At 42.2% G+C, this 115343-nt stretch carries 68 protein-coding genes and 4 pseudogenes (2 of these 72 running past the window's edge); 31 read left to right on the top strand and 41 right to left on the bottom strand.

Features of this window, described 5'->3' with window-relative positions; all coding sequences use genetic code 11:
- The 5 genes from ACGHVY_RS23485 to ACGHVY_RS23465 all read left to right on the top strand — a co-directional run.
- A protein-coding gene (locus tag ACGHVY_RS23485; protein WP_390601929.1) for an alpha/beta hydrolase crosses the window boundary here: on the top strand, positions 1-640 show its 3' portion. The gene continues 350 nt to the left of window position 1, outside the view; only the last 640 of its 990 coding nucleotides appear in the window; its start codon lies beyond the left edge, outside the window; it ends in the stop codon at positions 638-640.
- A gap of 6 nt (positions 641-646) precedes the next feature.
- Positions 647-1540 (top strand): hypothetical protein, encoded by an 894-nt coding sequence (locus ACGHVY_RS23480; protein WP_390601928.1) that lies wholly within the window; start codon positions 647-649, stop codon positions 1538-1540.
- Positions 1541-1920: 380 nt separating this feature from the next.
- Positions 1921-2868 carry a cysteine synthase A gene (cysK, locus tag ACGHVY_RS23475; RefSeq protein ID WP_390601927.1) on the top strand — a complete coding sequence of 316 codons (948 nt, stop codon included), beginning with the start codon at positions 1921-1923 and terminating at the stop codon, positions 2866-2868.
- A gap of 89 nt (positions 2869-2957) precedes the next feature.
- Complete coding sequence (locus ACGHVY_RS23470) at positions 2958-4724, top strand: CotH kinase family protein (protein WP_390601926.1); 1767 nt, start codon at positions 2958-2960, stop codon at positions 4722-4724.
- 53 nt (positions 4725-4777) lie between these two features.
- On the top strand, positions 4778-5827 hold the full coding sequence (locus tag ACGHVY_RS23465) for a hypothetical protein (RefSeq protein WP_390601925.1): 1050 nt from the start codon (positions 4778-4780) through the stop codon (positions 5825-5827).
- Between the two features lie 212 nt (positions 5828-6039).
- On the opposite strand, the gene ACGHVY_RS23460 is transcribed toward ACGHVY_RS23465, so the two are convergent.
- The 17 genes from ACGHVY_RS23460 to ACGHVY_RS23380 form a co-directional block, all read right to left on the bottom strand.
- Positions 6040-8430, bottom strand: a complete 2391-nt coding sequence (locus ACGHVY_RS23460) for a glycoside hydrolase family 3 N-terminal domain-containing protein (protein ID WP_390601924.1) — start codon at positions 8428-8430, stop codon at positions 6040-6042.
- Between the two features lie 8 nt (positions 8431-8438).
- On the bottom strand, positions 8439-10751 hold the full coding sequence (locus tag ACGHVY_RS23455) for a glycoside hydrolase family 3 N-terminal domain-containing protein (RefSeq protein ID WP_390601923.1): 2313 nt from the start codon (positions 10749-10751) through the stop codon (positions 8439-8441).
- Positions 10752-10797: 46 nt separating this feature from the next.
- Positions 10798-12438: a cellulase family glycosylhydrolase gene (locus ACGHVY_RS23450; protein WP_390601922.1), complete on the bottom strand. Its 1641-nt coding sequence runs from the start codon at positions 12436-12438 to the stop codon at positions 10798-10800.
- A gap of 21 nt (positions 12439-12459) precedes the next feature.
- A complete protein-coding gene (locus ACGHVY_RS23445; RefSeq protein WP_308744172.1) occupies positions 12460-12849 on the bottom strand; it encodes a hypothetical protein in 390 nt (129 codons plus the stop codon).
- Positions 12850-12885: 36 nt separating this feature from the next.
- Complete coding sequence (locus ACGHVY_RS23440) at positions 12886-14508, bottom strand: SusD/RagB family nutrient-binding outer membrane lipoprotein (protein ID WP_390601921.1); 1623 nt, start codon at positions 14506-14508, stop codon at positions 12886-12888.
- Positions 14509-14520: 12 nt separating this feature from the next.
- Positions 14521-17700: a SusC/RagA family TonB-linked outer membrane protein gene (locus ACGHVY_RS23435; protein ID WP_390601920.1), complete on the bottom strand. Its 3180-nt coding sequence runs from the start codon at positions 17698-17700 to the stop codon at positions 14521-14523.
- 406 nt (positions 17701-18106) lie between these two features.
- Positions 18107-22147 carry a two-component regulator propeller domain-containing protein gene (locus ACGHVY_RS23430; RefSeq protein WP_390601919.1) on the bottom strand — a complete coding sequence of 1347 codons (4041 nt, stop codon included), beginning with the start codon at positions 22145-22147 and terminating at the stop codon, positions 18107-18109.
- On the bottom strand, positions 22144-22623 hold the full coding sequence (locus tag ACGHVY_RS23425) for a pyridoxamine 5'-phosphate oxidase family protein (protein ID WP_308744166.1): 480 nt from the start codon (positions 22621-22623) through the stop codon (positions 22144-22146). Before ACGHVY_RS23425 ends, ACGHVY_RS23430 begins: the two co-directional genes overlap by 4 nt.
- A 90-nt stretch (positions 22624-22713) precedes the next feature.
- A complete protein-coding gene (gene rnr / locus ACGHVY_RS23420) occupies positions 22714-24870 on the bottom strand; it encodes a ribonuclease R (protein ID WP_308744165.1) in 2157 nt (718 codons plus the stop codon).
- Positions 24871-25109: 239 nt separating this feature from the next.
- On the bottom strand, positions 25110-27065 hold the full coding sequence (locus ACGHVY_RS23415) for a hypothetical protein (RefSeq protein WP_390601918.1): 1956 nt from the start codon (positions 27063-27065) through the stop codon (positions 25110-25112).
- Between the two features lie 30 nt (positions 27066-27095).
- Positions 27096-28139 (bottom strand): BACON domain-containing protein, encoded by a 1044-nt coding sequence (locus ACGHVY_RS23410; protein WP_390601917.1) that lies wholly within the window; start codon positions 28137-28139, stop codon positions 27096-27098.
- 13 nt (positions 28140-28152) lie between these two features.
- Positions 28153-29490, bottom strand: a complete 1338-nt coding sequence (locus ACGHVY_RS23405; RefSeq protein WP_308744162.1) for a DUF4302 domain-containing protein — start codon at positions 29488-29490, stop codon at positions 28153-28155.
- An 11-nt stretch (positions 29491-29501) separates the two neighbouring features.
- Entirely contained in the window at positions 29502-30398 is an 897-nt protein-coding gene (locus ACGHVY_RS23400) for a putative zinc-binding metallopeptidase (protein WP_308744161.1), read from the bottom strand.
- A gap of 20 nt (positions 30399-30418) precedes the next feature.
- Positions 30419-31993, bottom strand: coding sequence for a RagB/SusD family nutrient uptake outer membrane protein (locus tag ACGHVY_RS23395; RefSeq protein WP_390602070.1), 1575 nt, complete (start codon positions 31991-31993; stop codon positions 30419-30421).
- Positions 31994-32014: 21 nt separating this feature from the next.
- Positions 32015-35605 (bottom strand): SusC/RagA family TonB-linked outer membrane protein, encoded by a 3591-nt coding sequence (locus ACGHVY_RS23390; RefSeq protein ID WP_308744160.1) that lies wholly within the window; start codon positions 35603-35605, stop codon positions 32015-32017.
- Between the two features lie 152 nt (positions 35606-35757).
- Positions 35758-36924 (bottom strand): FecR family protein, encoded by a 1167-nt coding sequence (locus ACGHVY_RS23385; protein WP_390601916.1) that lies wholly within the window; start codon positions 36922-36924, stop codon positions 35758-35760.
- A 64-nt stretch (positions 36925-36988) separates the two neighbouring features.
- Entirely contained in the window at positions 36989-37591 is a 603-nt protein-coding gene (locus tag ACGHVY_RS23380; RefSeq protein ID WP_308744158.1) for an RNA polymerase sigma-70 factor, read from the bottom strand.
- Positions 37592-37655: 64 nt separating this feature from the next.
- On the opposite strand from ACGHVY_RS23380, the gene ACGHVY_RS23375 reads away from it, so the two are divergent.
- Positions 37656-38663, top strand: a complete 1008-nt coding sequence (locus tag ACGHVY_RS23375) for an NAD(P)-dependent oxidoreductase (RefSeq protein WP_308744157.1) — start codon at positions 37656-37658, stop codon at positions 38661-38663.
- Positions 38654-39619 carry a phosphatase PAP2 family protein gene (locus ACGHVY_RS23370; RefSeq protein ID WP_308744156.1) on the top strand — a complete coding sequence of 322 codons (966 nt, stop codon included), beginning with the start codon at positions 38654-38656 and terminating at the stop codon, positions 39617-39619. Before ACGHVY_RS23375 ends, ACGHVY_RS23370 begins: the two co-directional genes overlap by 10 nt.
- A gap of 57 nt (positions 39620-39676) precedes the next feature.
- Here the strand turns inward: ACGHVY_RS23370 and dusB are convergent, their stop codons facing one another.
- A complete protein-coding gene (dusB, locus tag ACGHVY_RS23365) occupies positions 39677-40672 on the bottom strand; it encodes a tRNA dihydrouridine synthase DusB (RefSeq protein WP_308744155.1) in 996 nt (331 codons plus the stop codon).
- Between the two features lie 124 nt (positions 40673-40796).
- On the opposite strand from dusB, the gene ACGHVY_RS23360 reads away from it, so the two are divergent.
- From ACGHVY_RS23360 to dprA, 3 genes are read left to right on the top strand one after another with little or no spacing between them, the layout of a single operon-like run.
- Positions 40797-42086: a peptidase U32 family protein gene (locus tag ACGHVY_RS23360; protein ID WP_390601915.1), complete on the top strand. Its 1290-nt coding sequence runs from the start codon at positions 40797-40799 to the stop codon at positions 42084-42086.
- 4 nt (positions 42087-42090) lie between these two features.
- On the top strand, positions 42091-42498 hold the full coding sequence (locus ACGHVY_RS23355; protein ID WP_390601914.1) for an acyl-CoA thioesterase: 408 nt from the start codon (positions 42091-42093) through the stop codon (positions 42496-42498).
- Positions 42491-43615, top strand: coding sequence for a DNA-processing protein DprA (gene dprA / locus ACGHVY_RS23350; RefSeq protein WP_390601913.1), 1125 nt, complete (start codon positions 42491-42493; stop codon positions 43613-43615). The genes ACGHVY_RS23355 and dprA overlap by 8 nt, the downstream gene beginning before the upstream one ends.
- A 240-nt stretch (positions 43616-43855) precedes the next feature.
- Here the strand turns inward: dprA and ACGHVY_RS23345 are convergent.
- Both ACGHVY_RS23345 and ACGHVY_RS23340 read right to left on the bottom strand, forming a co-directional pair.
- Positions 43856-44176, bottom strand: a pseudogene (locus ACGHVY_RS23345) (hypothetical protein); the annotation flags it as partial.
- 296 nt (positions 44177-44472) lie between these two features.
- Positions 44473-46401: a rhamnogalacturonan lyase gene (locus tag ACGHVY_RS23340; RefSeq protein ID WP_390601912.1), complete on the bottom strand. Its 1929-nt coding sequence runs from the start codon at positions 46399-46401 to the stop codon at positions 44473-44475.
- Between the two features lie 232 nt (positions 46402-46633).
- Between ACGHVY_RS23340 and ACGHVY_RS23335 the strand changes: the two genes are divergently transcribed.
- Both ACGHVY_RS23335 and ACGHVY_RS23330 read left to right on the top strand, forming a co-directional pair.
- Positions 46634-47755, top strand: a complete 1122-nt coding sequence (locus tag ACGHVY_RS23335; protein WP_390601911.1) for a glycoside hydrolase family 88 protein — start codon at positions 46634-46636, stop codon at positions 47753-47755.
- Positions 47756-47790: 35 nt separating this feature from the next.
- Positions 47791-50766 carry a glycoside hydrolase family 2 protein gene (locus ACGHVY_RS23330; protein ID WP_390601910.1) on the top strand — a complete coding sequence of 992 codons (2976 nt, stop codon included), beginning with the start codon at positions 47791-47793 and terminating at the stop codon, positions 50764-50766.
- 150 nt (positions 50767-50916) lie between these two features.
- Here ACGHVY_RS23330 and ACGHVY_RS23325 read toward each other — a convergent pair whose 3' ends face one another.
- Both ACGHVY_RS23325 and ACGHVY_RS23320 read right to left on the bottom strand, forming a co-directional pair.
- Complete coding sequence (locus tag ACGHVY_RS23325) at positions 50917-52500, bottom strand: glycoside hydrolase family 28 protein (protein ID WP_117512475.1); 1584 nt, start codon at positions 52498-52500, stop codon at positions 50917-50919.
- A 41-nt stretch (positions 52501-52541) separates the two neighbouring features.
- A complete protein-coding gene (locus ACGHVY_RS23320; RefSeq protein ID WP_390601909.1) occupies positions 52542-54596 on the bottom strand; it encodes a glycoside hydrolase family 2 protein in 2055 nt (684 codons plus the stop codon).
- Positions 54597-54844: 248 nt separating this feature from the next.
- Here ACGHVY_RS23320 and ACGHVY_RS23315 point away from each other — a divergent pair, with 248 nt between their 5' ends.
- From ACGHVY_RS23315 to ACGHVY_RS23275, 9 genes are all read left to right on the top strand, one after another.
- Positions 54845-56359: an SGNH/GDSL hydrolase family protein gene (locus ACGHVY_RS23315; protein WP_390601908.1), complete on the top strand. Its 1515-nt coding sequence runs from the start codon at positions 54845-54847 to the stop codon at positions 56357-56359.
- A gap of 15 nt (positions 56360-56374) precedes the next feature.
- Positions 56375-57337, top strand: coding sequence for a polysaccharide deacetylase family protein (locus tag ACGHVY_RS23310; RefSeq protein WP_004302675.1), 963 nt, complete (start codon positions 56375-56377; stop codon positions 57335-57337).
- A gap of 125 nt (positions 57338-57462) precedes the next feature.
- Complete coding sequence (locus tag ACGHVY_RS23305) at positions 57463-60603, top strand: TonB-dependent receptor (RefSeq protein WP_008646719.1); 3141 nt, start codon at positions 57463-57465, stop codon at positions 60601-60603.
- Positions 60604-60617: 14 nt separating this feature from the next.
- Positions 60618-62237 (top strand): RagB/SusD family nutrient uptake outer membrane protein, encoded by a 1620-nt coding sequence (locus ACGHVY_RS23300; RefSeq protein ID WP_008646718.1) that lies wholly within the window; start codon positions 60618-60620, stop codon positions 62235-62237.
- A 157-nt stretch (positions 62238-62394) separates the two neighbouring features.
- Positions 62395-63558, top strand: coding sequence for an IS4 family transposase (locus ACGHVY_RS23295; protein WP_002561845.1), 1164 nt, complete (start codon positions 62395-62397; stop codon positions 63556-63558).
- A 43-nt stretch (positions 63559-63601) separates the two neighbouring features.
- Positions 63602-66565: a DUF4982 domain-containing protein gene (locus tag ACGHVY_RS23290; protein ID WP_390601907.1), complete on the top strand. Its 2964-nt coding sequence runs from the start codon at positions 63602-63604 to the stop codon at positions 66563-66565.
- Between the two features lie 161 nt (positions 66566-66726).
- On the top strand, positions 66727-68610 hold the full coding sequence (locus ACGHVY_RS23285) for a hypothetical protein (RefSeq protein WP_390601906.1): 1884 nt from the start codon (positions 66727-66729) through the stop codon (positions 68608-68610).
- 1 nt (position 68611) lies between these two features.
- Positions 68612-71578, top strand: coding sequence for a DUF4982 domain-containing protein (locus tag ACGHVY_RS23280; protein WP_008646715.1), 2967 nt, complete (start codon positions 68612-68614; stop codon positions 71576-71578).
- Positions 71579-71594: 16 nt separating this feature from the next.
- Positions 71595-72395, top strand: a complete 801-nt coding sequence (locus tag ACGHVY_RS23275) for a sialate O-acetylesterase (RefSeq protein ID WP_004302669.1) — start codon at positions 71595-71597, stop codon at positions 72393-72395.
- 110 nt (positions 72396-72505) lie between these two features.
- On the opposite strand, the gene ACGHVY_RS23270 is transcribed toward ACGHVY_RS23275, so the two are convergent.
- From ACGHVY_RS23270 to ACGHVY_RS23260, 3 genes are read right to left on the bottom strand one after another with little or no spacing between them, the layout of a single operon-like run.
- Positions 72506-73282 (bottom strand): hypothetical protein, encoded by a 777-nt coding sequence (locus ACGHVY_RS23270; protein ID WP_004302668.1) that lies wholly within the window; start codon positions 73280-73282, stop codon positions 72506-72508.
- A 25-nt stretch (positions 73283-73307) separates the two neighbouring features.
- Positions 73308-74894 (bottom strand): fimbrillin family protein, encoded by a 1587-nt coding sequence (locus ACGHVY_RS23265; protein ID WP_008646714.1) that lies wholly within the window; start codon positions 74892-74894, stop codon positions 73308-73310.
- A gap of 52 nt (positions 74895-74946) precedes the next feature.
- The gene (locus ACGHVY_RS23260) at positions 74947-75921 is read right to left on the bottom strand and encodes a fimbrillin family protein (RefSeq protein ID WP_008646713.1); all 975 of its coding nucleotides are present in this window, start codon (positions 75919-75921) and stop codon (positions 74947-74949) included.
- A 361-nt stretch (positions 75922-76282) separates the two neighbouring features.
- Here ACGHVY_RS23260 and ACGHVY_RS23255 point away from each other — a divergent pair, with 361 nt between their 5' ends.
- Complete coding sequence (locus tag ACGHVY_RS23255) at positions 76283-80473, top strand: two-component regulator propeller domain-containing protein (protein WP_390601905.1); 4191 nt, start codon at positions 76283-76285, stop codon at positions 80471-80473.
- On the opposite strand, the pseudogene ACGHVY_RS23250 reads toward ACGHVY_RS23255, so the two are convergent.
- Positions 80463-80546 (bottom strand): annotated as a pseudogene (locus ACGHVY_RS23250) (tRNA-dihydrouridine synthase); the annotation flags it as partial. The gene ACGHVY_RS23255 and the pseudogene ACGHVY_RS23250 overlap by 11 nt on opposite strands.
- Positions 80547-80742: 196 nt before the next feature.
- Here ACGHVY_RS23250 and ACGHVY_RS23245 point away from each other — a divergent pair.
- On the top strand, positions 80743-80964 hold the full coding sequence (locus tag ACGHVY_RS23245; RefSeq protein WP_004302664.1) for a DUF4248 domain-containing protein: 222 nt from the start codon (positions 80743-80745) through the stop codon (positions 80962-80964).
- A gap of 363 nt (positions 80965-81327) precedes the next feature.
- Here the strand turns inward: ACGHVY_RS23245 and ACGHVY_RS23240 are convergent.
- Positions 81328-81798, bottom strand: a pseudogene (locus tag ACGHVY_RS23240) (ATP-binding protein); the annotation flags it as partial.
- A gap of 349 nt (positions 81799-82147) precedes the next feature.
- Here ACGHVY_RS23240 and ACGHVY_RS23235 point away from each other — a divergent pair.
- A complete protein-coding gene (locus tag ACGHVY_RS23235; protein WP_308745029.1) occupies positions 82148-82645 on the top strand; it encodes an HU family DNA-binding protein in 498 nt (165 codons plus the stop codon).
- Between the two features lie 103 nt (positions 82646-82748).
- Here ACGHVY_RS23235 and ACGHVY_RS23230 read toward each other — a convergent pair whose 3' ends face one another.
- The 6 genes from ACGHVY_RS23230 to ACGHVY_RS23205 all read right to left on the bottom strand — a co-directional run bounded on the left by ACGHVY_RS23230 (position 82749) and on the right by ACGHVY_RS23205 (position 93577).
- Positions 82749-84524: an oxaloacetate decarboxylase gene (locus ACGHVY_RS23230; protein ID WP_390601904.1), complete on the bottom strand. Its 1776-nt coding sequence runs from the start codon at positions 84522-84524 to the stop codon at positions 82749-82751.
- A gap of 320 nt (positions 84525-84844) precedes the next feature.
- Positions 84845-85600: a succinate dehydrogenase/fumarate reductase iron-sulfur subunit gene (locus ACGHVY_RS23225; protein WP_308745031.1), complete on the bottom strand. Its 756-nt coding sequence runs from the start codon at positions 85598-85600 to the stop codon at positions 84845-84847.
- Between the two features lie 36 nt (positions 85601-85636).
- Positions 85637-87616, bottom strand: a complete 1980-nt coding sequence (locus tag ACGHVY_RS23220) for a fumarate reductase/succinate dehydrogenase flavoprotein subunit (protein ID WP_308745032.1) — start codon at positions 87614-87616, stop codon at positions 85637-85639.
- 37 nt (positions 87617-87653) lie between these two features.
- On the bottom strand, positions 87654-88358 hold the full coding sequence (locus ACGHVY_RS23215; protein WP_308745033.1) for a succinate dehydrogenase/fumarate reductase cytochrome b subunit: 705 nt from the start codon (positions 88356-88358) through the stop codon (positions 87654-87656).
- 120 nt (positions 88359-88478) lie between these two features.
- Positions 88479-89351: a helix-turn-helix domain-containing protein gene (locus ACGHVY_RS23210; RefSeq protein ID WP_390601903.1), complete on the bottom strand. Its 873-nt coding sequence runs from the start codon at positions 89349-89351 to the stop codon at positions 88479-88481.
- Positions 89352-89428: 77 nt separating this feature from the next.
- A complete protein-coding gene (locus ACGHVY_RS23205; RefSeq protein ID WP_390601902.1) occupies positions 89429-93577 on the bottom strand; it encodes a two-component regulator propeller domain-containing protein in 4149 nt (1382 codons plus the stop codon).
- A 217-nt stretch (positions 93578-93794) separates the two neighbouring features.
- Here ACGHVY_RS23205 and ACGHVY_RS23200 point away from each other — a divergent pair, with 217 nt between their 5' ends.
- The 6 genes and pseudogenes from ACGHVY_RS23200 (at position 93795) to rhuM (ending at position 104224) form a co-directional block, all read left to right on the top strand.
- Positions 93795-95201 carry a hypothetical protein gene (locus ACGHVY_RS23200; RefSeq protein ID WP_390601901.1) on the top strand — a complete coding sequence of 469 codons (1407 nt, stop codon included), beginning with the start codon at positions 93795-93797 and terminating at the stop codon, positions 95199-95201.
- 21 nt (positions 95202-95222) lie between these two features.
- Positions 95223-98252 (top strand): SusC/RagA family TonB-linked outer membrane protein, encoded by a 3030-nt coding sequence (locus ACGHVY_RS23195; protein WP_390601900.1) that lies wholly within the window; start codon positions 95223-95225, stop codon positions 98250-98252.
- A gap of 22 nt (positions 98253-98274) precedes the next feature.
- Positions 98275-99882, top strand: a complete 1608-nt coding sequence (locus ACGHVY_RS23190; RefSeq protein ID WP_390601899.1) for a RagB/SusD family nutrient uptake outer membrane protein — start codon at positions 98275-98277, stop codon at positions 99880-99882.
- Between the two features lie 10 nt (positions 99883-99892).
- Complete coding sequence (locus tag ACGHVY_RS23185) at positions 99893-101518, top strand: glycoside hydrolase (RefSeq protein WP_390601898.1); 1626 nt, start codon at positions 99893-99895, stop codon at positions 101516-101518.
- Positions 101519-101548: 30 nt separating this feature from the next.
- On the top strand, positions 101549-103138 hold the full coding sequence (locus ACGHVY_RS23180; RefSeq protein ID WP_390601897.1) for a glycoside hydrolase family 30 protein: 1590 nt from the start codon (positions 101549-101551) through the stop codon (positions 103136-103138).
- 110 nt (positions 103139-103248) lie between these two features.
- A pseudogene (gene rhuM, locus ACGHVY_RS23175) lies at positions 103249-104224 on the top strand (RhuM family protein).
- A gap of 98 nt (positions 104225-104322) precedes the next feature.
- Here the strand turns inward: rhuM and ACGHVY_RS23170 are convergent.
- The 7 genes from ACGHVY_RS23170 to ACGHVY_RS23140 all read right to left on the bottom strand — a co-directional run bounded on the left by ACGHVY_RS23170 (position 104323) and on the right by ACGHVY_RS23140 (position 114461).
- Positions 104323-105912 carry a S41 family peptidase gene (locus ACGHVY_RS23170; RefSeq protein WP_390601896.1) on the bottom strand — a complete coding sequence of 530 codons (1590 nt, stop codon included), beginning with the start codon at positions 105910-105912 and terminating at the stop codon, positions 104323-104325.
- Positions 105913-105932: 20 nt separating this feature from the next.
- Complete coding sequence (gene coaD, locus ACGHVY_RS23165) at positions 105933-106388, bottom strand: pantetheine-phosphate adenylyltransferase (RefSeq protein WP_308745043.1); 456 nt, start codon at positions 106386-106388, stop codon at positions 105933-105935.
- Positions 106385-108262, bottom strand: coding sequence for a DNA topoisomerase IV subunit B (locus ACGHVY_RS23160; protein WP_390601895.1), 1878 nt, complete (start codon positions 108260-108262; stop codon positions 106385-106387). Before ACGHVY_RS23160 ends, coaD begins: the two co-directional genes overlap by 4 nt.
- Positions 108263-108269: 7 nt before the next feature.
- Positions 108270-109406, bottom strand: coding sequence for an N-acetyltransferase (locus ACGHVY_RS23155; RefSeq protein WP_390601894.1), 1137 nt, complete (start codon positions 109404-109406; stop codon positions 108270-108272).
- Between the two features lie 99 nt (positions 109407-109505).
- A complete protein-coding gene (locus ACGHVY_RS23150) occupies positions 109506-111980 on the bottom strand; it encodes a PQQ-binding-like beta-propeller repeat protein (protein WP_390601893.1) in 2475 nt (824 codons plus the stop codon).
- Between the two features lie 45 nt (positions 111981-112025).
- Positions 112026-113903: a sodium:solute symporter family protein gene (locus ACGHVY_RS23145; protein WP_308745047.1), complete on the bottom strand. Its 1878-nt coding sequence runs from the start codon at positions 113901-113903 to the stop codon at positions 112026-112028.
- A gap of 123 nt (positions 113904-114026) precedes the next feature.
- Positions 114027-114461: a hypothetical protein gene (locus tag ACGHVY_RS23140; RefSeq protein ID WP_390601892.1), complete on the bottom strand. Its 435-nt coding sequence runs from the start codon at positions 114459-114461 to the stop codon at positions 114027-114029.
- On the opposite strand from ACGHVY_RS23140, the gene ACGHVY_RS23135 reads away from it, so the two are divergent.
- Complete coding sequence (locus ACGHVY_RS23135) at positions 114442-114978, top strand: AAA family ATPase (protein ID WP_390601891.1); 537 nt, start codon at positions 114442-114444, stop codon at positions 114976-114978. The two genes, ACGHVY_RS23140 and ACGHVY_RS23135, sit on opposite strands and share 20 nt — an antisense overlap.
- A gap of 24 nt (positions 114979-115002) precedes the next feature.
- Here the strand turns inward: ACGHVY_RS23135 and ACGHVY_RS23130 are convergent, their stop codons facing one another.
- A protein-coding gene (locus tag ACGHVY_RS23130) for a glycosidase (protein WP_390601890.1) crosses the window boundary here: on the bottom strand, positions 115003-115343 show its end. It continues 850 nt past the right edge of the window; the window shows 341 of its 1191 coding nt (coding positions 851-1191); its start codon lies beyond the right edge, outside the window — the gene reads right to left on this strand; it ends in the stop codon at positions 115003-115005.

The raw sequence follows: 115343 nt of genomic DNA, 5'->3' as shown, positions 1-115343 counted from the left end.
TGGCGGATGGGCACGCGGTAATAACGGCTCGTCCCGGTCTTTATCCCAATACCTGGCGAAACAAAAGGGTATAACAGGCGTGCGTGTCTCTTATACATTGGCGCCTCAATCCGATGCAACGGTGAAAGTCTCTATCCAGGATATTCTGGACGCAGTAAAATATATACAGGAACATGCCGTAGAACTGAATATTAACCCTGACAGCTTCGGCTTCCTGGGAACTTCTGCCGGCGCGCACCTGGCGGCAGTAGCTGCGATGACTGTCCCCGGAACAAAGGCTTTCGTAGGCTATTCCGGTATTTATGACCTGGAAAAAGCTGCCATCACTATGAAAACAAAAGACCCTCAACGTATCGCATATTTCTGTGACAGAGAGCCGAAAGTGCTTCGTGAAGCCTCTCCCATTAATCTGATTCCGAAGAGGAACGTTCCCGCTTCCATGTTGGTATGTGGCACGTGCGATGTTACGGTAGAGTGCGAACAGAGCGAAATGTTCGCATCGGCATTAAAGAAAAGAGGGGGAGTCTGCGACTTGCTGAAGTATGAATACTATGACCATAACGTAAGTTCGAAGACTTCTGACAAGATGGAAGAGATTTTCTTCAAGTCGGTAGATTTCCTGACCAACCATATTAAATAAATCCAAATGAGAAAAGGAATCCTATTCTTAGCCCTTTTTGCCTTTATCGCCTGCTCCAACAGTTCGTCGGAAGTGATAGACGAGAAAGAACAGCCGAAACCGGAAGAACCGGTGGACGGCACATTAATCGCTGACGGTAATAGTGCAAAAACGTATGACTTGATTAAACGTTCGGGCTATAACCACGAAGCTCCCGACTCCTCGCGCGAACATAAGACGGAGCACTTCCAACATATTCAGCAGGTACATGACAACCAGTTGAATAAGTCTGTATTCGCTTTCTTTATCCATGCTGAGATAGACGATGACCGCGGACTGACAAACATCACCGACCGCCAACGTAATGAGATAAAGACGGATAATAAGTCTCCGAAAAACCTTGTCGGGCAAAAGGGAGAGACTATGGTGTTTCGCTGGAAATTCTGTTTGCCGGCAGGATTCCAGACGACAACCAAATTCTCCCATCTCCACCAGTTGAAGGGCATTGATAATTCATCGGGTACGGCAGACGTCAGTTCCCCGCTTATCACCCTGACTGCTTATTCCAACAGCGGCAGCAAAGGCGGTCAGCAACTGCGGATACGTTATGACAAACGTGGTGGAAGCACTACTACTCTTGCCAGTACAGACCTTGCCGGTTTCCTCGGCAACTGGGTAGAGGTGGAAGAGAAAGCCTGTTTCGGTGAGAATGGTTCCTATGAAGTAACCATCACACGCATCAAAGACGGAAAAGTTCTTTTAAAACTCGGACCTGAAAAGATGGATATGTGGCGCACGGACTGTACGGGACTTCGTCCCAAATGGGGCATCTACCGCTACTTGGGCGAAAACCGGAGTTGGCAAGACCAGTTGCGTGACGAAGAAATCCGTTTTGCCGATTTCTCCATCAAGAAACTTTAGAGAGGGATTTTAAAGAAAACCTTAGAAAAGGACAGACTGTTAGTTTTGTCTATTATGGTGGTCTCCTGTCCGGGATATACTTTCGGGTATATTTTCGGGCGGGAGATTGTCATTTTAAGGAGTGGTATATTACAATCGGTTCATTTTATAAGTTATGATTGATAAACGGAATAAATAGGATGGTTTTATTAAGTATAACTTATAAAACAGATATCTTTCCTTGTTTTATTAAGTATGATTAATGAGAATGTTTTTGAATAATAAGGGCTGTTTTCAGACATATGTGGTATGAATTTACCATATATGTGGTATTTTCCCTGAACAGAATCCGCACTATCTTTGTAATATCATAAAACAGAGGAAATTAAAAACAGATATATATGGAAAAGATAGCAAGAAAATTGACGGATTTAGTAGGTAATACCCCGTTATTGGAACTCAGTAATTATAATAAGAGTAATGCTCTGAAAGCTCGCCTGATAGTGAAGCTCGAATACTTTAATCCGGCGGGGAGTGTAAAAGACCGTGTGGCGTTGGCTATGATTGAAGATGCCGAAGTGAAAGGTGTTTTGCAGCCGGGAGCTACCATTATCGAGCCTACCAGTGGTAATACCGGGGTAGGGTTGGCTTTCGTAGCTGCCGCCAAGGGATATAAGCTGATATTGACGATGCCCGACACGATGAGCGTCGAACGTCGTAATCTTCTGAAAGCTTTGGGGGCGGAATTAGTTCTGACACCCGGTGCGGACGGAATGAAAGGAGCCATCGCCAAAGCGGAAGAGTTGAAAGCAGCCACTCCGGGTTCTGTTATCTTGCAGCAGTTTGAGAATCCTGCTAACCCCGCCATGCATTTACGTACAACCGGCCTGGAAATATGGAGAGATACCGAGGGGAAAGTCGATATCTTTGTGGCCGGAGTAGGTACTGGCGGGACAGTTAGCGGTGTAGGCGAAGCGCTGAAAATGCGTGACCCGAGTATAAAAATAGTAGCGGTAGAGCCGTCTGATTCTTCGGTATTGTCCGGTGGAAAGCCCGGCCCGCATAAGATTCAGGGAATCGGTGCCGGTTTTGTTCCAAAGAATTATAAGGCTTCCATTGTGGATGAAGTCATCCAGGTACAGAATGATGACGCTATTCGTACAAGCCGCGAACTGGCAAAGCAGGAAGGACTGTTAGTTGGTATTTCTTCAGGAGCAGCCGTATATGCTGCTGCGGAACTTGCCAAGTGTCCCGAGAATGAAGGGAAGATGATTGTGGCATTATTGCCTGATACGGGAGAACGTTATTTGTCTACCATCTTGTATGCTTTTGAGGAATACCCTCTATAAGAAGAATTTTAGAAAAAAAGAGAGAGAATAACCCTGTGGTTACTTGGTAAAACCGTATATTTGCCAAGTAACCATTTTTATTTAGTACTATGATAAACAAGACCTTAGGAATTCTAGTAACCATCCTCTTTCTATTTTCCGCCTGTAAAGACGAAGATTCTCCTCTTTCTTCTACGAAGCAGTTACTTGGCTTTTCTATTCTGAAAGGCGATAATCAAGGTAAGATTACCGATGATGTGGAAGCCTCTATTCAGGGGAGCGTGATAACTTTGGCATTAGATAAATATGATAACTTGAAGTCATTGGTTGCCATATTCGAATATAATGGGAAATCCGTCACGGCAAATGGCGTTGAGCAGGAGTCGGGGATTACCCCGAACGATTATTCCCAACCATTGGTTTTCACAGTCGAAGCAGAAGATGGGAGTAAAGAACAATATACGGTGAAAGTATTGTTGAAAGATACTAGTGTGCTTTCTTTTTTTCGTTTCTTGAAAAAGAATAATGCATTCTTAGCTGCCGATGTTTCATCTTCTATTGGAGAAAAAAGTATCATCCCCCTTGTTACATTCTCACAATCCGAGCTCATTCCTACATTTACTACGAATGCTGTAAAAGTACTGGTGGATGATGTAGAGCAGAAAAGTGGAATAACAAAGATTGATTTTGCATCTCCTGTCATTTATCAGTTTGTAATGCGGAACGGGGAAACCTTTCAATACACAGTAAAGGCTGAATTCTTATTATCTGCTGTTCCTGAATTGACTATTATGACAACAGACCCGTCTATAACGGAAATACCAAGCAAAGATTATTACTTGGAAGCAACTTTGACAGTTAATGGCAAAGGAGTCTATGAGAACTATACAGGGAAAACTGAGGTGAAAGGAAGAGGTAATTCAACGTGGGGATATCCCAAAAAGCCTTATCGACTGAAACTTAGTAAGAAAGCGGAAATCTGTGGTTTTGGAAAAGCTAAGAACTATGTGTTGTTGGCGAATCATATTGACCCTACGTTAATGCTTAATTCAGTTGCTTTCAAGATAGGCCGGTTGTTGGAACTACCTTTTACCAATCACGCAATTCCTGTAGATGTGGTTTTGAATGGCAATTACAAAGGTTCCTATCTGTTGACCGAACAGATAGAAGTTAAAGAAAACCGTGTAGACCTGGATGAGAACAACAGTGTCATGTGGGAACTTGATTCTTATTGGGATGATGAACCTAAGTTTAAATCGACTGCGTTTAATCTTCCTGTAATGGTGAAAGACCCCGATTTAACCACAGAGCAGTTTGAATATTGGAAGAAGGACTTTAATGCATTCGCGACACAATTCGCAAAAGAGCCATTAGCGGGAAATACCTATGTAGACTTGATTGATATTGAATCGGTAGCCAAATATCTGATAACTTTCAACTTGGTGCACAACATGGAGATAAATCATCCTAAAAGTATTTTTCTCCATAAGGAAGGAAATGGTAAGTATGTGATGGGGCCGATTTGGGATTTCGATTGGGCGTATGATTATGAAGGTACGAATAAGCATTTCGGGCGTTATAATACGCCATTATTCTCAAGTAGCATGAATGGAGTCGGAACTGCATTTTTCCAACGTTTCCTGCAAGATAGCCGTGTGAAAGCGATATATAAGAAAACCTGGCAAGATTTCAAGAATAATAAGTTGGACGCATTGTTACAGTATGTAGATGATTATGCTGCAATGCTTAAGCCATCTGTAGAAAGAAATAGTGAGCTATGGGACAATACTAAATCATTTAATGATAAAGTAAAGGAACTGAAAAATTGGTTGAAAGGTAGAGCAAGCTATATAGATGGTGAGGTCAGTAAACTTTAATATTGCCATAGATTGCGTTAGATAAATACTGCGATTATATTAATTAAAAATATATGATATATTATTATACCCACTCTCCACATGAGCATGGATTAGAAACCAAAGCATTGGTGGAGCATATCAGAAAACGTCCCGGAATGTACATCATCGGAAAGTGTGGAGACGGTTCATTAGAGTACGATGGCATATACACTTTATTCATGTATGCTCTTGAAGCAGTTTTGGAAAATATGCCTATAATAGAGAATACCATTTATATTAATAATACGGATAAAAGTATTTCTATTGATTGTAAACTGGCAGAATGTCCGGATTCCTTCTTTCCCAAAGATGAAAAACTACCACCGATTTATAGTAGCGGTTATATGATTTCAGTAATAGCGGCTTTGTCGAGCGAATATGTATTGGAAGATACTGTCTCTATAACGTTTACACCGGACGAATTGATTTTTGATAAAGATTTCTATTTCAGAGATAAGTTTATTAATGAGTACATTAAAAGATACTCAACCGTTAATCCTGAAATTAAATTCATATATAAAGGCACAGAGATTTTCTCACCTCATGGAATGAAGGATTTTATTGAATGGAAATTTGACAACTTGCTATTGCCGACAATTCATATCAGCGGAGAGGGAATAGATATAGCCATCAATGCTGTAAAGAACTTGAATGGTAAAATGAGAAATCAATATACTTCCTTTAATAATGTATGGAATGGTCGTTACAGCTCCGAAACAGAATCTTTTATCACTTCAACAGTTAGTGTACTAAACAGTTATTATGGCCTTTCTTTAAATATAGAAGACTATTATGGTCTTATATTACAACCGATTGATGACCATCATCCCGAAGAACATTATATGCACGAGGAAAAGTTTCCGGAAAACCTGGTTGGAGCTTTATGGATAAAGGTCGATGAACCATTTTATAACTTCAGCCAAGAACGAACTCTTAGTTCAAAATGGTTGGATAAAGCTGAATCAATCACTGTAGAGGATTTCGTGAGTAAGTTTATAGAAACAGAGCTGCCGAAATATCTTGATGATAATCCAGCGTGCGCAAAGAAACTTAGAGAGTTATTAACAACGATTCGTTGTTGATATATGCTGTAAATAAATATAAGATTGCTGATTGATGTAGAAAAAAGAGTGACAGTATATGACAATGATACCATTAGTATCCCGGGCATATACTGTCATTCTTTTTATCGGATAGCATTACTGTCTTGTAAAAGAGAATCTATCAACAAAAATTTCTACTTCATCCCTGAACTGTAGGAATAAGTGTTATATCAGAAAAAACTGATTTGAGTTTATTGTACCTCAAAACTTCCCTTCAACCGAGTATCTTGAGAAGAAGCTCCCACCATCACTGAGAAACTTCCCGGTTCTACGGTGAATTGATTATTCTTATCCCACAATCCTAAGTCCTGAGGAGTAAGGGTGAAGTTAACCGTCTGTTCTTCTCCCGGTTGCAGATGAATACGTTCAAAGCCACGCAATACCTTGTCGTAGGTGGTCACACTACTGAAATCATCGCGGATATAAAGCTGTACTACCTCGTCGCCTGCCTTTTTTCCTGTATTCTTTACGGTACATGAAATAGTAATGTTCTCTAGCGGGCCGATAACAGGCTTTGAAATTTTCAAATCTGAATAACCGAAAGTTGTATAACTTAATCCATATCCGAAAGGATAGAGCATACCGTCAACACGTACTTTACCTTTAGAGTCCGAACCCGGTTTGAACGGGAAAGCAAAGGGAATTTGTCCTACGGATTTCGGGAAAGTAACAGCAAGGCGACCGCCCGGATTATAATCTCCGAAAAGAACTTTGGCAATAGCATCTCCCATAAACTCTCCGGGGAACCAGGCATGAACGATTGCAGGGATATATTTATTTGCCCAGTTAATAGTAGCCGCTCTTCCGTCCACCATTACCAGTACGACAGGTTTGCCCGTTGCATATACAGCTTCCAATAACTGCTGCTGACGTCCGCACAAATCGAGGTTAGTACGTGAGAATTCTTCCCGGACAGTCTTTTCATTTCCACCCAACACAAGAATCGAAACATCCGAACTCTTAGCCAGTTCTACCGCTTCATCAATCATAGCCTGCTCCTGTGCATCCAACGGAACATTGTACAATTCACTTTCCGGAAAATACTTATCAATAATATCACAACCTTTCGCATAACGGACTTCCGAACCGGGCAGATACTCCTTGATTCCCTGATACACTGTCTTGATAGGTGCATGAGCAGGGCCGTATCTACAAGTCAGCTCTTTCACCTCTTCCGCATTCGGACCGATAACAGCTATCTTGCTGAGGCTCTTCGATAACGGAAGCATCTCTTTATCGTTTTTCAGAAGCACGATAGACTCCAAAGCAGCCCTCATGGATACATCCTGATGGGCAGCATTGTGTACCACCGCTTCCGGGCGACGGTCGTCACCGGGATAAGGATTATCGAAAAGCCCCATCATAAACTTGACACGGAGAATCTCACCGACACGCTGGTCGAGCGTATGCAAAGAGACTTTGCCTTCATTGATGGCACGACGCAACGGAAGAATAAAATCCTGTGGCGGAGTGAAGTTCGTACGGATATTCAGTCCCGCGTTTACTACTTGTGCTGCCATTTCCTCTTCGGTAGGAGTAATACGGTGCTTCGTGTGCAGGAACTCCACTGCTTCACTGTCCGAAACGACATATCCTTTGAATCCCCATTGCTGACGCAGGATTTCCGTAAGGAAATGATAACTGCCGGACACCGGTTCACCGTCATAGTCGTTGTATGAACTCATGACGCCCAATGCACCCGCTTCCTGGATACCTTTGCGGAAAGGTTCCAAATATAAAGTTTTCATTTCGCGCGGAGCTACGTGCGGGTCGGTACGAGTACCACCGTCACGTCCGCCTACCGGAATACTGTAAACGGCAAAATGCTTGGGAGTAGCAACAATCCCTTCAGCTTGCAGACCGAGAATCATTTGTTTGCCTAACTCGCCCACCAAATAAGGGTCTTCCCCGTAACTCTCTACGACACGTCCCCAACGAGGGTCTTGCGCAATGTCTAAAATCGGAGAATAAATATTCGTATATCCGAGTGCTTTCGCCTCATCTGCAGTGACTTTCGCGATTTCCCGAATCAGCTTTTTGTTCCACGTGGCACCTTGACCGCATTGAGCAGGGAACATCGTCGCGCGGTCGTGGCACAATCCGCGTATTCCCTCATTCGTAAAATCAACAGGAATACCCAACCGTGTCTGCTCTACAAACCAACGCTGAACAGCATGACGATTCTTCACACTATTGGCATACGGATAAGAGATTTCAGAACCGAACTTACCCAGTCCGTTCGCCTGTTCATCAATATTCCCGATACCGTCTTTCCAGATTTCCCCAGACCATCCCGCAGTAGGCCACGCATCCTTCAATACCCGTCCCGAACCGTACAGAGTAGCCATCTGACAGGTCTTCTCTTCCAGTGTCATCTGCGAAAGCAAATCCGCGATGCGGGCTTCGATAGGAGCGGCAGGGTCTTCATATACGTCCTTTACTCCGTTCTTGTTAAAGTCAATCCAAGTTTTTTTGTACATGTCCTTTGTGCTGTTCACAGGCTTGTTGCCGGTGAGACTGCCGCTCGCTAAGAGGCTGCCGGCAGATAAGAACAAGGTGAGTCCACATAGTAATTTCTTCATATCTATCTTTATTTCACTGTAAGTATAACGCTTTGCAGGTCGGTATCCCTTGAAGAAGCTCCCACCATAATCTTGAAAGTCCCTTTCTCCACACCGTAGTGCATATCAGCGTCATAGTACGACAGCATTTCGGGAGTAAGAGTAAACGAAACCTGTTTCGTTTCCCCAACCTTCAAAGGTATGCGGGCAAAGTCTTTCAACTCCTTGACAGGACGGGTAGCCGAACTATATTCGTCGCGGATATAAAGCTGGACAGTTTCTTCCCCATCCATCTTTCCGGTATTCGTGACGTCTACGGTTACTTCCACGCTCTTGTCGGGAGTGATTGCCGCTTCAGACAGTTTGAGATTATCATATTTGTACGTCGTATAACTCAAACCGTAACCGAACTCGTACAAAGGTAATGAATTTCCTGTTGCATACGGAAACCAGTGGTTGGTAAATTTATGATTGTACATACATTGAATCTGTCCGGTGCTTCTTGGAATAGTAATCGGCAGTCTGCCGCTCGGGTTCACCTTTCCGTAGAGAATCTCCGCTAATGCCTGTCCGCCTGCCACTCCCGGCTCCCATGCTTCAATGATGCAAGGCATATTTTCAGCAATCCATTCGGTAGTCAGCGGACGACCGTTGACAAGTATCACTACCGTCGGAACACCCGTAGCTGCTACGGCTTCCACCAATTCCTGCTGACGTCCCGGCAAAGAAAGCTCGTAACGGTCGCTGTTCTCTCCGCAAGTCTTCTCGTTCCAGTGGTAACGCATGGAGTTTTCTCCTATCACAAGAATCGCCAAATCGGAATTGCGTGCCCGTTGCACCGCTTCTTTAATCTGACTGTCGGATAACAGACGTACATTCCAGCCAAGGTCGAGGAAATTATAATTCGTTTCTGGACTGATAACTTTCAAACCTTCCAGTACGGTAGTGACGTGCTCTTCCGGCTGCTCCATAGCCCAGTCTCCCAGGATAGACTGATTGTCCGCATTATGTCCGGTGACGAATACTTTCTTGTATTTAGAGGCTTCCAACGGCAGCATATTACCCTCATTCTTCAGCAGAACGATAGACTTCCGTGCCCCCTCCAATGCAGTCTTCTGATGTTCCGCATTGAATACAATTTCATCTTTCTTTTTCAGGTCGACAAACGGATTCTCGAACAGTCCGAGCTTGAACTTTGCTTCTAGTATTTTAGATACGGTGGCATCTAGCTGCTTTTCGGAAATGCTTCCTTCTTTTACGCACTCAATGATGGCTTCGTAAAATTCCGGTCCGTGCATATGCATTCCCATCCCTGCATCTACACTTATCCGGTAAGCGTCTTTCAGCGTTTCTGCCACGCTGTGATAGTCGTGCATACGTTCGATGTCCATCCAGTCACTGACTACAAACCCGTCGAACTTCCATTGGTTGCGCAGCACTTCCGTCATCAGATATTTGCTTCCGTGACAAGGAATCCCGTTCAGCTCGTTATGAGCCGTCATTACTGTAAATACCCCTGCTTCCAGGCAATCCTTGAAAGGCGGGAAAAATACCTCTTGCAGAGTCCTTTCCGACAACTCGGCAGGCGCGCCGTTGATTCCGTTGGCAGGCTGACTGCCGCCTACAAGATGCTTGGCACAGGCGATAACCTTGTCATCTCCCGTGAAATCCTTCGTCTGAAATCCGCGTACGGTAGCTGCACCCATCTGCCCAACCAGATAAGGGTCTTCCCCGAATGTCTCGCCCACACGTCCCCAACGGGCGTCACGGGCAACTTCCACATTCGGAGTGAACGTCCAGTGCATACCGCTTGCACGCATTTCGACAGCCGTTTCACGGGAGAGCCGTTCCACGAGAGCAGGGTCGAAAGTGGCAGCTTGCCCGATAGGAGTCGGGTAAATGGTAGAACCACGGTTAAGACCGTTCCCGTGAATGGCGTCAATGCCAATCAACAGTGGAATTTTCAGACGGCTCTGCTGTGCGAGTGATTGCAGATAGTTGGCCTCTTCCGCTTTCACGACGTGCAGGAACGAGCCAATCATGCCTTTCTTCGTCATCTCCTCTACATCCGAAGAGTGTAGCCCGGGATAAAATCCTTGTGAATGGCTGTGCTTCAGGTCCTCGGCGGACATGTCTTTTTCTGCCTTCTTCATGTGTTCCAATCCTACGTACTGGCACATTTGGGCTACTTTCTCTTCCAGTGTCATTTGGGACATTAAGGCGGATACACGTTGGGACACGGGCAGTGCAGGGTCGGTGTAGTCTTTACTCTTATTCTGGCAGGCTGCTGCGGAGAAGCCGATGGCACAACATATCCCTATAGCAATGAATGTTTGTCGCATATTTCTTTCTTTTTTTTAATGAATACCTGTGTTTTGAACGAATATGTTATTTAGTCAACAAGTCCAGCACTTCCTGCTCAATCACATTTCCTTGCGGGTCGCAGAAACCGAATCCCGCCTTATATTCCCAGTAAGAATAAGCGATATGGCGTTCGCGCAAAATAGATACTACATCCCGTATCCACTGCATCCTGTCGGTGGCCGGAGTCTTTTTGTAACAGCCGAACTCACCGCAATAGACTTGTACGCCGAGGCTGGCGGCTTTCATTTCCGCTTTCAGTACAAGCGACTCGAGGGTAGTTTTATCATACGTCCCCATATAAGGCGTCACCAACTTCTGCATAGCTTCGGATAACCGGTTGAAATCTTCTTCCTCTATCAGTTCGCCCGGATAGTGAATAGGTACGTTCAGGTCTTTTTCTTCTGTCCATTCGGCTTGATAGTGCGTGAGAGGATGTGGATTGTAGAAGTGGAAACTCAGGATGAGGTTCGGGTCGCCGGCGGGAATAACCAGTTCGTTGAAAGTATTGACACTCTGCCAACGATTGGAACCGATGATAAGTTTGCGTTCCGGTTCCGTCTGCCGGAGTTCGCGAATCAACTGTGCGGAGAGAGAATTCCATTGCGAGGCGTAGGGGGCTACCGGTTCATTCAGCAATTCGTAGGCTACGAGGTCGTTGGGGTATTGATTCAGCTCTTCCGCCAAAGTCTTCCATAAGTCGAGATATTTATATTGGGCGTCTTTGTCCGTCCAAAGTTTCGGGACAACAGTTGTTGTGCCACTTTCCGGATAGATTTTATTATCACCTGTCTTGCTGTCGGAGAAAAATACATCGTCAAAATACATGGTTTCTCCTTCTTCCGGACGTAAGGCTACACGACCGCAGTTTTTGTTGTATCCGGAAACATCAACGGCAATTTCTTCCCATTCATTTGTTGTTGTATTGGTATATCCGTAATAGCCGTCATTCTTACTATCGTTATTCTCGTCACTTAGTACGACTGTAATTGTACTTTTGATGTTTTTATATATTTTGGCACGCAGATATTTGAACTGCATTTTGCCAGAACCTACGGGAATGATGCCAAAGTCCTTTTTCTTTGCATTTGACCAGCTATCCACTCCTGTTTTCCGTTCTGCAAAGAACACCCTATTACTGGTATTTATACCACTCTTGCTAGGATTATCTACATTATTGACCGTTACTCCGGGGCCATTTGCAAACCAGTTTGCCCATTTCATGTCTTCAAACGTATCATAGAAACTCTCAATCGGTTCGCCCGATGTGGTAACTGTCGTATTGAAGTTATGATCGCGCAGTACATGCAGGTCTACAATCACTTTCATTCCGGCGTCCCGGCACCATCCGATGGCATTGTGCAGCAGTGCGAATGCTTCCGGTATCTTTTTCCCGTCTTCTGTGAAGAAGAGTTTTTCTTCTATCGGCAGACGGATATGGTCAAAACCGAATGAAGCGAGCTTCTGCGCTTCGGCCTGTGAAAAGCCGTTGGCAGGTATGGCTTCCATTTGCGACAGCCAGTTGCTGATATTGACCCCTTTATTGATGGCAAAGGGAATATAACTCTGCGGTTCTCCGCCACCGTTGATTGCTTCTTCTTTCTCGGAACAGGATGCTATCAGGCATGCAAACAGAGATGCCAGATAGATTATAAGTCTTTTTTTCATGCAATTTTTACTTTTAATGGTTTATTCTGCTTCTTCTGTCGGTTGGGTCACTTCGATGGTGGCTTCACGGCTAGTCTCCTTGGTCGGAGTCTTTACAATCAGTTCGAGGTGGAAAGTACCGATTGTTGAGGGGATATATGTTAGTCCCACGCCTTTGTGGATTTCTCTCCCGTCCAAGTACCATGTGCCTTCGCATAGTTCGGCAGGCGTGTATTGTACGTTAATATTGAGTATCTGGTTTAGCGGGATACTGAATTTTCCCAGTGTGCCGTCTTCCTGTTTGTCCGGCCAGCGTCCTAATATGCGCGGATATTCGTCAGTGGTCAGTACCGGAGTGTCTATCTCATCGCTGCAACCGCTCATGGCAAATAGTGATACCAGTAATGTGCATATAAATAGTATTTTCTTCATAATCGTTTCTTCTTTTTAGTGTTGATTCTCTTTGGTTTATTTGTCCCACCATACCGGTGAGTTCCAGTCATCTTTGCCATCCATCGCCTGTATGGCGGATTGATAACCTTCGGGATTGTACGAACTCTCGAACAACGGATAGCAGAGACGCAACGGTGTAGTCTGCGAGTCAATCGTCACTGCTCCGTAGTGGGGCGAAGGAAGTAATACGGGAATGTCCGTCCTTCTCCAGTTGGCGTATCCTTCGGGGATATTGTTGAAGTGCAGAATCCATAACTGGGTATTGATGGCGGTGAGTTGCGCATCCAGTCCGTTGGCAGGGAGCGGATTAGCCAGCAAATAGGTGTCGATGGCTTGCTCGTCGAAAGTTTTGGCTCCGAATTTCTCCAAGAAGTGGATGGCTGCACGTACGCCGTTCTCGTAATGTGCGGAAGCGTCGGCACCAGTCGAAATCTCTCCTGCCCAACGGGCTTTGGCCTCTGCCAGCAATAATTCCACTTCCGCGTATGTCATGACTACTCCGGGCATGTCGCCTTTCAGGAAGATATTGTTGAGCTGCGGGCGGGTGGCCTTATCCTGCCATTTGTTGGTCAGCTTGCTCCAATACCCTTCCGGCCATGTCCCGTTGCTGTACCAGAAATATCCCGGGTTGCAAGGTTGGAACTTGGCAGCTTCCGTTTCAATCATTTCCTCTGTCAAATCCACACGTCCGAATGGGTTATTTGCAGAACTTTCATCGTAGCAACGCCCGAATACGAACTGGCGCGGGTCGGAAGTGGCGTCAAGTTGTTTCCAGAATGTGCTGCATATATAAGCTGTGGGATATGCTTCACGGCCTCTCCACATTTGGGCGAGCCCGTTTCTGCGGTATTCGTTGGATGCCCAGTCAAAAATGTCGGTATAGGCTATCAGGGCATCATCGGCGGCGGACTGCATCAGACCGGCTTCCTGACCGATGGCTTTGATAACTTCCTGTTTGGCCAGTTCCGGTTCTGCATTTACGATACGCATGGCATAGCGCAGGTGCAGGGAGTTGGCGAAACGTTTCCATTTGTCAATATTGCCTTGATAGATAATGTCGCCTGTCACTTTGTCGCCGTCAGCGGTAAGGGCTTCTGCTGCTTCGCCGAGTTCTTTCAGGAAATCTTTGTATATCAGTTCCTGTTTGTCATAGGCGGGTTTCACGTTGCCGGAGATAAAGCCTTTTCCGGCTTCGAAGTAGGGGCAGTCACCGTACATGTCCGTCAGTATGGAGAAAAGATAGACTTTGTAGATACGGACGACGGAGTGGATGTTGATTTCTCTTTCGTTGCCTTTGGTCTTGTCCAAAATGTCGACAATGTTCTTGATGAGTGCCGGGTACATCAGATTCCATGTATTTCCCATTTCGGCATCGTTCTTGCGGTACTGTCCGCCGTAGTTCGTGGTGTTCCAGTCGCCCTGCATATATTGCGCGAAGGCGGCGAGGTAGAACGGGTAGGGCTGGCACATCTGCCAATGTCCCCATGTCTGGAGTTGAATCATAGACAGTTGATGATTCGGGTCGGTAGATGAGGCCCTGGAAGGGTCTGTGTTCAGTTCCTCAAAGTCGGTGCAGGCTCCCAGTAGAAGGCTGCATATGCATAGTATGCCGAAGGTGATTTTATAGATTGTTTTCATGATTGCTTACTATTAGAATTTTACGTTAACATTGAAACCATAGCTTCTTCTGGATGGCAGCGAGCCGTATTCCAGTCCCATTCCCGAACCGTTGTTGTAGTTGGAATCCGGGTCGATATTCGGTACGTTCTTGTAGATGATGAACGGATTGCGCGCCACGAACGATACGGATACGGCATCAAATACTTTACTTATCCATCTTTTGGGTAAACGGTAAGCCAGCGTTATTTCGCGTACCTTTACGTAAGAGTTATCGTAGATAAACGGTACCGGAGTCTGGTCGGCTATATGTTTCCAATATACTTCGGGGTCTACGAATTTCTTGTTTTCCACGAAGCTTCCGTCTGCCATTTCTATGACTCCGTCTACGAGATAACCGCCCGTCGCTTCCCATTTGGCTTCCGTCACTCCGGCTTGCAGACGTTTTTCTTCCGATTCGTACCAGCCGTCACGTCCCGCGAGGGTTGCCTTGTCCTTTCCTGTCATGTAGGAAGAGCGGGAAGACATGGAGTAAACGTCGGCTCCTACCTTGATGTCGAAGATGGCGGACAGGGAGATGTCGCGGTAAGTCAGGTTGGTGGTGATACCGCCCGTCCATTTCCAGGTGGCGTTGCCCAGTACCCGCAGGTCTTCCGTCACTTTCGGGAGTCCTGTAGTGGCATCTACGATAATCTGTCCGGCGTCGTTTCTCAGGAAGTCTTTTCCGAGGATGGAACCGTAGTTCTGACCTTCTACGGCAGCCACTTTTACGTTAATCCAGCGTGCCGATTCCAGTTCAAATTCTTTAATGCCTGAAGCCAGTCTTTTTACCTTATTGCTGTTCTTTGAGAAGTTGATGTTCAAGTCCCATGAGAAATCCTTGGTCTGTATGGGGCGTGTGTTCAGTGCGATTTCTATACCCTTGTTTTCTATTTCTCCGGCATTTATCAGCATGGAGTTGTAGCCGGAAGTTCCGGTGGTGTTCAAGCGCATGATTTGGTTGCTACTCTTTTGGGTATAGTAGGTAAAGTCCAGTCCGATGCGGTTTTTCAGGAATTTCAGTTCCAGTCCCACTTCGGCGGAGTTGGTCTTGGTTGGTTTGAGGTCTTTGTTCGGGATGGTGGTGTTGGCAATTTGTGACAGTGCATAACCTGAGTATTCCTTGGGAGACAGTTCGTAGGAAAGTCCCAGTTGGTAAGGGTCTGTGTCGCTGCCTACTTGCGCCCATGACACTCTCACTTTGCCGTAAGGCAGTATCGTGGGATTAATCTTGAAGAATTCCGAGAACAGGAAGCTCCCTGATACCGATGGATACAGATAGGTGTTGTTTCCCGAAGGCAGGGTAGACGAATGATCGCCGCGCAACGTTGCGTCCAGATAGACGAAGTTGCCATAGGCGAGGTTGATAGAACCGTAGAGCGAGTTAATCTGTTTGCGGTAGGTTCCTTCGGTGATTTCCTTGCTTGTGAAACTTTGCAAAGCTACTACATCACGCATTACCATTTCTTTGGCAGTCACAATCTGGGTCTTGTTGTCTACTTTATAGATATTTCCGCCGATGGTTACTCCGTAGTCGAACTTCTTGTAGCTGTTGTTGTAGATAGCCAGTGCCTCTACGTTGTACATCCGGTTTCGGAAGTCGCTGATTTGCAACTGTCCCTGCTCGAATCCCGGTGAGGACGGGGCGGCGTAGTCTTGGAAGTTCATGAAGTTAATATCCGCGCCACCGGTTACTTGAATCTTGAGATGCTCGTTGACATTGTAGCGTACTAGTGCCGAACCCATGAATTTGTCCTTTCCCGATTCGTTGGTCATTTCGTTGAGCACCCAGTAAGGGTTGAGGTTCCATACATCGCGTCCGTTCCAGTCGTAGTAGTTGCCGTCGGCATCCTTGTAGTTGTCGCGCAGCCATTTTTGGTCGTAGGTAGTTGCCAACGACATCAGGTTCTTCGCAGGATTGGCGCGGTGGTCGGACAGTGCGGGACGGTTCTTTACGTCTTCGCGGGTGTAGGTCACTTTGAGGTCGAGGTCTACTTTTTTGTTTATCGTGGTGTTGGCACGCAGGTTCAGTGTGTTGCGGCTCATCTTCGTATTGGGAAGAATGTCCTTGTTGCGCATATCCGTGTAAGTGGCGCGGATACCTGTATCGTCTTTCACTGTGCTGACAACGATGGTGTTTGTCGTAGTCATACCGGTTCTGAAGAAACCATCGATATTATTGGGAATGACTACATACGGACGGGTCACTCCATCGAAATAGGTCAGATTCAGTCCCGGATCTATTTTAGGCCCCCAGTTCTTGTTGGACGAATATTGGTCGTCCGTACCATTGATACGTCCGCCGGTTCCCTGACCGTATACGTATTGTACATCGTCCCATTTCGTCAACTGCTTCTCGAAAGTGGTGGTGCTGTTCAACTCTACCGCGAATTTCTTTTTGGTACTTGCTTTCTTCGTAGTGATAAGAATCACACCGTGGGACGCACGGCTACCATATAGAGCCGAAGCTGCCGGCCCTTTCAATACGGACATTGATTCTATATCGTCCGGATTGATGCTTGAGATGCCGTCACCTAGATCATAACCACCGTAAGTACCTGCACTTCCGTAATTGGAATTATCCAAAGGCACACCGTCCACTACATAAAGCGGCTGGTTGTTTCCCGTCATTTCCGTGCTACCGCGAACGATGACGCGCGACGAACCGGAAGGGCCGCCGGCAGTCTGACTGATAACCAGTCCCGGAATTTTACCAGCCAGTGAGTTGATGACATTCGTTTCCTTGGCTTTTTCCAGCTCTTCGCCTTTCACTTCTCCGATGGAATAACCGAGCGCTTTCCGTTCGCGCTTGATACCCAATGCGGTAACTACTACCTCGTCGATGATTTTACTGTCTTCCTTCAAGACGATTTTAAGAGTGGACTGTCCTTTTACCTGTACTTCCTCGGAACGGTAACCTACATAACTTACTATTAATGTAGCATTCTTCGAAGCATCAATACTGAACTGACCGTTGAAATCGGTGATAACTCCCTGTGTGGTACCTTTGACGGCAATGCTGGCTCCAATCAGAGGTTCGCCTTGCTCATCCGTAACTGTACCTTTCACTTTGGAAGTCTGCTGTACAACTTGGTGGATTACTTCGTCTTCCGCGTATCCATATCTAGGTATGAATAACAACAGACAGAGCATTAGGGTTAACTGCTTTTTCATTTTAATTATGATATTAGATTGTTGATTTACGTCGCAAATATAGGACGTAACTCCGCCTAGCCAGGTTTGAAAGCTATCGGAATAGGTTGAAAAACTATCGGATTTACGTTTTTCCACCTTTTTTGCGCTGCAAGTATAGTGAAAATGGTGGAATAAACAGCGAAAACCGGAAGAATGTGATATAGAGGTACTTGTTTGGGGTATCTTTTATGTTTGTTGTATTCTAATGTGGGTTCTCTGGCTATGATGTATAGGGAAACTTAAGCTATGAAGTAGGAATGAATCTGTCATTCTTCTTTTCTAATGCTATTGTTGCCATAATCTTAAGTATTTGATACAAAGATATATTATGTATACAATGTATATAGGGCTATTTAACACAACTCATTGGATTATTCATAGATTTTTAGAGGAATTTGCTTGGAGAAACTCCGTAATGCTTCTTGAATGCCGTACTGAAATACTTGGAGTCAGTGAAGCCTACCAAGAGGGCGACTTCCTGCACCGGAATCTGTTGTTTCAATAGATTGGCGGCTTCCGTCATACGCAGCAACTTGATAAACTCGGTGGGCGCTTGTCCTGTCAGGGCTTTCAGCTTTTCATAGAACAGGGTGCGGCTGAGTGCCACTTCGCGGCAGAGTTGGTTGATGGTGAAGTCCGGGTTTGCCAGGTTTTCCGTGACGAGTCTGGTACAGCGTTCAAGGAATTCCTTGTCCATGGGGGACAGGAGACTGGCAGTACATTCTGCGTTTTCTTTTTCTTCGTTTGGAGTAGCGGCAGCAGGAGTAGGACTGAGCGAATGGGAAAGGAAGTACTCCCGCATAATCTTGCGGTTCTGCAATACTCCTTTGATTTTGGTCTTTAGGATTTCCGTGTCAAAGGGCTTGGTCAGGTAGTCGTCCGCGCCGCTTTCCAGTCCTTCGAGGATGGCGTCTTTCTCTGTCTTGGCAGTCAGCAGGATGACGGGGATATGCGAGGTGGCGAAGTCCGATTTTATACGGCGGCAGAGTTCGTCTCCCTGGATGCCCGGCATCATGACATCGGAGATTATCAGTTCTACGGATTTGTCTTTCAAGTATTCGAGAGCCGATTCGGCATCGGGCTTGTCGATAACGGAATAGATAGGCGCGAATGTTTTTTTGAGGTAGAAGCGGAGTTCGTCGTTGTCTTCTACTATCATTATCCGCTCTTTGGATTTGTCCGTTTGCGGGGGGGTGTCGGTATTGTTGTCTGTGTTGTTGGTTTCGGACAAGTCGGACGGTTCAATGATTTCTGTAACTGGTTCGGTGGCGGAAATGATGGAAGCGTCTATCCGGGCAGGGACGATGTATCTTGCCAGGTGGCGGTTTCCCTTGCGGAAAGTGAGCAGGAAGGTAGAGCCTTCGCCCTCGTTGCTGCTGAAAGAGATATGCCCTTTGTGCAGTTTCATAAGGCGGCGGGTGAGAAGCAGACCGATGCCGCTGCCTGTCTCTTTGGAGTTGACGGCATTTTCGGCACGGTAGAAGTTGGAGAAGATATAACGCTGCGCTTTGCGCGGGATACCTATACCGTTGTCCTTCACTATTATGGTTATTTTCTTGTCGTTCTGTTCAGCTTTGATGGTGATTTCTCCGCCTGTGGAAGTATATTTCACTGCGTTCGAGAAAAGGTTGTCGAAGATTTTATCCGCTTTGTCCTTGTCCATCCATAGGGAGACGGGGGAATCCGGCAGGAATAGCTGCATGCGGATTTGCTTGTTTTCGCAGAGTGTCTGGAAGTTGAGAACCTTCTCCTGTAAGTACGATTTCAGGTCGTATTCGGCTACTTGCAGGGTGAGGTGGGTGGTGTCTATCTTTTGGAAGTCGAGTAGCTGGGTGATTAGGTTGTACAGTTTCTCTGTGTTCTTGTGGGCGATTTGCAGGTATTTTCTTCCCTCTTTGGAGAGTCCTTCTTCTTTGCTCAGGTCGCCGAGGGGAGCCATGATAAGCGTCACCGGAGTGCGGATATCGTGGGCGGTGTTGATAAAGAACTGTATCTTTTCGGAGAAGTGCTTCTTCTCCATTTTGTTGGCGAAGAAACGCCATACGAAATAGGTGATTCCTGCCAGCAGGATGATGTATATCAGCCAGGCGAGGGCAGTGTTCCAGTAGGGCTGCGCTATGTGTATGCGGATGGTTTGCTCGTCCAGTTGCTGTCCGCCGTTCTTGCTCATGCTTTTTACGCGGAAAGTGTAGTCGCCCGGTGGGATATTGGTGTACCGGATACTGAGTTCGCCGGTCGGGGCACTCCAAGTCTGTTCGAATCCCTCCAGTTGGTAGCTGTATTGAATGTCCTGCTGATACTGGTAGGAGACGGAGATGAAAGAGATAAGGAACGAGTTCTCGTTGTATTTCAGTTGAATCGTTTCCCCTTCGTTCAGCATACGGTTGAATTGTATCTTCTTCTCTTCGGTCTTTTCGCGTGATTTTTGTGGGACTTCGAAAGAGGTGAAGTGTAGGGGGGCTTCGTAGAGAGGACGGGTGAAGTTCTCCGGGTTGAAGCGTACGGCGCCGTTGGTGCTTCCGTAGATGAAATCTCCGTTTCTCAGGCGGGTGTAGGACATGAAGTTGAATTCGTTTGCCAGTCCGTCGAGGAAGCCGATATTGGTTATTTCCGGTGTGGGGGACGGGGTGATGTATGCCAGTCCCTTGTCCGTGCTGAGCCATAGATGACCTTCGTTGTCGGGCAGAATGCTGTAGACATAGTTGGAAGGCAGGCCGTCTGCTGTGGAGTAGGTGACGGCTTTGCCCGTTTGCAAGTCCAGCAGGTTGATGCCGCCGCCGTCTGTTCCGAACCATACCTTATCGGGGGTCGGGAAATACATGGAATAGATGAAGCTGTTGCTCCGGGTGTCGGCATTGGAAGGCGAGGTGAAGTATTGTTTGAAGTTCCCCGTCTGTTTATTCAATAGGTAAAGCCCGTTGGCTGTGGCTAGTGCCAGGGTGTCCTTGCTGACTGTGGTTATTGAGTTTATAAGCGTGATGCCGTATGAGGTGAATTCTTCTGCTTTTCCCGCCTGGGATGGGGTGTATCTGACGAGGTTGCCGTACATGCCGCCGAACCAGAGGTCTTTGTTTTCGTCCTTCAGGATGGAGTAGATGTAGTTGGTAGTCAGTGTGCCGGGACGGTCGGTGGTGAGATGGCGGCGGATGCCTGTGTATTTGTTGAGGCAATATACGCCTGTGCCGTAGCCGCCTGTCCATACATTGCCGTCCCCATCGTTGCAGAGAGTCAGGAATACGTTTTCTTTCAGGAAGTGTTTCCAGTTGCCAGACTTAGTCAAGTGCACGCTGATGCCTTGATTGGTGGCGTACCATAGGTCGCCTTCGTCGTCTTCGAGGATTGCGTTGACGTGGTTGTTCGTCAGCGATTGCGGGTTTTTGTATTCGTGTCGGGTGAGTTCGAAGAAATATTTTTTGGGGTTGGCACAGGCGACACCACCTGTATAGCTTCCAATCCATAGGTTGGAAGAGCTGTCTTTACAGAGGGCATAGATGCCGTTGCCTTTCAGTTCGCCTTCTTCTTCCTGGTTGGCGTTGAGGAAAGACCATGAGGATTTTGCGTCGCGGGTGGTTGCATATACGCCTGTTCCGTCTACTCCCAATAATAGTGTCCGTTCGTCATAAGGGATGATGGAACGATAGGGGAGATGGGGCAATTGCTCCAGTGATTCATTGGACAGGTAGTTACCCGTGCGGGTATTCCGCACTTTTACTCCGGAATTGAACGTGCCTATCCACAGAAGAGATGTTGCGGAGTCGTAGAATATGGACTGGATATAGAAGCCTGGCAATGTGGAAGTGATTTCTTCGTTCTGCGGGTTGAGTTCGTAAAGCCCTTCGGTGGTGGCGATGTATAGGGTTTCGTTTGCTGGGGCGAAGTGTATGGAATTGATGCATTTCCCTTTCAGCAGGTTCTTTATGTTGCTACTGGAGTTGTCGTAGCGGAACAGGCCGCTTTTCAGTCCGAACCAAAAGTGGTCGGACGAATCGATGAAGAGGTCGTTCTGTAAAATTCCGCTTTCTGTTAGTTCCGCTACATCAATTTCGAGTGTGAAGGAGTCGGATATGGAGTCGTATTTGAATATCTTACCGGCACTTGTGTATGCCCAAAGGTTTTCGTGCGAGTCTTTGGTCAGGTAAATCATGCGTCCGGCTCCGTCTACGATGATGTCTTCTCCGAAGAGGTTGTAGTTCTTCACATTTCTGCCGTTGAAGCAGTCCACACCCGAACGGGTGGAAATCCAAATGAAACCTTTCTTGTCTTCGATAATGGAGAAAACGCGTTGGTTGCTCAGCCCTTCCTTAGTGGTGAGATACTGATAGGTAAAAGAATGGCTGTTTACCTGTTTTTGGGGGTGTGAGGAAACGGAAAAAGCAGGTAACAGAAGGATAATTGTGAATAAACAGAATGTCAGAAGCCGTTTCATGGCTTTTCATCAGCTCGCAGACCGAAGACTTTTCCCGTCATCTGGTCTACCGGTACTTTCCATACTTTGACGTTGCGGACAGCCGGGTCGGAATAGTTGAATTCATTGTTTGTATAGTGACGCATAATAACGTCCAATGCGTTACGTTTCTCATCCATACCCTCGATGAACTCTACTTTTCCACGGCACATGGCACTTTCGGAACGCATACTGTAACTGCAAGCTACTTTCTCGTGCTGGTAGACGAGTTTGTGTCCGAGACTGAAAGTGATGCAGACATTATTATTATGTTCCAGCATTTCCACTTTACTGCCTTCGGGGCCGGAGTGGAGATAGATGACACCGTTTTCATAACCGAAGTTCATGGGAACCACGTATGGATTGCCTTCCATATCGACTATGCCTACAAAGCAAGCGTCACAATGAAGAATGATAGATTCGATTCTTTGTCTGTCTTCAATGATAAAGGTTTTCATAATGGCTGTTTTGTTCACCACAAGGCACAGAGCACACTGAGAAATCATGAAGTAAAAAACTCCGTGTACTCTGCGTCCTTTGCGGTGAATTTATTTCTCTATTAATTCAAAATCAAGTTGTTTTTTTTCCAGGTTGGCACGTGCCACACGAACGGTGATAGCGTCTCCCAAACTGTATGTCTTATTCTTGCGGCGTCCGCGCAGGCAGTAGTTCTTTTCGTCGAATTCGTAATAGTCGTCGTCCAAGTCGCGGACAGGTACAAGACCTTCGCACTTGTTTTCGTTCAGTTCGACGTATAACCCCCATTCAGTGACACCGGAGATAACGCCGTCATAAATCTGCCCCAACCGTTCGCTCATAAATTCCACCTGTTTGTATTTGATGGAAGCGCGTTCGGCGTTGGCCGCGATTTGCTCCATGTTCGAACTGTGGTCACAAAGGTCTTCATACTTGGCTTCGGATACGCTGCGCCCGCCGTCCAAATACTTCGTGACCAGGCGATGTACCATCATGTCCGGGAATCGGCGGATGGGCGAGGTGAAATGCGTATAGTATTCGAATGCCAGTCCGTAGTGACCGATATTGTGCGTTGAATAACGTGCCTTCTGCATGGCGCGGATGGATACGGTTTCTATCAGGTTCTCTTCTTTCTTTCCGTGGATGTCGTCCAGCAGGTGGTTGATGGATTTTGATATGTCCGTCTTGGTTCCGCTTGTACGTACCTTATAGCCAAAGCGGGCGATGAATTGCGACAGGTTTTCCAGTTTTTCTGGGTCGGGCAGGTCGTGGATACGGTAAGGAAGTACTTTGGGTTTCTTGTTCTTGGGCACACGTCCTATCTTTTCAGCCACGGTCTTGTTGGCAAGCAGCATGAATTCTTCTACGAGTTTATTGGCATCTTTCGATTCTTTGAAGTAAACGCTGACAGGTTTCCCTTTCTCGTCAATTTCAAATTTCACTTCATAACGGTCGAAGTTGATGGCTCCTGCTACGAATCGTTTTTCGCGAAGTGCTTTCGCAATGGTATCCAGCATGAGTACTTCTTCTTTGAAGTCCCCCTCTTTGGTTTCAATAATCTGCTGCGCTTCTTCGTAGGTGAAACGGCGGTCGGAATTGATAACTGTATGCACGATGCGTGAGTCTTTGACTTCTCCCTTTTCGGTGATGTCGAAGATGACGGAGAAAGCGAGTTTCTCCTCGTTCGGGCGAAGTGAGCAGATGAAGTTGCACAAACGTTCGGGAAGCATCGGGATGGTGCGGTCTACGAGGTAGACGGAAGTGGCACGCTTTTCGGCTTCCTTATCGATGATTCCGCCTTCTTTTACGTAATGTGTCACGTCGGCGATGTGTACGCCTACTTCCCACAGTCCGTTTTTGATGGGGCGGATGGAGAGTGCGTCGTCGAAGTCTTTGGCATCTTTCGGGTCGATGGTGAAAGTGGTAATCTTACGGAAGTCCTCGCGTCTGGCAATCTCTTCGGCAGAGATTTCAGCAGGAATCTTATCGGCCGCCGTTTCTACTGATTTCGGATATACATACGGCAAACCGAATTCTGCGAGAATAGCGTGCATCTCCGTGGTGTTATCGCCAGCCTGTCCCAATATATCTATTACTTGTCCGATGGGGTTCTTTGCTTTGTCCGGCCATTCGGTCACCTTTACGATTGCCTTGTCTCCCGTCTTTCCGCCTTTCAACTTGTCTTTCGGGATGAAGATATCATTGGCAAGCGTACGGTTCTCCGTCACCAGAAATGCATAGGACTTAGCCACTTCCAGCGTTCCGACGAATGTATCGTTGGCACGTTCCAGTATTTCGATGACTTCTCCTTCGGCTTCCCTGTTCTTCCGTTTGGCATAGAAGGTTATCTTTACCTTATCGTTATTCATCGCATGGGCGGAATTACGTTCGGCTACGAATACCGGATCGCCTCCCTCTTCGGGAATAAACGAGTTCTTACCATTGCTCTTCCGTTGGAAAGTGCCTATCATCTCCGTTCCGTGACTGTTCAGACGAAACTTTCCTTTTTCTATTTCACTGATATAATCGTCATCTAAAAGGTCATGTAGTATATCGACGCATAGCATTTTCTGCGGATGAGTGGTGAGACGCAATTCCGAGAAAATGTATTTCATGCTTAGAATCTCATTGGGTTTGGCATGGAAAAAGTCTATTAACAACGCTGCCAGCTCTTTCTTACTCATTCTCTTGCCGGCCTTTTTCTCTTTCTTTTCTTTCTTTTTCGCCATAATGTAGTCTTTTAAAAATATGTAGTTACAAAGATAGACGATTATTTTCCTTATGGAAACTTTGAGGAAAGAAAAATAGCGGTGCGGGCTTGTATTTAATAATTTGTGGTAGATTGTTTGTCGTGTACGAGGTTATGAAAACTAATAGGCAGGTTGATAGACGGATATAAGGAGAGCTGCTTCCTCGCGGAGACAGCTCTTCAATTCATTAATGTTAAATTAATATTTAAGAGAGAGATTTATTCACGGATGCAACGAACAGCAGCACCGGATGCTCTTTGAATAGTCTGGTTGTTATTTACAAAACTTGATTCGATTCTTAAACCTGATGCGTTAACTTTTGTATTGGAGTTTGTACTGGTACTCCAGTAATATCCCATTTTCCCACTTGGACCACCAGGTGATAGAATTCCGGTACTGAAAGTTAAAAAACTGGAAGCTGTTGTAAAGAATATCTTTTCACCATTATCTGTCGGGAAATTCCAGCCATTGTTCTCAAATTTCCATTCTGTAGGTTTGCTGAATTTATTATATGCAGCTTGTGGAGGTACACGATAACCTACCGGACATGGGTCATAAATAGATTTATTTCCTAATCCGTTTTCAGGATTTCCCCATAAATTATTATTTCTGTTTTCTATACCTGTTCCTGTTCCGTACCAATCATTATCCGTTCCATAACCGCCTTTGAAGAAAGCTGTTGGAAATACAGTTGAATAATACAATGATAAATCTTCACCTCCTACTTCTGGAGAATATGCACTGGATTGCCATCCATACATTTGGTCGGATACTACGCCTGTTACCACTCCTCCAGAAGGGATTCCATCATAGAAAAATGGGTCTTTGCGTCCCCATTGGTATTTTAATCCATATCCATTTGCGTCTGGAGCAACGCTTAGTGCACCTAAGTTAATTCTCATAAAGTGGAATTTAACTCCGTCAGCATTAGTAATAGCTGCATCTTGTGAAATATCATAATCGGTACTCCAGATATGCCAACTCCACAAAATAGTTCCTTTAGGGAATTCATCAGTTGGTATGCCGTCAGTAACAGCGATCAGGGCATTTCCGCCGATAGTACCGGAAGTAGTGAAAGTAACAAATCCATCTGTTGATAATTTAACGTCTTTGATGACTCCGTTCTGTGCTGAAGTGGATTCCCACACAATAAAGGCGTCTTTCGGATCAATAGATTGTGGTGTTATACCTGTAGTGGCTTTTCCATTTCCCTGTACTTTTGCATCAAATTTGTATGTTGTATTGGGTTGGTTTACCATGTAACTGTTTGAATATCCTTTTTCATTCAGATTTAATGGAGGATCTGTCAGATTCAAATCAACAGAGTATATTTTATTTGCCAGATAGTTACGTCCATCTTCTGTGAATTCCCATGAGTCATTTCCTAGCTTGACTTTGATTTTCAATTGTTTGCCTTCCAATTGTGCCGGATTCATTGCAATACGTGCTTTTATAGGAGCTGCGGCTAATGTTCCTGCTGTCCCTTCCATTTGTAAAGTGATAGAGTTGGCAGAAATATAAGAGGCATCGGCTGTACCGTCTGCGACAACTTTATCTGTTGTCAGATTCACTCTAAAGTCACCGGCTAGCTTAGCATCTTCGGCTGATACTGTGATTTCGGATAATTGTTTACCTATTCCGAATGCAGTTGTGCCTATATTGAACTCTAATACACAGAATAGATTTTTCATTGCAATATTTGCAGTCATCGGACTGGCATCGACCGGAGTTGCTGTTTGTGTTCCATAAAAGAACGAATATTCATTGGTGCTTTGAGTAGGATCGGGCATATTCTGCTTTTGAAGTAAAGGAATACTGACTTTTACTTTTGCAGGATTTTCTCCCAAGGCTTCATTGTAAGGATAATATGCATAAAGTTTGTTTGCTCCTTCACCCGGTTTTATGGCATTGGCCAGTCCGGCGTTGTTTGTACCGGCTCCGCTTGTAATAGCTATAGCTTTGTTGATTACCCCAACTGTACCATTGTCATAAGCTTGCGCACAGTAAAGCCCTATCTTCGAGTCATTATTCCATGCAAAGTCCGAAGGTAAAGAGACTGTAAGGGCGGCATCTGGTGCAGAAATACCCCATGTTGTGTTCTCATCATCGCTGCTGCAACTTGACAATCCGATCAGAGAGGTGACAGCAATTCCTAATAGTAAGTCTTTTCTCATAAATGCGTTTTAATTAAATGGTTTTTAGTTCTATTTGTATAGTAAACAGTTTGCGAATATATATGCTGCTCCATAAGCTTCGTCAAGGAACTCATCAATATATGCTATGAAATAAAAGGCGATTGAAGGATATTCCCTTATTGTGTCGTCAAACATTAAGCCGATTGTTCCGTCTGCTAATATAACGGGGCCAAGTCCTATTTTGTAGCCGGCTTCATGCATTTCTCCCCGGGTATCTTGTATAGCGAGACCTAGGTAAAACATATCATACATTTTTCCGAGATACTGGCCGGCTTCAAAGGTTAGTGTGTTATTTTCGGCTTCTCCTCTTAATGTATAAGGTTGACTGTTGGCCAGGTTTGCTACAGAGTAAGTTCCGTCTTCTTCTTTGGTGATTTTTACATCTTTCAAAGCGTAATATGTTTGAAAATCATTAGTATATTGTCCATTCCACGTTCCCAACATATCATCTACTTCATACTGGAGTATCTGATATTCAAAATCTCGGTTACCATTAGTTACTGTGATTTTGGCGGCACGGATATTATTAGATGTGTTTTGGGTTATTATAAATGTCCCCCCTTTACCGTTGTCATCCTCTTTATACGATAACCAGTTACGGGCTTCTTCCGGTATGTTTACGATACAAGGGAAAGAACCGTACTGTTTAACGTGTAAGGTAGTTGCGGCATTTGTTACGCGCTGTATCCATTTGCTGTCTTCAAAAACAAAAACCGCCCCGGATTGCATCACGGTAAGTTTTTCTTCTTTGACTCCATCAGTAATGACCAGTTGGCTTGAGCGACCGGAATAACCATAGTTAGGTTGGGTGTTGATAGTTATTTTATTATCAGTTATTTCTTCGATGCTACACCAGCCAGTATCTGTCAGCCGGGCACTGACTGTTTTTGATGAACTGATTTCTACATATCCTTTTCCACCTGTGGCATCCATATGTATTTCGGATGCCAGAATTTGCAAGTCAGATACCGAAATATTCTCTTCGTTGTCGCATCCTGTTATCATTGTCATACAAAGGATAATGGATACTATGTTTAAATATATCTTTTTCATACGTTATATAAATCTATTGTTTTTCCTCTGTTTTCTTTTTCATCATGAGATATCTGAAGTATTCAATGTAACCGGCCATTGTGCTTTCTGAATATTTGTCGGATGAATAGGCCCAAACCATGAGGGCAGAGTTCGTCTGAGTAATCTTGTCTACGAGATAGAAACCAAATGGTTCTGTACTTTCGACCTTGCTGATTAATCCATTACGTAATTTGGAGATTATACTTATCTCCGGATGAGCATATCCTTCTGTTCCAGCGGCAATAGCGAAGTAATATTGAAATAGGGGATTTAATCCGAGATCTTGTGAGTCGAGTATTATTTGCCCGCTTCCCTTATCATATTTCAGAATAACTTCAATGCTTATTTGGAAATAAGTAAGTGGTAACGAAAGCTTATAAGTTTCTCCTTCTACCAAAGGGGTGATTGACGCTTCTGCATACCCACTTCCCGTCATGTAACTGTTGAACCCTAAAATATAATCTCCAATAAAATCTTTATATTGAAAGTATCCTTCCGGATAGAACTCATTGAGGGTTACATCGGTGGCTCCTTCGTCTGTACAGGTGAATTTCCGGGTTAGTGTATTCCATGTAAAATGTTGTATGGATATATTGTTGATTATGTAAGGAACTCGTAATTTGAATCCTTTATCTGTATAGATATAAGCTAATGACTCGCTTGCTTCTTCGGCATCGGTATTATATACATCGAAGATACTTAATGTGCCGGGAGCTCTTTTGAAAACTTTTAGCGTTTCTCCTCCTTTTTGCAGGTTATAAGTATTTAAGAATGCGTTTTTTTCGACTTGTATTACATTCTTAAGATAAGTGCCCCAAGGTTCGTCTTCGGGCATCGGAGTCATTTCCATTATATTCTTGTACTTCTTGCCTTGTAGGATTATTTTCTCCGAAGAGGCTTCCAATATGATGAATTCATAGTCACCTTCCAGATTTATATTCATTCCCAAAGGAGCAGAAAATGAATGAAGTAACGGGTTGTATGTGTCGAAGGTAAGCATGGTACTTTGTTCTGTTTTTACTTGATAGAGTGAAGTTATCTTCTCACCAGCTATGTAGTCGTCTGTACCTCCTTCACAAGCAATCTGTACTTGCGTTCCATCAAATTTCATGAGGAAAGTTATTGCTCCGGAAGAGTAATCGCTGCCTACATAGTATTCAAGTTTCCAGCCATTGGAAGCTTCTTTCAGGATTTCTTGGCATTTAGCGACATCAGCTGTAGCTCTATTGGCAGATGATTCATCAAATACGTCCTCTTCGGAAAAAAGACAGGACTGTAATCCGATACTTGTTAATGTCAATAGTATGCATATTGATAGGTATTTCTTCATAATTCTAGTTTTTATTCAATGACACTTAAATCAATTTTGCCTTCTGCTATTTCGTTTTGGCGACGTAGGACGATTTCACGTAAGTCATCCAGATTAATTCCCCATGTTTGCTCCATGTAGTTGTATACTATGTCGAACTTCTGTTGGATAAGTGCCCTTCCTTGTTCTCCTGCATTGGCAAGCATATTATCCCAGTAAGCGGCTGTATTGGTTACATACATCGCAATATTTTCTACAAAATCTTCACGTGACTCACTCATGGCGTAAGGTGTGATAAACCCTTGTTTCCATGCTTCTTCGGTTCTGGTCATATACCAGTCGCTTCCGATATAAGCGTTTTCTGTTATACGGTCGAATGAAGGATCATAGTTTTTGGTCTGGTGTAGGATATGTGCGAATTCATGATGCATGGTCTCAAAGTAATATTCGTTTAATACACTCATATCAATGTATTCCGGATTGATGTCATTTACATTATAAAGAGTGATTTTCATTCCTCCTTCCGCAGTTCCCAGTACCATTGTTCCGTTATCCTCATAGGCAGGCGAACCGATGAAGTGAATTGTCCGGGGAACATATTGGCATAGAAATTTAGGATTACCTGTGATTTCATCGTAGGCTTCCAACCATACATGTTTGACAATTTTAGCTAGAACGACGGATTTTGTGTATTCTGCCGGTATCAATACATGACTCATATCGCTTTCATTGTCTTCCATGCGATATTTTAATTGTATGTTATAAGTATTAGTATAGTTGTCCAGTATCCATTTGTCAAACATGGCACGCTCCACTTCTTCTGTCGAAAATATACTGTGTGCTTTGTCCACATCTTCATCATTGTTACAACTTCCCAATACACAGGTCAGAATAATTATTAAACTATATATATAGTAATGTCTTTTCATATTTCTTTCCTCCAGATGAATTAGTTATTTCTAGGGTTTGGTTCCATACCTGCTGTGATAACGCTGGTAGGCAATTGAACTGCACGCCTCGGATCATCAACTTCCATTTTATCTGTAATTCCCATTAATGTGTAACCTTCAAAGTAACGGCGGTAAATAACAATGCCGTAACGTTTTATGTCTTGCCATCGAAGTCCTTCTTCCAATGTCAGGAGACGTCTTGCGTGTAAGATACAATGAATAAGATTTTCCTGCATGCCATTTTCAACAGTAAAATCGGGATGCAACTGTTTTTTTACAGTTGGATTTTCCGGCTGATAATAGGACAATTCAGTATAAAAATCATTGATTGACTCCTTGGTTAAGGTTTCTGTATTTGTAGTGAAAGCTTTTTGCCAAGTATCAATATCTGCTGCTGCTTCATCGTAACGTTTCAATAGTGTATATGCTTCTGCACGGCAAAGCAGTGTTTCATCGGTTGTGAAAGGTGGATACATCATATATCCCGACCAACTGTCGCCTGACGCGGAAAATTGTCTGTATATTGCCAAGCGGCGGAAACCGTTTTTTATAGAACCGCCGGGTGCGAAGGGAGTTTGGTGGTAAGAGGTCTGATCTCCCCACGGGCCTTCAGATTTACAGTTTTCCGAGGCTGTGATGTCATTATTGCAATACGCTTCGCAGGCACCATAACCGGGATCTGCAACCATAGGCCAATAAGATGCGGCGGTTATAACCAGTAAGTTAGCTTGATTGTCTGAATTTACATAGGCGTTTGGCTGTATGGAGCCGTTGGGGGACAAAGAGCCTAATGCTGTCCAATCTCTCAAGTGGTGAGAAGCGTTGTTGCCCAATATGGCATTAGCATATTCGATTACTTTCTGGCAATTGGAATAATCCTGTTGCATATAGTAAAGGTAGAAACGTGCAGCAAATGCGTAAGCTGCTTTTTTATTGAAATGATATTTAGGTCTGATATAAATGTTGTCATCAATCAGGGGCAGACCTTCTTGCAGGTCGTTGGCTATTCTCTCGTAAACTTCGGCTACGTTTCCACGTGAATATTGAGGATTGACTGTCGTTTCGGGTTTTGTAATATAGGGTATTCCCAAGTCTTCTTTGGAAGTAGTACCGTATGCTTTGCAGAATGTGGTAACTAGTAAAAAGTGACTATATGCGCGGCATACCAATGCTTCTCCCTTTTGTGCGGACAGTGAAGCGGGATTTCCCATTTGTTCAATTGCTTGTAAAGCTTGGTTGGCAGACGCGATGGCATTGTAGCAGTCTGTCCATAACGCGTGGGGAGAATCTTGATCTTCTTCAGTTGTTTGTTGCCAGCGATAGAGATGCTCATTCAGTCGAAAAAGGTAACTGTATGCTTTGCTATTTTCATCTATGTTGTCACTATAAAATTCCCCGATGTGGCAGTTTGTCGTTTCGGGATAAGCTGATACCAGTATTTTAGTGATACTTTCTTCTGTTGTTAGTTCAGTCCGGTTGTCTGGCATCTCATCTAAGAAATTGCTGCAAGAGGACATTGTCAGGCAGACGGTTACTATGGCTCCTATATAATATAAAAGTGCTGTATATTTCATTGCTTTCATAATTTTTGATAATTAAAGACCTAATCTGACTGTTAACGTAAATTGGCGAGGTACCGGAGAGGCTACGCCACCTGTATTAAAGAATTCAGGGTCTTGACCGTTTAACTTTTTATCCGCATAAATCAGAAACAGATTGGTTGCTTGCAGTTTCAGGGATAAATTAGAAATCTTTGCCGGTGCAATCCACGCTTTGGGGAAATCGTAAGAAAGAGAGATTTCTTTCATACGGATGAAGTCTCCTTTGGCGATTCTTTCCGTTGAGTAGTTATAGGCGTTGTATGCATAAATTAAGTCTCTGTTGTCTTCAAGCTGGCGCTTGGATAGTATTGCGGGAATGTTGGTACGTTTCTCTTCATTTCCTATGGTCCATCGGTTTTTAAATTCGCGTGGCATGGAAGACAGGTCGCTATATTGATATTTGAAGCATGGATTCAAGCGTACTACGTTTCCAAAGGAGTATGTGACAAATACATTAAGTTTAAATCCTTTATAAGTAAAAATGTTACCCATACTACCAGTAATGGTCGGGTCGGTCGGACCTTCATATTTTAAATAATCAATATTGTCGCGTGTCTGGAAGTCAATATTGGTACTGGTTACCTCTCCGTTGATATAATATTGTGGAATACCGTTGATATCCAATCCGGCAAATGGGATTGAGAACAAACCGCGCACCGGATAATTTTGTCGGGCAAAGCCATATCCCGAGACTAAGTCCATCACACTGGAACGAGCATTGAGCTCTGTGATTTCATTTTTAGCTTTAGAGAATATGAAGTCTGTATTCCATGTGAATTTTTTAGTTTGAATGTTTTTGGTCGAAAGAGTAAATTCGATACCATGTGACTTCATAGAAGCAATGTTGGCATATTTATAGATCGCACCACCTACTCCTTGTGTTGGGGTTATACCAATCAAGTCGTAATTATTACGTTTATACCAGTCAATTGCAAAATTGATACGGTTATCCAAAAATCCCATGTCTGCACCGATATTCAACTCATGCTTTTTTTCATAAGTCAATTCACTGTTTTCAGGATCGGATACGTAGAGACCAGTTTCTTGTCCGCTTGTGAATGGGCGGTAGGGTGAATAACTGGTGATGATGGCATGTGAATTAGTTACGTAATCCGGTCCTCTGTCTGCTGTCAGAGAATAAGATGCTTTAAGAGTAAAATGGGTGAGGGGCGGATTCAAAGTCTTGAAGAAATCTTCTTCATGCATATTCCATGCACCGGATACGTTCCATGTTGGTAACCAACGGGCAGACCGGCTTTTACCCATGCGGTTGGTTCCTTCATAACGGAAAGTTCCATTTATAGTATAACGGCCGTCATAAGAATAGGTGGCATTAGCGAATGCTGCAACGCTTCGGGTAGTAGTGTGGTTTAGTCCATAATATTTACTTCCCCCTTCAATCCCTTTTTTAAAGTATTCATATACATAAGAAGGTGTCTCTCCCATTGTATATTGCATACCCCATCCTTGGAAATAGTCTTGCATGCGTTTGAGGTCATTTACTTCCATACCTGCAAACAGGTTGGTTATATGTTTCTCTGCAAATAAATGATTCCAAGATGCTGTGGCACGGAAATCGACTCCTAACATTCGATAATTTTTGCGTTGGTATATACCACCTTCCGGCAGTACACTGATAGGTAATGCATAGGGATTATCCGGGTCAGTGTAGAGTAGGTCGTTTTTATCACGAATGGTGGCATCATCCATGCCGGTACGATAGGCTGTTGCTTGATTTGAATTATCTTTAATATAATGCTCTTGTGAAGATGATTGGTATCTGATAGCCCCTAATGCACTCAGTTCCAGTTCCGGGAGTGCTTTCCATTTTAATTCTCCCTGAAACTTTACATCAACTACATTTAAGTCCATATAATTATTATCCAATTCATGGAGAATATTAAATGGGGCGTAATTGGCTATGTAGTTTACTGTAGGATCCAAAGCGCGGGATGTATTCAAGGCATATGAATAAGGATTGATATCGAACTGGCGTGTTACTTCTCCACTTGCCGCATTTACTTCCGAACTTAATGTTCCGGGAGCTTTTTGCTTGCGGTATGATGCGTTTGATATTAGGTTGATTGACAGATTTTTGTAGATGTTGTAACTTGTGTTCAGATTAGCAGTATATCGTTTAACTTCACTTTGTCTATACCACCCGGGGTCTGACATGGCACTTAAAGATGCATAAAATGAAGATTTCTCACTTCCTGATGTGATACTGACAGAGTGATTTTGTGTGACGTTGTTGGAAAATAAAACATCAAACCAGTCTGTGTTTCTCATTTCTGCTTCACGCAGGTAGGCGTTACGTGCTTCTGGAGTATTGGCGAGTCCGAATTGGCCGGTTGTCGGATTGTATTGATTGATGAGACGATACATACGTCCATAAACACCACTGTCTTTTGCCCGGTATGTATCACTATTGTTCAGCCAGCCTTTCTGCTCCATTTCTTTATAGATACCCATTTGTTCTTGTGAGTTCATGATATTGAATTCTTTATAGCTAGGTACCATTCTCATTGTAAACTCACCGGTATAACTAATCTTGCTAACTCCCGCTTTCCCTTTTTTGGTAGTAACTACAATAACTCCCGCCATGGCACGTGCACCATAGATGGAGGTTGCCGAACCGTCTTTTAGGATTTGAAAGCTCTCGATGTCATCGGAGTTTAATCCGGCGATAGCTGAACTGATCAATGTTTCTGCATCTCCTGAAGATAAGTCGTCCGGACCAACGTCAATAGCGTCTTCCATGATAACGCCATCGACTACCCACAAAGGTTTGGAACTGCCGTAAATAGAGGTGGCTCCACGTACACGGATTTTTGGAGCGGTTCCGAAAGTTCCTGATACATTTTGTACGGATACACCTGCTGCACGTCCTTCAAGTCCCCGGCTGATGTCGGGCAGACCGTCGAGCTTTACGTTGTCTGCTGTTAATTGGTTGGTTGCTCCCGTAAACAGGCGCTTGTCCATTTTCTGCATACCTGTTACCACAACTTCGGAGAGTGTTTGTACATCAGGCATCAATGTAACATTCATTGTAGGGGTGGGAGCAAGGTCTTGCGGCTTCATTCCTATATAGGAAAATTGCAGTACAGATTTATTCGATACGTTTTCTATTGAGAATTTTCCGTCTATGTCCGTCAATACACCAGATTTACTTCCCTTGACGAGAACGGTTGCACCGATAAGGGGCTGATTGTCGTCACCGGAAATTACAACTCCTTTTACATTGAATACTTTGGCTTGTTTGGAAGGACCTTTGGGAGTGATAGTGATAAATTGGTCTTCGATATGATATTCTAATGGCTTGTTTGCTAAGATAATATCAAGAGCCTGCTCAATATTTTTGTCTTTGGCGGATCCGGAAACTGTATACTTTTTGACGTCATCGTACGTAAAAAGGATCTTGTATCCTGAGATCTTTTCCAAGCGTTTTAGTACGGACGGTAACCGTTCGTTGCTAAACTCAATCGTGATTTTCTTTTGTGATTTTGCTTGAGCGTTTACTTGGTGAGGTAAAAAGCATAATACGCATAGAAAACACACAATAAATAGATTCCAATTTTTTCTCATACGTTTCATTCTAATAACACTAATTTTAATATGTTTGTAATAATAGTGCGTATGAAACGAAAAAATGGACACCCCTTTTGCGAATTATTTTTTAATAAAAGTGATAATTTGTTGTTTCTTGTATGAATTTGTTATACTTATGCAATGAAAAGTTAGTCTACGGTGAGCGTATTGCCCTGCAAGGTTACTGTTACTTTTTTCATTCTGTTAAGTAATGAAATAGTGTGTTCCAAGTTTTTGGAACGGTCGGAAACGAAATGCATCTTATAGTTCATCGCTTCTTTACTCCTAAATTCGATATTTACATTATACCAGCGTCCCAGACTTTGCATAATGTCTTTTAATGCGATGTCATCAAAGTAGAAATACCCGTCTTTCCAATAGACATAAGAGTCTAGATCCACTTCGGTGAGTACAAAATTGCCGTCAGATTGCAGGTGGGCGTCTTCTCCCGGATAAAGTCTGGTATAAGAGCCTCCTTGGGTATTGCTGACTTCCACTTTTCCATTGATAAGTACTACGTGAGTATCTTCGGGAGAATAACTGCGGATATTGAACTCTGTGCCAAGAACCCTGGTTTGCACAGTTGGGGTTTTTACAACAAAGGGGCGGTTGGAATCTTTGGTTACTTTAAAGTAAGCCTCTCCTTCTAAAGTGACAACACGTTCTTTACCTACAAAGGCTGTGGGGTAGACAAAATTGCTATTGGCGTTGAGCCATACTTCTGTTCCGTCACACAGTACGACCTTGAAACTTTCACCTCGAGGGATGGTAAGCACATGCGTCTGCGTTGTTTTTGAAATAACTTGCCTGTAATCTAATTCTTTCTTTTCAGATTTTGTAGTTGCCGTTTTAGGCGGAATCTGATTGTCTGCTATCACCGGTTCGCTCAACATAATTTTTTCTCCATTGTCTTTCTGAAGAATAATATGTTGGGGAGCCGTATCGGCGGTGAATACTGTAATAGGTTCGATGGAAGGCGTTGTCAGGATGTTTATGAAATAATAGCTTCCAAAGAGAATGGCAACCATGGCGGCAATACCGATTCCGGTCTTCCTGTGGATAGAACGCATGCGCGATACGGCTTTCTTCTTTTTGAACCGTTCTAATTCCGCTTCTATATCCGGCAGTTCCGTTCCGCCTTTTTGCTGCAGGAAAAGGCTGCTGTCCATTATATCACGGCAAGCTTGTAGACATTCTTCATCTTCAAGCAGTTCTTGCAATTGCTTGTCGCTTATTTCTGCCGGACTCTCCATGATGTCAAGTGCCTTCTTTACAGATTCTTCTGTATTATTTATATTGTCAGTATGTTCATTCATCGCTTTCGGATACTATATCAATCTTATTATATTACGTTTAATCACCTGTATAAAGACACCTGCTTTATGATTTTTTTGCACATTCCTCACGTATTACTTGCAGAGCTTTCACTATGTGTTTTCTTACTGCGCTAACACTGATATTCAATTCCTCTGCCACTTCCTGGTATTTTTTACGTTGGATGTAGCATTCTTCTAAAATATGTCTTGTGTGTGGTGTAAGTTTTTCCATGGCTTTACTGATATGCATCATTCTTTCATCTTGTTCTTGATATTCTGTTTCCACATAACTTTTAGTTAGTTCGGAATAGATTTGTATATACTGTTCGTGTGTATTTTGATGCCGTAGGAAATCAATGCTTTTATTGCGGACATATATGTATAGATAGGATTTTGCTGTGGCTTTATCTATTTTGGCGTAATTGGTCCAAATAAATTCAAAGGCATCACTTACGATATCTTTGCTAGCCTCCATATTATTAATCAGATGAAATGCGTAATAATAAAGTTGAGGATAGTACTTTCTAAAAAGAAAATCAAAATCGGCCTTATCTTCCACGTGATTTAAAAATGTTGAATAGTAAATAAATCGAGTTGCAAATAAACAAATAATAATTGAGAAATGCAAAATGCTTTTTATTTTATATTTATTGTATCTTTGTGGCATTATAAAAAGAATGTTTGGTGAGAGTATTTTAATCAATTATTTACGCAGGACCTAGAAAATCATAATGGAGAGTATTTTAATAACGGGCGCAAGCGGTTTTATCGGGAGTTTCATCGTGGAGGAAGCGTTGAAACGGAAGTTTGGCGTGTGGGCGGGCATTCGCTCCACCAGCAGCAGACAGTATCTTAAAAACCGGAAGATTCATTTCTTGGAACTGGATTTTGCACATCCCAACGAACTTCGTGCCCAACTCTCCGGGCACAAAGGTACGTATAACAAGTTTGATTATATCATTCATTGCGCCGGCGTGACAAAATGTTCCGACAAAAAGACTTTCGACTATGTGAACTATCTTCAGACAAAGTATTTTATTGATACGTTGAGAGAGTTGAATATGGTTCCGAAACAGTTCATATATATAAGTACGTTGAGTGTATTCGGGCCTGTGCGCGAGAAAGATTATACTCCGATAGAAACGGATGATACTCCGGCACCTGACACGGCCTATGGTTTCAGCAAACTGAAAGCCGAACTGTATATTCAGAGTATTCCGGGATTTCCCTATGTCATTTATCGTCCTACCGGGGTGTACGGTCCCCGCGAGTCTGATTATTTTCTGATGGCGAAGTCTATTCAGAAACATATTGATTTCTCGGTCGGTTTTAGACGTCAGGACTTGACTTTCATCTATGTGAAAGATATTGTGCAGGCAATTTTTCTGGGTATGGAGAAAAAAGTAACAAGAAAAGCGTATTTTCTGACAGATGGAAAGGTCTATAAAAGTAGTACATTTTCGAAGCTGATACAAAAAGAATTGGGGAACCCATTTGTTCTTCACATGAAATGTCCATTAATTGTGCTAAAAGTTATATCTTTGCTCGCTGAATTCGTTGCTGCGCGTTCCAAAAAGTGCAGTACGTTGAATTCTGATAAGTATAAGATAATGAAACAACGGAACTGGCAATGTGATATAACTCCGACAATCAACGAATTGGGATATGAACCTGAATATGATTTGGAGAGGGGCGTTCGTGAAACCATTGCCTGGTATAAAAATGAAGGATGGCTTTAGACTTATTTAAGCGAGTAGAAACCCGGAAAGGGTTGTTTGCTGTGGAAAAGATTACATTGATTTATAATCTGCTGACTTCCATATTGATTCTATTCCTGTTTCAGCGGATGGATCATCCATGGCATATGTTGCTCGATAGGGCTATGATTGCCGCAATGACTTTTCTGCTGATGTATCTCTACCGCCTTGCTCCCTGTAAATTTTCGGCGTTTGTGCGTATCGTCATTCAGATGAGTTTGTTGTCTTACTGGTATCCGGATACTTTCGAGTTCAATCGTTTCTTTCCGAATTTAGATCATGTATTTGCAACTGCCGAACAGTTTATTTTCAATGGTCAGCCTGCTATCTGGTTCTGTCATACATTTCCACATCTTATAGTCAGCGAGGCATTCAATATGGGATATTTCTTTTATTATCCGATGATGCTGATTGTGGCTCTATTCTATTTTATTTATAAGTTTGAGTGGTTCGAAAAGATGTCTTTTGTGCTTGTCACTTCCTTCTTTATATATTATCTGATTTATATATTTGTTCCAGTTGCAGGTCCTCAATTCTATTTTCCGGCTATTGGTTTTGATAATGTATCCAAAGGGATTTTCCCTGCCATCGGCGATTATTTCAATCATCATCAGGAGTTATTGCCCGGACCGGGATATCAACACGGATTCTTTTATAATCTGGTAGAAGGTTCTCAGCAGGTAGGCGAACGGCCTACGGCGGCATTCCCCAGTTCGCATGTCGGCATTTCTACAATCCTGATGATTATGGCGTGGCGTGGCAGCAAGAAACTGTTTGCTTGCCTTATACCGTTCTATATGTTGCTTTGTGGAGCTACCGTCTATATTCAGGCACATTATGTCATTGACGCCATTGTCGGTTTCTTCTCCGCATTTCTGCTGTATGTAATGGTGACCTGGATGTTCAAGAAGTGGTTTGCACAGCCGATGTTCAAATAAAACAGCATTGATCCGTAAATATTACTTTCACGGATACAATGCTATGGATATAATGAATTAGTTTTCCGGATTACTTTCTCTGTTGGTGAGTATTTCATTAAATATTTGAAACAGCTCCTCTTTGGTTTCTGCCCGAAGCATGGCAATACGTGTGTTGCGGAAATTGGGAATTCCCTTGAATAGAGGACTTGCAGCCAGGTGACGGCGTACGTGCAGGATCCCCCTGCGTTCATCAAGCAGGTTTACACTGTCAATCACTTCCTGGCGGAGCACATCCATACACCATTCAAAACTCAGCGGCGGCAGTTCTTCGCCTGTCTCCAGATAATGCTTCACTTCTTTAAATATCCATGGACGTCCGAAACTGGCACGGCCTATCATGACAGCATCCACTCCATAACGGTCGAAACACTCCTTGCAGCGTTGAGGCGTGGTCACGTCTCCGTTACCTATAATCGGAATATGCATCCGCGGATTGTTCTTCACTTCTCCTATCAGTGTCCAGTCCGCTTCTCCGGTGTACATTTGTGCGCGGGTACGACCGTGTATGGTTAGTGCGGCGATACCGCAGTCTTGCAACTGTTCCGCCAGTTCTACTATGATTTTATTGTTGGCATCCCATCCCAAACGGGTTTTAACCGTTACGGGAATTTTTACCGCATCTACTACGGCACGGGTAATTTCCAGCATTTGGGGGATATTCTGCAACATTCCTGCTCCTGCACCCTTTCCGGCGACTCTTTTCACCGGACACCCGAAGTTAATATCTAAAATATCGGGTTGTGCCTGTTCCACGATTTTGGCTGCTTCTACCATCGTCGCAGTATCCTTTCCATATATCTGGATGGCAACAGGGCGTTCTTCATCACTGATACTTAACTTTTGTGCCGTCTTGCTGACCGCACGTATCAGTGCGTCACTCGATACAAATTCAGTATATACCATGTCCGCCCCAAACTTTTTGCACATCAGGCGGAAGGCCGGGTCGGTCACGTCTTCCATGGGAGCGAGCAGGATAGGGTGTTCACCCAAGTCTATATCGTTAATCTTCATATATGATTTTGCTATTTACTGTTGATGATTGAAGTAACTTCTTGTTTTCGCTGCAAAAATACGGAAAAAAGCCTACCTTTGTACGCATTCATTTGCTTAACTGATACAAATAAGTATATATTCTATGAGTCTTAGTTTGAAAGATTTTGAAATTATGGCTCCTGTAGGTTCGCGCGAATCTCTTGCTGCGGCCATTCAGGCAGGTGCCGATTCTATCTATTTCGGTATAGAGAACCTGAACATGCGTGCCCGTTCGGCCAATACATTCACGATTGATGATTTGCGGGAGATAGCCCGTACGTGCGATGAACATGGGATGAAAAGTTATCTGACGGTCAACACCATTATCTATGATAAAGATATTCCTTTGATGCATACCATTGTCGACGCGGCTAAGGAAGCGGGAATTTCGGCTGTGATTGCGGCTGATGTGGCGGTGATGAACTATGCCCGTCAGATAGGGCAGGAAGTGCATCTTTCCACCCAGTTGAATATCTCCAATGCGGAAGCATTGAAATTCTATGCGCAATTTGCCGATGTAGTGGTGTTAGCCCGCGAGTTGAACCTGGAACAGGTAGCGGAGATTTACCGCCAGATACAGGAAGAGCATATCTGCGGTCCGAGTGGTGAACAGATTCGCATTGAGATGTTCTGCCATGGTGCGCTTTGCATGGCTGTTTCGGGCAAATGTTATCTTTCCCTGCATGAGATGAACCATTCCGCCAACCGGGGTGCTTGTATGCAGGTGTGCCGTCGTTCTTATACTGTCCGTGATAAGGAAACGGATGTGGAACTGGATATTGATAACGAATATATCATGTCACCGAAAGACTTGAAAACCATCCACTTTATGAATAAGATGATGGACGCGGGCGTGCGTGTATTCAAGATTGAAGGTCGTGCCCGTGGTCCTGAGTATGTGCGTACGGTAGTAGAATGTTATAAGGAAGCTATCAAGGCCTATCTGGAAGATACGTTCACCGATGAAAAGATTGCAGTTTGGGACGAACGCTTGAAGACCGTTTTCAATCGTGGTTTCTGGGACGGTTACTATCTCGGACAGCGTTTGGGAGAATGGACCCGCAATTATGGATCGGCAGCAACGGAACGTAAGATTTACGTGGGAAAAGGGATCAAATACTTCTCTAACATTGGAGTCTCCGAGTTTTTGGTAGAAGCTGCCGAGGTTAGCGTAGGCGACAAACTGTTGATTACAGGACCGACTACTGGCGCTGTTTTTATGACATTGGATGAAGCGCGTGTTGATCTGGAACCGGTGCAGACCGTAAAGAAAGGGCAGCATTTCTCTATGAAGTCGGATAAGATACGTCCGAGTGACAAACTGTATAAACTGGTATCTACCGAAGAACTGAAAAAGTTTAAAGGGCTGGATATCGAACAGAAAAGAGGATAAAACGATGGCACAATATATCTATGAATTGGAAATGAAGGTGCGCGATTACGAATGCGACCTGCAGGGCATCGTGAATAATGCCAATTATCAGCATTACCTGGAACATACCCGCCATGAGTTTCTGACCTCAGTCGGTGTAAGTTTTGCGGCGCTTCATGAGCAGGGCGTAGACCCGGTAGTGGCGCGCATCAATATGGCTTTCAAAACTCCGTTGAAGAGTGGGGACGAGTTTGTATCCAAGTTATATATGAAGAAAGAAGGCATCAAGTATGTATTCTATCAGGACATCTTCCGCAAAAGTGATAATAAAGTAGTAGTGAAATCCACTGTTGAGACGGTATGTGTGGTAAACGGACGTTTGAGTGACAGCGAATTGTTTGATAACGTCTTTGCACCTTACCTGAATGAATAGCTCCGAAGAAGAACAAATTTATAGCATCGCTTTGACAATGGTGCCCGGCATCGGGCACATTGGAGCGAAACATCTTATAAGCGGGATGGGCAATGCCGTTGATGTATTCCGCCTGCGCAAAGATCTGCCGGAACGTATTCCTGAAGTAAGCCGGCGGGTAGTGGAAGCGTTGGATTGTCCAGAGGCTATTGCTCGTGCGAGGCAGGAATATGAATTTATCCGGAAGAACCGGATTTCATGTCTTACTTTTCATGACGAGGCTTATCCTTCCCGTTTGCGGGAGTGTGAGGACGCCCCTGTCGTTCTTTTCTTTAAAGGAAATACCGATTTAAATTCCCTTCATGTAATAAACATGGTAGGAACCCGTAATGCCACGGATTATGGGACCCAGATCTGCGCCTCCTTCTTGCGGGATCTGAAAACGCTTTGTCCTGATGTGCTGGTGGTCAGCGGGCTTGCTTATGGGATTGATATCCATGCGCACCGCGAAGCGTTGGCTAATGAACTGCCTACGGTAGGTGTCCTTGCACATGGTTTGGACCGTATCTATCCTTATGTTCATCGAAAAACGGCTGTCGATATGCTTGAAAGCGGCGGGCTGCTAACCGAGTTTATGTCCGGCACCAATCCCGACCGTCATAACTTTGTCAGCCGTAACCGTATTGTCGCCGGTATGTGTGATGCTACAATTGTCATTGAATCAGCAGAGAAAGGCGGTTCGCTGATTACTGCCGAACTTGCCGAAAGTTATCATCGCGATTGTTTTGCTTTTCCCGGTCGTGTGAATGATGAATATTCAAAAGGATGTAACTTGTTAATCAGAGAAAACAGAGCTTCTTTGCTATTATCAGCCGAAGATTTTGTGAAAGCAATGGGCTGGGATATGTCAGTAATCCCTTCGGAAAAAGTAAATATACAACGTAGCCTTTTCCTCGAACTGTCCGATGAAGAGCAGAAAATAGTCACTATCCTGGAGAAACGGGGAAATTTGCAAATTAATTCTCTGGTGGTGGAAGCGGATATTCCCGTGCATAAGATAAATGCTATTCTTTTCGAACTGGAGATGAAAGGAGTGGTTCGTGTATTGGCAGGGGGGATGTATCAATTATTGGCTTAGTCCGTATATAGGCATAAAAAAAGGAGCAACGCCTTGCTCCAACCTTTGTTAACCTTAAATCTAATACTATGAAAAAAATCACATGACAAATATAAGTCTTCATCTTGTTTTTTCCAAATCATTTTACCGTATTTGTTTCTCTTTTGAATTCTTTTACGGATTTTCACTGTTAACGGGCACAATGTGCTTCTATTCCCAGTGATGTTCGAGATTCTGTATGGCTTTATTACTAAGGTTGCTTTAAATTTCTTCACATACCGGCATATCCGTTCCTTTATACACCACCACAATTTTATGAAGCTGTGCGGTCATGGCAAGCGTGAAGCCGTGGACGAAAAACTCACCTTTCTGTTTGTCACGCTGGGAAGTGTAACGTTTCAGGCAGTTGGCAATATAACCGAAATAGGCTTTCCAAGAGCCGTCATAAGCAAGGGCGCTGGTCAGTTCGTTCTTCTCGTAACTGCTGAAGCTAAGTTCGGCTTCGTCATAAGTACTCAGCAGATAGGTGTAGATTTGTTCGCGGACTACTTGGTTGGGGATGGTAAGTTTGGTCTTATTCTTCGATAATTTATGCCTTTATTGAGGTTTTCTTTGAATACAAATAAAGGTAGGGTCTTTTTGTTACTTCTCCAAACAAACATTCCATAACTTCTTTGCACACTTCTATTTGGGGGCAATGATAGATAAATATTAGAAAACAGACATGAAAAGAGGATGAAAAATCATCACCTCGTTGGTTTAAAATGAAGGCTGCCTTGGTTTAAAACCAACGGGGTGTTCCTTTTAATGGAAAAAATCAGATTTATATTATCTTGAATATTAGATGCTTATATATCTTGCTTTTTTTCTGATTTTATTTATCTGCCAAACCGGTCGGACTTCGGTGTGTACATCTCCGGCCATGGAATATTCTTCACTCCGTCCCCGATGTAGAAGCCCAAATGCGGTGGCTGATTATAACCTACATTTTGCCAGGCGATTCCTAAGCGGTACATAGGGTCGTGCATTAGTGTATACAGGCGATGTTCAGTAGGGATAGTAGTGGTATAAATGTGTAGTTTGCTCGGGTCTTCAGCATCACAGAGTACAACTTCTTCCCGCCAGTCTCCCAAAATATCCGCACTGATGTTAGGAACGGCTTTACTGCCGCTGGTATGTCGGGCTCCTGTAAAAGTGTGTAATGTTACGGGTTTCCAGCCATTCCATTTGGTTATGACATTTTTATTCAGAATTTCGTCTTGCAAGTCACCATCCCAATAGATGCGGAAACTGATAGATGGTTTTCTGTCTGCAATTTTCTCCCCTTTGCAATTATAAACACCCGGTGCTCCTGAACTCCACATCTCAAATCCTCGGTGATTAGGGTCAATATCTGCGGCTAGTCCGCGTCCGTTATCTCCTTTAGTGGGACCACCCCAAAGAATTTCTCCGGTTCGTGCATCATGCATTTCGTAGCCATAAGTCTGCCAGGCCTCTTTTTCTTCGTGTACTTCCCATACCTGATAGCCCGGCCGGTCAGGATCCAGATTGGCTACATGCATGGCATCACCATGTCCCAGTCCGGTACGATAAAGCACAGTCCCATCATTATTTATCACACAAGAGCCGTAAATGATTTCATCACAACCGTCCCCGTCAACGTCTGCCACAGACAGATTATGATTACCCTGCCCGTAAGCTCCTTCTCCTTCTGTATCAGAGATATGTATCCACCGTTTCATCAGCTTTCCTTTAGCAAAGTCATAAGCTACCAAAGTCGTTTTCGCATAATATCCGCGGCACATGACAACGCTTGGGCGTGTTCCGTCCAAATAGGCGACACAGGCTAGAAACCGGTCTACGCGATTCCCGTAACTATCTCCCCAGGAGCTCACTTCTCCACGCTCCACCTCATACGGAACAGTATGCAGCTCCTCTCCGGTTTCTCCACTGAAAACGGTAAGATACTCAGGTCCTTGTAATACATAGCCGCATGTTTTTTTGTTCATTTCCAGGTTCCGCCAGTCTTTATCCGGATCATCCGTACCAAGAACAATCTTCTTTCCTTTTCCGTCCACAGTTCCGGGAGCTGTTTTGCAGATTAGCTCTGCTTTGCCGTCGCCATCGAAGTCATATACCATGAATTGCGTATAATGTGAACCGGCACGGATGTTTTTTCCGAGATTAATTCTCCATAGATGCTTTCCGTCCAATTTATAAGCATCCAGATAGACAGGACCTGTAATTCCGGAATAAGAATTATCAGTCTGGTTGGAAGGGTTCCATTTTACTATAATCTCATATTCACCGTCCCCGTCCAAGTCTCCTATGCTGCAATCTCCCGGAACATAGGTATATTCTTGTCCCTCCGGATATTCTTGGGCAGTTCCGTTCGAACGATTCAAGGCGATGCATGGTGGGGTAATTCCTTTCTCCGGACGGTTTAGTTGTATAGTCAGGAATTCCTGTTCCCAAGGTTTCACCTCTTTGGAAGTACCTGTTTCCTTACCTTTTACAACCGCTTTTACTACATACCTGTCTTCTATATTCCCCGATTTGTCGGTCAGGTTAGTTGCCTGTCCGGCAGATACAGATTTGAATAACTTTCCGTTTTTATAGACATTGAACGCTACATTCTTTTCGTTACCCAATACACGCCAACTGATGAAAACTCCGTTTTCAGTTTTCACAGCTACTAATCCTCTGTCTAAAGCTTCCATTTGCCTTTTCATTCCATAGGCCGGAGTCACTGTTCCTTCTATGAGGAGACTGAAAACCAAAACTGAAAAAAGTACTATGTTCTTCATTTTGCAGTTAATTAATTATTTATAATTGATAGGCAAAGGAAGGCATTTTCCATCCGTAATTGATGTACAAAGATACAAAAACATGGAAAAAACGGAGGTAAACTTCTTATGTCTCTCTGTATTTTGCAGGTTTGAATTGTAGTCAATGGAATAGTATTATGATACATCCGGTACAGAAGTTTTCGTCTTACATTTGTTGCAAACTAATTAATGTATTATTAAAATTATATCCATGAAAAGACTACTACTACTCGTTGTAACCTTATTTGCCGGATGGAACATCCTTTCGGCACAGTCTCTTCCCGACCGGAAAGAAACACTGAAAACATTGGTGAAAGTCAATGATTATTTTATGAAAAAGCATGCTGATTTTACCCGACCCAGCTATGTGAGAAAATTCAGGCCCAGTAATATCTGGACTCGCGGGGTATATTATGAAGGGCTAATGGCGCTGCATACCATTTATCCCCGTTCGGATTATTATGATTATGCATATGGCTGGGCGGATTTCCATAAGTGGGGATTACGTGGCAGTAACATTACGCGTAATGCAGACGACCATTGTTGCGGACAGGCTTATATCGAACTTTATAAGATTTCTCCCGATCCGGCGAAAATAAAGAATATCAAAGCTTCAATGGATATGCTGGTAAATACTCCTCAAGTGGACGACTGGACTTGGATTGACGCGATACAGATGGGGATGCCTGTTCTTGCCCAGTTAGGCAGGCTGACAGGCGAACAGAAATACTATGATAAAATGTGGCAGATGTATTCTTGCTCCCGTAATGAGATAGGCAATGGACTGTTTAATCAAAAAGAGGGACTGTGGTGGAGAGACGCTAATTTCGTTCCTCCTTATAAAGAGCCTAACGGAAAGAATTGCTTTTGGAGCCGAGGAAACGGATGGGTATATGCCGCATTGGTGAGAGTCCTGAATGAGGTTCCGGAGAATGATACACATCGTATGGATTATATAAAAGATTTCCTGTCAATGAGTAAAGCGTTGAAGGCTTGTCAGCGCACAGACGGCTTCTGGAATGTAAGTTTGCATGATGAATCCAATTATGGGGGGAAGGAGACATCAGGAACCTCCTTATTTGTTTATGGCATGGCATGGGGAGTGCGCAATGGATTATTGGATAAAAAAGAATATATGCCTGTCATTGTAAAAGCATGGAATGCTATTGTGAAAGAGGCTGTACATCCGAATGGTTTCTTGGGATTCGTGCAGGGTAGTGGCAAAGAGCCTAAAGACAGTCAGCCGGTAACTTACAAGAGCGTTCCTGATTTTGAAGATTACGGAGTAGGATGCTTCTTGCTGGCTGGTACGGAGGTGTATAAAATAGATTGATGATAAAACTTGATAAAACATTGATATTTTGAAGTATGGGAAGATTTAAAGTTTTGAAGTTATTATTTCTCTTACTGCTGATACCTATGCTACTGGGGGCTAATAATAGAGAGAAATACAATTTTAATTCTCAATGGTTATTGCATATTGGTGATGTTCAGGGAGGAGAAAAGTTATTTTTTACTGATAAGGATTGGAAGAAAATAACTCTGCCTCGCGCTTTTAATGAAGATGAGGCTTTTAAAGTTGCTATTAAAGAAATGACAGATACCGTTTCCTGGTATCGTAAACATTTTAAGCTACCGAAAACAGCCAAGGGGAAAAAAGTATTTATAGAGTTTGAAGGAGTACGTCAGGGAGCCGATTTTTATTTGAATGGTAAACATATTGGGCTACATGAAAATGGAGTAATGGCTGTAGGCTTTGATCTGACACCGTATTTGAATTTTACTGGGGAGAATGTAATAGCTGTACGTACTGATAATGATTGGAAGTATAAGGGGCGGGCTACCGGCAGTCGATATCAATGGAACGACAATAACTTTAATGTTAATTACGGAGGTATTCCTAAAAACGTATGGCTGCATATCACGGATAAGTTATACCAAACATTACCTTTGTATAGTAACTTACGAACGACAGGAGTGTATATCTATGCGACAGATATATGTACTAAGAGCCGTAAAGCATTTGTTAATGCAGAATCTGAAGTACGTAACGAATATGATAAATCGTGCAATGTAAGCTATGAAGTATGTGTATATGATTACGACGGCAATTGGGTAAGTACTTTTAAAAGTGCTCCGGTGATAGTAAAATCTAAAGAGACAGTAAAGCTAAAAGCTGCCAAAGAATTGGAAAATCTGCATTTCTGGAGTTGGGGATATGGTTATCTTTATGATGTAAAGACAAGGTTGATAGTGGATAACAGGATTGTTGACGAAGTAGTAACTAAAACAGGTTTCAGAAAGACTCGTTTTAGTGGCGGAAAGATATGGCTGAATGACCGGGTTTTGCAAATGAAAGGATACGCCCAGCGTACAAGTAATGAATGGCCGGGAGTAGGCATATCGGTACCACCTTGGATGAGTGACTATTCTAATGGCTTGTTGATTGAGCATAATGCGAATTTCTTTAGATGGATGCATGTTACACCTTGGAAGCAAGATGTTGAATCATGTGACAGAGTAGGAGTGATACAGGTAATGCCTGCCGGAGATGCAGAAAAAGATGCCGTTGGCCGTTGGTGGGGACAGCGTTTGGAGCTAATGCGTGATGCTATCATCTACTTTAAGAATAATCCGAGTATATTGTTTTACGAATCAGGTAATGAGTCTATAAGTCGTGAACATATGCTTGAAATGATAGCTATTCGTGATATGTACGATCCTTATGGGGGAAGAGCAATAGGTTCTCGTGAGATGCTGGATATCCGTGAAGCTGAATGGGGCGGTGAAATGCTTTATATAAATAAGAGTGAGCATCATCCGATGTTTGCCACCGAATATTGTCGTGATGAAGGTCTGCGTAAGTATTGGGATGAATATAGCTATCCTTTTCATAAGGAAGGAGCAGGACCTTTGTATAGAGGGCAGGATGCAAGTGCCTATAATCATAATCAAGATATGTTTGCTGTAGAATTGATTCGGCGTTGGTATGATTATTGGCGTGAACGGCCGGGTACCGGAAGGAGAGTTAGCTCCGGTGGTGCTAAAATTATTTTCTCGGACACACAGACGCATAGTCGTGGTGAAGAAAATTATCGCCGGAGTGGAGTCGTGGATCCGTTGAGAATACCTAAAGATGGATTTTTTGCTCATAAAGCCATGTGGGACGGTTGGGTTGATACGGAAAAGGAACATACATATATCATTGGTCACTGGAATTATACATCTAAAGTGACTAAACCTGTGTATGTGGTTTCTTCAGGTGATAAAGTAGAATTATTTGTAAATGGTAAATCAAAGGGCTTCGGCAAACAGGATTATCGTTTTTTATTTACGTTTGATTCTGTCCAGTGGGAGAAAGGAATAATTGAAGCAGTGAGCTATGGCGAGAATAACAAAGAATTGAGCCGTTATTCTATAAAAACGATAGGAGAACCTCATCATCTGAAACTCACATTTATGCATGGACCAAAGGGACTTTTTGCAGATGGGGCTGACTTGGCTATACTGCAGGTTGAGGTTGTAGATGCGAATGGTGATAGATGTCCGCTTGCTGATAATATGATTAAATTTGATTTGCAAGGACCTGCCGAATGGCGTGGAGGCATTGCGCAAGCTACAGACAATTATGTATTGGCTAAAGAGCTTCCTGTCGAGTGTGGTATAACAAGAACTTTGATTCGTTCGACTGAACAGGCGGGTAATATCATGGTAAGGGCTACGACAGCTGGTTTACCTTCAGCAGAGCTATCATTAACCTCTAATCCTGTTGAAGTAAAGGACGGACTTAGCACGTTTTTTCCAAGTGAAAAGTTGATTAGTCGGTTTGACCGTGGTGAAACCCCGTTGACTCCTTCTTATCAGGACTTAAAAGTAGACGTAGGAATAAAATCCGCTATTGCCGGAATAAATAGTGAACAGGCTATTTATAGTTATGATAGTAACGAATTAAGTGAATGGAAAAATGATGGAAAATTGAGTACGGCATGGATTACTTATCATTTGGAGAGAAAAGCAGAAATAGATGATATTTGCATTAAATTGACTGGTTGGCGGAAACGTTCTTATCCTTTGGAGATTTTTGCAGATGATAAACTTGTTTGGAGTGGAAATACGGAAAAGAGTTTGGGGTATATTCATCTATCTGTCAAGCCTGTACGAACGGATAAAATAACTATCAAGTTGAAGGGAGAGGCAAAAGAATCGGATGCTTTCGGACAAATAGTGGAAGTTGTTGAGCCTAATGCTGGTGATCTTGACCTTCTTAGGGTAAAAGGCGGTGAAAAAACAAATAATGAATTGAGAATAGTGGAAGTTGAATTTTTGGAAACACTAAAGAAATAAATAGGATTGTGTTTGTTTAAGGTTGCCCCGGCTAGTTCTTTAATTTGAATTGGTTGGGGTTTATTCTTTGAAGACTAATAAAAAGGGCTCCTCATTTTGTTTGAGAAGCCCTTACCTATTGAAAACTGATAAGAGAGGGGAATATCTTAATTAATGAGTAAGTTGTTTTACCTTTATTGTTTTTTCATGTGTACATATTATTTTTGATTTCTCGTCTTGATAAACAATATTTCTAGATTTTTCACCTCTAATGTTGGTATATAATTCTCCCGCTGGAACTGTAAAAAGTACATTGTCGAATAGGATATTTTGTCCGTCCAAAATACTAATTTTATTATCTTGTGAGTTGATTTCCAGATTACGTAAGATAAATCCGTTAACATCATTCATTGCAGTAATGAGTTCTTGACTGTTGATTTTGCCGTTCTCAATAAGAATATTGCTACAGGGTACTTCCGGAATGCCATTGATGCTTAATACTTTATGGGCTGATTCTACAATAAAGTTCCTTATCTTTATATCTTTTATGACAGGAGTCAGTCTGTTCACAGCTCTTGGTGGAATGCGACTGGCCAATTCTCCCATATATCGTTTGCTGCCAAGCAAATCCCACTTAAAAGCTTCTCCTACATTCGTCATGCGTATATTTTCATATAGAATATCAGATACTCCTCCGGCTCGATTGCGGCGGGTTTTAAACCGTATTCCTACTTGTGTTCCATCGAACACACAGTCATGTAGGTAAATATTCTCTATTCCACCTGCAGTTTCACTTCCACAAGTAATGCCACCATGTCCGTCTTTGGCCAATGAATAGCGGATTACGACATTCTCGGTAGCCTTACCTACACGTAGTCCATCCTCAGCGCGTCCGGCTTTTAAAGTGAAGCAATCATCTCCACAATTGAGTGTGGAGTATTCTATCAGTACATTCTTACAGGATTCAATGTCGATACCATCGCCACTGGGAACTCCAATCGAATTTACAGTAATACCACGGATTATTACATTTTCACAGTAAATCGGACAGATGTTCCAGAATGCGCTGCGTTCCATAGTAATACCTTCAACCAATACATTAGTACAGTTAATGGGCGAGATTGTTTTTGGGCGATAGAATCCCCTTCCGTTCATACCGTCAAATATTCGTTGCGCTACCGGAGTGGTTGACGATATGTCATTTTCAACTACAGTATTTCCATTAGGTAGTTGTCTGATCTCCGCATTCATAGCTGGACCATAAATAATGCCCTTGCCGGTCACAGCTATATTATTTTCTCCGTTTGCATAGATGAATGCCCCGGCTCCCATAATTTCAATTCCTTCGTGGCGAGTGAACACTGCAGGTAAATAACTTTCTACAGTTCCGGGAAATTCTATTTCGGCTTCGTCTTCTAAGTGGAGGTTCACATTGCTTTTTAGCACAATACGCCCTGATTTCCATTTCCCTTTGGGGATGACGACAGTCCCCCCCCCTCGATTGTGAACGTCCATGATCGTTTGATTGACAATAAGAGTGATAGGTTCATCTGCTTTGGCTCCCTTATCTGATATGTTGACTGTCAATTCAGGAAAGACAGGCCTTTTAAGATCAGGCATCTGAAACGGTATTTTGCCAATAGGGGCAATTTCTTCCGGCATGGCAATGGCGCCTACCTTATCTATAGTTACAATCTTTGCAGATTCGACTTGAGGCTGACAAGAGACTGACAAAAAGGGAAGTGTCAAAGCCATTAATAAATACGGTTTATAAATTCTCATAACTATCAAGAAGTTTATTTAAGTGTCCATATACAAGTATCATTCAATATTTCTTTTCCGGACTTCCCTTCTACACGAATGACATTTTCTCCGGGAGAAAGGGTTATATTATCCCATATGATCCGGTTAATCTTATCTTTTTTCTGTTTACCGATTTTTTTGTCATTAAGATACAGAGTTGCCTCATTTAGGTTGCTATATACTTTGACTAACGTGTTTGGATTAGTACGTTCGGTGAATCTACGGCTACAAATGTAGAGCATCGGTTCCGAATTCCAGTTCGCTTTATAAAAGTAGAAGACATCTTTTTTTACTTTGCGATCATAGGTAATAGTACCTTTGTCGTTAATACCATCTGTATCTCCTTCCTGTCGGATAGAGGATTGTGCATCTGCGAATTGCCAAATAAACTTAGCCCATAAATAGGGGCGTTCGGTAAATGCTGTCCAATAACCTTCGTGACAGATTGCCTGATATTCTTCAGGATGTTCTCTTTTAGGACGTTGGGTATCATGGTCGAGGGGACATGCGTGTTGATGGATACTGGCGCCGGCTCCATATTCCGATACTCCCACTGGCTGGTTATTAGAGTTCTTTTTTACATCATCAAAAAACTTTTCGGCAGATTGTTGAGAGGTTTTCCAACCGAAATATTTATTCCAAGCAATAAGATCGGAACAACCCAGATAATTAGTTTGGTCTACACAAGTTGCAAAAGCAGTCAGACGGGACGGATCCAATTTTTTATACAATTCATTAATTTCTCTAACAAAAGGAACCGGATTATCATATTCTTGAAATTTCTTATTGTCGGTAATCAATAGCTCATTGAATATTCCCCAAAAACAAATAGAAGGGTGATTGAATTTTTGATATACCAGTTCTTTCAGGGATTGCTTGGCGTTATCCTCGAATCCTTTATTGTGTAAATAGCCGGTATATGCATATCCGCCGGGACCGCACATCGGGATTTCTGTCCATAATATAATTCCGTTTTGATCGCATAAGTCGTACATGGGTTCTGCGTGTGGATAATGTGCCAAACGCATAGCGGTCGCACCTACTTCTTTTATCAGGCTTATGTCTTTATCATAATCTTCTTGCTGTAAAGCACTTCCTTTACCTTTTACATCCTCATGACGGCAGAAACCATAGAGGTTCAGGTATTTTCCGTTTAGGAAGAAACCTTTTTCCGGGTCAGCATGAAAGTAGCGGAATCCCGTTTTTTGAGTTACTTTATCAATTACTTTGTCGCCATCATATAGTTCTACTGATACGTTGTATAAATAAGGATTCTCTTTTCCATTCCAAAGAATAGGATTAGTGATTGTAAGTGGCTGTTTGACGGTCTCCTCACTGACTGCTGTTATATTGCTGGTCACTTCTTTTCCATTAGTATCTGTGATGGTTGTTTTCAGTTTCAGACCGGATTTTACTTCTTTTAAAGAAAGAATACTCTCTACACAGATTTCGGCTTGTTGCTTGGTAATTCTATTCTGATGGATAAACACTCCTGGCGAGGCATAGAATACAGGAGAGATGCAATTCTTTTCTGTTATAATCAGATGACAAGGACGGTGGATTCCACCGTAGATATTAAAGTCTCCGCTAATTGGCAGGATGTCTGTACGATATGCATTACTTACCCACACTTCCAGATCATTATTACCATTCTGTACAAAATCTGTGATTTCGAAGCAAAAAGCTGTGTAGCCACCTAGATGTTGTCCTACAGTCCGGTAATTTATGAAAATGTCAGCGGCAGAATTGACACCTTCGAAATAGAGGAAAAGTCGTTTATCTTTCATTTCCGGAGTAATTTCCAAATCACGTTTATATACCATCATTTCCCGATTGTATGTTGTGGTACCTTCCAGATAATTCGCATTCCAAGTGTGAGGAAGGGTTACCGGAGTAAGTGATGCATCTTTCTTATTACTGGTGAGTGGTTTATATCCCCAGCCTTTATCCAATAGAATAGAGGTGCGAGGATGGTTCTCTGCAAGGATAGAAGAATGGAACAAGAGCCCGATAATAACGAGGCATAAAGTGGATAATTTGTGTTTCATAAATTATTAAGTTATAATTATTATGCAGAATTTTTATTGGCAAATATAGGGCGTTGTATTCTCTTATTCCTGTAATATAGTACGAAAACAAGTATTATGATGCAAAACAAATCGCAAAAATCAGGTGATGGTATATTTTGAACAGGAATACATATAAATGTATGGTGATTAAGGCTGTATTCATAAATTTGCGCTTCTTTTGCATAGTAAGAGCTAAAATAATGAAAGCTAGTAAAAATAGAATAATCATGAGAAAGATTACGTTTATATTTCTTTTGGGGGGCTTGTCATTTTTACAAATGTTTGCTCAAAATAAAATGATTTGTGATAATGCAGTGGAGACTAATTGGGATTCTGCACTGAGGAACGTGGAGATTCCTTCTGTTAAAGATGGCACTATTCGGCGAGCACTTATGTATAAGACTATTTGCAAAAGTCCTCAGCCTTTGGTGGTGAATCTTGATACTTGGAATAATGATTCTGTACAGAAGAATCCTTTAATCAAAGAAATTATAGCTCGTGGCTGGAATTATATTCATCCGAATTTAGAAGAAGTCAATCAAGAAGTGAGTGTAGTGAGTATTCTTGAAATGTTGGCCCATATTGAGGATGCAATTCGATATGCATTAAGACAAACTAATGCCAATCCCAATGATGTTCATATAATAGGTTCAGGAAAAGGTGGCGTTGCGACATTGGCAAGCTACATGAATCTTAACTATCCGGTGAAATCTTTTTCGGTTTGGGGAGCACTGAATGTAGATTTATCTTTAGAACATCAATGTTTGATTGAAAAGCGTAAAGATGCCCGATTGTTTATCTATGCTAAGATGAATGGGGGAGATAAAGATTCTCTTTCTGTTACACCGTCTTTGAATATATACAATCGATTAGTTGGAGAGTTAAAATATGGAATATTGAATATGGATGATATTAAGATGAAGGCGGTTAATGATCCTAGCCTTATATCTTGTTACGAAATATTTGATTTATTGGGTGAACGTAGTAATTTTGACAGCAAAAAGAATAGAAGGATGTTTGGTTATGATGTCTATTTGATACGTAAGTATAGTAACATACAGTTAACAGTTCTTGAGAGTGATTATGATCAAATTCCTCAGGCTTTAGGTTTGATACCTTACAATAAAATTACAGACCTAAAATATAATATCCTGACTATTGGTGATTCTAATGGGCAGAAAAAAGATGGGTGGGTTGCACAACTGAAGAAGATGTTACCGGAATCTACAATAATTAATTATTCAGAAGCCGGGCGTACTATTGGGTTTGACAATAATGGTAAGGAAAGATTGAATGGACTTAAAAATATCAATTCATATTTAGATCAGGCACAAGTTGAAAAGAAAAAGTATGATTATATTATTTTGTGTTTAGGAACTAATGATACAAAAAGAATATTTGAAGCCAGGCAGAATGAGGTTGTACTAAATTTTGAGAAACTTCTGAATAAGATAAAAATGCATAATCTGTATAAAGGTTCGGATACAAAATTAATTTTCGTAACTCCTCCTCCTCTCAGAGAGAAAAATATTAGTCTAAAGTTCCAAGGAGCTAGTCAGAGATTAAATAATTTGATACCGGAATTGATGTATATGGCTTCCAAAAAAGGTTTTAGTGTGGTTGATGTATATCATCCGTTATTAGGAATACTTGATTATTATGCTGGTGATGGAGTGCACATGGCAGGGGCTGGACAAGAAATTGTCGCCTCTAAAATAATTTGTACAATAATGGATAAATAGATAATTAGAAAAGTCATGAAAATATTCTTTTTCCTTATTTTAAACCTTATCATTTGTTCTAATTCTGCATTCGCTGCAAATAGGGAGGTTTATGTAGCCAAATATAAACATGATAAAATATGTGCTATTAGTTATACATTTGATGATGGGTTGGCAGAACATTATACAATCGTTTTTCCAGAATTGGAAAAACGGGGTTTTAAAGGAACTTTTTGGATATGCGGCTATTATACGGAACAGGGAATGGATGCAAAGGTTCCTCGAATGACTTGGATGCAATTGAAGGAAATGGCAAATAAAGGACATGAGATTTCCAATCATAGTTGGTCACATAAGAAAATGTCACGTTTGCCCTTAGCTCGTATTAAAGACGAGATAGAGAAAAATGATAGTGCAATTTTTGCTAACATTGGTATTATGCCTGTTACCTATTGTTATCCATATAATTATAAGCCAGATACGATTTCTCAGATAGCTTCTGAAAATAGGGTGGCAACACGTGTGAAACAATTTTCGATAGGTGGAAGTAAGGCAAGTCCTCAACGGTTTGCAAAATGGTTGGAAGACTTAATAAAAAACAAGGATTGGGGAGTAACCATGACCCATGGCATTAATTACGGATATGATGCTTTCAAGTCACCTGAATTATTTTGGGAACATTTGGACGAAGTGAAAAATATGGAGGATAAAATTTGGATAAGTACTTTTCGGCAAATCGCTTCTTATATAAAGGAGAGGAAAGAAATACAACTGAAAGTATCAGATAAAAAAGATGTGCTGGTTATTACTCCAAAATTGAAGCTAAATAAGGAACTTTTTGCGGAACCATTAACAATGATAGTCAGAAAGGAAGGAGTAAAAGGAGTAGTTGTTACCCAAAATAAAAAACGACTATCAGCAAATATCTTGGGGGATAAAATTATTTTTGATTTTAATCCTTATGATGGTTTAATAAAGGTGCGTTTAATTGAAAAATAGGATTCTGTACCATCTATTTGTACTGGATTGCATAATTAAAATATGTTCCTGTACTACATTTGCAATATGAAAATCACAAAATTGAATGTTTAAATTAAGTTTTTACTAATATGAAAATGAAATGTATGAAAAGCACAGAGTACGGCATTAGTTGTTTAAGTAGAGGAACTTTGTTTCTCTTTCTGCTAACTGTCTTTGTTTTGCAATCAGTTACGTTACTGGCTCAAAATGATCGTACTATCAGGGGTACAGTAATTGATGAAAATGAGGAACCTGTTATTGGTGCAACGGTTGTTGCTATCGGTACCAACCGTTCTACTATTACAAATCTGGACGGTGCTTTTGAATTAAATCTTCCATCTACAGTTAAAACTCTGGAAATTTCTTTTTTAGGATATAATAAAGCAAAGGTCCAGTTGAAAGCACAATCAACTTATAAAGTTCAATTGACAGAATCATTGGTTCAATTAGATGAGGTAGTAGCTATAGGGTATGGTTCTGCCAAGAGAGGTAATCTGACAGGTTCTGTGTCCAAAGTGGATGCTTCGAAAATTGAAAATCGTCCGGCGCCGAATATTGCTTCTGCATTGCAAGGTATGCTTTCAGGGGTGGAAATCCGTTCAACAAGTGGAGCGCCTGGAGAAGAGCTTGAGATTCGTGTACGGGGAGCAGCATCGATTAATGCTGATGCGGTACCTTTATATGTATTGGATGGGATTCCGGTAGATAATCTGGGGAGCATTAATCCGAACGATATTGAGTCGATTGAGGTGTTAAAAGATGCTTCTTCTTCTGCTATCTATGGTTCACGTGGTGCAAATGGCGTTATTTTGATAACGACGAAAACTGCATCGAAGTCTGATAAAGTACGTGTTGATTTTTCTGCATCTTATGGTATTCAGCAATTGGAGAGAAGGGTAGATGTTTTGAGTCCGGAAGAATGGATTGATTTTCGTACTGCATATAATAATTATAGATATGTAGAGAAATATGCTGCAAAAGGAGCTACTGCTAATGATGATTGGGAAACTCGTTTAGCTATGAATGGTGGTAAGATTAGTTATTATTACATGAATGACCCTCGTTGGTCACAGCCTAATTATGGTGGTTTGGCATTGATAGACTGGCAGGATGAGTTTTTTCGTTTGGCTCCTATACAGAATTACCAACTATCTGTATCTAATGGTAATAAGAATAGCAAATACCGTCTTTCGTTGGGATATATTGATCAGCAAGGTGTTGCTATTGAAACAAGCTATAAACGTTTGAATCTACGTGCAAATGTAGAGTCTCGTTTGTTTGATCGTATCACAATGGGATTTAATATTGCTCCGACTATGACTTGGAATGAAGGAGGGAGCATTGAAGGAAAAGATCAACAGGCGCAGAAAGTTTTGTCTATGTGTCCTATAGCTGAGCCGGAAGCAGGGGTATATGAGGGTGCAGAGCCTTATGATAGTTATTTGTGGGCTAGTTCCAATGTGAGTCCAATAGCTTTTATGGAGCAGAATGTTAATCATCGGGAAAATATTAATGTAAACTCTTCTGCTTATTTGAAAATTGATTTATTGAAAGGGTTAAAGTTGGAAGCAACCGGCTCTTATATTTTTTCAAGTCAGCATAGACGTATCTTTACTCCAAGCTCAGTTCTGAAGAAATGGGAAGTGGGTGAAGGATATCATACAAGTGCAAATCGTTCTGATACACGTTCCCATAAATATTTGTTCCAAACGATATTGAATTATAACAGAACTTTTCGCAAGCATACGGTAGGCTTGATGGCTGGTTACTCTATGGAGTCTTCTTCTGGGGCATCAAGTAGTTTGTCTGCAAAGCAATTTGCGGATAACTCTTTAGAAGTTTTTACTTTGAATGATCAGGCGATTACCGGAGCATCTGCTACTTTAACGACTCCTAGCCGTTTACTTTCTTATTTCGGACGTTTTCAGTATGAATACGATAATCGCTATCTATTGACAGCGAGTATTCGCCGGGATGGTTCTTCGCGTTTTGGCAGGGAGAATAGATGGGGTACTTTTCCTGCTGTATCAGCAGCTTACCGTGTCTCGAATGAGAAATTCTGGCCTAAAGATTTTGTGATGAATCAATTAAAGGTGCGTGCAAGCTGGGGACTGAATGGTAATAATTCCATCTCTAATGGTGCTGCATTAGGATTGATGGAAAGTGCAAATTACTCATTGGGAAGTTTGGTTAATGGCTTTGCGCCAAGTTCTATTGACAACGAAAAACTGGGTTGGGAAAAGACACATAGCTGGAATATTGGTATAGACCTAGGATTCTTTAATAACCGTATTGTGCTGGCTGCCGACTATTATGATAAAACGACCAAAGATCTTTTGTATAAAGTTTCTGTTCCTGCCATTATGGGATTCACCAAAGCTTGGGGAAATATTGGTAGTATAGGAAATAGAGGTTTTGAATTGGAACTGACAACTCAGAACTTGACAGGGAAGCTGAATTGGAGTACATCCTTAAACGTTTCTTATAATAAAAACGAGGTAAAGAGTCTGGGAGAAGATAATACTACTGTATTTATTGGTTATAGTGATTCTAATACTCAGGTATTTATGGTAGGTCAGCCATTGAGAGCTTATTATATGTATGATGCTGTCGGAGTTTATCAGACTAAAGAAGATTTGAAGAAATATCCTACCATGACAAACTCACAGGTGGGAGACGTGAGATATCGCGATGCTAATGATGATGGAGTTATTAATGACCAGGATCGTACATTAGTAGGTAAACCGTCACCTGATTATACTTTTGGTTTCACAAACTCGTTCAGATATAAAGATTTTGATTTGTCTATTCTGCTTACGGCTCAAACCGGTGGTAAACTTTACAGTGTGTTAGGCCGAGCTATGGACCGTCCAGGTATGGGAGCTTCTATTAATGTATTAGCTAAATGGAAGAATATGTGGAGATCGGAAGAAGAACCGGGAGATGGAAAAACTCCAGGTATTGATAATAAAAATACAAGTTCGTTATATGACTCACGGTGGTTATATAGTACAGACTTTATAAAGATAAAAAATATTACTCTTGGTTATCGTATTCCCGTTAAAAGGTTTAAATATCTTAGCAGTGCCCGTTTGTATATGTCGGCAGAGAATGTTTGGATGTGGGATAAATATGACGGGGGATTCTCTCCGGAATCTAATAATGGTGGTAAAACTGCAGATTATGATTATGGAGCTTATCCTCAGCCAAGAACGATTACTTTGGGAGTTAATGTTACATTTTAATAAAACGGAAAATTATGGAATTGTATAAATACATATTAGGTGGAGCTTTATGTTTAGGATCGCTCTTTTCATCATGTAGTGATTGGTTGGAAGTAGAACCAGTAGACACTCGTACAACAAACTATTATTATAAGACACCCAAAGAGATGGAACAAGCGTTAATGGGGATTTATAATGGATTACTTCCTGTGTCGGAATATTCGTTATTAATGTCGGAACTTCGCTCTGATAATGTTTGGTGTGGTGAATATACCGGAGCCCAACGGGATTATTTGGCTATTAGTACCTATGATCCTAATTTGGCTATTACTTCCACTATAAGTGGAGCATGGGAAGAATTATACCGGATTGTATATCGTACCAATGTATTTCTGTCAAAAGTTGATGGAGTAACATTTATCATAGAAGGAACAAAAGAACAGATGATAGGGGAAGCGCGTTTTTTAAGAGCGTTGGCCTATTTTGATTTGGTACGCTATTTTGGACGCATACCTTTGACTCTATCTCCTTTGACTATTACCGAGGCTATGTCTGTTCCACAATCAGAAGCGCATGAAATTTATGAAAAAGCCATAATACCCGATTTAGAATATGCTATAACTAGTTTAAATGATGCTCCTACTGATTATTTGGGAAAGGCAACTTCCACAGGACGCGCTACTTTGCAAGCTGCACAGTCTTTACTTGGCAAGGTTTATTTAACTATGGCAGGTTATCCTTTATATGATGAAAGTAAAAAAGAATTAGCAAAAGACTTATTTGAGAAAGTAATAGATTACGCTGACGCAAAAAAGAAATTTTGGGCGAAAAATGCTGATGAGTGGAAGAGGATATGGATTAGTGACAATGATAATAAATATCATATATTTGAGATTCAATATATCGCAGCTAAAGATTATGGTAATCCGATGGCAGGTATATGTACTCCTAAACTTCCCTCCCAATATACCGCAGTACAATTGGCAGGATGGAGCATGGGATGTGCAGATGGTTTGAAAGAACTTCTGGGGGAAGAGAAAGATGCAGAAGGACATTACTTGGATGTACGTTGTCTGGCAACTATTGATACAACGAAATTTGTCAATAAAGACAACCCAAACCAAATTACTAGATATTCGGGCGATGATTTCTTTATTAAATTTATGGAACATAAGATTAAGAGACAGGAACTGGGATATTCTGATATTGATGGGCAAATAATAGATCGTACTTATTTCCCTATTAATTATCCATTAATTCGGTTGGAAGATGTCATGTTAATGTATGCGGAGATTGTGGGGCCTACGGATAGGGGGATAGATATGGTAGATAGGATTCGTACTCGTGCCGGCTTGAGTGAATTAAGTGATGCGGAGAAAGTACCGGATAAATTCCAGAAGTGTATAGAAAAAGAACGTCGTAAGGAATTGGCTTTTGAGGGTATTCGCTGGCATGATCTTGTCCGTCATAATAATTTGCAAGCCGTGAAAGACAAGTTTATGCATTATGCTACTAATTCAGAAGGTAATATCACTCGCCCTCTAGTTGCTCAATATGCTGATCGTGTAAAAGAAGGTACTTATCTTTATCCGATTCCTGATACACAGATGAAAGTGAAAGAAGGATTATATGAACAGAATGAGGCTTATAAGTGATTAAAATATAATTGTTAATTTAGAATTAGTATCATTACTGTCCCGTAAAAGTGGATAAATAGTTCTTTGAAATAATTGAAATATAGTCTATTAGATACTACTTTTTAGGCGCGACGATTTGAAATCATACCTTTGAGGTCAATTAAGGTGACCTCAAATGAACCAAGATAAATATGTTTTCGCTCAGTTAGTAGAATTCTTGAACAATGATAAGTTCAGAAGACTTGTAGACAAGTATGATGGCAATCGTTATGTGAAACATTTCACTTGCTGGAGTCAGTTACTTGCAATGATGTTCGGTCAACTCAGTAATCGTGAAAGTCTTCGTGACTTGATTGTAGCTTTGGAAGCACATCAAGGAAAGCGTTATCATTTGGGATTGGGTCGTGAGCCCATTGCCAAAACTACGCTTGCATCTGCCAATCAGAATCGGGATTACAGAATCTTCGAAGATTTTGCTTTCTATATGATGAAGGAAGCATGTGAAAAACGATCGACTCACATCTTGGATATTCCAGGAAGGAAGTATGCGTTTGATTCCACTACGATTCCTTTATGTTTGGCTACATTCCCTTGGGCGAAGTTCCGTAAGAAAAAAGGTGGAGTTAAGGCTCATGTCCTTTATGACATAGAAGCACAACTTCCAGCCTTTTATACAGTAACTACAGCATCCAGGCATGATTCAACAGAAATGTCCGCAATTAATTATGAGCCAAATGCTTATTATATATTTGACAGAGCGTATGACTCGTTTAAAGAACTTTATCGGATTCATCTTACAGGTTCTTTCTTTGTAGTCAGAGCGAAGTCTAATCTGAAATGCAAGTTCTGTAAATGGAAGCGTAGAATGCCGAAGAATATCCTTTCAGATGCGGAAGTGAAACTGATAGGGTACACTTCTGAAAAGAAGTATCCTGAATCATTCAGAGTCATCCGTTTCTATGATGAAGAGGATGATCGTGAATTCACATTCCTGACGAATGCCAAACACATATCTGCACTTGATGTTGCCAATCTTTATAAGAAAAGATGGTTCGTGGAACTTTTCTTCAAATGGCTGAAACAACACCTTAAGATAAAAAGGTTCTGGGGTACTACCGAGAATGCGGTTCGAATACAGATTAGTGTTGCTATCATCACCTATTGTTTAGTAGCTATTGTCCAATATGATATGCAACTGAATCGTTCAACTTATGAGGTCTTGCAGATTCTTAGCATCTCATTAACAGATAAAACGCCTTTACAAGAGCTGTTTAATAAGACTAATTTCAATGATGTCAAAGAACAATTTAATCCCCTTATTCCGGGATTATTTGATTAATTAATAACTCGTCCCGATTTTAACGGGACACTAGTGAATTAGTATGAAGAATAAATTTCTTATATTATTGTATATCTTTACTTTTACATTTGCCATTAAAGGGTATACAACGGAATGCGGAAAATATAGTTTTAATAACGACTGGCTTTTAAAAGTAGGCGATATTCCTGATGCACAGAAAAGTCAGTTTAAAGATGATGATTGGAGCAAGGTAACACTTCCGAGAGCTTTTAATGAGGATGAAGCATTCAAAGTTTCGATAGAGCAACTGACCGATACGGTTATGTGGTATCGTAAACATTTTAAGATTGAAAATCGAGGCAATCGGAAAGTGTTTATTGAGTTTGAAGGAATACGTCAGGCTGGTGATTTTTATTTGAACGGACATCGTTTGGGAAAGCATGAGAATGGTGTAATGGCAGTAGGTTTTGATTTAACACCTTATATGAAAGACGGAGATAACGTGCTAGCTGTACGTATTGATAATAACTGGCAATATCGTGAGGTGGCAACAAAAGCCAAATTTCAGTGGAATGATCGTAATTTTAATGCTAATTATGGCGGTATCCCCAAAAATGTTTATTTGTATGTAAAAGATAGCGTTTATCAAACTCTTCCATTATATAGTCACTTGAAAACAACAGGAGTATATGTTTATGCGACTGATATAAATATAAAAGACTGTAAAGCAAAGATTCATGCGGAATCCGAGGTAAAGAATGATAGTCGTGAAGTTCGTCGGTTTAGTTATCAGGTGACATTAATTGATGCAGACGGTAAAATTGTAAAATCCTTTAGAGGTTCTGATATAACATTAAAAGCTGGAGAAACAAGAATAGTTAAAGCTGCCGCCGAAGTCGGAGATTTACATTTCTGGAGTTGGGGATACGGTTATCTTTACATGGTGAAGACTGCACTTGTAAATGCTCAGAAACAAATCTTTGATGAAGTAACAACGCGTACAGGTTTTCGTAAAACTAGATTTGGAGAAGGAAAGATCTGGTTGAATGATCGTGTCATACAAATGAAAGGGTATGCTCAACGTACTAGTAATGAATGGCCTTCGGTAGGAATGTCTGTTCCGGCATGGCTTAGTGACTATTCAAATGATCTGATGGTAAGAAGTAATGCTAATTTTGTTCGTTGGATGCATGTTACACCATGGAAACAAGATGTAGAATCATGTGACCGTGTTGGCCTTATTCAAGCCATGCCTGCTGGAGACTCAGAAAAAGATAGGGAAGGTCGCCAATGGGAGCAACGTACGGAGTTGATGCGTGATGCGATCATTTATAATCGCAATAATCCGAGTATTTTGTTCTATGAATGCGGTAATAACTCGATTAGCCGAGATCACATGCTGGATATGAAAGCTATTCGGGATAAATATGACCCGTTTGGTGGTCGTGCTATTGGTTCCCGTGAGATGTTAGACATTCGTGAAGCTGAATGGGGAGGAGAAATGCTGTATATCAATAAGAGTAAACATCATCCGATGTGGGCTACGGAATATTGTCGTGATGAAGGACTGAGAAAATATTGGGATGAATATAGTTATCCGTTTCATAAAGAGGGAGATGGTCCTTTGCATCGCAATCAACCAGCTACCAGTTATAATCATAATCAAGATGAGTTTGCAGTTGAATTAATTCGTCGTTGGTATGATTATTGGCGTGAACGTCCCGGAACGGGGGAACGAGTTAGTTCCGGTGGAGCAAAAATTATCTTTTCTGATAGCAATACCCATCATCGTGGTTCGGAAAATTATCGTCGTAGTGGTGTGACTGACCCGATGCGCATTGAGAAAGATGGCTTTTTTGCTCATCAAGTGATGTGGAATGGTTGGGTAGATACAGAAAACCACCAAACTCATATAATTGGTCATTGGAATTATCCGCTAGATACAGTGAAACCTGTGTATGTAGTATCTACAGGAGAAGAAGTGGAATTGTTTCTTAATGGGGAGTCTTTAGGTAAAGGCAATCGTGATTATAATTTCTTATTTACTTTTGATAAAGTTGTATTTAAACCGGGCAAATTAGAAGCTGTAAGCTATGATAAAAAAGGAAAAGAATTGAGTCGTTGTACTTTGGCAACTGCGGGTGAACCTGCGAATTTGAAATTGACAGTTATACAGAATCCCGATGGTTTCCAGGCAGATGGAGCTGACATGGCTTTAATTCAAGTGGAAGTTGTAGATAGAGAAGGAAAGCGCTGTCCACTGGACAATCGAATCATTAAGTTTGATTTGAAAGGGGAAGCTGAATGGCGTGGTGGCATTGCACAAGGTGAAAATAATTATATTCTTAGTAAGAATTTACCAGTTGAATGTGGTATAAATCGTGTCTTTGTCCGTAGTACTACAAAAGCAGGAAAAATAATATTAACTGCGAAAGCTAAGGGACTTCCCGATGCTTCTGTTTTATTGGAAACAATCCCTGTTACTATAAAAGATGGTTTGGGAACTTATTTACCTCAATATACATTGAAAGGGAGATTTGATAAAGGTGAAACACCTCGAACTCCATCTTATAAAGATACAAAAAAAGAAGTACGCATTGTTTCTGCCAAAGCGGGTGCTAATACACAAGATGTAGAAAAGAGTTATGATGATAATGAACTGAGTGAATGGGGTAATGATGGTGCGTTATCAACCGCTTGGATTACTTATAAACTTGAACGTGTAGCAGAGATTAATGATATCTGTTTGAAATTACGGGGATGGCGTAGAAATAGTTATCCGTTGGAGGTGTATGCAGGGAAAACGTTGATTTGGAAAGGAAATACGGATAAAAGTTTGGGTTATATTCATTTGGAAACTATTCCGGTACGTACAGATGAAATAACAATCTCTTTAAAAGGTAGTGCTACAGAAAGTGATGCATTTGGTGAAATTGTGGAAGTGGCAGCTACAGTGACCAATAAAATGGAACTACAAGATAACAAACAGAAGGGAAAACGCTATCTTAAGATTATAGAGGTTGAATTTCTTGAGAATGTGAAATGATATCTTGCTTAAATTGTAATAAGATTGATTAGACTAGTAAATGGTGTCGTTTTAATGAGAATTGAAACGGTGCCATTTTTTTAAGGAAGGAAGTTGTAATTTGTTAACTTAAATAGCGAGAAATGAAGATATATATACTTTTTGTGTTTGTAGGTCTATGTATGGTTACATCTTGTACAGATGATGAGATAATTGTTAATGAATCGGCAGTTTCGGAAATACCTGATTATTCTCCGGTAACTAATATGGCTTCTCCTTTGAAACGGATGTTATGGGCATCTATTAATAGTCGTCCGGATGCTTCGTTGAAGAAGTTTAGAGAATTTAATGACAAGATATTAGTTAGTTGGCGTATGTTTCCTATTGATGATGCTTCTACAGCATTTGATTTGTATCGTACCAGTGGTAATACTATGGAAATAAAGTTGAACTCAGAACCAATAAAGAACTCTACTAATTATCAGGATGTAGAGGCAGATCGTACTGTTGATAATACATATAGATTATGCTATGCCAATAGTAATGAAACATTGGATACTTATACAATTACGGCTCGGCAGGCTAGTGAAGGACTACCATATTTATCAATTCCATTGCAGAGTACAGTAAATGTGAGCCCTCTGCTTCTATATGAAGCTAATGATGCTAGTGTCGGTGATCTGGATGGAGATGGAATTTATGAAATTGTTTTAAAGAGACTGGTGCATACTTCGACAACAGATGGAGGTGAAGGTAGTACAACGAGCGAGGTCAGACATACGACCTTATTTGAAGCTTATAAGTTGAATGGGGAATTTATGTGGAGAATAGCTTCAGGTCCTAATATTCCTATGGGGAACTCGGCCTCGTTTGCAGTCTATGATTTTGATGGAGACGGAAAATGCGAGATTGCTCTTCGTACTTCCGAAGGGACGATATTTGGTGATGGAACGGAAATTGGGGATATTGATGGAGATGGAAAGACTGATTATCGGGTTCCTGGAGAAAATTACATTCATGGTGGGCCGGAATTTCTTTCTGTCATAGAGGGAGCTACAGGGAAAGAATTGGCTCGTACAAATTATATTTCTTTAGGGACAAGTGAGGATTGGGGAGACAATTATTATAAACGTTCCAGCAGTTATCGGGTTGGTTTGGGAAATTTTTCAGGGACAAATACTTCGATTTTGATTTGTAGAGGAGTTTATGATAAAATGGTTTTGGAGGCATGGGATTTTGGGAGTGGAAAATTGACGAAACGATGGAGATTTGATACCACGGATGGTATTCATGGTTCATATGCGGGACAAGGGAATCATAGTTTGAGTGTGGGTGATGTAGATGGTGACCGATTAGATGAGGTTGTATATGGTGCTTGTACTATTGATCATGATGGAAAAGGATTGAACAATTCAGGTTTTGGTCATGGAGACGCATTACATTTGGGTAAATTCGATCCGTCGAGACCGGGGTTACAGATTTGGTCTTGCTTTGAGACGGGAGCAGTCGGGGCGGCTTTCCGAGATGCTCACACAGGAGAAGTAATATGGAAATACGATGATTCTTCGGATATAGGACGTGCATTAGTTGCTGATATAGATCCGGAGTCTCCAGGTTGCGAAATGTGGTGGTTCAGGAGTAATGTATATTCATGTACTGGAGTAGACTTGGGTTATAAGTCACAATCCTGCAATATGGCGATTTGGTGGTCTGGTTCTTTGAACAGGCAACTTTTGAATGAAAGTGCAATTGACGCGCCTGTGAAGAATGCTTCTAATGACAGGATGTTTACTATTTATCGATATGATGTGACAACTGTTAATGGTACCAAATCCAATCCATGTTTCTATGGTGATATCACCGGAGATTGGCGTGAAGAGGTTATTATGATTACCAAGGATGGCACAGAACTGCGCATTTTTAGTACATGGTATCCTACTGAATATAAGTTTCCTTATTTGATGAGTGATCATGTCTATGAGATGAGTGCTGTCAATCAGAATATAGGTTATAATCAACCTACACAATTAGGATACTATCTTGGATCAGATTTGATAAAAAAATAAGATGATGAAGCGAATTTTAGTAATAACATTTATTCTATGCGTTTTCAGCCTGTCAGAGGGGTGTGCGGCAGGACGTGAAAAATATAATTTCAATAGTGACTGGCTATTGAAGATAGGTGATGTTCCCAATGCACAAGCTGTTGGTTTTGAGGATAGTGATTGGAATATGGTGACTCTTCCAAGAGCTTTTAATGAAAATGAGTCTTTTAAAGTTGCCATTGACCAACTGACTGATACAATAGTATGGTATCGTAAGCACTTTAAAGTTGCAGTTTTAGATGCTCGTAAGGTTTTTGTTGAGTTTGAAGGAGTTCGTCAGGGAGCTGATTTTTATTTGAATGGATATCATTTGGGCAAGCATGAAAATGGAGTTATGGCGGTGGGATTTGATTTAACTCCTTATATGAAAAATGGTGATAATGTTATGGCTGTACGTGTAGATAATGACTGGAGCTATAAGGAAGTAAGTACAAATACAAAATTTCAATGGCATGATAACCGTTTCAATTGTAACTATGGCGGCATTCCTAAAAATGTTTTTTTGCATGTGACGAATGATGTATATCAGACTTTGCCACTATATAATAATTTGAAAACAACTGGACTTTATGTCTATGCAACAGATTTTGATATTAAAAACCGGAAGGCTAAAATTCATGTGGAATCGGAAGTGAAGAATGACAGTCATAAATCACGGAAATTTAGTTTCTTGGTAACTTTAGTAGATGCAGATGGAAAAAATGTCAAAGTATTCAAGGGGCCTGATGTGTGCTTGAAATCAAAAGAGGTAAAGATTATAAAAGCGGAGGCTGAAGTGAATAATCTTCATTTCTGGAGTTGGGGATATGGTTATTTATATACGGTAAAAACAAAGTTGGTAAATGCAGATAATGAGGTTGTTGATGAAGTGAATACTCGAACAGGTTTTCGAAAAACAAAATTTGGCGAAGGTAAAGTCTGGCTGAATGACCGTGTGATTCATTTAAAAGGCTATGCACAGCGTACAACTAATGAGTGGCCGGGAGTTGGAATGTCTGTTCCTGCATGGTTGAGTGATTATTCTAATGATTTAGTCGTGAAAAGTAACGCTAATCTCGTGCGTTGGATGCATGTTACTCCGTGGAAACAGGATGTGGAGTCGTGTGATCGTGTCGGATTAATACAAGCAATGCCAGCAGGTGATCAGGAGCGGGATTCCAAGGGACGTCAATGGGAACAACGTACAGAACTGATGCGTGATGCAATTATTTATAATCGTAATAATCCGAGTATTTTGTTTTATGAATGTGGAAATAAGGGGATTAAGCGTGAACATATGTTGGAAATGAAAGCAATACGTGATAAATATGATCCTTATGGTGGACGTGCTATTGGTTCTCGTGAGATGCTTGATATTCGTGAAGCAGAATATGGTGGTGAAATGCTTTATGTTAATAAGAGTAGGCATCATCCGATGTGGTCAATGGAATATTGTCGAGATGAAGGATTAAGGAAATATTGGGATGATTATAGTTATCCGTATCATAAGGAAGGTGACGGTCCTTTACACCGTGGAGGATCTGCCAAGAGCTATAATCATAATCAGGATATGTTTGCGGTTGAATTAGTCCGTCGCTGGTATGATTATTGGCGTGAGCGTCCAGGGACTGGATTGAGAATCAATGCTGGAGGAACTAAGATTATTTTCTCTGATAGTAATACACACTTTCGTGGAGCAGAAAATTATCGTCGTAGTGGTGTGACTGATGCTATGCGTATAGAGAAAGACGGGTTCTTTGCGCATCAGGTGATGTGGAATGGTTGGGTAGATATAGAATCTGAACAGACTTATATAATTGGTCACTGGAATTATCCGGAAAATACGGTGAAACCTGTATATGTAGTATCTACCGGGGAAAAAGTGGAATTATTTTTGAACGACCGGCTATTAGGTGAAGGAGAACGTGAGTATGATTTTTTGTTTACTTTTGATAAAGTGGCATTTAAACCGGGTAAACTGGAGGCTGTCAGTTATAATAAGGCTGGAAAAGAATTGAGCCGCTATGTCTTGACTACTGTTGGTGAGCCTACAAATATAAGATTGACAGCTATACAAAATCCGGAAGGTTTTCATGCCGATGGAGCAGATATGGCACTTATTCAATTCGAGGTAGTAGATAAGGATGGAAAACGTTGTCCATTGGATAATCGGATTGTCAAATTTGATTTGAAAGGTGAAGCTGAATGGCGCGGTGGTATTGCGCAGGGTGAGGATAATTATATCCTTAGTAAGGACTTACCTGTAGAATGTGGAGTAAATCGTGTTCTTATCCGTAGTACAACGAAAGCCGGGAAATTGATACTTACAGCAAAAGCGAAAGGCCTTCCTGAGGCTTCTATAACCTTAGAAACTATTCCGGTGGAAAAAGTTGATGGGGTAAGTAACTATTTGCCACAAATGACATTGAAAGGACGATTAGATAAAGGTGAAACGCCATTATCCTCTTCATATAGAGATAAAAAAGTTAATATAGGCATTGTTTCGGCTAAAGCAGGTGCTAATAGCCAGAATGTAGCGAAAAGTTATGATGATGATGAACTTAGTGAATGGACTAATGATGGGCAGCTTAGTACGGCTTGGATTACTTATCAGCTTGAACGTGAGGCGAATATTGATGATGTCTGTTTGAAGTTAAGAGGGTGGCGTAAGAATAGTTATCCGTTAGAGGTATATGCAGGAAATACCCTCGTTTGGAGTGGAAAGACAGAACGAAATTTGGGATATATACATTTGAAAACAATGCCGATGCGTACGGATAATATAACTATCCGTTTGAAGGGATCTGTTAGTGTGAAAGATGCTTTCGGAGAAATTGTTGAGGTAGAAGATAAAGCATCAAATACACGCGTACAGGAAAAGGCGGATGAAGAACGTTATTTACCAATTATTGAGGTTGAATTTTTGGAAAATAGTAAGTTGAATTTTTAAAAGATAGAATAATAAAATGAGAAAAAATGTAATCACCCTTTTTGTAGGGATATTGTTACTGGGAATACCTATGGTATATGCAGGCAAGCCTGTGAAGAATATGGATTTGTATCTTTGTATTGGACAATCTAACATGGCCGGACGAGGAAAACTTTCTCCGGCGGTGATGGATACGATGCAGAATGTTTATTTATTAAATGCCGAAGACCAGTTTGAGCTAGCAGTAAATCCTTTAAATCGTTATTCTACTATCGGAAGGGGACTTACCGGTGAATATTTGGGACCTGTATATAGTTTTGCTAAAGCAATGGCTTCTAAAAAACATCCGGTAGGCTTGATAGTAAATGCTCGTGGCGGTACTTCCATCCGCTCTTGGTTGAAGAGCACAGAAAAAACAGGTGGGCTCTATTATAATGAAGCTTTACGCCGAACTAAGGAAGCAATGAAATATGGCAAACTGAAAGCTATTATTTGGCATCAGGGAGAGGCAGATTGTCAGTATCCTGAAGGATATAAAAAGAAAATAATAAAGCTAATGACGGATCTTCGTAATGATTTGGGAATACCTGATTTACCTGTTATTGTAGGACAATTGGCAGAATGGAACTGGACAAAGAAGCCTTATATACCTGAAGGAACGAAACCATTTAACGATATGATTAAGGATATTTCTTCTTTTCTTCCAAATAGCGCCTGTGTTTCGTCCGAGGGGCTAAAGCCACTGAAGAATGAGAAAGATCCTCATTTTGATGCAGACAGCCAAATAATACTAGGCAGACGTTATGCAGAAGCCGCAAAAAGATTATTAAAAAAATGATGAATTAGAAAGATTTGTGCAAAAAGCTCTCCCTTGTTTATCTGGAAATAAATGTATATCTAGCAAATAAGGGAGAGCTTATGATGGAAATAGTGTTTTAATATTATGTATTATTTAGTAGTAATATCGGTCCAGCGGCCGGCGAAACGAATATTTCCAATATTTCCTTGATATGTGTGGTTATTTCTGATAGATATTGCTTTTAATCCTGCTTTTAATGCACCTTCTTCTCCTTTAGCCATGGCATCAGATTGGGCCTCTTCTCCTTTTAGAGACGGATTTACGAATAATTCTACTCGATTATTAGTGTAGTCTACTTTTAATACGAGTAAATGGGTTTTCTTGAAATCGTATTCATTGGGAACTTCCGTACGATTCTTACCTAGTCCAACTGTGAATTTTAACTTGCCATTTTCATTACGATGTGCATATATGTTTCCGCGTGCACTACCGCCTACATGGTTAGCGATTAATGCTAAAAATTCACTAGGTTTTTTAGTTCCTAATTTTGAGAAGTTGACAAGGCAAGCAAGGTAATAACTACCTTGCCGATATGTTTTGCCGGATGATGTCATAGAATACACACTGGAACGTGTCCCTTTTATCCCATCCTCAAATCCGAATTGTATGGATGGACCACCTTCCTGATATTCGGGGTAACTTAGTTCTTTTCCAATTATGGGACTTGATGTTGTTGCTGCTTTGGGATCTTTAGTATAGGCAGCACACCAAGTATTTTCTTGAATCATTGCTTTAGGCTCAATATATGCCGATTTCTCTAACTTGTCTCCGGTTTTATATCCATCAAGGAGATTGTTTTTGATAATCTGTGCATTGCCTGTCAGACTAAGGGTGATTAATGAGATAATTAAAATAATCTTTTTCATAATGCTATTCTTGATATTTTAAGTGTTAAAATGCTAGTGCGAAGCGGTAGTATGAATTTGTTTTTAGATTGAGGGCAAGATAATTCTTTTCTCGATGTCCTTCCTCATTAAGTCCGGTATATACCCATATTGTTGACTCACTACGTAGTGTGGATGTCCAATAACCACTTCCGGAAGTTAATCGCTCCCATGAAGAATCCTGCCATAGCGTTTCTCCATCGGCTTTGGTTAAGCTGCTTGAGATAGTGGTATTTTGCTCTTGTATGATAAGTAGCTCTTTGACTGATGGAACATACCAACCGGTCGTGAATGATGGAGCCTGGACTGAATAGCTGGAAAGTTTCTCTTTTACAACAGAGTTGATATCTGCTCCAACAACAGCGATGTCTGAATTTAACCATGCTTTGGTATCTTGGTAGCCAGTATTTGAAAACTCTTCTTCATTTGGAATTTTTTGCCCGTTGACTGAACTTGTACCGACTGGTGCAGGAAGAATGTCTGTATACCATGTCTTATTGCTAACACTGGATACGGTTCCCCATCTTTGTCCGGTTCCTTCGTTACGTTTTAATGCGTATACCAGTGCGTGCGTACATTCAGGATAGTCTTTTCTTATAGCTTCAGTGGTCCCTATTTGATAAATGACCCCAATGATTTTGGTTTTATCTTCTGATTCTAAATCTTGATCTGCTTTAATTAAAGTGCCATCTGCACAATAGAAATCTCCAATCTTCAGTTCGTGCTGTATTTTCTTTGTTCCACCATCAACAGTGTATGGTGCGTATGTTCCTTTTTCTATTCCTGTAATTGCGATTTCGTACTGCTTGTTCTCGCTTGAAATGAAAGTGCCATTTATTTTATAAGTAGTTGTAGGGTTTATCAATAAGCGATATTTATCTGTGCTTGGTTCATAATATGGTTGCACTTCTATATTCTCACTTTCTCCTTTGGTTAGCTTGAATGTTGGATTAGCAGCAGGAATGTTGTATGGAGCTATTGTTGTTCCTTGGTTTGTAAATTCATATGTGGTGGACGGTAACTGAATAACTACCATTGCCATTTGATGTTCTAATGTTAGATTGAGTGAGTAATTCTTACCGGATAGTTCAGCTTCTGCAGAGCCTGTCATCAAGTCATATTGGGTATATTCACTTCCACTCATATTAGCACCTATCTTCCAGTTACTTATGATTTCTGCAAAAGGGTTTTCAATGGATGCTTTAAAAGAATTGCTAACTTCCTCTTTATAAGGATAATATGCATAATAAGTGGCTCCTTCCAGTTCGCTGCTATAAAATAAAGAGCCATTTGCAGGTATCCATACATCGTGAGTCTTGTTGTAAATTAGGCATACATTATTAATTGAGCCTGCAATTTCTCCATTTTTAACGGCGAACAAACCTATCTGATCTTCGTTTTCGAATGTTGTTTTATATGTTTCATCTGTTGTTGCACGGGTTTTGCTACTATTATATATAGCTTTATCTGTGATATTAATTAGAATCTTATTTTTATCATTGTTTGAAAGAGTAATGTTCTCGTCTTGTGAACATGCCGCTATAAGTAAAGAGCATGCGAGTGCTATTGTATATACAAATATATTTCGTTTCATATCTTCTTGTTTTTTATATTTATTAGAAATGAGGGAAAATATTTCCTTATTTTTATTTTTCGGTTGATTGCGATTTTATATCTTGTGTCTCACCTGAGTTATTCCAATAGGAAGAATCAAAAGCGGTATCTGTTTCAGGAGCATCAGTTGTAGAGTTAATATTTCCTCCATTACCAGGTTGCCAATCTGTGATGCCACTTTCTGTGATGGTAATACTAGGATTTTCTCCCTCTCCTCCCAGAGTAACCGTGTATAGGTGTCTTCTATTGCTTTCTAATGTTATATTATCTATTGTTTTCTCATAAAAAACCCCATCGGCTACCACTTCTATTGTAGTTTGTACTACTTCTTGAGGTAATAAAATTAATGTCGAAGTTGTTGATGTATTGTCATTCACTAGTACACTTACATCTTCGCTTTCTGTTCCTAAAGAGGTTGTGCCATTTGAGGTGTTGAAGAATCCCTTTGTGATAAATCCTTTTAAAGTGTAAGAAACATTTTCGGGTTTACTCTCATCTTTATTTTTGAAAATCAAGCTAAGTTGGCTCAGTTGATGTGTAAATTGAAAATTGATCAGAGGATTACTTCGGGTAGTAGTGGCTTCGGCAAACAACCAATCGATATTGAGTTGATTAGTTGCGGTTTGATTTTCACTTTTGGTGTCTACTGTAACAAGCCCTCCTGCTGTACCGTTGATACCGGTGTAAGGGTGATATGCAGTCAGTGAGACTTTACCATTTCCTTTGATATAAATATCATTATGGTCACCTACAGCAGTAAAAAGTTGTTCGTTTTCTCCGGAGCATTGATATAAGATATTAGTGCTTCCTGTATCCCCTCCGGTAACGGATACACCTATACATTCTCCCTGACCCCACATGGAGCCGTGGTAGCGTGTTTGAGGACTGCTTATACTTCCCCAGATTTCAGCTTTTGCACCAGGGGTATCTGGTCCACCATATTCATTGCTGTTGCATCCGGTGAGAACCAGTATTCCTAGTACTACTGTTAAATACATGTTTTTCATAAACGTTACTGTTTTATATATAAATAATGTGGTTGTTATATATTCCCTGTTTATTTATAGGTCTCTCTGACTTTGTATAGAGCAAAGGTATGCGATTTGCTTATAATGTACCTTGACGGCTGTACATTTCCATGTACCCCAGTTCAAACATGCATAAAATGCCATATTCTTAGGGATTTTGTGCAGGATTTTTCGATATTATCGTTTATATTTGCGTTATTCTTTAAATCAAAACACCATGTGGAGTGCCCGTATAATCCTAATTCTTTTGCTTTTTTGCAGTCGAGTAGCTGCTTTTGATGTTTTAAATATCAGTACTATCACAGATCGCAACGGTTTGTCACAGAATACAATTAGATGTATGATGCAGGACAGTCATGGGTTTATGTGGATGGGAACAATTAATGGCTTGAATCGTTATAACGGAAAGGATTTTGTTGTGATACAGCCGGGAATTGCCACCTCTCAATCATCACCGGATAGTAGAATTCGCAGTATTACCGAAGATAAACATGGCTATATTTGGATACGTACTTTCTCAAATACTCTTTTCTGCTATGATATGAAATTGGAAAAAATTGTTGATTATGATCCGCAGAATACTACTAAGATTTTTAGCCAAATAATGGTTACTTCTAATGGTGATGTGTGGATGTGGGGAGATAAAGGATGTTGTCGTGTGAGCCACATAGATGGAGAACTTGTTTCTTGGAGACCGACAGAGAAGAAATTGCGGGATAAGTCGGTGACATTTATCTTTGAAGATTCGGATCGTAGAGTTTGGATAGGAGCTGATAAAGAATTGTTCATGGTAGCTCATGATAAGGTGAATACAATGTTGGAGGGAACAACATTTTGGGGCGCACAGGAATTAGATGATTTGTATTTTATAGCTGGAGATCGTATTCTGATTTTTGATAATTTGCGGAAATATTTCTTGCCTGCTATTTTATTTGTTCCTACACAAACGGAACCTGCGAGACATGCCCGCTCATGTGTGTTAAATGACGGATTGGTTATGATTGCTACAAATGAACGTATGTTTGTATTTGATACTATTAATAAAACATGGGTTTCCCCAGAAAGATTCTTTCAGGGGACAAGTCCGCGTAATGCGAACTTCTATATTGATAATAAGGGGCACATTTGGGTATATAATATGTCGGGAGTGCTATGGAGACATCATACTGATAATACGTTTGAGCCTTTGACATTGATTCCTGCTGATGTCCTTTCATTAATAAATCAGGAACGTTTCCAGATATATCATGACTCAAGGGATATTATCTGGATAACTACATTTGGTAATGGCCTATTTGCTGTTGATGAGAATACGGGAAAAAAATACCATTATACTGCCGATAAAGATTTATCCACTAATTACTTACTCTGTATAACTGAGGATACTTCTGGAGAAGTTTGGGTAGGTACAGAGTTGGGAGGAGTGAATAAGATCTCTTTAACCAATTATCCTTTTGATATATTTTATCCAACTCCTGGTGGTAATGCTGATAGGGATAATGCTGTTCGTTTAATTTATCAGGATGTAGAGGGAAGATATTGGTTTGGTACGCGTGATGGAAATTTGCAAGTTTGTGATTCTACTTTACATCAGTTATATAAGCATCGTATTACAGGTGGTTTACCCTTTACAATTGCTGAAGATACTCTTGGTTATAAATGGTTGGGAACAAAAGGAGGGGGATTATTAATTCTATCTCCTCAAGGAGACAGGATAATAAAAGAATATACGCTGAATGATCAGACCAGGCAATCATCTTCGAGCAATAATATCTTTACCATAATGCGCGATAGTAAAAATCGTATGTGGCTAGCAACTTTTGGTGGAGGGCTGCATCTTGCGGAAGGTTCCCGGGAACAGTTGAGGTTCAAGCAATTCAGTTTTGATAATAGACATCAGAATATGATGCGTTCTATTATTCAAGATAAGACAGGGATTGTATGGATAGGAACTAATGATGGAGTTATTGTTTTTGATCCGGATGGATTGATAGAGGATCAACAGAATTTTAAGGTTTTGCATTTGTATGCTGAAGATCAACAATCTTTGGGGCACAATGAGGTTAAGGTTGTCTTTGAAGATAGTAAAGGGCGTATTTGGTTAGGAGCTACCGGAGGAGGACTTAATTTGTTAGTGAAAGGGGAATCATTAGAACAATCTACTTTTGAACATTATGGGGCAGATGACGGTTTATCCAATGAAACGATTCAAGCTATTTTGGAAGATGAAGAAGGGTTTATTTGGGTAAGTACGGAGAGTGGTATCTCGAAATTTAATTTAAATACTAAGCGTTTTGAGAATTTTATATTCTCAAACAACCGCCATGCTGCTATATTTAATGAGCTGTCTTGTTGGAAAAAAAAGAATGGAGAATTGATGTTTGGCAGTTATAACGGAGTATATACATTTAATCCATCCGGTATTACATTTGATACATATGCTCCAAAAGTGGCAATTACCGGTTTCTTGATTAATGGAAATCCTGTGACACCGGAAAGCCTGGATTCTCCTTTGACTGAGAGTATTATCAATACCCGGAAGGTGGTTCTGGCATATAATCAGAATTCCTTTAATTTGGAATGTACGATGCTGAACTTCCATGCTCCCGAGCTTAATCAATATATTTATTATTTAGACGGATATGAGTCTAATTGGAATAGATCATCACGTAATAATGTAGCTGCATATAGAAATGTTCCTCCGGGAAAGTATCTTTTCAAAGTGAAAGGATGCAATAGTTTCGGAGTTTGGAGTGATCAGGAAACAACTTTGGAGATTATAATTCTTCCACCTTGGTGGGAGTCTACTGAAGCTATTCTTTTGTATATTGTCCTTGGGATAATCATCATTTATTTCACATCGAGGCTTGTTCTCAAGATGCATCGTCTGAATATGGCAGTGGAGGTCGAGAAACAATTGACCGAGTATAAATTGCGTTTTTTTACGAATATATCCCATGAGTTTCGTACTCCGTTGACGATTATTCGTGGGGCGATTGAGGATTTGGTTAATCAAAGAGATCTGCCTTCTTCTGTAAGTAAACAGTTGAGTCTGCTTTCAAAAAGCTCGGGGCGCTTGCTCCGATTGGTAGATCAGTTATTGGAATTTCGTCGTTTACAGAATAATAAGATGGAACTAAAACTTGAGCGAACAGATACGAAACGCTTCTTTTATGATATTTATCTGACGTTTAAGGATATGGCTGCCAGGAAGCAAATAGAATATCTGTTTGAATCTAATAAACCTGTACAGACTATGCTACTTGATAGGAGTAAAATGGATAAGATTGCTTATAATCTTTTGTCCAATGCTTTTAAGAATACTCCGATAGGGGGTAAGATTGTGATGAAACTTGACTTTTCAGTGGTAAATGACACCTTTACGATGAGTGTTTCGGATAATGGTCCGGGAGTGTCTGCTGATAAGCAAAAAATGTTGTTCGTACGTTTTGAACAGATTCATTATGCATCGGAGGGAACTGGTGTCGGATTACATTTGACCGCGGAATTGGCTAAGGTACATAAAGGACAGGTAACTTATGTGGATTCGCTGTTGGGAGGTGCTTGCTTCTCACTTACTATCCCGATGTCGGATGAAAATTATGACCCTGCCGACATTATAGAGACTATAAAGGAAGATAAAGAAATTGCGATGACGGAACTGACTACTGATATATCTATTTCAGAGGAACGTGCGGCAGAAATTCTAGGAACATCGGTAAATAAACCTTTTAAAGAATATAAAGTGATGGTGATTGATGATGACGATGATGTCCGTAACCTTATTGAAGCTCAACTTGGGAAGTATTTTACTGTGTCGACGGCTTCTAACGGAGTAGAGGGACTTGAAAAGTTAATAGGGGAACAGCCGGATATTGTGGTTTGTGATGTGATGATGCCAGAGATGGATGGGCTGGAATTTACAAAGCGTTTAAAGGCCAATTTCAACATTAGTCATATTCCTGTAATCTTATTAACGGCTTATTCATCTGAGGAACATCAGTTGAAAGGTATTCAAGCCGGAGCGGATTCTTATATAACGAAGCCTTTTAGTATGAAATATTTATTGGCTCGTATTGTGAAATTGGTTGAACAACGTGAGAAATTACAACGAAAATTTGCTACTGAGCCGGGTACGTTACAGCCGCTGATAAGTGCCACTGACAGGGATAAAGCGTTTTTGGATAAAGTAAATGCCATCGTAGAGAAGAATATGGGTGATGCTGAGTTCAAACTTGAATCGTATACTTCGGCATTGAATATCGGACGTACTACGTTTTATAACAAGCTAAGAGGCATCGTAGGTTGCTCTCCTAATGAGTACGTGCGAGTACTTAGAATGAAGAAGGCTGCAGAACTGTTGCTAACGACCGAAATGAATGTATCAGAAATTGGTTTTCAGGTAGGTATTAATGACCCCTTTTATTTTAGTAAGTGTTTCAAGAATTCATTTAGTAAATCTCCTTCTCAATACAGGAAAAGTGCAGGGAAGGTTGATACCGAGGAAAATATGAACGGAGAACTTTCTTGAATATCCATGGACGACCGAAGCTAGCACGGCCAATCATCACTGCATCTACTCCATAGCAGTCAAAACACTCTTTGTAGCTGGAGACAGATTAGTACCCTCAGGCATTATAGGTAAATCTTTATTAGTAAGGATATGACACACAGTGACTTATGTGTGGCGTTAATTTATTAATGAACGCCTGTAGTCTTTTAGGACTTGACAAAGGCTTTTTTATGTTGTATATTTGTAGATGTGAAACATAAAACAACGAATAAAAAAACTAAAAACGAATGAAACGATTCTTATCTTTTGCCGTACTCGCTGTGATGTACTTCCCCGGATGTACAACTAGTAAAAATGCAGTGCGTTGTCTGAGCCGATGGATTAAAGACTGCAACCCGTTGGTCAAAGAACTTATACCAACAGGGTACTTGCCGTATAATCATCGGTATCTGACTGCAAAACAGTATAAGATTATAACAAAACATCTAGGAGATCCTTATGAGGATTAGGGTATAAGTAACCCGCCAATGGGCTTGAGGCTGCAAACTTTTAGGAGTTTTGCAGCCTTTTTTGTTGTATATATTCGATTGCTTTCTATGGAAAAGGGAAGTTAGAGTTTATAATAAACTCGGATACCGTTTATAATAAACGGTGCAAGAATTTATTAGAAACGTTGACGGGGATTTAATATAAAAGATAAACTTTTTTTTGTGTAAGGGGATGTTTCTGACTTGAATTTCGTTTTGTTACGCATGTGAAGTGGTAAAATAATGTTATACAAATAATATGTACTTTCTTAGTTGGTACACTTTATCGGGCTGATACAAATCTAATACGGGAAAGTGCGTATTGTGGAATATAGTATTTAATTTAATGCAAATGACTATCTGTATTCCTTTCTCTATTGCAATTTTTTCGGGTAACTGCAAGATGTTATTTTCCGCATTATTCTGCATATTGTACTCGAATGAAATAGAGAAATCGTTCATTGGATCCGTTCCAATAGAGATTCTAGGATTTATGTGTGAAAGAAATTGTTTCGTATTCTCAATCCATTCATTCCATTTGGAAGAAGTTTGTTTCTAGACAGAGGTGGCAAAGAGACGATAAAACTCACTTTCGGTGCGGCAAGAAAAGATATCTATATAAACGACTTTCCTCTTATTATCTTGTGATAGCTGGGCTACTTTCTTAACGAGCGATGTTTTTCCCCATCTTCTAGGAGAAATAAGTACTGTATTTACTCCATGTGCAAAGTTGAGGAGTAAACGTTAAGTCTCTTTCTCCCTGTCCGTAAAGTTATTACCGGAGGTGGCTACACCAAAAACAAAAGGTTTTTCCATGATAATTCTCTTTGTTGCAATGAGCAAATGTGATCTCTGAAATAACTAATAAGTTTGTTAGTAACAAAGTTGTTAGTTGTATATATGTTAGTTTGTATTGTTATACTTTTATTGGGTGACAAGTATAGTATGAACGCATTCTCCGAAAATTAATTAATTTGTATATTTGATTAATAATTAGTACGTTACTGTTTCATTCTGATAGCTCATAGATGACGAAAGAAGACACAATGGGGACAAAAGGGGACTGGGCGGTATGTGCCCCGTTATATCTTTGCAGAGTCATTCAAACAAAGAGAATGGCATACAGATAACCCTTATTTTTTTAACCATTTAAACTTTAACAATTATGGCTTTAGAGTATGTAGTAACAAAACGTGTGTTCGGTTTTGACAAGGACAAAAACGAGAAGTATGTAGCGAAATCGGTTCGTTCTGGTAGAGTAAATTTCACCAAAATGTGTCGTAAAGTAAGTCAACTTTGTGGCGTTCACCGCAAGGTGGTAGATCTAGTAGTCAGTGGCCTGGTGGATATTATGGCAGAGGATATTGACGACGGAAAGAGCGTACAATTAGGTGAGTTTGGCATCTTTAATCCCACTATTCACACGAAAAGTGCAGATGATGCGAAAGATGTGTCGGCGAAATCAATCATTCAAAGGAAGATTAACTTCTATCCGGGAAAAATTTTCAAGAATACGTTGGAAGATATGAGCATCACCCGTCGTGTGGAGATTGAAACGGATTATACGGATGGAAGTAGTAACGGTGGTAATACCGGCGGAAATCCGGGTTCCGGTGATGATGGGAAAGGGGATGACGGTGAGACACCGGATCCTGCTGCATAATTAGGCTGGTTTTGTCTTGGAAGTGGCTTTAGAGTAGTAGTGATGCACAGAGAATCGGATTAATAACCGATAATCTGTGCATTTCTTATTACTTAATTATTAATCATGCGAAAATGTCACTTCTTTGGATATAAGCTATCACATCTCCTTTATGGACATTATCACCTTGCTGTGCGCATACTTCAACAATACGCCCGGTAAATCCGGTAAATACTTTTTCGTATTCTCCCCACGGAGTGGAAAGATAACATAGTACAGAATCGTGTTGATATTTGCACCCGATGAATGGCGCGGTCGACGGCCCTTCTACGGACACCTCCCAAAGTACTTGTCCGTTGGCGGGGGCAATGACGGGGTCGGCTTTCGCACGTTTCAGTTTCTTTATCTCTTCTTCCGAATAGCCATTCTTTACCATGGATGCATCTTTGGCACGTTGCAGTTCTTCCTCAAAACGCTTCTTGGCAGCGCCCGATTTATAGTCGCGATATTGACGGTCGTGCATAGCCAATTCAAAGAGTTCTTCATCATCTTCTCCATATTCCCAGCCGTTCTCGTCCATTTCCTTGCGGTAGCTATCCAAAGCATCCGGATAGTTCAACTGCGGGTCTGTATCGACAAATTCATATCCTTTGGATTTTGCCAGTTCCACAATCTCCGGTGCAAGAGTGCCGGGAAGACGTCCGCTTTTGCCCAAAATCATGTCCCAGGTGTGATTGTCTATCATTGTCCAGCGTTCTTCGCCTTTTACCAGTTGCATGAGGTTCATTAATGCAACGTTCTTTACATACTGGCTGAAAGGGGTTACTAAAGGGGGATAGCCTAACTTGGGCCATACATATTCCACTTCATCGAAAAGCATGACAAGCAGGTCGTCAATATTGAGTTCCGGTTCGTTCTTGCTTCTTAATATCATATTGATGCCGGAATGTACACCTTTCAGGTCTGCCATCATAGACCCCATCATTCCACCCGGTAAACCACACTTTAATAGAAGTGAGGACATATACTTGTTGGTGGTGTCCATGAAATAACCTAAGAAATCGTCAATGAATTCTTGCGTCATGGCACGGGCTTTCATATATGCTTTCATGTTTATGTCAGGAACCTGGAATCCCAAGTCCTTTAACATTGCCTGTACGGAAATAATGTCCGGATGAACCTTGCCCCAGGACATGGGCTCCATGGCTACATCGATAATATCCGCACCGTTCTCACAGACTTCGAGGATAGATGCCATAGATAATCCGGGACCGCTATGACCGTGGTACTGTATCAATATCTCCGGGTGTTTTTCTTTAATAGTCTTGACCAGTCGTCCTAACATACCCGGACGTCCCACGCCTGCCATATCTTTTAAGCAGATTTCCGGTGCGCCGGCAGCAATTAACTGGTCGGCAATCCGGGCATAATATTCAACGGTATGCACCGGAGAGTAAGTAATGCAGAGCGTTGCTTGTGGTATCATGCCTGCATCCAAAGCATACTTAATGGAAGGAATTATGTTTCTCGTCTCATTCAGTCCGCAGAAGATACGTGTAATGTCTACGCCTTGTGCATGTTTGACTTTATACATCAGTCTGCGCACGTCTGCGGGAACAGGATACATTCGCAACGCATTCAGACCGCGGTCAAGCATATGCGTCTGGATGCCAGCTTCTCTGAAAGGTTGAGTGAAAGCACGGACGGCTTTGTTAGGGTTTTCACCGTATAACAGGTTTACTTGCTCGAAAGCACCCCCATTGGTTTCAACTCGTGCGAAACACCCCATTTCAATAATTAAAGGAGCTATACGTACTAGTTGGTCAACTCGCGGCTGATATTTACCGGAAGACTGCCACATGTCCCGATAAACAAGACTAAACTTAATTTCCTTTTTCATTGTAGTCAGCATTAAACGTTCTTTTTTCGGTTAACTTCACATATACAAATATAAAGGAATATTCTGACATATAGTCAATTAAATGCTTGGTAATATAGGTGAAAAGATATGTTATATATCATAATGTAAGTAGATAGGAGTTTTTCGCTCCTGTTTAGGCTTGGTCTTATGTTAAACTGATTCAGCGGGTGGGTAATTGGCTTTTATGTAAGAGAACAACCTTTTAAGTGAGAATGGTGAAAAAAAATCCCCTGTCGGCACGCCGACAGGGGATTCTGTCATTAATCAAATTGTCTCTCAACTCGAAAACTAGCAGTTTTTTAGTCTTTCAATTTCGCGATGATGAAGTCACGGTTCAAGCGGGCGATGTTGCTGATAGAAATGTTCTTCGGACATTCAGCCTCGCAAGCGCGAGTGTTGGTACAGTTACCGAAGCCCAGCTCGTCCATCTTGGACAACATGGCTTTTGCACGACGCAAAGCTTCCGGTTTACCTTGCGGGAGCAAGTTCAACTGGCTGACCTTTGCAGAAACGAACAACATGGCAGAACCATTCTTACATGCAGCTACACAAGCACCGCAACCGATACAGGAAGCGGCATCCATAGCTTCGTCAGCGATAGGTTTTGCAATCAGGATAGCGTTGGCATCCTGAGGAGCACCTGTGCGGACGCTTACATAGCCACCGGCCTGCATAATCTTGTCATAGGCAGTACGGTCTACCATCAAGTCCTTGATAACAGGGAACCCTGCCGAACGCCAAGGTTCAACAGTGATTGTGTCACCGTCGTTGAAACGGCGCATATAAATCTGGCAAGTAGTAGCACCTGTTGCAGGACCGTGCGGATGTCCGTTGATATACAGGGAACACATACCGCAGATACCTTCGCGACAGTCATGGTCGAATACGATAGGTTCTTTTCCATCGCTGATTAACTGTTCGTTCAGGATATCCAGCATTTCAAGGAATGAAGTATCACCGGGGATATCCTTCATTTGGTAGGTTTCAAAAGCACCTTTAGCCTTCGGGCCGGCCTGGCGCCATACCTTCAGTGTAAATGATATATTCTTATCCATTTTCTTCTAATTCTTTTTAATGTTTAACTTCACCGATTAGCTCTTGTAGTTACGGGTCTGAACCTTGATAGCTTCGTAAACCAACGGTTCTTTGTACAATACCGGAGCCTTTTCATCGTCGCCCTGATATTCCCAGCATGCTACGTAGAAGAAGTTTTCGTCATCACGTTTTGCTTCTCCTTCTTCGGTCTGGTATTCTTCGCGGAAGTGACCACCACAACTTTCGTTACGGTTCAATGCATCGTAAGCAACAAGCTCACCCATAGTGATGAAGTCGTACAGACGGATTGCTTTGTCAAGCTCTACGTTCATTCCTTCTTTAGAACCAGGGATAAACAGATTAGTTTCGAATTCCTTGCGGATTTCTTTCAGTGCGGCGATACCTTTCTTCAAGCCTTCTGCCGTACGTCCCATACCTACGTATTCCCACATGATGTGCCCCAGTTTCTTGTGGATAGAATCAACTGATTCCTTACCTTGGATGCTCATGAACTTGTCAATCTTAGCCTGAACCGCCTTTTCTGCTTCAGCAAATTCGGGAAGGTCAGTAGAGAAACGAGGAACAGTAATCTGGTCTGCCAGGTAGTTCTGGATAGTGTAAGGCAATACGAAGTAACCGTCAGCGAGACCTTGCATCAATGCAGAAGCACCGAGGCGGTTTGCACCGTGGTCGGAGAAGTTACATTCACCGATAGCGAACAGTCCCTTGATAGTGGTTTGCAGTTCGTAGTCTACCCAGATACCACCCATTGTATAGTGGATAGCCGGATAAATCATCATCGGATTATAATATTTCACCCCATTGATTTCTTTTGCCAGTTCGCCCGGGTTGACATCAGTGATTTCTTCGTACATATCGAAGAGGTTACCGTAACGTTGAAGAACAACGTCAATGCCCAAACGGTTGATGGCTTCAGAGAAATCGAGGAATACAGCCAAGCCGGTATTGTTTACACCGAAACCTGCGTCGCAACGTTCTTTGGCGGCACGGCTGGCAACGTCACGCGGAACGAGGTTACCGAATGCCGGATAGCGGCGTTCCAAGTAATAGTCGCGGTCTTCTTCAGGAATATCGCTTCCTTTGATTTCGCCTTTTTGGAGTTTCACTGCGTCTTCTTTCTTCTTCGGAACCCAGATACGACCGTCGTTACGGAGAGATTCGGACATCAGAGTCAGTTTGGACTGTTTGTCACCGTGTACCGGGATACAAGTCGGGTGAATCTGAACATATGCAGGGTTAGCGAATACAGCGCCTTTGCGGTAACAAGAGATGGCAGCCGTACAGTTACAACCCATAGCGTTGGTAGACAGGAAGTAAGCGTTACCGTAACCACCGGTAGCGATAACTACGGCGTGAGCGGCGAAACGTTCCAGTTTACCTGTGATTAAGTTTTTAGCGATGATACCGCGGGCACGTCCGTCAACGATGACAACGTCCTGCATTTCGTAACGTGTGTACAGTTTTACAGTACCTACGTTCACCTGACGGCTCAGTGCGGAGTAGGCGCCCAGCAACAACTGCTGACCTGTCTGACCTTTAGCATAGAAAGTACGTGATACCTGGGCACCACCGAAAGAACGGTTGTCCAGCGTACCGCCGTATTCGCGGGCAAAGGGAACACCCTGAGCCACACATTGGTCGATGATAGCGTTGGATACTTCAGCCAGACGATATACGTTAGCTTCGCGGGCACGGTAGTCACCGCCTTTTACTGTATCGTAGAACAGACGGTAAACGGAGTCGCCATCATTTTGATAATTCTTAGCAGCATTGATACCACCCTGTGCAGCGATAGAGTGTGCACGGCGCGGAGAGTCCTGGATACAGAAGTTGAACACTCTGAAACCCATTTCACCGAGTGAAGCAGCGGCAGAAGCACCTGCCAGACCCGTACCCACAACGATGATATCCAAACGACGCTTGTTAGCGGGGTTCACCAATTTCTGGTGAGCTTTATAGTTAGTCCATTTCTCAGCCACTGGGCCTTCCGGAATCTTTGAATCTATCTTGATCATAATATTATTTACAATTTAATCATTTACAATATCCTATTTAGCAAGCACCGCCGCAAATCAGCGTTTTCACGAAGAATACCACTACTACGAGGGCGAAACCGAGTACAACAATTGTAGAGTAGATGTTGGAGATGCATTTCCAACGGCTAATCCATACTTTGTTGTTCCATCCCAGTGATTGCATGGAGCTCCAGAAACCGTGAGTCAGGTGGAACCACAGCGCAAACAGCCAAACGAGGTAAAGAACTACGTAAACCGGGCAGGAGAAAGTCTGCTGGATGTGATAAGCGCCGTTAGCGGCATAAGCCAGCGTCAGTGTGTCAGCGTGCATGCCCATGTTGTGCATCAGTTCCGGCAACTGCATTTTTGCCCAGAAATTGAAGAGGTGCAGGCCAAGACCTACGATTACGATAATACCCAACACCAGCATGTTCTGGGAAGCCCATTCTACAGTTTTAGGCTTGTCGGTCACTGCATAGCGTTCGCTACCACGCGCTCTGCGATTCTGCATTGTCAGCCAGAATGCGTAGATGATGTGAATGATGAAAAGAGCAGCCAATCCTGCGGTAGCCACTAACGCATACCAGTTTGCTCCCAGGAATTCACAGATCATGTTGTAACCATCAGCCGAGATGATTGCAACCAAGTTCATCGCCATGTGAAATGTTAGAAACAGGACAAGGGCGATACCGGTAACGCTCATCACCACTTTCCTTCCTACAGATGAATTACTTAACCACATAAATGATTGAATTTAAATTATTTAATTGTTAGAACTAAAATTTCGACGTTTTACACCTCTTACAGTCTGCAAAAATAGGGGAAATAGATTGATTGAGCAAGGAATTAAAGAAATAATTCCTTAATCGGCAATCTTTCCGATTTTTTCACCGCTGGCTGCCTTCTTGCGCAGCGCGCGGGGAGTGTCGCCAAAAGAGTCTTTGCAGAAGTGCGCAAAGTGGGACAGGGAATCGAATCCGTATCGGTTGCAGATTTCCGTTATGCGCATTTTAGTGTGTTGAAGGTCTTCCAGGATACCTTCTCGCTTCTTCTCCAGTATCCATTCGTACACAGGTACACCGTAGAGGTTCTTGAAAAGCCGGCGGAAAGTAGTGGTGGTATAACCGCCCAGATGTGCAAATTCTTCTACGTTCTTCACAGTGCTGTAATTTTGCATCACGAAGTAATGGAAACTTTCCGTGTAGGTGCTGATAGGGTAGAAGAAAGAACTTAATTGCGGCAAGGGGTAGAAGTTGGTAATCAGGAAAACCAGCTCTTTGCACTTCAGCTCAATGTATTTGCTGCAAGGGGATTCCTCATTGAGGAATTCGGGCATACTGGTGATTAGATGAAAGAGCCTTTCGCTCATAATCATCGGAGTATAGGTGAGAGGGGCTTCTGCTTGTTCCATCACTTCCTTGTAACGGTCTTCGCAAAGCAACGGCAGTTCGTTGAACCAGTACACAATGTATTCGACATCTGTAAGTGCCAGAATTTCTATCTTTGAGCCGATGGCTTGCAGGATGAACTGTTTTTCACGCAATATGTTTCCCGGATATTCTTCGCTATTGATAAGCAGCTCGCCTTTTATCATAAAAATCATACAGTTTTGCGTACACTTATCCTTCGGGATATGCTCTCCCTTAGGTAAGTTTTTATGTGCAAGGATGTTCTCTGCGGCTCTGGGGCATCCTTCACAGTTTGTATATTGTATGCAAAAAGAATCTCCTGGCATGAGTTTTATTTCATGAATTGTTATCTTCGGGGAACAAAGATAAGCTTTTTTGCGGAAAATGAAATGTTTTCTTGTATTTATGTTTCAGTGAAATGTTTTATATGATTCTTGATTTGTTTCAGATAATCCGAAGGAGAAACACCGAACTCATCTTTAAAACATTGGCGGAAATATCCTGTACTGTTCATTCCTACCTTGTAAGCAATTTCGGAAATGTTGTATTTTCCTTCAAGTAATAAGCGTTCCGCATTCTCCATTTTTACTTTTCGGATGTATTCATTGGTCGACAGTCCGGTCAACGCTTTCATTTTCCGGTAAAGGGTAGAACTACTCATACACATCTTATCTGAAAGGTAAGTGATATCAATCTTTTCCGAGGAAAGGTTCTCTTCAATTAATTGTGTAATCCTTCCGATAAATTCATTGTCAAGTTTACTCAGCGCTTCGGTAATCAGCGTACGTTTCTCATTTAAGGCTGTATGACTGTTTGGAGTAGGCTGCGACTGGAATTGTGCAACCAGTTTCTTCCTTGATTCAAGCAGATTATTGATGCGGCTGCGCAGCAACGAAGCACTGAACGGCTTCGTCAGATAAGAATCTGCCCCTACCTCGTATCCTTCTTCCTTGTCCTGCAAGGAATCTTTCGCGGTCAACAGTATGATAGGAATATGGCTTGTACGTACATCATCTTTCAACTGCCGGCATAGCGTGATACCGTCCATGACAGGCATCATAATATCGCTGACTATAATATCGGGAATATGGTCGAGAGCCTGTTGTTTCCCTTCTTCGCCATTGTTGGCTGTGATGACTTCAAAAGAATCTGAGAAAGACTCGGCAATGTAGTTTTGTATTTCCTCATTATCTTCTACAATCAACAGGATAGGTTTGCCGCTATCCATTGCTGCATCCTGTATATCTTTCGAGACAGCATCCCGCCTTTCTTCCTTTTCAGCCAGTTCTGTTGAATCGGTGTGTAACGCATTTGGGTAGATATTATCCGTCAGCAGACTGATATAGAAAGTACTCCCTTCGTTTTGCGTACTCTCAACGCGAATTTCCCCTTCATGCAGTTCCACGAGATTTCTGACCAAAGCTAGTCCGATACCTGTTCCGGACGCCTGATGCGAACCGCTTTCCTGATAATAACGGTCGAAAATATGCGGCAGAGCCTCGGCTGAAATTCCGTATCCGGTATCGCTGACTTTAATCTCCGTATAAGCCACTTCATTGCGTGCCGTTTGATAAAGACTCAGTGTGATGCATCCCTGTTCTGTATATTTGATAGCATTGGAAATCAGATTATCCAGAATAATGGTAACGATTTCCTTGTCAAAGAAAAGAAGCATCTCCTCTTTTTCTATCTGAATCCGGAAGTCAATCTTTGTTTTCTGGTTGAGTTCCTTGTATTTAAGCCCTGTCTCGTAGATAAGAGGTGCAATATTGCCTTTGCAGACACATAGTTTCTTGTTCTGCGTCTCCGTCTTGCGGAACTCCAATATCTGGTTAATCAGATTGAGCAACCGGAGCGCACTTTGATGAATGACGGACAACTTCTGCGCCTGTTTCACCGGAAGGGACTGGTCTTTCTGCATATCTTCCAGAGGGCCGAGAATTAATGTCAACGGTGTGCGTAGCTCATGGGTGATATTTGTGTAGAAACGCAGACGTTCCTGGTTCAACTCCTGTTCTTGTTCGTGGTTCTTTTTCTCTAGTGTGTAGAGACTTTCCAAATCCAGCTTCTTCTTGTAAGCGTGCAGAATAAGGTAGATGATGCTGATAGATACCAGTATATAGACTAGCTTCGCCCACCACGTCAGCCAAAGAGGGGGATTAATCCGGATGGTGAGCGAAGTCGCTTCGTCCGGCCATTCCTGGTTATGCACCCGCGCCTTGATAAGGAACTCATATTTCCCCGGCGGGATATTCCGGAAAGTGACGCTGTTGTTCTCGTTGACGGTGTACCATGAGTTTTCGAGCCCTTTCAGCATATAGGCATACTCCATTTGGTTGACAAGGGAGTAGTTCTGTACATTGAATGTCAGGCTGAATGTATTCTGGGCATGGGTCAGTTCCACTTCTTTTCCTTCCAATAGGGAGACAAAGGTGTCATTGTTCTCCTGATTGTCCAGCCGCTCGAATATTTTCATTTCCGTGATGATAGCCGGTGGCGTTTTAAGTTCGCTCATCGTGATGTTGGGAGTGAAGCAGCACACGCCGTTGATAGAGCCGAAGTAGATAGAACCGTCCATATTCCTTGCTACACTGGCACTCATGAAGCTTCCGGCAGGCACATCGTCTGAGTGACCGTAGTAATAGAAACAATCTTTCTTCGTCACATAGCAGCCGATACCTTTGTTGCTGCTGAACCAGATATTTCCTGCCTGGTCTTCGGTGATGGCTTGGATGCACGTATTGACGAGCCCGTCTTTACGCTGGTAAGTCTTGTAATCCGAATCGCTTGCAGGGTTGAAACATACTAATCCGTCTCCGGTAGCTATCCACATTCTTTTTTGTTTGTCCCGATAGATATGATTGATAGTGTTGGAGCAGAAGCCCTCTCTTTGGATATACTTCTTGACCAAGTGGAAATCCGGTGAATAAACCCCCATTCCATCGCCGAATGTACCAATCCAAAAACGTCCTTTGTCATCCTGTGCGATGCTTCGGATGAAGTTGCCGTGCAGTTCGCTGTTGCCGGTGTGGTAATGTTGAATGACTTCCATATTGTCGGGATTGTAGACGAATATCCCTTCACTGCATCCTATCCAGATACGGTGCTGGTTGTCTTCGTAAAAGGCACGGACATCCAGATTCGATTTACCCATTGGGGAGATTGAACGGAATGTCTTTGTCCGGGTGTTATAATGGCTGATACTTCCTTGAAAAGCGCCGAACCATAGATTGTCTCTGGAATCACGGAAAGCGCTCAGCACAGAGTTTGCCTGTAAATCTCCCGTCTCTTTCTTATAAATGGCAATCCGTCTGTTATTCTCAAAAACATTGATTCCGCCGCCGTCCGTACCTACCCACAGACGCCCCTGCCTATCAGCGCAGATACTGCTTACCACCTTATTGTTCAGACTGTTCTCATTGTCGGGGATAGGAGAATAATCAATAGTCGTGAATAAAGAGGGCTCACTGCTGATAAAGTTGATGCCGCCACCCCATGTTCCAATCCAAATGTTATTGAAAGAATCCTGATAGATATACCGCACACTGGCATTGGAGAGACTACGGTTGTCATCCCCTTCCCGGAGGAATTCGAAAGTAATCTGTCTGGGTGAAAAGAACTGGCTCTGCTTCAGGTCGAGTATGGCGATACCGTTCAATTCGGACGCAATCCATAATTTATTATCATTCAGTTGCTTGATAGAGAAGATGCGGCTGGAGAGTGTACCATGTTTGTCGTTCGGATTCTGACGGAAGGTTATAAAGTTTTGGGTCGTGGCATTATAGAGGGCCAGACCGTTGTCTGTCCCAAGCCATATATTTCCGTTATTGTCTTTTAGTATAGTCCGTACATCATTCCCAGGCAGGCTGTTGGGATTGTCCGGTTCATTTTTGAAGTTCCTTACACTCTTGTCTTTCAAGGAAAGTATGCTGAAACCTCCGTTCACATGTCCGATATAAAGATTGTCGTCTCCACCATCTAATACGGTCCATGTCTGTTCGCAGCCTAATGCCGGAACGGTTGTCTTGTTGTAATGCGTGAACTGTCCGGTGGTAGTATTGAGATAGTCTATGCCTCTATAATAAGTACTTATCCATAATCCGTCCATACTTTCTGTGGAAGCGGCTATATCCGTGACATCGTTTGTTATCAGGCTATGCGGATTCTGCGGGTCATGCTGATAAGCGGTAAATGTCAGCGAATGATAATTGTAGGCATTTAACCCGTCACGTTGCGTAGCAATCCATACAATGGGACGTTCCGGGTCGGCATATATCCGGTTAAGTTCATTCCCGGTGATACTTTGGGAATTCTTGGACGGGTCGTTCTTATAAAAGGTGATGAAACGGGTGCCGTCAAACTTATTGAGCCCTTCTTCCGTGGCAAACCACAGGAACCCTTGCTTGTCCTGCGCGATACTGACTACATAATTATTAGAAAGTCCTTGCTCAATACCCAACCGTTTTACAGAATAAGGTTGCGCTATCAGTTGGGAGACTGATAATAAAGACAGGAAAAGAAATAAAGTGCCAAACGCAATGTGTTTTCTCATAACTCGTGCCTATTCGTTTCATTTACAGGTTCAAAAATAGGAATAAATATTTTATTTAGCGTATGTAAATCGTGCATTGCATGATTTGTGATGCTTCTCTGCATGATTTTTATCTGTTTTTATAATAGGAATGGTCTAAATTTGTGATGTCGATTTAAAATATTCATATATAGATAAATCGTACTAAGACAATATTAATCATTAAATACTAATTATTATGAAAGCTAAATTGTTGCATGGCACGGTTTTGTGGACTTTCCTTTCGGCTACGGCCTTATTGGTTGGATGCAGTGATGATAAAGACTACAAAGATGTAGATGGACAGTCTCCAACTCTTGAATTAACTTCCGGACATATCCGTACTTTGACAGGATATGAATTTAAAATTACCGGTAAGATAGCGGATAAGGACGGTATCCGTTCAATTAGATTACAATCTGATGAACTTTATCTGGATAAAACGATTGAATTGCTGGCTCTTTATTCTGAACCATTGTATGAATATAACCTGAATTATGGTTTCACTATTCCTGAGAAGACTAAAGGGGAGAGTTTCAGTGTAAAGATAACTGTAACCGACCTGGGCGGACGCACTGTAGAGGATGATGTATTGATAACAATGGATGGTGATTATACAGAGCCGGTTTTAAAACCTTCTATCGGTCTTCTGAGTGATAATATAAATATTGTATTATCTGAAGGAACTTCTAAAACTTTCTGGTTTACAGCGGAGGATAATAAAGAATTGGATTATCTGGAGTTGGCTGTCCCCGATTTGGATATTTTGGAACATGTAGATGTTGAAGGAGAAGATTTGAAAAAAGGAACATTGAAAACTACCATAGTCTTTCCTTCTGACAAAACAGGGACTTACACTTTAGTAATACGTGCTGTTGATGCTTTGGGCAATGTTGCGGAGAAGAATTATTCAGTACTTGTTTCCAGAGTGAAAGATTATGAGAACATGTATTTGGTTGATTTTGAGGGAACAGATACTAAGTTGCTTACAGGGAATGACGTATGGGGAGTTCCAATGCCCATAGAACGTGTTGCAAACTTTACTTATAAGGCTCGTTGCTATTCACCTGCGGCAAATACTCCGATTCGTTTTATTACAAGTAAATATAGTTTTAGTATCTGCTTTGGTGACGATATAAATAATCCGGGAAAATTAACAGGTATCTCTGGAGATATACAACCGATTATTTTGCCGGAAAAGGGTTATTATGAAATAAACTTCAATACTGAAGAGGGAGTTTATGAAGTAGAAGCTTATGATCCGGGAGTACCGGTGATTGACGGACTCAAAATGGGCTTTGTCGGTGGATGGTTTGATAATGCCAAAGGCTGGGACGGACCTAAAAATGTGTATGAATTGACTCAGGATTCTGATAATCCACATTGTCTTACCGCTGAACTGACTTGGAGTAAACAAGACTCTTTTGATGTAACAATAACTCCTTATAGTGCAGCGGGTGACTGGTTGGAACCCGGCTGGCGGTTTGATGGTAAAAATGAATCATTTGCAACAGGTGTCAATGACTCATCGAAAAAGGTGCCGGTAGGTACATACACTTTTATCTTTGATACACATCTTGTTCAGTCTAAGTTGTTGAAGAAATAATTAAAATAATGCTATAAAAACATGAAGCGATATCTATTTTTGTTATTATCGTTCTTTACGCTGAGCCTTTATGCTCAGCAGGGAAGTCTGACTGGTACTGCTATTGCAGCGAGTGATAAGGAACCAATGATTGGTTTGACTGTTTTGGTGAAAGGTACGACCAATGGAACTGTTACTGATTTGGATGGAAATTACACATTGGCTAATGTTTCCGGGGATGCGACTATTGTGTTCTCCATGATCGGGTATAAGACGCAGGAAATCAGAGTCAATGGGAAAAGCATAATCAATGTCGTGATGGAGGACGATACACAAGCTTTGGAGGAAGTTGTTGTTATCGGTTATGGTGCTGTGAAAAAGAGCGATCTGACAAGTTCTATATCTGCCATCAAGGGCGATGAACTGAGGAAGTTGGCTGGTGGTAACGCGATGAATGCTTTGCAGGGAAAGATTAATGGTGTACAGATTACTGGTGGCGGCGGTCCGGGAACTTCACCTCGTGTCATTATCCGTGGTGTATCTACTGTCAATGGTTCTGACCCATTATATGTAGTGGATGGAATGCCGGTGGGAACTAATATTAATTTTCTCGATCAGAATGATATTGAATCTATGCAAGTTCTGAAAGATGCCTCTGCAGCAGCTATTTACGGTACACGTGGGTCTAATGGTGTTGTCCTTATTACTACCAAGAAAGGTAAAAAGGGAGCTACTCAGTTTGGTTTCTCTGCTTCTGCCGGGTTTCAGACACTGAAAAAGCCGGATATGGCAAAAGCTTCCGAGTACGAATATGTGTTTAAGGCGCGTTATATCAATGATAATGCCGAACCGCGTTACAATAGTAAAGAGAATATTACCGACGCAGAAGGCACGGACTGGTGGGATGAAAGTATGAAGAAGACAGCATTGATTCATAATTATAACTTTAATTTCTCGGGTGGTACGGATAAATTGCTCTATTCGGCTAATATCGGTTACTTCGGACAAGACTCGCAATATACTGTTGGTAACTGGCAGAAGCTGACTGCACGTTTCAGTATGGAGTATACTTTTAATAGCATAGTGAAAGCGGGTATTGATTTCACTCCGAAATATGAGAATTGGACAGATACTCCAAATCTGTTGGGGAACATAATGGCTATGGATCCGACTACTCCTATCATGCGTTCTCAAAGCGAGTGGACTACTAATGTATACGATAATTACGCACGTTCCAGCAATAATTTGGTATGGAATCCGGTTGCGCAGTTGGCACGTATGGACAAACACAGCGATGAATATGGTTTATTGGCCAATCCTTATGTAAACATTGAACCGGTTAAGGGGTTGGTAATCCGTTCACAGTTCGGTGTGAACGCCCGCTTCCGTATTTCGGATGAATTCACTCCTGCTTTCAATATAGATACGTTGGAGAAATCCGATTACAGTAAAGCCTATCGTAAGACGGATAATTGGGTAGACTGGAACTGGACAAATACGGTAAACTGGATTAAGAGCTTCAACCGGAAGCACAATTTGAATGTGATGGCCGGATATACGATGGAACGTTTTCAGGAATATTGGTTGGAAGGCTCCAAGGAACGTACGCCTACTAATGAAGAGAACCTGCACTATGTTTCGGCTGGTACACAGAATCCACAAACAGCAGGTGTAAATGCGTATTCTTCATTGATTTCTTATTTAGGTCGTGTGATGTATAATTATAACGATCGTTATTATCTGACTGCTTCTATTCGTGTGGACGGTTCTTCCAAATTTATGAAAGACAACCAGTATGCAACTTTTCCTGCAGTGTCTGCAGCGTGGCGTATTTCTGAGGAACCATTTATGAAGCGGCAGCATATATTTGATAATTTGAAGATTCACGGCGGATGGGGACGTGTAGGAAATCAAAATATTGACAATTCTGCTTATCAGTCCACTATCGGGGCTGCAGACTATGTTTTCGGTGGCAATCGTGAAATAGGTACGGCGGTAGGCTCAATAGGTAACTCGTTGATTAGATGGGAGACTGTAGAAGATTACAATGTCGGTATTGATATGGCATTCTTGAAAAAACGTTTGTCGGTAACTGCAGAATGGTTCCGTAAAGAATCTCATGATATGTTACTGAAAAAGGACAATATGCTGATATTGGGTTTCCCGATGTGGAACGGTCAAATGTGGGAAAATGTAGGTAAGATGAGAGCTACCGGTTGGGAACTTTCTGTCAATTGGGAAGATCGCAAAGGTGATTTCGATTACGGGATTGGTGTGAACTTGTCTTCTGTCAAGAACAAAGCTATTAAATTATTGGGTTCTACTCCGATTAATGCCGGTAGTTTCAATGGAGATTACATCATCCGCAATGAAGAAGGGGGCGAGATTAGTCGTTTCTACGGATATATAGCTGACGGAATTTTCCAGAACTGGACGGAGGTGAATGCACATACTGATGAATATGGTACGCGGATTCAGCCGAATGCACAACCGGGAGACATTCGTTTCAAGGATTTGAATCATGACGGAAAGTTGGATGACAACGACAAGACTTTCATTGGAAATGCGTTCCCTGATCTGATGATTGGTATTAATGCCCGTTTATCATGGAAAAACATAGACTTTGCAGCCAACTTCTACGGAACGATAGGGAACGATGTGTACAATACGACCAAAGGACGTCACTCGGGTGTATCTGGTGAGAATGTATATGCTGGAACTTATAATGCTTCCTGGCATGGTGAAGGGACAAGTTATGATTTGCCTCGCCTGTCCTATAATGACGCTAACCAGAATTGGACCCGTGTTTCTTCTTTCTATGTGGAAGACGGTTCTTATTTACGCTGCAAACAATTGCAGATAGGATATACATTGCCGAAGAAATGGACAAAGAAGATTTCATTGCGCCTTTCTTTCTCGGCACAGAATCCGTTTACTATTACCGGATATTCAGGAATGGATCCTGAAGCGGCAGCTTTGGGTACTGAGGGAAAAGTGACAGAGTCGGGTATTGACTGGGCGGGATATCCCAACCCGCGTACATACCTTTTGGGAATCAACATGAATTTCTAATGTTATTAACGGAGATAAGAATATGAAAAAATATATTTTAGGCTTGGTTATAGCCGCTTCTACATTATCCTTGACCGGCTGTTCTGATTTTTTGGATACACCTGTACTTGGACAGCAGGATTTAGGTGAGTATTTTATCAATGAAGATCAATGTAAGCAACAGATTACAGGGTGTTATCAGTCCATATTTTGGGATGACTGGTGGCAGGTACAGAAGTTTTACCTGTGTGGTGACATGTGCACGGATGATATGTGGGTAGGTAATACAGGTGAGGATCAGGGTGCTTACGAAGATTTGGCCTTCTTTACGGGAGATGCTTATGGTGGGGGAGAATGTAGCCAGAACTTCTGGCAATACCGTTACAAAGGTATATTACGATGTAATATTGCAATTGAAAGAATACCGGGTGTAGAGTTTGAAGATGAATCGTTAAGAGACCGTTATGTGGCTGAGGCAAAGTTCCTGCGTGCTTATCAATACTTTGATTTGGTGAGATATTTTGGTGGTGTACCTATGGTGTTGGGAATGAAGATGCCTGTTGAAGTAGAAGGTATTCAGCGTGCTTCTACAGCAGAGGTATATACTCAGATTGAGAATGACCTGAAAGATGCTGCGGGCATCCTGCCGGTTAAAAGTGAATATTCCGGTGCAGATTTGGGCCGTGCGACCAAAGGGGCGGCACAAGGCTTGTTGGCGAAAGTTTATCTCTATCAAGAGAAATATGAAGAAGCAGAAGATATGTTGGAGCAAGTGATGGGATTGAACGGCCATGCGTCACAAGGGTATGATTTATTAGATGATTTTGGAGATGTATGGAGCATATCTCATAACAACAGCGTCGAATCTTTGTTTGAAGTACAGACTAATAGTGACATAGCTTATAATTTAGGACTTAGAATGCCTGTCGTTTGTGGTTCTCGTGATGATGGAGGCTGGGCATGGGGACTGCCTACTAGCAATCTCGAAGAAGCTTTCAAAGATGCAGGTGATGATATTCGTTTGAAATGGACTATTATTAAAGATAAAGCGACAAGCGTACCAGGCGATTCTCACTGGTCGGCTACTGTACCTTATTCGGTTTCTACTACTTCGCATAAATCAGGTCGTGTGACCCGTAAGGTGTACATTCCTCATAGCCAACGTCCGGAACCTTATGATGCATCTCATAATCCGTTGAACTATCGTATTTTGCGTTATGCGGACGTGTTGTTGATGTATGCTGAGGTTGAAAATGCATTGGGAGATGACGGACAGGCCCGCTGGGCATTGAATAAGGTAAGAGACCGTGTTGAACTGGACCCGGTAGAATCAGATGGAACTGCTCTTCGTGACGCCATACGCCGGGAACGTCGTCTTGAACTGGCTTTGGAGAATCAGCGGTTGTTTGATATCCGTCGTTGGAAGAATGATAGTGGTAAGTCTGTAATGAGTGATATTATGGGACCGAATGGCTCATTTGTAAAATATAATACAGAAGAGTCTGCCGATCCATATGAAGTTGGTAATCAAAAAGAGAGTAGCTCTAAAGGGCGCAACTTCAAGGAAGAGCGTGACTTAGTGTTCCCAATTCCTACAACAGAGATTACCCAGAGTAATGGTAGCATAGTACAGAATCCCGGATATAATTAATTAAATCATTATGAAACACAGAAATTTATTTATAGGACTTTCATGCATGGCGGCAGGGCTCTGCGCATGTAATGACGAATATACATTCGTGCCGGAATATGAAGTTAAGTTGCCGACTGATACTACTATCAATGTAACTATTGACGCTTCAACAGTATATCAGACTATTGATGGTTTTGCTTCTTCCGATGCATGGGATATGGAGTATGTGGGTAAATATTGGAGTACTTCCAATAAGGAAGCTATTGCCAGATTGCTTTTCTCCTGCGACGTTGACGATAAAGGAAATTCATCAGGCATCGGCCTGTCCATGTGGCGGTTTAATTTAGGAGGAGGTTCTGAAGAACAAGATGATGCGAGTGGTATTGTCTCAGATAAGAAAGAGCGTCGTGTCGAGTGCTTCCTGACAGGTGCAAACGGTGGTTATGACTGGTCTAAGTCTGCCGGACGAAGATATTTCATGGAAAAAGCAAAAGAGTATGGTTGTGAGTCGTTTGTGCTGTTCAGTAATACGCCGCCTGTGTATTATACCTATAATGGTCAGGCGCGTTCAGACAAAGGAGCCTGGAGTAATTTAAAACCGGAACATTATGATGATTTTGCTGACTTTTTAGCTACTTGTGCCAAGCATTTTGTGGATGAAGGCTACAATATAAGCCATATTAGTCCGGTTAATGAACCTCAGTATAACTGGAATGGAAATGAGCAAGAAGGTTCTGCCTGGCAGAACACGGAAGTGGCAACACTAGCTAAGGCGCTAGATGCAAGTCTGACGGCGAAGGGGTTGACTGATATTCAGATGCTATTGGCTGAAGCCGGAAAATGGGATTACCTTTATGGTAATGGTGATGCCGGAAGTGCCCGCGGCGATGTAATCGAAGCGTTCTTTAATCCCGGTAACACGGATACTTATATCGGTGATTTGGCTCATTTGCCAAAGTTGATTTGCGGACATAGCTATTGGTTGGATACAAACTGGAGTAATATGTATTCTGTCCGTTCTTCCGTCAAGTCAAAAGCAGAACAATACGGTTTGAAAGTCTATCAGACAGAATGGAGTATGTTGAGCGAAAACTATGAAGACTATGCTAGTTATGGAGATGCTTCTTATATGGATCTGGCTTTGAGTATGGCGAAAGTGATTCATCAGGATTTGGCTACAGCCAATGTCAGTTCCTGGTCGTACTGGACCACTTGTAGCCGTGAACGCTGGAATCAGAAGAGCCGTTTTTATCTGATTCGCCTTTCTCCCGATGGAAAAGACGGCGAAAGCTATGAGGATCTGGCTACTAACGGCACTTATAAGGCCAGCAAAAATCTTTGGGTATTGGGTAATTACAGTGCATTTGTGCGTCCAGGTTATCAGCGTATTGATTTAAAGATGGAAGAAGAAACGAAGGATTTCTTTGCTACAGCTTATATTTCACCGGAGAAAGATAAACTGGTAGTGGTATATACAAATATGACCGATAAGCGTGCGGAAATAAATAATACGTTTGAAGGATTAGGTAAAGAAGTGGGTGGTTTTGAACAATACACTACTTCTGAAGCAAAGGACTTGAAACGTGAACCCGGCTATAATAAAGGTGTGGTACCTGCTAAAGGTATATCTACCTTTATTTATACTCTTCAATAAAATGGTTTTCAACAGGTATTAGATTAGACTATGAAAGGTAAAACGCTCTTAGCCGCTTTAGGCTTCTTCTCAATCGCAGGTATGGCGGGTGGATGTTCTTCCCGTCCTGCTCCCGATATCAATTTTCAGATAGAAACGGACAAACCCTGTCAAACGATGGCATACTTCAGTGCTTCCGATGCCTGGAGTATGCAATTCATTGGACTTTGGCCGCAGGAAAAGCAGAATCAGATTGCCGACTGGCTATTCAGCACCGAAAACGACGCGAACGGACAGCCGAAAGGTATCGGTCTCTCCCTCTGGCGTTTCAACGTCGGGGCAGGCAGTACTGAACAGGGCGAAGCCAGTCAGATTGCTTCCCCCTGGATGCGTGCCGAATGTTTCCTCAACGCTGACGGAACATACGACTGGAACAAGCAACAGGGACAGCGCAACTTCCTGAAACTGGCAAAGGAACGGGGAGTGAACAAATTCCTTGCTTTCTTGAACTCTCCCCCTGTGTATTATACGCAGAACGGGTTGGCTACCAATACCGGTCGTGGCGGCACGGCTAACTTGAAGCCGGACTGTTACGAAAAGTACGCCCGTTTTCTGGCAGACGTAGTGCAAGGGGTAGAAGAGCATGACGGTATCAAATTTGATTACATTTGTCCTTTCAACGAACCGGACGGGCACTGGAACTGGGTGGGGCCGAAACAGGAAGGCTGTCCGGCAACAAACAGGGAGGTAGCTCATACCGTCCGCTTGTTGAGCAAAGAGTTCGTAAACCGGAATATGGATACACAGATTCTTGTCAATGAGTCTTCCGACTACCGTTGTATGTTCCGCACTCACGAAACGGACTGGCAGCGGGGGTATCAGATTCAGGCTTTCTTTTGTCGGGATAGTGTGGATACGTACTTGGGAGATACACCGAATGTTCCCCGACTGATGCTTGGACATAGTTACTGGACTACTACGCCATTGAGCGAACTGCGCAATATCCGTTGTCAGTTGCGCGATACATTGGACAAGCATAATGTCGACTTCTGGCAGACAGAGACTTGCATCATGGGTAATGATGAAGAAATCGGCGGCGGAAACGGCTTCGACCGTACGATGAAAACTGCGCTCTATGTAGCCCGTATCATCCATCATGACATCGTATATGCCAAAGCTAAGAGCTGGCAATGGTGGCGTGCCATCGGTGGTGACTACAAAGACGGATTGATTCGTGAATACACAACGGGCGATAACTTCTTGGATGGCAGGGTAGAAGACTCCAAACTCATGTGGGCTTTGGGAAATTACAGTCGCTTTATCCGTCCGGGAGCTGTACGGTTATCCGTCTCGGCTTTCGATAAGACAGGTGCTTTGATTCCCGATGGTGATACCGACCAACAAGGATTGATGTGTTCTGCTTATAAGAATGTAGACGGAACGTATGTGATGGTAGTTATTAATTATGCCAATGAAGAAAAAGAGTTTTCTATTGATGAAGAAAAAGTAGGAAATGCACAATGGCAGATTTATCGTACTTCAGATAAAGAAGGGGAAGACTTGCTTCCGGTGGGGATAGTGAAAAGTGGAAAGATTGTTCAGATTCCGGCGCGCTCTATTGTAACTCTTCAGAACAAATAACTAAAAACGGCTTTATCTTTTTATTTCTTTTTGAAAGCTGTACATTTGTGTGTCCGTCCATTACTACGAAGGTAATGGAGGGGCACAATGCATAAAAAAGGAGGCATTTTATGGACAATAGAGGAAATATTGTCATTTATCAGACCAAGGATGGAAAAATGTCCATTGATGTGAAGTTGGAGAATGAGACGGTGTGGCTGACATTGAGTCAGATAACAGAACTTTTTGATCGTGACAAATCGGTGATATCAAGACATATAAGTAATGTGTTTAGAGAAGGTGAGCTAGACAGAAGTTCAGTTGTTGCAAAAAATGCAACAACTGCTTCTGATGGAAAGATATATCAAGTAGATTATTTCAATCTGGATGTAATTATCTCCGTCGGCTATCGTGTAAAGTCGCAACGCGGCACCCAATTTCGTATCTGGGCAAACAAAGTGTTAAAGGATTATCTGATTAAAGGTTATGCCGTTAATCAGCAAGCCAAAGCTGCTCAACTGGAAGATTTGAAGAACACCGTGCGCCTTCTTTCTAATGTCATCGAACACAAACAATTGACGTTGGATGAAGCCAATGGACTATTGCGTGTGATTACCGATTACACTTACGGTCTGGATACGCTCGATAAATATGACTATCAACAATTGGAAGTGGACTCCACTACTCCTACCTGGGAATTCCGTGCCACCTATGAAGAAGCTATGGAAGCCATTCACCTTTTGCAGGAAAAGTTCGGAAGCAGTGATTTGTTTGGAAATGAAAAGGACCAGTCATTCAAAAGTTCTATCAATACCATTTATCAGACATTCGGTGGAGAAGAACTTTATCCGAGCGTTGAAGAGAAAGCAGCGATGCTTTTACCTTGTCGTGAAGAATCATTCGTTTAGTGACGGCAACAAGCGTATTGCCGCTTTTCTGTTCCTTTGGTTTCTGGAGAAGAACGGTATATTATATAAATCCGACGGTTCGAAGTTAATCGGCAACAATACGCTAGTAGCACTTACGTTAATGATTGCCGAAAGTCGGACGGAAGAAAAGGACGTGATGGTGAAGGTAGTAATCAATTTGATTAATAAGAATAATTGAATTCAGGTCTTATTAATGAGTGATATAGATAACGAGAGATACCTCGCCACAAGGTGTCTCTCATTTACACAAAATATTTTATAGTGCCAATATCAGGGCTAATTTGCTTTCAATTTCTTCTGATACTCATCCGAATTCAATATCTCCAAAGCTTTTTGCACACTCTCATTCGTCGTATTCATTACCCGGAAATATTCGTTCATATCCCAGAGGTCACGGGCAATCAAGGCTTTGAGTTGCGTCTTGATTAGCGGGAGCGATTTCTGGTACTGCTCTTCGTTAAACTTCACGCCCTCTTTATCGCCCATTTCACGCAAAGTAGCCATCATTTCATCATCTATGATAAACTTATCATTAAATGATTCGAATTTCTTGTACTTGTTGGCTAATTCCTTCCGGTGTCCTTCGATAAACTTCATGGTGAACTTGATAACAACGCCTTTGGCTACCAGGTTGCGGTGATAATCCGTGTAGAGAGTCGTATCAATAGGCACGAAATAATCCGGCATGATGCCACCACCACCGTAAACGGTACGTCCGAGCTTCTTGGTCTGTACTTTTAATGAGTCGGGGAAGTGGATACTGTCGGCATTCATCAGCTCACCGTGGTTGAAGCGTTCTATCAAGTCCTTGTTGTAATCTGTCGAACTGTCGTAAGGCTTTTGGATGCAGCGGCCGGCGGGTGTATAATAACGGGCGATAGTCAGGCGAATCATTGAGCCGTCGGGAAGGTCGATAGGACGTTGCACCAATCCTTTGCCGAAAGAACGGCGGCCTACGATAATACCTCTGTCCCAATCCTGCACTGCTCCACTGACGATTTCACTGGCGGAAGCTGTATATTCGTCAACCAATACGATAAGGCGACCATTACGGAAGTCCCCGTTTCCTTTGGCGTAGAAATCGCTGCGCTTGGCAGTCCGTCCTTCGGTGTAGACGATTAATTCCTTTTGTTCCAGAAACTCGTTGGCGAGGTCGATGGCAGCATTGAGATACCCTCCACCGTTACCTTGCAGGTCGAGAATCATATCTTTCATTCCCTGCTTTTGAAGCTCCTTCATTGCTTTCTTGAACTCTTCGGCAGTTGTCGCTCCGAAACGGTTGATACGGATATAGCCTGTTTTGGGCTGAATCATGTAAGAGGCGTCAAGGCTGAGGATAGGTATCTTATCTCTTTTTACGGTGAATACCAAAGGGTCTTGTACACCACGGCGGACAATTTTCAGATTGACTTTGGAGCCTTTCGGGCCGCGAAGGCGTTTCATAATATCTTCCGTATTCATCTTTACTCCGGCAATGGCACTGTCGTTGACAGCGATAATGCGGTCACCGGCAAGGATGCCCACCTTTTCTGAAGGCCCGTTGCTGACAGGTTGCACCACTAGCAAGGTGTCTTCAATCATCTGGAACTGTACACCGATACCCTCAAAGTTGCCTTGTAACGGTTCGTTCATCTTCTTCACTTCTTCTGCATCCGAGTAGGTGGAGTGCGGGTCGAGTTGTGCCAGCATTTTGATAATGGCTTCTTCTACCAGTTTGTTTTCATCTACTTTGTCTACATAGAAGTTGGAGATGGCGAATTCTGCCATTTGCAGCTTGCGCATGGCAGCCGAACCGAAATTCTGAGCCTGTACGGCTGATACTGTCCACAGGCAAGCCAAAAGGACGTATATTTTAATCTTATTCATAATTTTACTTTACTCCATTCTCAGCTTATCCTCATTCCTTTGGGAATAAACTGGCTGATATCTTTATTATAGGTCAATAACTCGCGTACGATGGTGGAGCTGACGCAGGTCAGTTCGGGTTCCGTGAAGAGCAGGATCGTTTCAATGCCTGCCAGCTTGCGGTTGATATCCGCAATCGTCTCTTCGTACTCGAAATCTTTCACGGTACGGATGCCGCGGACGATGAACTGTGCTCCTACTTCCTGTGCAAAGTCAATTGTCAGACAGTCATAGGACATCACTGTGATGCGAGGTTCGTCTTTATAAAGTTCCCGAATCATTTCTTCCCTTTTCTCGATGGGGAAATACGTATTTTTGTTCTCGTTGATACCGATTCCTATCACAATCTCGTCCATAAAGGTAAGTGCACGTTCCACTACCGAATAATGTCCGATGGTGAAGGGGTCGAAAGTACCCGGGAATATTGCTCTTCTCATGATGCCAAGTCTTCTTCTATAACCAAGTTGTCTATAATAAAGTTCTGCCGTTCCATAGTATTCTTGCCCATGTAGAACTCAAGAAGCTCTTTTACTGCGTCTGTCTTGCGCAGTGTCACTTGTTCCAGGCGCATATCCTTGCCGATAAAGTGCTTGAACTCGTCCGGCGAAATTTCTCCCAATCCTTTGAATCGGGTGATTTCGGGATTCGGGCCTAATTCGTTGATGGCGTTGATGCGCTCTTCTTCGCTGTAACAATAGCTTGTTTTTTTCTTGTTGCGCACGCGGAACAAGGGAGTTTGCAGGATATATACATGCCCCTTCTTGATAAGGTCGGGGAAGAATTGCAGGAAGAAAGTAATCAGCAGCAGGCGGATGTGCATGCCGTCCACATCGGCATCGGTGGCTACGATGACTTTGTTGTAGCGCAGCCCCTCTATTCCGTCCTCTATGTTGAGAGCCGCCTGGAGCAGGTTGAACTCTTCATTTTCGTAAACCACTTTCTTTGTCAGGCCGAAAGAGTTCAGCGGCTTACCACGAAGGCTGAATACTGCCTGGGTGTTGACATCACGGCTTTTGGTGATGGAACCACTGGCGGAGTCTCCCTCGGTGATAAAGATGCAGGAGTCTTCTTCCAGCCCTTTTCCCTTCGGGTCGTTGAGGTGGATGCGGCAGTCGCGCAGTTTACGGTTGTGAAGGTTCGCCTTCTTGGCACGCTCGCGGGCAAGTTTCGTCACGCCTGCGATGGCCTTACGTTCCTTTTCCGATTCCTGTATCTTTTGCTGGATTGCTTCGGCTACGTCTGCGTGCTTGTGGAGGAAGTTGTCTACTTCCTGTTTGATGAAGTCGCCTACGTATTTGTTGACCGTCACACCACCGGGAACCATATTGGTGGAACCTAGTTTGGTTTTGGTCTGGCTCTCGAAGATAGGCTCTTCCACGTTGACGGCAATGGCGGCAACCAGTCCGTTACGGATATCGGTGTAGTCCATGTTCTTGTTGAAAAACTCCTTGATGGTACGGGCGATATGCTCCTTGAAAGCACTTTGGTGTGTACCGCCTTGCGTGGTGTGCTGGCCGTTGACGAAGGAGTAATACTCTTCTCCGTATTGTCCGGTATGGGTGAAGGCTATTTCGATGTCTTCTCCTTTCAGGTGGATAATCGGATAAAGTCCGGTGGCCGTCATGTTGTCGTTCAGAAGGTCGACGAGACCGTTGCGTGACAGGATGCGGTGTCCGTTATAGATAATGGCAAGCCCTGTGTTGAGATACGTATAGTTACGTAGCATCGTCTCGATAAATTCGGGCTTGAAACTGTAATTCAGGAATAATGTGTTGTCCGGTTCGAAGAAGATATATGTTCCGTTTTCTTCTTCAGTGTCTTGGGTGTCGTCAGTCAGCAGGGTTCCTTTGGAGAAGGTGGCCATACGTACTTTGCCGTCGCGATAACTGCGTACCTCGAAACGGGAGCTCAGTGCGTTGACGGCTTTCACACCGACACCGTTCAGTCCGACACTTTTCTTGAATGCTTTGCTGTCGTACTTGCCACCTGTATTCAGCATGCTGACGGCTTCGATCAGTTTTCCTTGCGGAATGCCTCGCCCGTAGTCGCGGACGCTGACACGAAGGTTTTCTTCCACGGTAATCTCGATTTTCTTACCGGCTTGCATTTTGAACTCGTCAATACTGTTGTCGATTACTTCTTTCAGGAGGACATAGATTCCGTCTTCGGTGTGTGCGCCGTCGCCCAGCCTGCCGATATACATACCGGGACGTGTGCGCACATGTTCCATGTCGCTCAGGTGGCGGATGTTGTCGTCAGTGTACTCTACTGCATTGTTGTTGTCTACAGGTATCAATTCGTTCTCTTTCATAGTTGTTTTATTTTATCTCTTTGATGAACGCACGGCGGCGCTTATGTTGCTTAGTCTCAAAGTAATCCCATTGTGCCTGGACTTTTCCGTTCAGTTCCAGTTCGGGGTTGCTTTCCGCAAAGATAAAACCTAATTTTTGATAAACTGGAATTAAATCGGAAAATAACAAAGCGTTAACACCTTTGTTCTGATATTCCGGTTTCACTGCAACAAGTAGTAAATCAAGCATTTTGGCACGGCGTTTCATGAATAATGCTTTCAGCAGGTAGAACCATCCGAGGGGCAGCAGGCGTCCGTGCGATTTTTGCAGGGCTTCGGCCAGTGAGGGCATGGAGATGCCCACGCAGACCAACTCGTCGTTGGCATCGGTGATAAGGGTCACCATACGCAAGTCGAGGATGGGCAGGTACATTTTCACGTACTGGTTAATCTGTCGCTGTGTCAGTGGAGAATAGCCGTAGAGCGGGCTGTATGCTTCGTTCATCAGCTCGAAAATCTTCTGTCCGTAGTCTTTGGCTATTTTCCTTCCGGAAGTGTATTTTTTTATCTTGAGATTATATTTCCGTTGAATCAGTTCGGAAATGCGCTTGTGTTTGTCGGGGATGGCATCGGGAATGTAGATTTGGTATTCCACCCAATCGGCGTCTTTTTCAAAGCCGAGTTTCTCCATGTGTACCGGATAGTAGGGGTAGTTGTAGATGGTAGCCATGGTGCTGAGTTGGTCGAATCCTTCGATAAGCATTCCTTCCGCATCGAAATCGGTAAATCCGAGAGGCCCGGCAATGTGCGTCATGCCCCGTTCCTTTCCCCAGTCTTCTACGGTCTTGATGAGTGCGGAAGAGACTTCGGGGTCGTCAATGAAATCTATCCATCCGAAACGGACATTCTTGCAGCCCCATTTCTCATTTGCACGGTTGTTGATGATAGCGGCTACGCGCCCTACGATTTTATCATCCCGGTATGCCAGGAAATAATCTGCTTCACAGAACTCGAATGCCGCATTCTTCTTTTTATTGAACGTATTGAGCATATCGTCATAGAGGTCGGGCACGGAATAAGGGTTGTCCTTATACATCCTGTAATTGAAACGGATAAATTTCTTCAGCTCACTCTTTGTGGTGACTTTCTTGATTGTAATAGCCATATCTCGTATTTATGATTGAGGGAACAAAGATACGTGATAATCTTCAAATTACAACGCAGAGGGTGGCAAAAACTGTATATGATGAATTGAAGAGTGGGTTTACTTTGAAGAGAAACAATAGACATTCCCTGCAAAGTCGCAAACAACCATCCGGTTGCCGGATACGGCTATGGTCGAGAATACGGGGGCTCCGAGATTATATTTATCTTTTATGATTCCCGTTGCCTGGTCGATGGCATATAGATAACCGTCGGAAGCTCCGAGATAGACGATTCCCTGTGACGCTACGGGGCTTGTTTCCACTCCGGCTTGGGGGGGGCTGGAATAAGGGGCGGTATACACAAGTGAAGGTGATGTCTCTACTTTCCATTTATTGAAAAGTGTAGATTTGTCCAGTGCGAAAACTCCACGGTCGGCTGTGCCGAAGATAATTTCCTGTTCGGTGACGAGCGGGGTGGATGTAACGTCCAGGTTGGCCGATAGCTCTTTTTGTTGGAGTACTTTTCCGGTTTTCGGTTCTATGGTGAAGAAGCTTTTGGAAGAGATAATCCACAATGTTCCGTCTTTATAGACCGGAGATGCTCCCCGGTTGCCGAGTCCGTTGCCGGAGAGTTTCCAAAGTAGTTTCCCGGTGCGGATGTCGTTGCCGTATAATCCTCCCCATTGGGTTCCGCTGACTAATACATCTCCGGCAACGGTCAGTGTTGTAGTAGAGCCTTCCCGTTGTTTCCAGTCTTTGTTAGTCCATATTGTTTGTCCTGTTTTTAAGTCATAGGCAGATAGTCCGGTACCGATTCCGGCATAGACTACGCCTTTATCTATGGTCACTCCTTCAGTCAGATAGGGGTAACTGTCAAGATTGATATATTGTTTCCAAAGTAACTTTCCTGATTCTGCGTCTAAAGCATATAGATTGCAAGAAGCGTCCTGGGCTATTACAACTCCATTCTCATAGGCAATTGTATTTTTTATGGAGTTTGCCGTGCGGAACTTCCATAACGGTTTGCCGGAGCTGAAATCAAATGCGCAGATAGAAGTGTTCAGTGACACATTATCATCGGTGGTAGCGATGAATATCCTTTGTCCGGCGATAATGGGAGAAGTCATAAAGATGTTGCTGCCAGTGTTGGCTGTCCATTGCAGTTGCAGAGGGAGCTTGATTTGAGAACCGTTGATGCCTCCGGAGTGCGCTGCGTTTTGAAGCAGGGTGTTCCAGTCTTTGCCCGGAATAGTAGGCGGGTTGAAATCTTTTTGATAAGTGAATTGGCTGGTAGCAGTCGCTTTCTTTCCGTCGTTGAAGAATGAGGTTACTGTAAGATTCAGTCTCTTCCCATTTTCATTCACTGGTATTTGGATGTTTTCACTCCAATTCCAGTCAGTGAGAGAGGTAAGATTACCTTTGGCTATTTCCTGATTATTATCCGCATCGCTCAGGATATAAGAAACACGTGATGTTTTCGCTTGCGAGTGATATGTGTTGACGGAAACAAGAAGCAGGTTTTCGTCTGCAGAAGCAGTAGCAGTAGTCTGGTTGTTCATTGGAGAGACGATGGCTATTTGCGGTTCGATGAAAGCGTATCTTAATTCTGTACTGATGTTATTATTGGCATCTACCTTAATATCACGGAAAGAAGAGGGTGAGTGGTCAATGCCGCCTTTGTCTAACGTTCCGGTGCAGATTGTGTAAATTCCATTCTGATTGCGGACGTAGTTGTAGTGCATATGCCCGTATATTTGCGCTTTTGTATTGAAAGCACGCAGGTCGAGTATATGTTCATTGTCGGCTTTGAATACGAAAGTGTCACTTGCGGTGAATAGGTCATGGTTGAAAAGAATCAGCGCTTGCCCTTTCTTCATCAGTGCGAGGTCATTTTTCAGCCAGTTATATACGTCTTTCAGTGTATAATCAGTCGGATTGTCTCCGTGGCTGATGGGGGTGACTACATAATGGATATTGCCGATGTCGAATGAATACCATGTCGGTCCGTAGAGAGATTCGTAGAGTTCTTCGCCATATTTGCCTTTCACCAGGTCGTGATTGCCGATACAATAATAAACGGGGCAATCCATCGTTTGTGAATTGACCACTTGGTTGTGCATTGTGAGCCCCGGCTCGTAACAGATGTCACCGGTATGAATCAGGAAGGCAGGTTTCTCGTTTTTGATGTAATGTTTTAGGTCTGTCACCCAACGTCCCATCCCACTGGTCACTTCGGTGTCGGTGATTTGGACGAAAGAGTGCTCTTTCGATTTAGTCTGTTCGCTCTCCGATAGTAGGAAATCGTAGCTTTTTCTATTTTCTTTGGTAGAAAGATAGAATTGCTGTGTTTTATATCCCGCAGGAGTTGTAATAGTGATGAACCGTGTCTTTTCGAATCCGGGTAAAGAGAACCGACCCTTCTTATCTGTCTTTACTACGTTCAATCCGTCGGTTACCATAACGCCCGCCAGCGGCTTGTCGCCTTTGTTAAATATGCCCGATTGGTCGGCGTCGACATAGACTGTTCCTTTGAATTGAGCGCTTAGTGGCAGATATAGTAAAAATGAGATTAGTATGACAGATAATCTTTTCATGGTCAGTTCTCCGGTTTTTAGTGTGTTAAGCTAATTATTCCTTTTTTATTTCAGTTGTTTCATTTCTTCATTGTAGCGTGCTTCTTCTTTGCATAAAGGTTTGTACCACGTCTTTCTTAATATGAGTGTGGTGACCAGAAGCAGAGCGATGGAACTCCACAGTCCCAGTTGTTCGCGGACAACGAGGTACATCGGAATGATGGTAAGCGTACATTGCCAAACGATACCGATTGCCACGTTGAAAGCGTCTCTTTTGAAGTTTCTGTTTGGCCGGATGTGGGGATAACGGGCCAACGCTTTTTTTTCAACCGGCTTCCACCATCCCCAGGGGCGTACACGGGTATAGAAGTTGATAAGTGTCTCTTCATCAGTCGGGGGAGCGCTGTAAGTTCCGGCGATACATCCTATCAGGGAAACGCCAAACAGAACGGGGAAGAAATACAGTACCCATGCATCAGGGACAGTAAATTTCATAACGATTGCCGCCAATACTCCGGCTGTCATTCCCCAGAAATAGCCTTCACCATTGAAGCGCCACCAGTGCCATTTCAGTACGTTGGCTGCGATATATCCACCGAAGAGTGCGCCTACAATCCATTGGAAGATTTCATTGATATCTTTCAGGAAGAATCCGATGACGGTGCTGACTACTACCACTGCAACAGAAATAACATAACTGCTGCGGATTTGCGTTTTTACGCTTGCTTTCGGGTTGATATATTTCAGATAAATGTCATTCACGATATATGCGGGAGCTGCATTCACCGTAGAAGCGAAAGTAGACATAAATGCAGCCAATAGCCCTGCCAGCAATAGCCCTGCCAGTCCGGCAGGCACATAACGGGTAATCAAATGGGGAAGAATCGTCTCAAAATCCGTCCGTGTAACTTCCATTTGTGCCATTCCGCCATCCTCTTTGAAGAAGTAGATAGCCAGCAATGCGAATCCCATAATCATCAGGTAGCGGGGGATTAATAATACCACGGATACGGAACCGCTCATCATAGCCGCTTCTTTCGGAGATTTGCAGGACAGAATCTTCTGCATATCATAGTTGGGAGCGGGGCCTGCCATACTCATAAAGATTCCTTTCAGTAACGCCATCATGACGAAAATGCTAATCAGGCTGTAAGGTTCGTTAGCCATTCGCTCGGTAAGAAGATTCATCCGGCTGCTCCAGTCAATATCGAGCGTCCACCCGAAGAAAGGTGAATCCCAGCCGACGGGAACAAATGAGTGAATCATATCCGGTGCTACCATCTGCATGCCGATGACGACAATAACGATACCTGCTACCGTCATAATCAGGAACTGAACGACATCCGTCCATACGATACTCAACATTCCGCCGAGCATCACATAGAAAGTCGCGATTGTGGTAAAGAAAATACCGTATACATGAGGGACATATTCAGCAGGAACATTGAAAGGAATAAATGGAGATACCACTTCCCAAGGGATGAATATCTCCATAAATTTACCAATACCTATGAATCCATAACTTAAAAAACCGAGTACGCTGAGTAACGCGAATACGATCACAATCGTATGTGAAAGCGTTGAACCTTTTCCTTTTCCGAAACGGGTTTTAATCCATTCGGCACCAGTGAGCACGTTGGAACGGCGCAGCCACACGGATAAGTAAACCATGAGGAATATCTGGTTGAATACCGGCCATAGCCAGGGAATCCAAAGACTTTTGAAGCCATAGGCGAATGCCCAATATACCATTAGCATTGTGCCCGTAATATCGAACATTCCGGAGGCGTTGGACAATCCCAGCATATAGAACGGTAATGATTTTCCCCCTAAGAAATAGGAATCCATATTTTGGGCAGCACGTTTTTTAAGGATAAGTCCGATGACAATCATTGCGATAAGATAGGCGCATATGATAAGAAGGTCGGCAGTGTGTAATTTCATACTATTGTTTTAAGTCGATTTATATATTGTATGTTCTTTGCTGCAAAGGTAGGGGGAAAGAGTTGGGCAAACAAGTATTATTTTAGCACATTCTGATACTAAACAATAAATGCTTCTTATTCCTTATGATATTAATTCATTCCTTAGATTCCATGCCTGTATATGTTTTATGCCATTGTGCGAAGGTAAAACCATATCGTCAATTGAGACCACCAGCTTTGGAAAGTTATCATTTATGCTCTCTAATGGCGAGAATTCCCGTTCTATGGTACTTTGATCTGCCATTATATAAGAGCACTGTATATAAACGGTTTCTCCTGTTTTTTGAGCAACGAAGTCAATTTCTTTGCCTTTGGTATTGCCTGTATAAACTTTATATCCCATACGGAGTAAATCCAAGTAAACTGCGTTTTCTATCTGGTAGCCAAAGCCGTAACCATAACCAGGATAGAGATAATTTTTATAAGCAAGATCATTAATGTAGAACTTACTTGTTCCGGAAAAGGTTTCTTTTCCCTTGATGTCATAACGACTTTGTTTGTCTCTACGAGCTTGCAAATACTTTCCACAGAAGCAGCAGAACGGACTCCGTGAGCCAGATCCAAAGGCGGATATCATTTATATCAATAAAGAATTATTCGAATTTGATCAGATTAAAACATATGTTGATTTGATCAATTATGTGTCTGCCACAAGAAAAAATATGGATGATAAATGTTATCTGTTTATTGATGAGATACAGGATATTGAAGATTTCGAAAAGGCTTTGAGACATTTCTTTGCAGAGAATACCTATGATATTTATTGTACCGGGAGCAATGCCACTATGCTTTCGGGAGAATTGGCTACTTTTCTGAGTGGTAGGTATATTGAGTTTAAAGTATATGGTTTGACGTACGCAGAATTTTTAGAGTTCCATAAACTAGAAGACTCAGTTGAAGCATTTAGTCGTTTCTATCGGTATGGCGGACTTCCTTATCTTGCTAGTTTGCCTTTTAAGGTTTGTGTCAGCTCAATAAAAAAGCCCGTCATTGACATGGAATTTGTCAATGACGGGCAGTTGCTATTATTCTAAGACCTATATCTAACTCACATTACCTTAAAAATAAACCTGTTCTGCCATTACATATTTGTTAGCTTCTATGAGCTTGCAAATGTTTTCTACAGAAGCAGCAGAGCGTAAACCGTCTGCCGGTGTGTGAAGACAATAATCTATCAGTCTGTCTACGGTGGAAGTTGCTACGTGCATACGTGTGTCCGAAGACGCATAATAGATATATACCGTTCCGTCTTCATCCGCAATCCATCCGTTAGAGAAGACCACATTGGAGACATCACCTATTCTTTCTTCATCTACCGGAGCTATCAAGTATCCGCCCGGCTCGGCGATTACCTTTGTCGGATCTTCCAGAGACGTCATATACAGATAGAGCACATAAC

It is taken from the genome of Bacteroides sp. f07, from assembly GCF_042854785.1.
GTDB lineage: Bacteria > Bacteroidota > Bacteroidia > Bacteroidales > Bacteroidaceae > Bacteroides.
The sequence above is the reverse complement of the archived record's forward strand: the minus strand, read 5'-3'. Positions and strand labels throughout refer to the sequence as shown.

Coding starts and splice junctions, on each gene's coding strand:
- ACGHVY_RS23150 (WP_390601893.1), bottom strand. CDS start 111,980: ATGAAAAGATTATCTGTCATACTAATCTCATTTTTACTATATCTGCCA.
- ACGHVY_RS23160 (WP_390601895.1), bottom strand. CDS start 108,262: ATGAAAGAGAACGAATTGATACCTGTAGACAACAACAATGCAGTAGAG.
- ACGHVY_RS23395 (WP_390602070.1), bottom strand. CDS start 31,993: ATGAAATATACAGCACTTTTATATTATATAGGAGCCATAGTAACCGTC.
- ACGHVY_RS23390 (WP_308744160.1), bottom strand. CDS start 35,605: ATGAGAAAAAATTGGAATCTATTTATTGTGTGTTTTCTATGCGTATTA.
- ACGHVY_RS23335 (WP_390601911.1), top strand. CDS start 46,634: ATGAAAAGACTACTACTACTCGTTGTAACCTTATTTGCCGGATGGAAC.
- ACGHVY_RS23275 (WP_004302669.1), top strand. CDS start 71,595: ATGAGAAAAAATGTAATCACCCTTTTTGTAGGGATATTGTTACTGGGA.
- ACGHVY_RS23205 (WP_390601902.1), bottom strand. CDS start 93,577: ATGAGAAAACACATTGCGTTTGGCACTTTATTTCTTTTCCTGTCTTTA.
- ACGHVY_RS23480 (WP_390601928.1), top strand. CDS start 647: ATGAGAAAAGGAATCCTATTCTTAGCCCTTTTTGCCTTTATCGCCTGC.
- ACGHVY_RS23210 (WP_390601903.1), bottom strand. CDS start 89,351: ATGCCAGGAGATTCTTTTTGCATACAATATACAAACTGTGAAGGATGC.
- ACGHVY_RS23280 (WP_008646715.1), top strand. CDS start 68,612: ATGATGAAGCGAATTTTAGTAATAACATTTATTCTATGCGTTTTCAGC.
- ACGHVY_RS23440 (WP_390601921.1), bottom strand. CDS start 14,508: ATGAAAACAATCTATAAAATCACCTTCGGCATACTATGCATATGCAGC.
- ACGHVY_RS23300 (WP_008646718.1), top strand. CDS start 60,618: ATGGAATTGTATAAATACATATTAGGTGGAGCTTTATGTTTAGGATCG.
- ACGHVY_RS23180 (WP_390601897.1), top strand. CDS start 101,549: ATGAAAGGTAAAACGCTCTTAGCCGCTTTAGGCTTCTTCTCAATCGCA.
- ACGHVY_RS23460 (WP_390601924.1), bottom strand. CDS start 8,430: ATGAAGAAATTACTATGTGGACTCACCTTGTTCTTATCTGCCGGCAGC.
- ACGHVY_RS23290 (WP_390601907.1), top strand. CDS start 63,602: ATGAAGAATAAATTTCTTATATTATTGTATATCTTTACTTTTACATTT.
- cysK (WP_390601927.1), top strand. CDS start 1,921: ATGGAAAAGATAGCAAGAAAATTGACGGATTTAGTAGGTAATACCCCG.
- ACGHVY_RS23170 (WP_390601896.1), bottom strand. CDS start 105,912: ATGAATAAGATTAAAATATACGTCCTTTTGGCTTGCCTGTGGACAGTA.
- ACGHVY_RS23455 (WP_390601923.1), bottom strand. CDS start 10,751: ATGCGACAAACATTCATTGCTATAGGGATATGTTGTGCCATCGGCTTC.
- ACGHVY_RS23355 (WP_390601914.1), top strand. CDS start 42,091: ATGGCACAATATATCTATGAATTGGAAATGAAGGTGCGCGATTACGAA.
- ACGHVY_RS23370 (WP_308744156.1), top strand. CDS start 38,654: ATGGCTTTAGACTTATTTAAGCGAGTAGAAACCCGGAAAGGGTTGTTT.
- ACGHVY_RS23380 (WP_308744158.1), bottom strand. CDS start 37,591: ATGCCACAAAGATACAATAAATATAAAATAAAAAGCATTTTGCATTTC.
- ACGHVY_RS23260 (WP_008646713.1), bottom strand. CDS start 75,921: ATGAAAAACATGTATTTAACAGTAGTACTAGGAATACTGGTTCTCACC.
- ACGHVY_RS23330 (WP_390601910.1), top strand. CDS start 47,791: ATGGGAAGATTTAAAGTTTTGAAGTTATTATTTCTCTTACTGCTGATA.
- ACGHVY_RS23445 (WP_308744172.1), bottom strand. CDS start 12,849: ATGAAGAAAATACTATTTATATGCACATTACTGGTATCACTATTTGCC.
- ACGHVY_RS23415 (WP_390601918.1), bottom strand. CDS start 27,065: ATGAGAAAAGACTTACTATTAGGAATTGCTGTCACCTCTCTGATCGGA.
- coaD (WP_308745043.1), bottom strand. CDS start 106,388: ATGAGAAGAGCAATATTCCCGGGTACTTTCGACCCCTTCACCATCGGA.
- ACGHVY_RS23410 (WP_390601917.1), bottom strand. CDS start 28,139: ATGAAAAAGATATATTTAAACATAGTATCCATTATCCTTTGTATGACA.
- ACGHVY_RS23310 (WP_004302675.1), top strand. CDS start 56,375: ATGAAAATATTCTTTTTCCTTATTTTAAACCTTATCATTTGTTCTAAT.
- ACGHVY_RS23425 (WP_308744166.1), bottom strand. CDS start 22,623: ATGAAAACCTTTATCATTGAAGACAGACAAAGAATCGAATCTATCATT.
- ACGHVY_RS23360 (WP_390601915.1), top strand. CDS start 40,797: ATGAGTCTTAGTTTGAAAGATTTTGAAATTATGGCTCCTGTAGGTTCG.
- ACGHVY_RS23400 (WP_308744161.1), bottom strand. CDS start 30,398: ATGAAAAGACATTACTATATATATAGTTTAATAATTATTCTGACCTGT.
- ACGHVY_RS23405 (WP_308744162.1), bottom strand. CDS start 29,490: ATGAAGAAATACCTATCAATATGCATACTATTGACATTAACAAGTATC.
- ACGHVY_RS23385 (WP_390601916.1), bottom strand. CDS start 36,924: ATGAATGAACATACTGACAATATAAATAATACAGAAGAATCTGTAAAG.
- ACGHVY_RS23295 (WP_002561845.1), top strand. CDS start 62,395: ATGAACCAAGATAAATATGTTTTCGCTCAGTTAGTAGAATTCTTGAAC.
- ACGHVY_RS23375 (WP_308744157.1), top strand. CDS start 37,656: ATGGAGAGTATTTTAATAACGGGCGCAAGCGGTTTTATCGGGAGTTTC.
- ACGHVY_RS23465 (WP_390601925.1), top strand. CDS start 4,778: ATGATATATTATTATACCCACTCTCCACATGAGCATGGATTAGAAACC.
- ACGHVY_RS23190 (WP_390601899.1), top strand. CDS start 98,275: ATGAAAAAATATATTTTAGGCTTGGTTATAGCCGCTTCTACATTATCC.
- ACGHVY_RS23195 (WP_390601900.1), top strand. CDS start 95,223: ATGAAGCGATATCTATTTTTGTTATTATCGTTCTTTACGCTGAGCCTT.
- dusB (WP_308744155.1), bottom strand. CDS start 40,672: ATGAAGATTAACGATATAGACTTGGGTGAACACCCTATCCTGCTCGCT.
- ACGHVY_RS23315 (WP_390601908.1), top strand. CDS start 54,845: ATGAGAAAGATTACGTTTATATTTCTTTTGGGGGGCTTGTCATTTTTA.
- ACGHVY_RS23325 (WP_117512475.1), bottom strand. CDS start 52,500: ATGGCTTTGACACTTCCCTTTTTGTCAGTCTCTTGTCAGCCTCAAGTC.
- ACGHVY_RS23470 (WP_390601926.1), top strand. CDS start 2,958: ATGATAAACAAGACCTTAGGAATTCTAGTAACCATCCTCTTTCTATTT.
- ACGHVY_RS23435 (WP_390601920.1), bottom strand. CDS start 17,700: ATGAAAAAGCAGTTAACCCTAATGCTCTGTCTGTTGTTATTCATACCT.
- ACGHVY_RS23255 (WP_390601905.1), top strand. CDS start 76,283: ATGATGCAGGACAGTCATGGGTTTATGTGGATGGGAACAATTAATGGC.
- ACGHVY_RS23305 (WP_008646719.1), top strand. CDS start 57,463: ATGAAAAGCACAGAGTACGGCATTAGTTGTTTAAGTAGAGGAACTTTG.
- ACGHVY_RS23200 (WP_390601901.1), top strand. CDS start 93,795: ATGAAAGCTAAATTGTTGCATGGCACGGTTTTGTGGACTTTCCTTTCG.
- ACGHVY_RS23225 (WP_308745031.1), bottom strand. CDS start 85,600: ATGGATAAGAATATATCATTTACACTGAAGGTATGGCGCCAGGCCGGC.
- ACGHVY_RS23245 (WP_004302664.1), top strand. CDS start 80,743: ATGAAACGATTCTTATCTTTTGCCGTACTCGCTGTGATGTACTTCCCC.
- ACGHVY_RS23430 (WP_390601919.1), bottom strand. CDS start 22,147: ATGAAACGGCTTCTGACATTCTGTTTATTCACAATTATCCTTCTGTTA.
- ACGHVY_RS23235 (WP_308745029.1), top strand. CDS start 82,148: ATGGCTTTAGAGTATGTAGTAACAAAACGTGTGTTCGGTTTTGACAAG.
- dprA (WP_390601913.1), top strand. CDS start 42,491: ATGAATAGCTCCGAAGAAGAACAAATTTATAGCATCGCTTTGACAATG.
- ACGHVY_RS23450 (WP_390601922.1), bottom strand. CDS start 12,438: ATGAAAAAAAGACTTATAATCTATCTGGCATCTCTGTTTGCATGCCTG.
- ACGHVY_RS23215 (WP_308745033.1), bottom strand. CDS start 88,358: ATGTGGTTAAGTAATTCATCTGTAGGAAGGAAAGTGGTGATGAGCGTT.
- ACGHVY_RS23220 (WP_308745032.1), bottom strand. CDS start 87,616: ATGATCAAGATAGATTCAAAGATTCCGGAAGGCCCAGTGGCTGAGAAA.
- ACGHVY_RS23285 (WP_390601906.1), top strand. CDS start 66,727: ATGGTTACATCTTGTACAGATGATGAGATAATTGTTAATGAATCGGCA.
- ACGHVY_RS23185 (WP_390601898.1), top strand. CDS start 99,893: ATGAAACACAGAAATTTATTTATAGGACTTTCATGCATGGCGGCAGGG.
- ACGHVY_RS23320 (WP_390601909.1), bottom strand. CDS start 54,596: ATGAAACACAAATTATCCACTTTATGCCTCGTTATTATCGGGCTCTTG.
- ACGHVY_RS23340 (WP_390601912.1), bottom strand. CDS start 46,401: ATGAAGAACATAGTACTTTTTTCAGTTTTGGTTTTCAGTCTCCTCATA.
- rnr (WP_308744165.1), bottom strand. CDS start 24,870: ATGGCGAAAAAGAAAGAAAAGAAAGAGAAAAAGGCCGGCAAGAGAATG.
- ACGHVY_RS23155 (WP_390601894.1), bottom strand. CDS start 109,406: ATGGCTATTACAATCAAGAAAGTCACCACAAAGAGTGAGCTGAAGAAA.
- ACGHVY_RS23230 (WP_390601904.1), bottom strand. CDS start 84,524: ATGAAAAAGGAAATTAAGTTTAGTCTTGTTTATCGGGACATGTGGCAG.
- ACGHVY_RS23145 (WP_308745047.1), bottom strand. CDS start 113,903: ATGAAATTACACACTGCCGACCTTCTTATCATATGCGCCTATCTTATC.
- ACGHVY_RS23265 (WP_008646714.1), bottom strand. CDS start 74,894: ATGAAACGAAATATATTTGTATATACAATAGCACTCGCATGCTCTTTA.
- ACGHVY_RS23270 (WP_004302668.1), bottom strand. CDS start 73,282: ATGAAAAAGATTATTTTAATTATCTCATTAATCACCCTTAGTCTGACA.